Annotated in this window: 89 protein-coding genes, 14 pseudogenes, 3 riboswitches and 1 other annotated feature (1 of these 107 running past the window's edge); of the genes and pseudogenes, 62 read left to right on the forward strand and 41 right to left on the reverse strand. The window is 30.2% G+C overall.

The window, feature by feature from the left end; genetic code table 11:
• The 8 genes from AGR56_RS03375 to AGR56_RS03410 form a co-directional block, all read left to right on the forward strand.
• Positions 1 to 65: the 3' end of a mannitol dehydrogenase family protein gene (locus AGR56_RS03375; RefSeq protein ID WP_053241141.1), read on the forward strand. The gene continues 1,549 nt to the left of window position 1, outside the view; only the last 65 of its 1,614 coding nucleotides appear in the window; its start codon lies off the left edge, out of view; it ends in the stop codon at positions 63 to 65.
• Positions 66 to 84: 19 nt separating this feature from the next.
• Positions 85 to 1,158, forward strand: a complete 1,074-nt coding sequence (gene uxuA / locus AGR56_RS03380) for a mannonate dehydratase (protein WP_053241142.1) — start codon at positions 85 to 87, stop codon at positions 1,156 to 1,158.
• A gap of 358 nt (positions 1,159 to 1,516) precedes the next feature.
• On the forward strand, positions 1,517 to 2,461 hold the full coding sequence (locus AGR56_RS03385) for a zinc-binding alcohol dehydrogenase family protein (protein ID WP_242851280.1): 945 nt from the start codon (positions 1,517 to 1,519) through the stop codon (positions 2,459 to 2,461).
• 168 nt (positions 2,462 to 2,629) lie between these two features.
• Positions 2,630 to 3,973: an MFS transporter gene (locus tag AGR56_RS03390; protein ID WP_053241143.1), complete on the forward strand. Its 1,344-nt coding sequence runs from the start codon at positions 2,630 to 2,632 to the stop codon at positions 3,971 to 3,973.
• Positions 3,974 to 4,427: 454 nt separating this feature from the next.
• Complete coding sequence (locus AGR56_RS03395) at positions 4,428 to 5,465, forward strand: winged helix-turn-helix domain-containing protein (protein WP_053241144.1); 1,038 nt, start codon at positions 4,428 to 4,430, stop codon at positions 5,463 to 5,465.
• A 420-nt stretch (positions 5,466 to 5,885) separates the two neighbouring features.
• On the forward strand, positions 5,886 to 7,436 hold the full coding sequence (locus AGR56_RS03400) for a MutS family DNA mismatch repair protein (RefSeq protein ID WP_242851281.1): 1,551 nt from the start codon (positions 5,886 to 5,888) through the stop codon (positions 7,434 to 7,436).
• A gap of 187 nt (positions 7,437 to 7,623) precedes the next feature.
• Positions 7,624 to 8,331, forward strand: a complete 708-nt coding sequence (locus AGR56_RS03405; protein ID WP_053241145.1) for a hypothetical protein — start codon at positions 7,624 to 7,626, stop codon at positions 8,329 to 8,331.
• A gap of 171 nt (positions 8,332 to 8,502) precedes the next feature.
• Positions 8,503 to 8,703: riboswitch (SAM riboswitch) on the forward strand.
• Between the two features lie 125 nt (positions 8,704 to 8,828).
• Positions 8,829 to 9,353: a class I SAM-dependent methyltransferase gene (locus tag AGR56_RS03410; RefSeq protein WP_053241146.1), complete on the forward strand. Its 525-nt coding sequence runs from the start codon at positions 8,829 to 8,831 to the stop codon at positions 9,351 to 9,353.
• Between the two features lie 67 nt (positions 9,354 to 9,420).
• Here the strand turns inward: AGR56_RS03410 and AGR56_RS03415 are convergent.
• The 4 genes and pseudogenes from AGR56_RS03415 to AGR56_RS03430 form a co-directional block, all read right to left on the reverse strand.
• A pseudogene (locus AGR56_RS03415) lies at positions 9,421 to 9,917 on the reverse strand (PTS glucose transporter subunit IIA).
• A gap of 28 nt (positions 9,918 to 9,945) precedes the next feature.
• Positions 9,946 to 10,718: pseudogene (locus AGR56_RS03420) on the reverse strand (MurR/RpiR family transcriptional regulator).
• Between the two features lie 122 nt (positions 10,719 to 10,840).
• The gene (locus tag AGR56_RS03425; RefSeq protein ID WP_053241147.1) at positions 10,841 to 12,166 is read right to left on the reverse strand and encodes a 6-phospho-alpha-glucosidase; all 1,326 of its coding nucleotides are present in this window, start codon (positions 12,164 to 12,166) and stop codon (positions 10,841 to 10,843) included.
• Positions 12,167 to 12,255: 89 nt separating this feature from the next.
• Entirely contained in the window at positions 12,256 to 13,833 is a 1,578-nt protein-coding gene (locus AGR56_RS03430) for a PTS transporter subunit EIIC (protein ID WP_053241148.1), read from the reverse strand.
• Between the two features lie 447 nt (positions 13,834 to 14,280).
• On the opposite strand from AGR56_RS03430, the pseudogene AGR56_RS03435 reads away from it, so the two are divergent.
• A pseudogene (locus tag AGR56_RS03435) lies at positions 14,281 to 14,469 on the forward strand (ATP-binding cassette domain-containing protein); the annotation flags it as partial.
• Between the two features lie 600 nt (positions 14,470 to 15,069).
• Here AGR56_RS03435 and AGR56_RS03440 read toward each other — a convergent pair.
• Positions 15,070 to 16,056, reverse strand: coding sequence for an HD domain-containing phosphohydrolase (locus AGR56_RS03440; protein ID WP_084756853.1), 987 nt, complete (start codon positions 16,054 to 16,056; stop codon positions 15,070 to 15,072).
• Positions 16,057 to 16,485: 429 nt separating this feature from the next.
• A riboswitch (cyclic di-GMP riboswitch) is annotated at positions 16,486 to 16,569 on the reverse strand.
• 174 nt (positions 16,570 to 16,743) lie between these two features.
• Here AGR56_RS03440 and AGR56_RS03445 point away from each other — a divergent pair.
• The 3 genes and pseudogenes from AGR56_RS03445 (at position 16,744) to AGR56_RS03455 (ending at position 22,395) form a co-directional block, all read left to right on the forward strand.
• Positions 16,744 to 19,880 (forward strand): annotated as a pseudogene (locus tag AGR56_RS03445) (alpha-mannosidase).
• A 609-nt stretch (positions 19,881 to 20,489) separates the two neighbouring features.
• A complete protein-coding gene (tyrS, locus tag AGR56_RS03450; RefSeq protein WP_053241151.1) occupies positions 20,490 to 21,680 on the forward strand; it encodes a tyrosine--tRNA ligase in 1,191 nt (396 codons plus the stop codon).
• 127 nt (positions 21,681 to 21,807) lie between these two features.
• Positions 21,808 to 22,395 carry a type II toxin-antitoxin system PemK/MazF family toxin gene (locus AGR56_RS03455; protein ID WP_198150078.1) on the forward strand — a complete coding sequence of 196 codons (588 nt, stop codon included), beginning with the start codon at positions 21,808 to 21,810 and terminating at the stop codon, positions 22,393 to 22,395.
• 255 nt (positions 22,396 to 22,650) lie between these two features.
• Here the strand turns inward: AGR56_RS03455 and AGR56_RS03460 are convergent, their stop codons facing one another.
• From AGR56_RS03460 to AGR56_RS03470, 3 genes are all read right to left on the reverse strand, one after another.
• Complete coding sequence (locus AGR56_RS03460; protein WP_053241153.1) at positions 22,651 to 23,940, reverse strand: HAMP domain-containing sensor histidine kinase; 1,290 nt, start codon at positions 23,938 to 23,940, stop codon at positions 22,651 to 22,653.
• Between the two features lie 212 nt (positions 23,941 to 24,152).
• Positions 24,153 to 24,854 carry a response regulator transcription factor gene (locus AGR56_RS03465; protein ID WP_053241154.1) on the reverse strand — a complete coding sequence of 234 codons (702 nt, stop codon included), beginning with the start codon at positions 24,852 to 24,854 and terminating at the stop codon, positions 24,153 to 24,155.
• A 361-nt stretch (positions 24,855 to 25,215) separates the two neighbouring features.
• Positions 25,216 to 26,091: a cache domain-containing protein gene (locus tag AGR56_RS03470; RefSeq protein WP_053241155.1), complete on the reverse strand. Its 876-nt coding sequence runs from the start codon at positions 26,089 to 26,091 to the stop codon at positions 25,216 to 25,218.
• A 191-nt stretch (positions 26,092 to 26,282) separates the two neighbouring features.
• On the opposite strand from AGR56_RS03470, the gene AGR56_RS03475 reads away from it, so the two are divergent.
• The 10 genes and pseudogenes from AGR56_RS03475 to pgmB all read left to right on the forward strand — a co-directional run bounded on the left by AGR56_RS03475 (position 26,283) and on the right by pgmB (position 34,915).
• Complete coding sequence (locus AGR56_RS03475) at positions 26,283 to 27,674, forward strand: ABC transporter substrate-binding protein (protein ID WP_157055653.1); 1,392 nt, start codon at positions 26,283 to 26,285, stop codon at positions 27,672 to 27,674.
• Positions 27,675 to 27,748: 74 nt separating this feature from the next.
• Positions 27,749 to 28,687 (forward strand): sugar ABC transporter permease, encoded by a 939-nt coding sequence (locus tag AGR56_RS03480; RefSeq protein WP_053241156.1) that lies wholly within the window; start codon positions 27,749 to 27,751, stop codon positions 28,685 to 28,687.
• 14 nt (positions 28,688 to 28,701) lie between these two features.
• Positions 28,702 to 29,136, forward strand: a complete 435-nt coding sequence (locus AGR56_RS21220; RefSeq protein WP_242851284.1) for a hypothetical protein — start codon at positions 28,702 to 28,704, stop codon at positions 29,134 to 29,136.
• Positions 29,099 to 29,584, forward strand: a complete 486-nt coding sequence (locus tag AGR56_RS21225) for a carbohydrate ABC transporter permease (protein WP_242851285.1) — start codon at positions 29,099 to 29,101, stop codon at positions 29,582 to 29,584. Before AGR56_RS21220 ends, AGR56_RS21225 begins: the two co-directional genes overlap by 38 nt.
• Positions 29,585 to 29,682: 98 nt before the next feature.
• Positions 29,683 to 30,456: a hypothetical protein gene (locus AGR56_RS20005; protein WP_198149922.1), complete on the forward strand. Its 774-nt coding sequence runs from the start codon at positions 29,683 to 29,685 to the stop codon at positions 30,454 to 30,456.
• A gap of 56 nt (positions 30,457 to 30,512) precedes the next feature.
• Positions 30,513 to 31,675 (forward strand): annotated as a pseudogene (locus tag AGR56_RS20010) (family 65 glycosyl hydrolase); the annotation flags it as partial.
• Between the two features lie 84 nt (positions 31,676 to 31,759).
• Positions 31,760 to 31,978: a glycosyl hydrolase family 65 protein gene (locus AGR56_RS21230; protein ID WP_242851530.1), complete on the forward strand. Its 219-nt coding sequence runs from the start codon at positions 31,760 to 31,762 to the stop codon at positions 31,976 to 31,978.
• 11 nt (positions 31,979 to 31,989) lie between these two features.
• Positions 31,990 to 32,358, forward strand: coding sequence for a hypothetical protein (locus AGR56_RS22550; RefSeq protein ID WP_198149924.1), 369 nt, complete (start codon positions 31,990 to 31,992; stop codon positions 32,356 to 32,358).
• Positions 32,291 to 34,171: a glycoside hydrolase family 65 protein gene (locus AGR56_RS03495; RefSeq protein ID WP_198149925.1), complete on the forward strand. Its 1,881-nt coding sequence runs from the start codon at positions 32,291 to 32,293 to the stop codon at positions 34,169 to 34,171. Before AGR56_RS22550 ends, AGR56_RS03495 begins: the two co-directional genes overlap by 68 nt.
• 114 nt (positions 34,172 to 34,285) lie before the next feature.
• Positions 34,286 to 34,915 (forward strand): beta-phosphoglucomutase, encoded by a 630-nt coding sequence (gene pgmB, locus AGR56_RS03500; RefSeq protein ID WP_053243268.1) that lies wholly within the window; start codon positions 34,286 to 34,288, stop codon positions 34,913 to 34,915.
• A 58-nt stretch (positions 34,916 to 34,973) separates the two neighbouring features.
• On the opposite strand, the gene AGR56_RS03505 is transcribed toward pgmB, so the two are convergent.
• Genes AGR56_RS03505 through AGR56_RS03515 form a run of 4 tightly spaced genes read right to left on the reverse strand, consistent with a single transcriptional unit; the run spans position 34,974 to position 37,992 of the window.
• Entirely contained in the window at positions 34,974 to 36,710 is a 1,737-nt protein-coding gene (locus tag AGR56_RS03505) for a sensor histidine kinase (protein WP_053241157.1), read from the reverse strand.
• Between the two features lie 16 nt (positions 36,711 to 36,726).
• Positions 36,727 to 36,873: a helix-turn-helix domain-containing protein gene (locus tag AGR56_RS19310; RefSeq protein WP_242851286.1), complete on the reverse strand. Its 147-nt coding sequence runs from the start codon at positions 36,871 to 36,873 to the stop codon at positions 36,727 to 36,729.
• A 41-nt stretch (positions 36,874 to 36,914) separates the two neighbouring features.
• Positions 36,915 to 37,829 (reverse strand): response regulator, encoded by a 915-nt coding sequence (locus AGR56_RS03510; RefSeq protein ID WP_053241158.1) that lies wholly within the window; start codon positions 37,827 to 37,829, stop codon positions 36,915 to 36,917.
• Positions 37,798 to 37,992, reverse strand: coding sequence for a response regulator (locus AGR56_RS03515; protein WP_053241159.1), 195 nt, complete (start codon positions 37,990 to 37,992; stop codon positions 37,798 to 37,800). The genes AGR56_RS03510 and AGR56_RS03515 overlap by 32 nt, the downstream gene beginning before the upstream one ends.
• A 319-nt stretch (positions 37,993 to 38,311) precedes the next feature.
• Between AGR56_RS03515 and AGR56_RS03520 the strand changes: the two genes are divergently transcribed.
• The 13 genes and pseudogenes from AGR56_RS03520 (at position 38,312) to AGR56_RS03565 (ending at position 53,480) form a co-directional block, all read left to right on the forward strand.
• Positions 38,312 to 41,587, forward strand: coding sequence for a CARDB domain-containing protein (locus tag AGR56_RS03520; protein WP_053241160.1), 3,276 nt, complete (start codon positions 38,312 to 38,314; stop codon positions 41,585 to 41,587).
• A 222-nt stretch (positions 41,588 to 41,809) separates the two neighbouring features.
• Positions 41,810 to 43,737, forward strand: a pseudogene (locus tag AGR56_RS03525) (translation factor GTPase family protein).
• Between the two features lie 130 nt (positions 43,738 to 43,867).
• The gene (locus tag AGR56_RS22555) at positions 43,868 to 43,999 is read left to right on the forward strand and encodes a hypothetical protein (RefSeq protein ID WP_278279720.1); all 132 of its coding nucleotides are present in this window, start codon (positions 43,868 to 43,870) and stop codon (positions 43,997 to 43,999) included.
• Between the two features lie 49 nt (positions 44,000 to 44,048).
• Positions 44,049 to 45,059, forward strand: coding sequence for an ABC transporter substrate-binding protein (locus tag AGR56_RS03530; protein ID WP_053241161.1), 1,011 nt, complete (start codon positions 44,049 to 44,051; stop codon positions 45,057 to 45,059).
• Positions 45,034 to 45,792, forward strand: coding sequence for an ABC transporter permease subunit (locus tag AGR56_RS03535; protein ID WP_053241162.1), 759 nt, complete (start codon positions 45,034 to 45,036; stop codon positions 45,790 to 45,792). The genes AGR56_RS03530 and AGR56_RS03535 overlap by 26 nt, the downstream gene beginning before the upstream one ends.
• Positions 45,793 to 45,902: 110 nt before the next feature.
• Entirely contained in the window at positions 45,903 to 46,559 is a 657-nt protein-coding gene (locus AGR56_RS03540) for an ATP-binding cassette domain-containing protein (RefSeq protein ID WP_084756856.1), read from the forward strand.
• 79 nt (positions 46,560 to 46,638) lie between these two features.
• A complete protein-coding gene (locus tag AGR56_RS03545; protein ID WP_053241163.1) occupies positions 46,639 to 47,595 on the forward strand; it encodes a 2-hydroxyacid dehydrogenase in 957 nt (318 codons plus the stop codon).
• A 348-nt stretch (positions 47,596 to 47,943) separates the two neighbouring features.
• Positions 47,944 to 49,299 (forward strand): MATE family efflux transporter, encoded by a 1,356-nt coding sequence (locus AGR56_RS03550; protein ID WP_053241164.1) that lies wholly within the window; start codon positions 47,944 to 47,946, stop codon positions 49,297 to 49,299.
• Positions 49,300 to 49,531: 232 nt separating this feature from the next.
• Positions 49,532 to 49,669: a hypothetical protein gene (locus AGR56_RS20015; protein WP_157055655.1), complete on the forward strand. Its 138-nt coding sequence runs from the start codon at positions 49,532 to 49,534 to the stop codon at positions 49,667 to 49,669.
• 489 nt (positions 49,670 to 50,158) lie between these two features.
• The gene (locus tag AGR56_RS23220; protein ID WP_347460381.1) at positions 50,159 to 50,500 is read left to right on the forward strand and encodes a hypothetical protein; all 342 of its coding nucleotides are present in this window, start codon (positions 50,159 to 50,161) and stop codon (positions 50,498 to 50,500) included.
• A 136-nt stretch (positions 50,501 to 50,636) separates the two neighbouring features.
• The gene (locus AGR56_RS03555) at positions 50,637 to 51,656 is read left to right on the forward strand and encodes a hypothetical protein (protein ID WP_347460382.1); all 1,020 of its coding nucleotides are present in this window, start codon (positions 50,637 to 50,639) and stop codon (positions 51,654 to 51,656) included.
• Positions 51,657 to 51,916: 260 nt separating this feature from the next.
• Positions 51,917 to 52,597, forward strand: coding sequence for a DUF5680 domain-containing protein (locus AGR56_RS03560; RefSeq protein WP_053241165.1), 681 nt, complete (start codon positions 51,917 to 51,919; stop codon positions 52,595 to 52,597).
• Positions 52,598 to 52,610: 13 nt separating this feature from the next.
• Positions 52,611 to 53,480: a methionyl aminopeptidase gene (locus AGR56_RS03565; protein WP_053243269.1), complete on the forward strand. Its 870-nt coding sequence runs from the start codon at positions 52,611 to 52,613 to the stop codon at positions 53,478 to 53,480.
• Between the two features lie 130 nt (positions 53,481 to 53,610).
• Here AGR56_RS03565 and AGR56_RS03570 read toward each other — a convergent pair whose 3' ends face one another.
• Both AGR56_RS03570 and AGR56_RS03575 read right to left on the reverse strand, forming a co-directional pair.
• Positions 53,611 to 53,976: a DUF4363 family protein gene (locus AGR56_RS03570; protein WP_053241166.1), complete on the reverse strand. Its 366-nt coding sequence runs from the start codon at positions 53,974 to 53,976 to the stop codon at positions 53,611 to 53,613.
• A 75-nt stretch (positions 53,977 to 54,051) separates the two neighbouring features.
• Complete coding sequence (locus AGR56_RS03575; RefSeq protein ID WP_053241167.1) at positions 54,052 to 54,771, reverse strand: DUF421 domain-containing protein; 720 nt, start codon at positions 54,769 to 54,771, stop codon at positions 54,052 to 54,054.
• A gap of 352 nt (positions 54,772 to 55,123) precedes the next feature.
• Between AGR56_RS03575 and AGR56_RS03580 the strand changes: the two genes are divergently transcribed.
• From AGR56_RS03580 to AGR56_RS03635, 17 genes and pseudogenes are all read left to right on the forward strand, one after another.
• Positions 55,124 to 55,708 carry a MarR family transcriptional regulator gene (locus AGR56_RS03580; RefSeq protein WP_331000626.1) on the forward strand — a complete coding sequence of 195 codons (585 nt, stop codon included), beginning with the start codon at positions 55,124 to 55,126 and terminating at the stop codon, positions 55,706 to 55,708.
• A pseudogene (locus tag AGR56_RS03585) lies at positions 55,701 to 56,638 on the forward strand (ABC transporter ATP-binding protein). The gene AGR56_RS03580 and the pseudogene AGR56_RS03585 overlap by 8 nt, the downstream one beginning before the upstream one ends.
• Positions 56,639 to 56,648: 10 nt before the next feature.
• Positions 56,649 to 57,392, forward strand: coding sequence for an ABC transporter permease (locus AGR56_RS03590; protein ID WP_053241168.1), 744 nt, complete (start codon positions 56,649 to 56,651; stop codon positions 57,390 to 57,392).
• Complete coding sequence (locus AGR56_RS03595; protein WP_231015386.1) at positions 57,392 to 58,114, forward strand: ABC transporter permease; 723 nt, start codon at positions 57,392 to 57,394, stop codon at positions 58,112 to 58,114. Before AGR56_RS03590 ends, AGR56_RS03595 begins: the two co-directional genes overlap by 1 nt.
• On the forward strand, positions 58,115 to 58,375 hold the full coding sequence (locus tag AGR56_RS21240) for a hypothetical protein (RefSeq protein ID WP_231015389.1): 261 nt from the start codon (positions 58,115 to 58,117) through the stop codon (positions 58,373 to 58,375).
• A 68-nt stretch (positions 58,376 to 58,443) separates the two neighbouring features.
• Positions 58,444 to 59,802, forward strand: coding sequence for an MATE family efflux transporter (locus AGR56_RS03600; RefSeq protein WP_053241169.1), 1,359 nt, complete (start codon positions 58,444 to 58,446; stop codon positions 59,800 to 59,802).
• Between the two features lie 235 nt (positions 59,803 to 60,037).
• Positions 60,038 to 60,418, forward strand: coding sequence for a hypothetical protein (locus AGR56_RS21245; RefSeq protein ID WP_242851287.1), 381 nt, complete (start codon positions 60,038 to 60,040; stop codon positions 60,416 to 60,418).
• Complete coding sequence (locus AGR56_RS21250) at positions 60,412 to 60,948, forward strand: polysaccharide deacetylase family protein (RefSeq protein ID WP_242851532.1); 537 nt, start codon at positions 60,412 to 60,414, stop codon at positions 60,946 to 60,948. The genes AGR56_RS21245 and AGR56_RS21250 overlap by 7 nt, the downstream gene beginning before the upstream one ends.
• 20 nt (positions 60,949 to 60,968) lie before the next feature.
• Complete coding sequence (locus AGR56_RS03610; RefSeq protein ID WP_053241170.1) at positions 60,969 to 61,760, forward strand: N-acetylmuramoyl-L-alanine amidase; 792 nt, start codon at positions 60,969 to 60,971, stop codon at positions 61,758 to 61,760.
• A 466-nt stretch (positions 61,761 to 62,226) separates the two neighbouring features.
• On the forward strand, positions 62,227 to 62,913 hold the full coding sequence (locus AGR56_RS03615; RefSeq protein ID WP_053241171.1) for an ABC transporter ATP-binding protein: 687 nt from the start codon (positions 62,227 to 62,229) through the stop codon (positions 62,911 to 62,913).
• Between the two features lie 19 nt (positions 62,914 to 62,932).
• The gene (locus AGR56_RS21255) at positions 62,933 to 63,661 is read left to right on the forward strand and encodes an ABC transporter permease (RefSeq protein ID WP_242851288.1); all 729 of its coding nucleotides are present in this window, start codon (positions 62,933 to 62,935) and stop codon (positions 63,659 to 63,661) included.
• Positions 63,640 to 64,386 (forward strand): FtsX-like permease family protein, encoded by a 747-nt coding sequence (locus AGR56_RS21260; RefSeq protein WP_242851289.1) that lies wholly within the window; start codon positions 63,640 to 63,642, stop codon positions 64,384 to 64,386. The genes AGR56_RS21255 and AGR56_RS21260 overlap by 22 nt, the downstream gene beginning before the upstream one ends.
• Positions 64,387 to 64,534: 148 nt before the next feature.
• Positions 64,535 to 65,401: an FtsX-like permease family protein gene (locus AGR56_RS21265; protein ID WP_242851290.1), complete on the forward strand. Its 867-nt coding sequence runs from the start codon at positions 64,535 to 64,537 to the stop codon at positions 65,399 to 65,401.
• Between the two features lie 104 nt (positions 65,402 to 65,505).
• Positions 65,506 to 66,201: a response regulator transcription factor gene (locus tag AGR56_RS03625; protein WP_053241172.1), complete on the forward strand. Its 696-nt coding sequence runs from the start codon at positions 65,506 to 65,508 to the stop codon at positions 66,199 to 66,201.
• A gap of 364 nt (positions 66,202 to 66,565) precedes the next feature.
• Positions 66,566 to 66,919, forward strand: coding sequence for a histidine kinase dimerization/phospho-acceptor domain-containing protein (locus tag AGR56_RS21270; protein WP_242851291.1), 354 nt, complete (start codon positions 66,566 to 66,568; stop codon positions 66,917 to 66,919).
• 16 nt (positions 66,920 to 66,935) lie between these two features.
• Entirely contained in the window at positions 66,936 to 67,448 is a 513-nt protein-coding gene (locus tag AGR56_RS21275; protein WP_242851292.1) for a HAMP domain-containing sensor histidine kinase, read from the forward strand.
• 241 nt (positions 67,449 to 67,689) lie between these two features.
• On the forward strand, positions 67,690 to 69,042 hold the full coding sequence (locus AGR56_RS03635; protein WP_242851293.1) for a leucyl aminopeptidase: 1,353 nt from the start codon (positions 67,690 to 67,692) through the stop codon (positions 69,040 to 69,042).
• A 261-nt stretch (positions 69,043 to 69,303) separates the two neighbouring features.
• Here AGR56_RS03635 and AGR56_RS21280 read toward each other — a convergent pair whose 3' ends face one another.
• Positions 69,304 to 69,720: a PucC family protein gene (locus AGR56_RS21280; protein ID WP_242851294.1), complete on the reverse strand. Its 417-nt coding sequence runs from the start codon at positions 69,718 to 69,720 to the stop codon at positions 69,304 to 69,306.
• On the reverse strand, positions 69,687 to 70,739 hold the full coding sequence (locus AGR56_RS03640) for an MFS transporter (protein WP_242851295.1): 1,053 nt from the start codon (positions 70,737 to 70,739) through the stop codon (positions 69,687 to 69,689). The genes AGR56_RS21280 and AGR56_RS03640 overlap by 34 nt, the downstream gene beginning before the upstream one ends.
• 118 nt (positions 70,740 to 70,857) lie before the next feature.
• Here AGR56_RS03640 and AGR56_RS03645 point away from each other — a divergent pair, with 118 nt between their 5' ends.
• Positions 70,858 to 71,715 carry a LysR family transcriptional regulator gene (locus AGR56_RS03645; protein ID WP_053241174.1) on the forward strand — a complete coding sequence of 286 codons (858 nt, stop codon included), beginning with the start codon at positions 70,858 to 70,860 and terminating at the stop codon, positions 71,713 to 71,715.
• Positions 71,716 to 71,872: 157 nt separating this feature from the next.
• Here the strand turns inward: AGR56_RS03645 and AGR56_RS03650 are convergent, their stop codons facing one another.
• The 3 genes from AGR56_RS03650 to AGR56_RS03660 form a co-directional block, all read right to left on the reverse strand.
• Entirely contained in the window at positions 71,873 to 72,892 is a 1,020-nt protein-coding gene (locus AGR56_RS03650; protein ID WP_053241175.1) for a hypothetical protein, read from the reverse strand.
• Between the two features lie 15 nt (positions 72,893 to 72,907).
• Positions 72,908 to 74,362: an FTR1 family protein gene (locus AGR56_RS03655; RefSeq protein WP_053241176.1), complete on the reverse strand. Its 1,455-nt coding sequence runs from the start codon at positions 74,360 to 74,362 to the stop codon at positions 72,908 to 72,910.
• 341 nt (positions 74,363 to 74,703) lie between these two features.
• Positions 74,704 to 75,048 (reverse strand): DUF1259 domain-containing protein, encoded by a 345-nt coding sequence (locus AGR56_RS03660; protein WP_084756857.1) that lies wholly within the window; start codon positions 75,046 to 75,048, stop codon positions 74,704 to 74,706.
• Positions 75,049 to 75,077: 29 nt separating this feature from the next.
• On the opposite strand from AGR56_RS03660, the pseudogene AGR56_RS03665 reads away from it, so the two are divergent.
• The 4 genes and pseudogenes from AGR56_RS03665 to AGR56_RS03680 all read left to right on the forward strand — a co-directional run bounded on the left by AGR56_RS03665 (position 75,078) and on the right by AGR56_RS03680 (position 84,318).
• A pseudogene (locus AGR56_RS03665) lies at positions 75,078 to 78,313 on the forward strand (DEAD/DEAH box helicase).
• 345 nt (positions 78,314 to 78,658) lie between these two features.
• Positions 78,659 to 79,881: pseudogene (locus AGR56_RS03670) on the forward strand (exonuclease SbcCD subunit D).
• On the forward strand, positions 79,868 to 83,362 hold the full coding sequence (locus tag AGR56_RS03675; RefSeq protein WP_053241178.1) for an AAA family ATPase: 3,495 nt from the start codon (positions 79,868 to 79,870) through the stop codon (positions 83,360 to 83,362). The pseudogene AGR56_RS03670 and the gene AGR56_RS03675 overlap by 14 nt, the downstream one beginning before the upstream one ends.
• Positions 83,363 to 83,469: 107 nt before the next feature.
• A complete protein-coding gene (locus tag AGR56_RS03680) occupies positions 83,470 to 84,318 on the forward strand; it encodes an RNA-binding domain-containing protein (protein ID WP_053241179.1) in 849 nt (282 codons plus the stop codon).
• Between the two features lie 190 nt (positions 84,319 to 84,508).
• Here the strand turns inward: AGR56_RS03680 and queF are convergent.
• Positions 84,509 to 85,005 (reverse strand): annotated as a pseudogene (gene queF / locus AGR56_RS03685) (preQ(1) synthase).
• A 59-nt stretch (positions 85,006 to 85,064) separates the two neighbouring features.
• On the reverse strand, positions 85,065 to 85,541 hold the full coding sequence (locus AGR56_RS03690; RefSeq protein WP_053241180.1) for a QueT transporter family protein: 477 nt from the start codon (positions 85,539 to 85,541) through the stop codon (positions 85,065 to 85,067).
• A 629-nt stretch (positions 85,542 to 86,170) separates the two neighbouring features.
• Here AGR56_RS03690 and AGR56_RS03695 point away from each other — a divergent pair.
• Positions 86,171 to 86,943 (forward strand): annotated as a pseudogene (locus AGR56_RS03695) (DeoR/GlpR family DNA-binding transcription regulator).
• A gap of 36 nt (positions 86,944 to 86,979) precedes the next feature.
• On the opposite strand, the gene AGR56_RS03700 reads toward AGR56_RS03695, so the two are convergent.
• The 9 genes from AGR56_RS03700 to AGR56_RS03735 all read right to left on the reverse strand — a co-directional run bounded on the left by AGR56_RS03700 (position 86,980) and on the right by AGR56_RS03735 (position 102,219).
• Complete coding sequence (locus AGR56_RS03700) at positions 86,980 to 88,998, reverse strand: methyl-accepting chemotaxis protein (RefSeq protein WP_053241181.1); 2,019 nt, start codon at positions 88,996 to 88,998, stop codon at positions 86,980 to 86,982.
• A gap of 260 nt (positions 88,999 to 89,258) precedes the next feature.
• Entirely contained in the window at positions 89,259 to 89,945 is a 687-nt protein-coding gene (locus tag AGR56_RS03705; RefSeq protein ID WP_053241182.1) for an amino acid racemase, read from the reverse strand.
• A gap of 17 nt (positions 89,946 to 89,962) precedes the next feature.
• Positions 89,963 to 90,664, reverse strand: a complete 702-nt coding sequence (locus AGR56_RS03710; protein WP_053241183.1) for a response regulator transcription factor — start codon at positions 90,662 to 90,664, stop codon at positions 89,963 to 89,965.
• A gap of 100 nt (positions 90,665 to 90,764) precedes the next feature.
• A complete protein-coding gene (locus AGR56_RS03715; protein ID WP_053241184.1) occupies positions 90,765 to 93,470 on the reverse strand; it encodes a sensor histidine kinase KdpD in 2,706 nt (901 codons plus the stop codon).
• Positions 93,471 to 93,490: 20 nt separating this feature from the next.
• On the reverse strand, positions 93,491 to 93,658 hold the full coding sequence (locus tag AGR56_RS20020; protein ID WP_157055656.1) for a hypothetical protein: 168 nt from the start codon (positions 93,656 to 93,658) through the stop codon (positions 93,491 to 93,493).
• 31 nt (positions 93,659 to 93,689) lie between these two features.
• Positions 93,690 to 94,310: a K(+)-transporting ATPase subunit C gene (locus AGR56_RS03720; RefSeq protein ID WP_053241185.1), complete on the reverse strand. Its 621-nt coding sequence runs from the start codon at positions 94,308 to 94,310 to the stop codon at positions 93,690 to 93,692.
• 18 nt (positions 94,311 to 94,328) lie between these two features.
• Positions 94,329 to 96,392 carry a potassium-transporting ATPase subunit KdpB gene (gene kdpB, locus AGR56_RS03725; RefSeq protein ID WP_053241186.1) on the reverse strand — a complete coding sequence of 688 codons (2,064 nt, stop codon included), beginning with the start codon at positions 96,390 to 96,392 and terminating at the stop codon, positions 94,329 to 94,331.
• A gap of 24 nt (positions 96,393 to 96,416) precedes the next feature.
• Positions 96,417 to 98,090, reverse strand: coding sequence for a potassium-transporting ATPase subunit KdpA (kdpA, locus tag AGR56_RS03730; protein ID WP_053241187.1), 1,674 nt, complete (start codon positions 98,088 to 98,090; stop codon positions 96,417 to 96,419).
• A gap of 694 nt (positions 98,091 to 98,784) precedes the next feature.
• Positions 98,785 to 102,219: a pyruvate carboxylase gene (locus AGR56_RS03735; protein WP_053241188.1), complete on the reverse strand. Its 3,435-nt coding sequence runs from the start codon at positions 102,217 to 102,219 to the stop codon at positions 98,785 to 98,787.
• A 606-nt stretch (positions 102,220 to 102,825) separates the two neighbouring features.
• Between AGR56_RS03735 and AGR56_RS03740 the strand changes: the two genes are divergently transcribed.
• Positions 102,826 to 103,386 (forward strand): AAA family ATPase, encoded by a 561-nt coding sequence (locus AGR56_RS03740; protein WP_053241189.1) that lies wholly within the window; start codon positions 102,826 to 102,828, stop codon positions 103,384 to 103,386.
• Positions 103,387 to 103,723: 337 nt separating this feature from the next.
• On the opposite strand, the pseudogene AGR56_RS03745 reads toward AGR56_RS03740, so the two are convergent.
• Both AGR56_RS03745 and AGR56_RS03750 read right to left on the reverse strand, forming a co-directional pair.
• A pseudogene (locus AGR56_RS03745) lies at positions 103,724 to 104,174 on the reverse strand (hypothetical protein).
• A gap of 618 nt (positions 104,175 to 104,792) precedes the next feature.
• Positions 104,793 to 104,876, reverse strand: a riboswitch (cyclic di-GMP riboswitch).
• A 127-nt stretch (positions 104,877 to 105,003) separates the two neighbouring features.
• Positions 105,004 to 105,636 (reverse strand): epoxyqueuosine reductase QueH, encoded by a 633-nt coding sequence (locus AGR56_RS03750; protein WP_053241190.1) that lies wholly within the window; start codon positions 105,634 to 105,636, stop codon positions 105,004 to 105,006.
• Positions 105,637 to 105,766: 130 nt separating this feature from the next.
• On the opposite strand from AGR56_RS03750, the gene AGR56_RS20645 reads away from it, so the two are divergent.
• The gene (locus tag AGR56_RS20645) at positions 105,767 to 105,919 is read left to right on the forward strand and encodes a hypothetical protein (RefSeq protein WP_198149926.1); all 153 of its coding nucleotides are present in this window, start codon (positions 105,767 to 105,769) and stop codon (positions 105,917 to 105,919) included.
• Between the two features lie 118 nt (positions 105,920 to 106,037).
• Here the strand turns inward: AGR56_RS20645 and AGR56_RS03755 are convergent, their stop codons facing one another.
• Positions 106,038 to 106,547, reverse strand: coding sequence for a tryptophan transporter (locus AGR56_RS03755; protein WP_053241191.1), 510 nt, complete (start codon positions 106,545 to 106,547; stop codon positions 106,038 to 106,040).
• 124 nt (positions 106,548 to 106,671) lie between these two features.
• Positions 106,672 to 106,916, reverse strand: a binding site (T-box leader).
• Positions 106,917 to 107,181: 265 nt separating this feature from the next.
• Here AGR56_RS03755 and AGR56_RS23225 point away from each other — a divergent pair.
• Together AGR56_RS23225 and AGR56_RS23230 are read left to right on the forward strand one after the other, a co-directional pair.
• Positions 107,182 to 107,544: a hypothetical protein gene (locus AGR56_RS23225; protein WP_347460384.1), complete on the forward strand. Its 363-nt coding sequence runs from the start codon at positions 107,182 to 107,184 to the stop codon at positions 107,542 to 107,544.
• An 80-nt stretch (positions 107,545 to 107,624) separates the two neighbouring features.
• Positions 107,625 to 108,239, forward strand: coding sequence for an HD domain-containing phosphohydrolase (locus AGR56_RS23230; protein WP_347460511.1), 615 nt, complete (start codon positions 107,625 to 107,627; stop codon positions 108,237 to 108,239).
• A gap of 50 nt (positions 108,240 to 108,289) precedes the next feature.
• Here AGR56_RS23230 and AGR56_RS21285 read toward each other — a convergent pair whose 3' ends face one another.
• The 8 genes and pseudogenes from AGR56_RS21285 to AGR56_RS03790 all read right to left on the reverse strand — a co-directional run bounded on the left by AGR56_RS21285 (position 108,290) and on the right by AGR56_RS03790 (position 115,177).
• Positions 108,290 to 108,553: an aminotransferase class III-fold pyridoxal phosphate-dependent enzyme gene (locus tag AGR56_RS21285; RefSeq protein ID WP_242851296.1), complete on the reverse strand. Its 264-nt coding sequence runs from the start codon at positions 108,551 to 108,553 to the stop codon at positions 108,290 to 108,292.
• Positions 108,554 to 108,564: 11 nt separating this feature from the next.
• Entirely contained in the window at positions 108,565 to 109,701 is a 1,137-nt protein-coding gene (locus AGR56_RS03765; RefSeq protein ID WP_242851297.1) for an aminotransferase class III-fold pyridoxal phosphate-dependent enzyme, read from the reverse strand.
• Positions 109,702 to 109,717: 16 nt separating this feature from the next.
• Positions 109,718 to 110,476, reverse strand: a pseudogene (locus tag AGR56_RS03770) (ABC transporter permease subunit); the annotation flags it as partial.
• A gap of 28 nt (positions 110,477 to 110,504) precedes the next feature.
• Positions 110,505 to 111,299: an ABC transporter permease gene (locus AGR56_RS03775; RefSeq protein WP_242851298.1), complete on the reverse strand. Its 795-nt coding sequence runs from the start codon at positions 111,297 to 111,299 to the stop codon at positions 110,505 to 110,507.
• A 103-nt stretch (positions 111,300 to 111,402) separates the two neighbouring features.
• A pseudogene (locus AGR56_RS03780) lies at positions 111,403 to 112,490 on the reverse strand (ABC transporter ATP-binding protein).
• Between the two features lie 14 nt (positions 112,491 to 112,504).
• Positions 112,505 to 113,233: a spermidine/putrescine ABC transporter substrate-binding protein gene (locus AGR56_RS03785; RefSeq protein WP_053241194.1), complete on the reverse strand. Its 729-nt coding sequence runs from the start codon at positions 113,231 to 113,233 to the stop codon at positions 112,505 to 112,507.
• A 207-nt stretch (positions 113,234 to 113,440) separates the two neighbouring features.
• Positions 113,441 to 113,575: a hypothetical protein gene (locus AGR56_RS22560; RefSeq protein ID WP_278279568.1), complete on the reverse strand. Its 135-nt coding sequence runs from the start codon at positions 113,573 to 113,575 to the stop codon at positions 113,441 to 113,443.
• 126 nt (positions 113,576 to 113,701) lie between these two features.
• On the reverse strand, positions 113,702 to 115,177 hold the full coding sequence (locus tag AGR56_RS03790) for an aldehyde dehydrogenase family protein (protein WP_053241195.1): 1,476 nt from the start codon (positions 115,175 to 115,177) through the stop codon (positions 113,702 to 113,704).
• Positions 115,178 to 115,343: the final 166 nt, after the last annotated feature.

A 115,343-nucleotide genomic window follows, 5' to 3' on the forward strand; every position in this document is an offset into this window, starting at 1 on the left:
ACTTTGAAGAAATGCTTGTAGGACCAAAGGCAGTAAGAAATACACTAAATAAATATTTAAAATAATGAAGAAAGAGGTGTTTTTATGAAAATGACATTTAGATGGTTCGGTGAAAATGATGACAGCGTCACACTTGACCAAATACGTCAAATACCAGGAGTTACAGGAGTTGTAGGCTTTTTATCAGATATTCCAGCAGGAGAATTATGGCCACTTGATACAATAATGGAGTACAAGAAGAACATAGAAGCTCATGGATTAGAGCTTGAAGTTATAGAGAGCGTAAATGTACACGAAGACATAAAGCTTGGCTTACCTTCAAGAGATAAATATATAGAAAATTACAAAGAAACAATCAAAAACTTATCAAAAGCTGGAGTAAAGGTTATATGCTATAACTTCATGCCTGTATTTGATTGGCTTAGGACAGACCTTGCAATGAAGCTTCCTGATGGTTCTGAAGCTATGGATTATGATGATGCTAAATTAAGGGGAATGGACCCAGTAAAATTAGTAGAAGCTACAACAAAAAATTCTAATGGCTTTACACTTCCTGGTTGGGAACCTGAAAGACTTAAGGAATTAAAAAGAGTTGTTGAACTTTATAAAGATGTAGATGAAGAAAAATTATTTGAAAACTACAAGTATTTTCTTGAAGGAATAATACCTACTTGCGAAAAATACGACGTTAAAATGGCAGTTCATCCAGATGACCCTGCATGGGGAATATTTGAACTTCCAAGAATAGTACATTCAAAGGAAAACTTAGATAGGATAGTTAAGCTTGTGGACAGCCCATACAACGGACTTTGTCTATGCAGTGGTGCACTTGGATGTGAAAGAAAGAATAACATTCCTGAAATTATAAGACACTTTGGTGCTATGGGAAGAATACACTTCGGTCATGTTAGAAACATAAAATTTGTAGGCGAAAGACATTTCCACGAGGTATCTCACCTTTCAAGCGATGGAGACTTCGATATGTTTGAAATAATGAAGGCATATCATGACGTAGGCTTTGAAGGCTATATAAGACCTGACCATGGAAGAATGTTATGGGGAGAAAAAGCAAGACCAGGATACGGTTTGTACGACAGAGCTCTTGGAGTAGCATACTTAAATGGATTGTGGGAAGCAATTAAAAAAACGAGTAAATAAATTAATTTATTTAAATAAAAAAAGACATTTCACAATTTGCTATTATAAGGACTACCATCCGAATATAACAAATTATGTATGAAATGTCTAATATAAAATGTTTTCAAGGCTTAATATAACACAAATTAAATTAATTAACAAATGCATTTAAAACAGTTTTTTATTTTTTAATATGCATAAAAACGTTTTTCTAGTACAAAAGTTTAAGGTCATATTTAAAATATCAAATGTTTACTAGATATTGACGTTTTTTTATTACAACAGATTTTTAATAAAGTTTCTAAGTTAAAATTATTAATTTGGCTTTATTAATAAATAAAATTTTACGAAATTAACACAAAAATAGGAGGAAAAAGTTATGAAAATTGCAAGAGTTTATGCGAAAGACGATCTTAGGGTGGAAGAAGTTGAGATACCTAAAGTTATAAAATCAGATGATGTTTTGATAAAAACAAAGAGAGTTGGCATTTGTGGGTCTGATGTTCATCTATATCATGGTGAAAATCCATTAGCTGTACTACCAAGAGTTATGGGACATGAAGTTGTTGGTGAAGTTGTTGAAATAGGCAGCGATGTAAAAAATCTTAATGTTGGTGATCATGTTGTAATTGAACCAATTAACTATTGTGGAAAATGTTACGCGTGCCGTCATGGTATGCCTAATGTATGTAAGGATCTATCTGTATTTGGTGTTCATGAGGATGGTGGCATGAGAGAATATTTCACAGTATCTGAAAAACAATGTCATGTAATGAATAAGGATTTGGATTGGGATACTGCAGTATTAACTGAACCATATACGATTGGTGCTAATTCAACAGCTCGTGGTAATGTTGGTGTCGGAGATACTGTACTTATTCAAGGAGCAGGCCCTATAGGGGTATGCATACTTAAATTGGCTAAGATAAAGGGTGCATCCGTAATGATAACAGATGTTGTTGAGGATAAGTTAAAATTTGCTAAAGAAAATGGAGCAGATAGAGTTGTCAATATTGCTAAGGAAGATATTAAAGAAGCAGTTAAAGATTGGACAAATGGTGAAGGCGTAAATAAAGTTATTGATGCAGTTGGATCTACAAAGACATTTGAAGTTAGCTTTGATTTGATATCACCAGCTGGTACAATTGTTGTTTTGGGATTTTCTGAAAAAGCATCACAAATTCCTCAACTTCCTATTACTAAAAATCAATTAACTGTTGTGGGCACTAGACTACAAGCATATCAATTTGCTAATGTCATTCGTTTAATGGAATCTGGAATGTTAAAAAATGATGGATTAATTACGCATAGATTTAAATTTTGATCAAATTCAACAAGCTTTTGATTTTATTAATGAACACCCTGAAGAGGTTAAAAAAATGATTCTTACTTTTGATGATTAGTTAAAATTGCTTTTTGTTTATAAACATCTAAGGTTAAGTGCGGGAAGATAAAGTTAATTTTTGTAAATAGTAAGGAAGGTGTATTAAAAATGCAGAAGAATGGTAATGATACTTATGAAATTGAAACAAAAGAATTGGTTAAAGTTGCTGCAAGTGGCTGGCTTGGAACAGCAATGGAATTCATGGATTTTCAGTTGTATTCTCTTGCAGCTGCTATTGTTTTTAATAAGGTATTTTTTCCAAATGCAAGTCCTGCCATAGGTTTAATAATGTCGATGGGAACATATGGAGCTGGATATATTGCTAGGTTAGTCGGAGCATATATATTTGGAAGAATTGGTGATAAAGTAGGCCGTAGAGCAGTTCTTTTTATTACTATAACTCTTATGGGTCTTACATCAACACTCATAGGTTTCCTGCCTACTTATCAAAAAGTTGGTATATTAGCTCCAATTGGATTAGTTATACTAAGAATTTTCCAGGGTTTAGGTGCTGGAGCAGAAATAAGTGGTGCCGGTGTTATGGTTGCTGAATTTTCAAAAGTGAAAAATAGAGGTTTAATTGGTAGTTTAGTTTGTTTAGGAACTTCATCTGGGACATTATTAGCAAATTTAATTTGGACTGTCATTTTGACGAATATTAATGAAAATGATTTATTTGCGTGGGGATGGAGAATTCCATTCTTTGCATCTTTTATTGTTATGATTGCAGCAATTTTAATTAGAATTTTCGTTAAAGAAAGTCCGGTTATGGCAGAGAAGAAAAAGCTGCTTTTAGAAGAAAGACAGGAAATAGGGAAGAATGGCAAATCAGTTGAGGCTAATAGAAAAGGAAAAAAGAGTTTTTTAGTTGCACTAGGATTACGTTTTGGACAAGCTGGAAATAGCGGTATTTTACAAACATATTTAGCTGGTTTTGTTGTTACTGTCCTTTTGATGCAAAAAACAATTGCAACAGATGCAAATATTATTTCATCTTTAGTATCTTTTATAACTATTCCTGTGGTTGGATATCTTGGCGATAAATTTGGAAGAAGAAAAATATATATGATTTTGTCATTGGCAATGGCAGTTTATTCAATCCCAATGATGATGTTGATTAATTCAAAAAATGTTGTTTTACTGACTATTGCACTGGTAATCGGTTTGAATGTTGGCTGTCAAGGAATATTTGCTTTGGAAAATGTAATGCTAAGCGAATTATTTGGATCAAAAAATAGAGTTACTTTGGTTTCACTTGCTAAAGAAGTAGCAGGAGTTATAGCTACTGGTTTTGGTCCCTTAATTGCAGCTAGTTGGGTATCAGCAATGTCAGGTAGTTGGATTCCAGTTGCTATAATGCTAATTATTTTTTCTTTAAGCACCTTCTTTAGTTCTTATGTTTCTGAAGACGTTACCGGAAGAGATTTAAACGATTTAGATGATGCAATGTAACTTTAGATATATTTGACATGCACATTTTAATATTAATTAATATTTAATTTTTAGCTAAATTGACATATTAAGGAAGTTTGCGTGAAATAAAAAAACTCACATGAACTTTCTTAATATTTTTAGTAATTTGAGGAGTTATAGTATAAGTAGCAAATTATAAGTTTTAACATTTTAAAATATTAAAGTTTATAATTTGTCATTCATAGTATCAATAAATTCTTTAATTTTAATTATGTGGTGATTTTTTATGTTATCATATATTTCATTTTCTGGAATTTCAATTATAGGATTAATTTCCGTCTATTATTGATAATACAGACTTTGATAATGATTTTATTAAACAATAACTAAATTTTCTGCTATATTATTAAAAAACTATGCTATAATTATAACATAATGAGGCAAAGCTAATTATGGATAAGTATTAAATACTTAGTGTTAAAAGGATGGTATTATGAACAATTTTGAGGAAAAAGCACCTAAAGTATATTTAAAGAAATCTATGGTAATAGAACTTATAAGTATAACTTTAAGTATCTTTAATAAGGATGAAGAATGTAAGGGTTTAGTCCAAAAAGTATATGGAAAAACATTTGTGGACGAAGTGACAAGCAAATATAAAAATTTAGAAGTTTTAATAAAGTCTCTTAAAGATGGTGGATATGGAATTTTTGAGTTTTTATATTTAAATAGAGAGTTTGATGACGTTGAAAAATACATAGAAAGCGTAAAGAATACTACAAAAGAATCATTTTTTTATAATTTTTGGGGACTTGAAATAAACGAGGAAAAAATCAAAAAGGTTTTAAAAAATGACAGAAATCTAGAAGAATTTTTTTACGGATACAAATATTTATGTGATGATTTGGATTGCTTTAAATTTATAGTTAATAATAGGCAAGAGTTTTTGGATATGATTTTAAAGTGCACTTTAGAATTTTATACAGATGAATTTAATAAGCTTATGGATAATTTATATGACAGCTATAAAAACGAATTCATAAAATTGGAAAATGAGTTAAAATCAAATGAACCTATTGAAATATCTCAAAACATAATGGGTAGAAATTTTAGAAGAAAAGATCCATATGAAGAATACATATTTATACCATCATATTTTTTAATTGGAAGGTATGTAAGGTATATGAGTGATATTCAGGTTTTAGCATATAAGATGATAGAAAGTGCAGAAGTCAAAGTTGATAAAATGTTTCAAGTACTTAAGGTTATTTCTGATAGTACACGTTTTGAAATATTGAAACTTTTAATGAAGGAACCAATGTATGGTAAACAAATTTCTGAAATAGTAAATTTAACAACTCCAACAATATCACATCATCTTGAATTGTTGAGAAGCGTTGGAATAATAAGTGAAGAAAGAATAAAAAATATTAAATATTTTAGTGCAAACGGCAATGAAATTAAAAAATTTTTAAGTTGGATTGGTGAGAACCTTGATATAAGTCAGCTTCCTCACGCCGAAAATAAGTAGAATATTTTACAGGGAAAAATTAATATAAGTCTGTAATTGCGAAGTTAACATCAGTAAGCTTACTGGTGTTAATTTTTTTGAAATATTTGTGAATACTTCTAATATTATTTATTTTGTATGTTATAATGTTCTATATAATTATGAGGAGCAGAAAGGACAATATTTTTATGAAAATGAAAGATGAATTTTTAAAACGTATAGATCATTTTAAGAGCGAGGAAGCCAAGAATAAAAAAAAGTTATGGATTAATAAGTTTACTTAGATTTGCAGCTTTTATACTTGCAGCATGCTTTACATACCTTGTCATTAAAAGTCTATCTATATTTATGATTTTCGGAACAGTACTATCTTACATATTATTTATATATTTATTAAGTATTCACAGTAAAATATCTTATAATCTTTTAAGAATAAAAAACATGATAGAGGTTAATGAAAAGTACTTAAAAAGGCTTGATGGTACATGGACTTCATTTGAGGACTGTGGCATTGACAAGGTCGATGAGGAAAAACCATATCTTACTGACCTTGATATACTAGGTGAAAAGTCTCTTTTTCAGCTTATAAATACTACAAAAACCTTCTTTGGTAGAGAAAAATTAATAGCAATCTTGAAAAATCCTGATAAGGATATTAATAAAATAAAAGAAAGACAGGAAGCTGTAAGAGAGCTTGGAGAAAAACTTGATTTTACCCAAAAAATTGAAGGCGAAGGTATTATAAATAAAAACACAGTTGAGAATCCAACGCAGCTATTAGATTATGTTGAAAATTTAAAAAGGGCTTTTTCTAGCCCTATAGCTAAAATAATATCATGGGTGGTTCCAGTTATAACAATAATAACGTCTATTATTATTGTTTATTATAAATTAGATAGATATTATGGTTATATAGGATTGTTTTTTACAATTCATCTTCTCATAAATGGAATTGGATATGCTAAGATATCTCCAGTATTAGGACCGATATATAAAAGAAAAAACGATTTAGAATCCTATTTTAATATTTTGAAGCTAATAGAAAATGAGGAATTTAAAAGCCCATATTTAAAGGAGCTCAAAGAAAAACTCATATTTGATGGAAAAAGTGCTAATACAATTCTTAAAGAGCTTACCTCTATAGTTGAAAGAATTGAATACACAAGCAATATAATTGGATATGTAATATTGAGCGTTATATTTTTTTGGGATTACCATAGACTTTTTGAATTTGAAAATTGGAAATCTAAATATGGAAAATACATAAGAGAGTGGCTTGATGTAATAGGAGAGTTTGAGAGTTTATCTAGTCTTTCTGCTGTGTTTCATTTAAATTCAAAGCTTACATTCCCAGAATTCTCAAAGGAACAGCTAGTGTTTTCTGGAGAAGAAATTGGGCATCCATTAATCGATGAAAAAACTAGGATATATAATGATGTTGATATGACAGATAGTATTTTTATAATTACTGGTTCAAATATGTCTGGAAAAACTACTTTTTTAAGAACAGTTGGAATTAATCTTGTTCTTGCATATGCAGGAGCACCAGTATGTGGCAAAAAGCTTACTTGCTCTGTTGTTGATATATATACCTCTATGAGAATAACTGATGATTTAAACAGGGGAATGTCTACTTTTTATGTTGAACTTATTAGAATGAAAAAGATGATAGAAAATATAAAAACAAAGCATCCAATGATTTTCTTAATAGATGAGATATTCCGTGGTACTAATTCGAATGACAGGATAGTAGGGGCAAAAAGTGTTCTTAAAAGTCTCAATGAAAAATGGGTATTTGGACTTATTTCTACTCATGACTTTGAATTATGCAATCTTGAGTATGATGATAAAAACAGAATTAAAAATTACCATTTCTCAGAAAGCTATGAGGGAAATAAAATAAAGTTTGATTATAAACTTAAAAAAGGACGTTCAGATACCACTAATGCTAAATATCTTATGAAAATGATTGGAATAGATATTATAGAGTAACATTATCATTTTCAGATATAATAAAATTTGCAAAAATCAATAGTGTTTTGAAAGATTAAAAATTTAGATCTATCTTTTAATGGTAGGTCTTTTTTTATGGAAATTAATTATAAAAAGCATTATGTAAAGAAAATTCTAGTATACATATAAGGTGATATTATATAAATTATTTATCTAGGAGGATTTTATGTATAAAGAAAGAATATCAGTATTCAAAGTTCTTTCAAATGTTATTTCTATCGGAGCAGGTAATATAGCGAAGTTTGTTTTGGCTATGCTTATACCATCCTTAGTATTTTTCATTATATGCCTTTTTTCGGGATTAATAACTGGCAGTGTAACTATACTATCTGGATTTTCTATAGGTGAAGTTTTACTTTGCATAATTGTATATTTGGTAATGATTTTTGCAATTTGTATACCGCTTAGTGTGGGAACTTATTATATAGCAAGAAATTATCAAGATACACATGAGATTGTATTTTCAGATATACTTGTTTGTTTTAAGAAGAATATGGTATTAAAATCAATAGGATTAAGCTTACTTATGACAATAATACTGATTGTAGGTTATATATTGCTTGTAATTCCAGGTGTAATACTTACTTATATGTTTATATTTGCATTTATCGTTATGATTGATAATCCTAAACTTGGAATTTTAGAAGTTATTAGCTTAAGTGCAAAGCTTTCTAAAGGATATAAGCTTAAAATTTTTGGATACAATATACTTTTAGGGATTATACCTGCACTTGTATATGTTTTGCTTAGAGGGAGTATAGTGGGAATTTTAATATATTTTATAATTTGTTTAGTTATATCAGCTTTCAATTTATTAGGTTTAGGCTTCTTTTATATGGATAGTTTAGACTGGTTACAAAATCAGGTGAAGTAATATTTTGAAACACCATTACGTTACTTGGAACATATAGTTATACAGTATGTATTTTATTTAAATCACTTCTTCAATATTATTATTTCTTTTAAATATAGAGCAGTGCCAATCCTTGACATTGAGTATATTTAGCTATATAATTTAACTAAACATATAAGAATACTATAAATTATCTTATCAAGAGTGGTGGAGGGACTGGCCCTGTGAAACCCGACAACCGGCATTAAAGAGAAATTATTGTGAAACTTAAATTATACATTATAAAAGGATGGAATTGGTAGAGATTTTTATGATGTATAAGTTAATAGTTGAATTAGTTTCACTATTGTATGCACGGTGTTAATTCCTGCAAAGTAATTTGGAAGATAAGAAAATGGTGATAAAAGTCTGTTATAAAAGCTGTTTTCTTTTAAAAGGAAAATGGCTTTTATTTTTGGAGAGGTGAATAATTTGAACGGAAAAGATAGGATAGATATTGTAAAAAACAAAAATTAATTTTGAAAAAGGATATAGAAGGAGAAAAAATTTTAGATATTGGCGGCGGCGGTGAAGGTGTAATTGGCGGTTTATATGGAAAAAGAGTAACAGCCATAGATAAAAGGCAAGATGAACTTGATGCTGCAGCAGAAGGACCGGTGAAAATGATTATGGATGCTTCAGATCTAAAATTTGAGGATAAATGTTTTGATGTGGCAACATCATTTTTTACAATGATGTTTATTGATAAAGATGAACATAAAAAGGTATTTAATGAAATATACAGAGTGATAAAAAGCGGTTCGAGTTTTGTATTGTGGGATGCGGTTATTCCAAAGGAGGATGATGGTAAAAAGGATATATTTATCATAGAACTTGAGATAGATACACCTAATGGTCTAATTGAGACATCATATGGTGTGATGAAAAAAAATAATGAGCAGGATTTAAAGTATTTTAAAAGACTAGGAAAAAAAGCTGGTTTTAAAATTGAAAGTGAAGAACAGTATGATAAGATATTCAAAATCGTATTTAAAAAACCATAGTAAAAAAATTAAGGAAGCCTAAATAAAAGATTTTAACACCTATATTGTCGTTAAAATCTTTTATAAATTATTTTATAAATACAGCATTTGTGTCTTTACAATTTACATTTTGTTTATTATATGTAAAAATTTCTCTCTTTTAAATCTAAAAATATTATAGGAACAACTAAAGATTTTACTTTATCTTTTATTGAGGCTATATCAACGCTTAATATAAGATCTCCGGCCTTAACTCTATCTTCACTTGAGACGTGAGCGGTGAAACCTTCACCTTTTAAGTTAACTGTATCAAGTCCAAAATGAATTAATACTTCTATACCATCACTATTTTTAATTGTAATTGCGTGTTTAGTTGGAAAGATGCTTGTCACTATACCATCGAAAGGAGAAAATACATTTCCATCTGAAGGTATTATTGCAAAACCATCACCCATCATGCGTTGAGAGAAGACGTCATCATCTACAGTATCTAAACTTATTATTTCACCAGATACTGGTACTAAAAAATTTGGTGATTTTTTCATTTTTTTTGTTTGTTATTATATTTTTTAATTTGCTGAACATTTTAATCCCTCCTGATTTTTAACCTAAATTATTTCTGATTTTTAGGATTTGTTTTAGATTTTTTTAAATATTGACTAAATATAACTTCAAATAACATAAGTACATTAGGATAAAAAGAATTTGGTATTTTATTTCTATCATCCATAACGTGCTTATCATATATTTTAAAATTAATAAAGGATAAGCTTGCTAAAGTATTATTTGTTTGATTTGTAAAAGATACTATTTTAATGTTGTTTTTTTGGCAAGTTTTGCAGCGTTTATAATAAAATCAGTTTCTCCGGATTTTGAAACTACAATTAATAATTTAGCATTTTGTGCATTTACATCGTAATTTTCGTATGCATCACTTAAAATACATCGGAAACCAGATATAAGTAATTTTTTATTTATGTATTCTATTATTGGTATAGAAAATCCTTGACCACAGGTATACATTATTTCATGCTTATTTTTTTCAAGTAAGTTTACAAATTTGTTTATATTGTCGATGTCTATTAGTGATAACAATTCATTTACATTTATGCCGAAGTATTCGTTGGTAACATCATTATTTTGCGGAATATTTTTAGCTTTTAGAGTGAAAAATAAATTGTAGTACATATCTAAGAATCCTGAATAACCTAATTTTTTAGACAAATTCATTATAGTTGAAGTGCTTGTATAATGTTTTTTGGCGATTCCCCTTACTCCAATTTTTTTAACAATTTGTATATTATTTATTATGTATATTAATATGTTTTCTTCTATTTTGGTAAGATGGTTTTTGTAAACTATTTTACTTATATCAATTTTAGCCATGATTCAATTCACCTCTTATATAAAGTATATTAAATAATTTTTTTTTTATACAAGAGTGTTGAAAATAAGGAACTGCCATGTGGATAATTACTATATTGGGACAGCTCCTTATTATTATTTTATTATTTTAATTCTGGCCAGTAATCTTTATTTGCCTCGATTAAATCATCTAATATTTTTTTTGCAACGGTTGCATTTGGAACAATTTTTGAAAGTGTAAGTGCTTGCCATAATTTTAAATAAGAGCCTTCAATCCAAGCATCTACAACTAATTTTTCAACAGATACCTGTTCTTCCATGAGTCCTTTTTGGAATTGAGGTATTTTGCCAACAGAAAGAGGTTCAGGACCAGTACTTCCGACTAAACAAGGTATTTCAACCATTGCTGTGCTATCAAAATTTACTATTGCGCCATTGTTTGGAACTATAAGAAGCATTCTTTCTTTTGTATTAAAAGCTATTGCAGTTGCAAGATCAACGATGAATGAAGCATGTTCTTCAACTTCAAGTTTTGAATTTTTAAAAGTTCCTTCTTTAACTATTTTTCTACATTCACTAAATACGAATTTTTCTCTACCGTCCATTACTTCATTAGCTCTTGTGTAGTTTTTATTTGAATGTTCTACAACAAAATCAGGATATAAATAGTATTTTAAATAAGTATTTGGGATTGTTTCTGGATCAAGAGCATATACATCTTTTGCTTTCTCATAAGTTTCAAGCCAACTAGCTTCATCACTTTTACGTTCTTCCTTATTTACAACATATCCATATTTTGAAATATGTTCTTTAAGTTTAGGCATTAAATCGTTACCAGATTTGTCCCTTACATCTGTCCACCAACCAAAATGGTTTAAGCCATAGTAGCGAACATAAAGATCTTTAAGGCTTTTTAGTCCTACTATTTGAGCCATACGATTTTCTAGTCCAACTGGCATATCACAAATATTTAGTATCTTTGAATTAGGTCTTAATCTTCTAGTTGCTTCTGCTACTATTGCAGCTGGATTTGAGTAGTTAAGCATCCAAGCATTTTGAGAGTATTTTTCCATATAATCAAGTATTTCTATAACTCCGCCGATAGATCTCATTCCATAAGCAATTCCTCCGGGTCCACAAGTTTCTTGTCCAACTACGTCATATTTAAGCGGTATCTTTTCGTCAAGTTCACGCATAGCATATTTTCCAACTCTTATATGTGCCATTACAAAGTCTATATCAGTAAAGGCTTCTTCAGGTTCTGTAGTAGCCTTGAATTCAATTTCAGGAGCTTTTTCTTTTAGAATTATTTTGCAAGCTTCTGCTACAATATCCTGTCTCTCTTTATCGTTATCGTATAATTTCAGCTTCCTTATTGGAAATCTTTCTGAATTATCGAGAAGCATTAAGACTATTCCAGCGGTAAATGTACTTCCTCCGCCAGCTATTGTTACTGAAAATTTTTTCATAGTATTTCCCTCTTTCTATCTTATTTTTATATATAACAGTTCTAAAAATAAAATTTTATATAATTAAAACTGAATACTGACTGAAATTTTTAGTTATTATCAAGGTATTTATCTACCTTATTTCTTATATTACTTACTTTAGGACCATATATTACTTGAATGTTATTACCATTTTTTATTACTCCAGAAGCACCTGTGCTTTTCAATGTAGTTTCATTTATAATACTTGGGTCTTTGACATCTACTCTAAGTCTTGAAAAACAATTGTTAACAGTTTCTATGTTAGTTTTACCACCTAATGCTTCAACAATTGTAAAGGCTATGTCGTCACCTTTTTCATTTGTGCTTTTAGTAGATTTATTTATTTTAGCTTTATAATCAGCCTTTGTGTGAAGTTTAACGTCTTCTGCAGCATCTTCTCGACCAGGAGTTTTTAGATTCATTTTCTTTATTAAGAAAGTAAAAAGAAAATAAAAAACAACTATTTCTATGAGACCTACAAGTATAAATACAGGATATCTCGTTTTAGATATTCCTGCGGGAAGATTATAAGCTAAAAAGTCTATCATTCCTCCAGCTGCATAGCATCTTGCTCCAAAGATTACTGCTACTGTTTGAAACAATCCATCAAATATAGAATATATCACCCATAAGATAGGAGCTACAAATAAAAATGTAAATTCAAGAGGCTCAGTAATTCCTACAAGAAAAGAAGTTGCAGCAGCAGGTATAAGTAGGGCTTTTACTTTTTGTTTATTTTGTGGTTTTGCAGTTTTGTAAAAGGCAAGTGATGCACCAATTAATCCAAACATTTTGACCATTCCATATTGAAGATATTTTGCAGATGGATCAAATAGTTTGGAAGATGAGTTACCTAATTCCGCTAAGAATATATTATAGGCACCATAGTATGTTTTGCCAGCAATTGTTAAGGTGCCACCTATATTTGAGTAAGAAAATGGAGTCCATATTAGATGATGAAGTCCTGTTGGAATGAGGACTCTGTTGAGGAAACCATAAATAAATACTCCAATATAACCAGAAACATTAATAAAGTTTGTAAGACTGTTAATACCAATTGCAATAACAGGCCAAATGTAACTTAAAATTATAGCGAGAACTAGAAGGATTGGTACTAGTACTATAAATACAAATCGTGTGTTGCCATAAAACGAAAATGCACCAGGAAATTCAGTGTTGCAAAATTTATTATGAATAATAGCTATTAGGATTCCTAAAATTATTCCTAAGAACACACCCATATCTATTACTTGAAAACCAAGTATGACGGTTTGACCAGTCCCATATAAGTCTGAAGTGGCTTTATATTTTACGAGCTTTCCTGTGAGTTTTAACCATTGATTATCTGCCCCAAGAAATACTAAAAAAGAAAGCAGTGATATTAATGCTGATTCAGCTTTTTTTTCTCTTGCAAGCCCCATTGTTATACCAACACAAAGAACTAAACTAAGATTGTTCATTATAGGCCATAAACCACTTGAAATAAAATTTCCTATGTTTATTAAGAAGTTAGTATGACCGACAATTGCAGGATTGCTTAAAATTGATGACAATGCAATTATTATACCAACGATTGGAAGAAAAAGTACTGGAACAATAATTGCTCGTGAAAATGTTTGCATGCCGTTTAATATTTTTTCTTTCATAATTATCCCTCTTTTATAAATATTATTTAACAGGTTTATATTTTTAATAATGCGTTTTAAAAAATTTTAGCAGCTGCTAGTAAATTTTGTTTACTTTTTACAGTTTTAATTTATCAAATATTTTATAAAAAAAAATACTTTTCGGACATTATGAAACTTGTTATGCTTAGTTGTAACATGTTTTAAACGTTTTCTATATTGAAATGTATTTTTTAAGCTATATTTTAAAATATAACTTTATATGGCATATACGAATTTTAAGAGGAAGTTTTTGAAATATTTTTTGTATTAGGCTAAATATAAAAACTTTTTTTTATTACTTTTTTGTAATGAACAATTTATGCTAGGGTAATAAAAAGAATTATTATAATAATTGAAGTTATAATGATTGGAGTTGAAATGTTTATGTTTAAAATTTTTGAAGGAATACTTTAAGAGTATAGTCTTTTGCTGCCGCTTATTTGGACTATAGGAGGATATGAAAATGGAAATACAAGAGTAGAGGCTCTAAAAAATATAAATTTAACCGTAAATGAAGGAGAATTTGAAGTAGTTGTAGGACCAAGTGGTTCTGGCAAAAGTACTTTTCTTCATATTGTTGGAGGGGGTGAAAAGCAGTGGACAAAAATTATCTTGAAGCAATAATGGATATTTTAGGTATAAAGGATAGAAGATTTAAGATCTTATTTTCAAAGTCCAAATGAACTTAGAAATAATTTTATAGTTAAGATTATAGTATTTTTAGTAAGCATAATAGTGGTATCTAGTGCTGCACTTATATATAATTCTTTTAATATATCAGTTATGGAGGGAATAAAACATTTTGGAATTTTGAGATCTATAGGTGAAACTCCAAAGCAAATAAAAAAGCTAATTATTAACATAGATTTATGGAGGATTTTTTTGTAAATAATACATAAATCTTAATCTTAAAATGCATAAATATTTAATTTAAAATGTCATAAAATAACTGGTACAAACTTAAATCGCAGTGCAATTTTCCGTAGGTACGTAGGAAAATGTTACTTAAACTACCGTGTAATGAGAAGTAAAAGTATTGAAGAAATAGTTTAAATAAAATTTTATAAATCTTAGGTAGAAAACTTAAAAAAACCTTAGATGTTTCAATTGTTTAAGCATTTTTCTAGCGAGTTATTGAAACTTCTTAGGCTTTTAAAGTTTTTTATCTTAGATTTATTAATTTTATTCAATATTTTAAGATACTTTTACTTCGCATTATTCTATTAGTATTTTATCTATTGCTAAGCTATTTTCGGATAATAGATTTACAAAATATTTTTTAGATTTAATGACTACCTGTATAACTGGACGAAGAGGAAAACCCTTATTTTGCATAATTACTTTTCCTTCAATGCCATTTGTAAGTGAAACTCTAATGCCATTTGGATAACAATATATTGAAGCAGTAAAATCTTTATATATTGTAAAATCATATTTTTGGTTTGTATCAGCAGTTATTTTTTCAATAATTTCTAATGGAAAATATGCATTCTCTCCGTATGTTAAGTTTGCATATTCATCACATATTGATATAATCTTGCCAAATTCATATATTTTATCTTCTTCTAATCCTTCTGGATAACCTTTACCATCTACTCTTTCATGATGATGAAGTATACCAATTGCAGTTGTGGAGGGAAAGTCATTCGTCTTTTTTAATAGCTTGTACCCTGCATTCACATGCTCTTTACCTGGCTTGAATAATTTGCCAACATCATGAAGAAGTGCACTTATGCATAAGTTTAATAGCTTAGAACCGCTGTAATTTTTATTTATTCCAACCATTAATGTTAGTATAGCTACATCAATTGAATGAATCTCTAGATTTAAGCTATCATCTAATTTTCCTATGTTATTAAAAAGAAAGGCGTTCTCGGATAAATTTATGTTTTCAATTAATTCATTGGCGATGCTTTCAATTTCACTGTATTTAATTGCTGCTTCTTTTTTTGCAATTTTAAATTTTTCATTTAATTTTCTTATAATAGTTATTTTTTTAGATGGATCTATAACTTGCTGAAGTGTAAATTCATCGCTGCCATCTTCTACATAAACAGTATTTATGCCCATTTTTTGAATTTTTTTGATTGCAATTTCATTAAGTATTACGCCTTTATTCATGTATAGGATACCATTCGTATTATATAATGCTACAGCTAAAGTTTCTCCATCTAGTTTCTTATTTAGTACGACTAATTTCATAAAGTATTTCGTTATTTGAAAATATTAAAATATTTGTATATTCTAATAAAGTGATAACGACTTTCACCATCCTTTATTTTTATATTTTATTATTGAGTAAATAAATTCAATGCAATTAGAGGTGTAAGCGCTTATAGTTGCCATATTTGTATAGATAGAATTATATTTTTATTGTTATAAAAATAAGAAGATGAAGTTGGCGTGTTAAACATGAAATGACTCCCTAGAATACCTGCGTTAATCATAATTAATGAAGCTTTTGTATAAATATAATTATATATTTATTTTACATAAAATTACTTTTATTAGTTTAAATCTATTTTTAAATTCTCAATAAAAATTCTCACATAAATTATTAATTTACCAACATATTTTTAATAAAATAAAAATTCTACATAAAATTTTAATCTTCTTTTAAAAGATTAACTTTATGGCAACCTGACGATCATGGCATGATTGCTTTAGACTCATGGCTTTGCGCGTCATCTTTCGATGATTTTGCCCATAATTAGCAAAAAATTATAAATATATATTAATAATAGCATTGTTATTACAAAATGTCCATTTAAATTAAAAGCTATTTTATGATGTAGAAATAATTAAAAAAATAATATATAATGAAATTTAAGAGGTAAGTAAACGGTTAACATACTGTTGAAAACGATTTATAAAAAAGGAGATTTAGATATGAAGTATATTCTAGAAAGAGTACAGAAAACATGTGATGAATTAAAAGGTTATGTTTATTCACAAAAAATACCAATAACTAGTTATAAAATTCACGATGGTAATTTTCTTGGAATGAAGGAAATGGATAAAATCAAAGAAGGCTGGCGAGATTTTAAAACAGAAGATTTATGGGGAGGAAGGGATAAACATTCATGGTTCAAAACTAAAGTTGAAGTGCCAAAAGAATTTGCTGGCAAGACCATTGCATTAAATTTTTATACTTTTGAAGAGGGTTGGGATGCAGTAAATCCGCAATTTATAATCTATATAAATGGCAAACAAGTACAAGCATTGGATATTAATCATAGAGAGGTAATGATATCTCATAAGGCCCAAGGTGGTGAGATTTACAATATAGACTTACATGCTTATGGGGGTATGCTTAAGGATAAAAAGGCTACACTTAATGGTGAACTAGTTATTATAGACAGTAAAACAAGAGAATTATACTTTAATCTACAAGTTCCTGCATTGGTCTGCAAAAATTTAGATTCTCAAGACAAAAGAAGAATAGACATGCTTAATGTGTTAAATAGCGCAGTTAATATACTTGATTTTAGAAAAGTATTTTCGGAAGAGTACTATAGCAGTATTAATAAGGCAAATCAATATTTAAAAAGTGAGTTCTATGAAAAACTTTGTGGTGATAGTGATGTTACTGCTACTTGTGTAGGTCATACTCACATAGATGTTGCATGGATGTGGACAGTGGCACAAACAAGGGAAAAGGCTGGAAGAAGTTTTTCAACTGTTTTAAAGCTTATGGAGGAATATCCAGAGTATATTTTTATGTCTAGCCAGCCTCAGCTTTATAAGTTTGTGAAAGAAGATTATCCAGAAATATATTCTAAAATAAAGGAAAAGGTTAAAGAAGGGAAATGGGAACCAGAAGGTGCTATGTGGCTTGAAGCAGATTGTAATGTGACTTCAGGAGAATCTCTTGTGCGTCAAATATTATTTGGCAAGAGATTTTTTAAAGAAGAATTTGATGTCGAAAGTGAAGTACTGTGGCTTCCAGATGTATTTGGATACAGTGCAGCACTTCCGCAGATACTAAAAAAGTCTGATGTTAATTATTTTATGACAACTAAAATTTCTTGGAATCAATTTAATAAAATACCTTATGATACATTTATGTGGAAAGGTATAGATGGAACTGAAATTCTCACACACTTTGTAACAACTAAAGATATATCCGGTCCGTTAAGCGATCATTTTACAACATATAATGGGAATATACATCCGGAAGCTATTATGGGAGCGTGGGATAGATACCAGCAAAAGGATATAAATGATGATGTTCTTGTATGCTTTGGCTATGGAGATGGTGGCGGTGGAGCCACATATGAGATGCTTGAAACTGCAAGAAGATTAAATAAAGGAATTCCAGGGTGTCCTAAGGTTAAAATGGGGACTTCGAAGGATTATTTTAAAAGAATTGAAAGTAAGGTTAAGGATAATAAAAGGCTTCCAAAATGGGTAGGCGAATTGTATCTTGAATATCATAGAGGAACATATACTTCAATGGCAAGAAATAAAAGAGATAACAGACTTAGTGAAAACATTTATATTGCTGCTGAAAAGTTAAATTCTATGGCTGCATTTTTGAATAAAGATTATTGTAGTGAAAAATTAAATAAGGGTTGGGAAAACATACTTCTTAATCAATTTCATGATATATTACCTGGTTCATCCATAAAAGAGGTATATGAGGTTACAAATGAAGAATATAAAGATATAATAAGTTCTGGTAAGGAGGTTTTAAAAGATTCAGCTGAATTTATAGCATCAAGGATAGGATTAAATGAAAAATCAGTTGCGGTGTTTAATTCATTGTCTTTTACAAGAAGTGATATTTCTAAGTTTGAAGTTCCTCTTGATATAAAAAATCCAGCTGTTATTGATGAAAATGGACTGGAAATAGTTTGCCAGAGAATTCCACAAAATAAAGCTATTTTCTTTGCAGATAGTGTCCCTGCAAATGGATATAAAGCTTATTCTGTAGTAGAAGCATCAAAAGACAATGTATTACCTGAAATATTATCTAGTACTAGACTAGCAGAAAACAAATTTTTTAAGATTGCATTTGATGAAAATGGAGAAGTAAGCTCATTATATGACAAGAGAAATGAAAGAGAGGTTATAAAGGTAGGTTCATTAGGAAATGAACTTCAGGCATTTGAGGATAAGCCTATGAATTTTGATAACTGGGATATAGATATATACTATTCGGAAAAGATGTGGAAGGTCAATGATGTATCCAGTATAAGTATTGTAGAAAATGGATCTGTTAGAGCAGCTTTAGAAATAAAAAGAAAGTTTGTCGATTCAACTATAGTCCAAAAAATATATATTTATAGAGACATCGCAAGAATTGACTTTAATAGTTATGTTGATTGGAAGCAATCTCAAGTTCTTCTCAAAGCAGCATTTCCAGTTGATATTAATTCAAGTAAAGCTACTTATGATATTCAATATGGAAATATAGAAAGACCAACGCACGAAAATACTTCCTGGGATATGGCTAGGTTTGAGGTTTGTGGACATAAATGGACTGATTTATCAGAAGATGGTTTTGGCATAAGTTTGCTAAATGACAGCAAATATGGATATGATATAAAAGATGGTATTATGAGACTTACACTTATAAAGAGTGGGGTAGATCCCAATCCTGATGCAGATAAAGAAGAGCATTTTTTTACCTATTCACTTTATCCTCATAAAGGAGATTGGAGAGAAGGAAATACTGTCCAAATGGCATATATGCTTAATAATCCTCTTTATACTGTTTTAGAGGAAAAGCATGATGGGATTTTACAAAGAGAAATTTCTTTTGCAAAAAAATTGATAAAGATAATGTAATAATGGAAGTTATGAAAAAAGCAGAAGATAGTTCTCATGTAATAATAAGAGTATATGAGTGTTATAATAAAAGAAGTAATGTAACTATGAAATTCTTTAAGAATATAGAAAGCGTATGTGAGTGTAATTTAATGGAAAGATATTTGAATGATGTGGAGTTTATAGGAAACAAAATTATCTTTGCAATTAAGCCTTATGAGATAAAAAGCTTTAAAATCAAGTTTGACATTTAAGAGCATCTTTGGTAACATATAAAAAATAAATAATTAAAGGCTTTGAAGAGAAAGAGTAGGTTATCTAGGGTTTCTACAGAGAAATTCCGTTGTATATAATTCACAAATTCTAATGCAGTCTGCTTTTTAAGTTATCATAGGGCTAAACAAATTTAGCATTGATAATTTAAAAGTTATAATGCAAGAAATTTAGCGTTATATCTTGGTGAGAGGAAAATGAAAACAGGATATTCTGAATACGTCTCTGAGCTTAACACTGAAAATATTAGGTGTCTACGGAAGCTTCAACCGTTAAAATGATAGAGTATAAACAAAGTGGGAATACTGCAAAACTTAAATTAGTTATGTTCCAAAATCTAAATATTCAAGAAATTTTGGGGTATATATAGTTTTTAGTTGAAATCGGTTCTACTATTTATTGTTGTACTTGAAAAGAGATTAATATTGCGAAATATTAGTAAATTAAGGTGGTACCGCGGGAATATAACTCTCGTCCTTGTGAATTTTTCATGAGGACGGGAGTTTTTTATTCATAAAATTACCTGCAATTTTTAAATTAGATAAAAGTAATTTGGGTAGTTAAAAAAATATATAAAGGTGGTAATAAAAATGTTAAGTGTAAAAGATCAAATAAAAATTATAAATAAAGGAACTGTGGAAATAATAAACAAAGAAGAACTTGAAGAAAAACTAAAAAAATCTATTGAAGAAGGAAAACCTCTTACAGTAAAATTAGGACTTGATCCTACAGCACCAGATATACATCTTGGGCATGCAGTGGTACTAAGGAAGATAAAGCAAATGCAGGATTTAGGACACAGAGCTGTAATAATTATAGGTGATTTTACTGGAATGGTAGGAGATCCAACTGGAAAATCAAAAACAAGAAAGCAGCTTACAAGAGAAGAGGCAGTGGAAAATGCAAAAACTTATGAAAAGCAAGTTTTTAAGGTGCTAGATAGAGAGAAAACAGAACTTAGATTTAATAGTGAATGGTTATCAACATTGAGTTTTAAAGATGTAATAGAGTTGGCATCAAAATACAGTGTCACAAGGATGCTTGAGAGAGAAGATTTTAAAAAGCGTTTTAGTAATCATATAAGCATAGGCATTCACGAGTTTTTCTATCCTTTAATGCAGGCATATGATTCTGTTGCAATTAAAGCTGACATTGAAATAGGAGGAACTGATCAAAAGTTTAATGTGCTTATGGGAAGAAATCTGCAAAGTGAATATGGTGAGGAAAAACAAATTGCACTTTTTATGCCGATTCTAGAGGGAATAGATGGGGTAGAAAAAATGAGCAAAAGCCTGGGAAATTATGTTGGAATAAATGAAGATGAAAATACAATGTATGAGAAAATAATGAAGATACCAGATAATTTAATAATAAAGTACTTTGAACTTGCCACAGATATACATCCAGATGAAATTGATAATATAAAAAATGATCTTAAAAGCAAAAATCCAAGGGATATAAAAATGAGACTTGCAAAAGAAATTGTAAAATTGTATCATGGAGAAAAAAATGCAGTTAAAGCAGAAGAACACTTTAAAACAATATTTCAAAATAATAGCGTACCTGAGGATATCAAAGAAATAAAAATTGACAAAGATGAAGATATAATATCCTGTATTGTTAAAGCAGCGTTTTCAAATTCCAAAAGTGATGCAAGAAGACTTATAAAACAAGGTGCAGTAAAGGTAAATGGAAATAAGGTATTTGACGTTAATTTATGTTTGAAACAGGACGATATATTGAAGGTTGGTAAATCAAAAATTGTTAAACTTATTAAATAGAATTGCAAAAAATATGAGATTCAAAGGATAGATTGTAAAAAAATTATAAAATTCTACTCTTATATGGTATAATAATCATATATTTATGCATACTTATTGGGGAGGGGGATAATGTGTGGGTAGTGTTATGATAAGGGATATGAATAGCGTTCAGTTAAAAAAATATATAAAAAACACTAAGGAATTAATAGAACAGCAATTAGAGGAATACGTAAAACTTAATAATGAAAAATTAATGGATAATGAGCAGATAAATAACTTGAGAAAAAGAGCCTATAACATTAAAGAAATTTTTGAATATGTAGATTGGGCTAACAGTAAAATGCAAATTAATGAGAATATAGCCGCAAGCATAAAAACAATACCAAAGCGCGGAGAAATTTGGACCTGTCAGTTGGGGAAGAATATAGGCTCGGAAGAAAATAAAGTAAGACCAGTAGTGATTATACAGAATAATACAGGAAATGAAAAAGGACCTACAACAATAATAGCCCCAATATCAAACAGAAGAAAAAAAATAGCGGCGCATATAGAAATACGGGAAAGTGATTACACGCTTGTAAAGGGAGAGGAAAATAAAATTACAGGTACTGTTTTATGTGAGCAGATAAAAGTTGTATCAAAGGCAAGGCTTGGAAGACATATTGCGACATTAAATGATGAATTTATCAATAAAATATTGAATTTAAAATTAAAGTTATCTATAGATGTTTAATTTGTTGGTTTAGGTCATATAATAGAAAATTTATATAAAAAAATGTTGATTAAAATTCAAATTAGTAATATAATAACTTTGTGAGTGATTTACATACCTAGTCTTGTCTAGGAGATTATATCCCATATTTCTTTTATCATGTTATCATACCTGGCATTGGCCGGGAGACTATATATCATATAATACCATTAAAAATGCTTCCAAAGTGCAATCAATGATTACATTTTGGAAGCATTTTTTATTTATATTAAATTATCATATAGTTTGTAGTTCTACAAAAAAGCTTATTTTATTTTCTTCGCAGCTAGCGTTTATTTTTCCGCCATGAAGATCAACTATACTTTTTGCAATTGCAAGCCCAAGACCGCTTCCACCAGTTGAAGTTGAACGGGATTTTTCAATTCTATAAAATCTTTCGAATATTTTTTCTAGGTCGTTGTGGTTAATGTGATTTCCTTCATTTTGGATACAAAATACAGCATAAATATCTTCTCTGTAAAGTTTTATAGTTATTTCACCTGGTTTTACACTATACTTTATTGCATTAGTAATTAGGTTTTCAAATACTCTTAATATTTTATTGGTGTCTACATCTACAATTAATTTTTCTTTTGAAATTTCTTTTACTAGCTTTAGATTATTTTCATCAAATATAGGAATCATTTCTTCTATAAGCTGTTCTATAAATTCATTTAATGCAACACATTCCCTGCGAAGCTTTATATTTTCGTTTGTAAGTTTTGTATATTCGAATAAATCTTCAATAAGTATTTTCAATTTTTCTGATTTATTATAGGCTATATTTAAGTATTCCTCCATTTGAGATTGATTTTCATATTTTTTATTTTTTATTAGACCAAGATATCCCATAATGGAAGTAAGAGGTGTTCTTAAGTCATGCGATACATTAGTTATAAGCTCACTTTTAGCCTTTTCAGCATTTCTTTCCCTTTCAATCTTAGAATTAACCTCACAAGCCATGTAATTTATGTTAGTTGATAATTTTGAAAGCTCATCATGGCCTTTGGCATTTACTCTATAGTTTAAATTTCCTTTGGATATTTCAATCAAGCCACTGGATATTTCCTCTATATATTTCATCTTTTTTCTAGTGAATAAAAGAAATAATACTATAAAGGATATTATTCCTAAAATTATGGATAATAAACCATCACTGGAGTGACTGTATACAATGACACCTTGAGGAATACCATTTACTATTAAAAATCCCTTTTTATCCTTTAAATTAACAGGATAGAATGAATAAAATTCCTTGTTATAAGCATTAGAAGTATATTTACGATTGGTAGAATCGTATTCCTCTAAAAATTTGTTGGTGGAATTCTTAATGACATCATATAAGTTTATCTTTTTTAAAAAGGAATAGGGCTTAGAATTAATAATTACATTTCCCTGTAAATCTGTTATTACTGCGTTTAAATGAGAATCCTCATATAGGTCATCCATAACATTTTGTATATTAGATGAGGAGCTATTTTTACTATAAATATTATTGAGTTTATCTGCGGCTTTTTTTTGTGGCATTATCTATTTTTCTAATTCCATAAGTGTACTCTATGCTTGCATTTTTTTTTTTTAGCGGAAATTGAATTTAAAATTCCGTTAAATAAAAATCCAATTACTATAGATAAAAAAATGAAAGTACAAATACAAAAATAAGTTCCAGCCTTAAACTTCTTCTTGCAATACTCCACAACTTTATAACTGGGCTTAAGAGGACTTTTAATGGTGGAAAGTTAATTTTCAATTTTATAGCCTACCCCCCAAACAGTTTTTATATATATCGGCTTTCGTGGATTTTGCTCTGTTTTTTCACGAATTTTTCTTATATGAACCATTACTGTATTTTCAGATTCCATAAAGGATTCCTTCCACACGATTTCATAAATTTTTTCTATACTGAATACTATGCCTCTATTTTCGGCTAAAAGTCTTAAAATATCAAATTCCCTAGGGGTAAGTTTTATATCTTTATTACCTACTTTGACCTCATGAGTATTGACATTTATTATTAAGTCATCAACCTCGATGAAACCATTTTTACTATCTGGTTTTTTGAATTCATTAAGTTTTAAATAACGTCTTAATTGAGACTTAACTCTTGCAACAAGTTCAAGTGGATTAAATGGTTTCGTAATATAGTCATCAGCTCCTGTTGTTAATCCCATTATCTTATCTATATCTTCGCTTTTAGCTGAAAGCATAATTATAGGGGTGTTTTTTTCTTCACGTATTTTCATGCAGGTTTCAATACCATCCATTTTAGGCATCATAATATCAAGCAATATTAAATCAATATTATCATTATTTAAAATATTAAGTGCTTCTATGCCATTTTCTGCCTTTAAGGTTTTATATCCTTCATTTTTTAAATATATATCAATTAAGTCTCTAATTTCTTTTTCGTCATCCACAATAAGAATTGTTTCTTTTTCCATGCGATAAATCTCTCCTAATCAAATTTGAAAACAGGTTTTGTAACTGTTTCAACTAATAATATAGCACATAATATGTCTAAAAGCACATGTTGCTTCAAGAATAATGTTGAGAGTATTATTAATATACTTATAGAGTATGTTAATAATTTTATATATTTGTTTTGCAGATTTAATTCTGTTATAGATTTCATTATTATATAACATCACAATAAATGAAAATTTCTTTACATTTTTAAGTCGGTATAATTTAGATTAATTAAAATAACTTTTCTTCATTTTATTATAAAGTTTAATTAATGGTTTACATATACTATTTGAAATTGCATTTCCCATTAAGAAAGCTAAAGCGATTATTATTAAATTAATTATTAACAATAATATAAGTTAAATTTTTTAGTTTATTATATAATAATGTTAGTGGAATAGCTAAAATTGCTTTGTTGTTGTAAAATAAATTATCATATAGCAATAAAAATTTATTCTTATAATCGATCCAATACTTTGGGTTTGATTTCAATGAAATTTCTTTTTTTAGATAATTATCGAGATAATCTTCATTTCTATGAGAAAGTATCTTAATTGTATCAATAGATATGTATATTCTAGAATTATTTATAAAACCACTATTATTATCTAGAAATAGGCTGTATAAATAATTTGGATCTATATCAATACAAAGAAAACCTAACATTTTTTTATTTTTATCAAATATCTTTGTCATAAATGTAATTACACCAAGTTTTTCATCATAAATGTTTCGGTTGTAATATTCTGCTGTATAGTTATCCCGGATGAACCAAAATGAATTTTTTTTGCTTGAAATAAAATTGTTTATATCCTTATTATACCTTAGCACAGTTAGAGAAGGGTAATATGATACACTTTCTGATAAATATTCATTTCCATAAGAATTGATTAGAACAACCCCTAGTATTCCTGAATAAGAGTTTTTGGGCAAATTTAATACAGAAGTAATATCTGTATTGTAATCATTAGTTCTTAAAACCTCTAAAACTGTGTTATTTTCCATCAATAAATTTGAGGATTCTTGAATAAGCTTCATATACGTGGAAACGTTATCAATACTTTGAGAAAAACTATTTGAAGCTAATGATATGAAATTATTTGTTATAAAAAACTTTAATGCTATATACGAAGTGATGCTAATTATAATGGAACTTATGACTAATATTAGCATAATAGTGCCCTCAATTTTAAGTTTCAAATGCTTAAACATAGAATTATCCCCTACATATCTTAATAATTAAATTATAATAATTTTATTATAGATTACAAATATCTATGCTAAAAGAAAAACAATTTAGTAAACGTTTTAACAGCATTGTATACTTTTATACTAATTATACCTATGATAACATTAAAATATCAAATCCGGATTTTGAAAAAATGAAGTTGGGGGAGACTTTAATGAAAAAGAGAATTTTAAGTTTACTTATGTGTTCTATTGTTATTGCAACTACTTTTGCAGGATGTGGAAGTACTAGTAGTGATAAAATTAATGGACATAAACAAGTCACAATAAATGTTGGTATGTGGCCACAGGATAATGATAAGGCAGGGCAAGCGCTATGGAAGGGTTATCAAGCTAAGATGAAGAAAAAGTACCCTTATATAACTTTAAAACCAGATAGATATGAATTTTCTCCAGATACTTTTATGCCAAAAGCAGCCAGTGGACAGCTACCTACGGTATATTATGCATACTATACTGAAGCAAATAAAATTATGTCTGCAAATTATGCAGCAGATATAACAAAATATGTTCATGAATATGGATATGATAAAGCATTAAATCCTACTATTTCGAAAATATATCAAAGTAATGGAAAGTATTATGGACTTCCTTATGATGGTTATGCTTTAGGCTTGTATATGAATATGAATTTGTTCAAAAAGGCAGGACTAGTAGATAGTAATGGGCTTCCTAAATATCCTAAAAGTTTTGATGAATTAGCTCAAGATGCAGTAATAATAAAGCATAAAACAGGTAAAGCAGGTATGTTCATTCCTACAAAAGACCATGTAGGAGGATGGCAGTTTGTTCAATTAGCATGGAATTTTGGAGCACAATTTGAAAAGAAAGTGAATGGAAAATGGGTGAATGGAATTAATAGCCCAGAAACAGTTGCAGCTCTTCAATACGTAAAGGATTTAAAATGGAAATACGATGTATTATTACCTAGTACATTATTAGGTTGGGATGATTGGATTAAAAATTTTGGAACTGACCAAGTGGGAATGGTAATGGCTGCTCCAGATGCAATTATCAATCCTGTAAATGATTATAAGATGAGTAAAGATGCTATAGCTATGGCATCAATACCTTCTGGATCAAGTGGACAATATTCATTACTTGGAGGAGATGCATATCTAGTTGCACCTAATGCTACAGCTGATCAAATTGATGCTGTATTTAAGCTTTTTCAAGTAATGGGATATACACCAAAGGCAGATACAGAATCACTTTCTGGTTTGGAATCAGATTTAAAGTCAAAAGCAAGTGTTAATGAACCTACTGGTCTTCCAGGTTTACCAGTTTGGGTTAACAAAGATAGAGTAGATGCTCAAAATAACTTATACAAAAAATATAGAAATGTAAATTATGATTTGTTTAAACCTTATTACGATAGTGCATTTAATAATGTTAAAGTTGAAGAACCATATAATACACAAGATTTGTACGGAGTTTTAGATTCTTGTTTACAGGTTGTTTTAACAAATAAAAATGCAGATCCAAAATCAGTTCTTGATAAAGCAGCTAATGATTTTCAGACAAGATTTCTTGATAAGGTAAAATAATTATTTTAAAAGGAATAAAGTAGTGTATACTTTGTTCCTTTTAAACAGGATTAAATTTGAAAAGAGGTGCGTAAATGAATAATACTCAAGTTGTTAATTCTAAACTTAGTATTCACCAAAATACACTTAAAAATAAATTGAAAAAAATTATAAGTAAAAACATTGTAGGTTGGTTAATTTTATTACCTAGTGTAGTACTATTTGCTTTTTATATATGGGAACCTCTTGTTTATGGAATCAAATTGTCTTTTTTTGAAACTAGAGGTTATAATGCAGTTAATTTTATAGGACTTCGAAACTATCTTGATATTTTCAGTGATTCTATATTTAAAAAAGCTGTAATGAATACCGTTTCTTACACTCTATGGTCATTATTGATTGGATATTTAATACCAATTATTGTAGCAATAATACTAAATGAAGTTATACATTTTAAAGGCTTTTTTAGATTTGCTGTTTATTTTCCTAATATGGTTCCAGGAGTTGCAAATCTTTTATTGTGGGGCTTTTTATTTGACCCAAGCCAAGGAGGATTACTTAATGCAGTATTGAGTGCATTGAAACTTCCACAATCACAATGGCTTCAAAATCCTCATCTTACTATACCACTTCTTGTAGTTACAATGACTTGGAAGTCATTTGGTGCAACTGCTCTTGTATATTTAGCAAGTTTGCAGGATGTTAATCAGGAGTTATATGAAGCAGCAACATTAGATGGAGCAGGTATATGGGCGAGAATAAGGTATGTAACAATACCATGTATAAGTAATATAGCAAAGTTACTATTAATGATGCAGATAATTGCAGTCTTTCAAGTTTTGTATGAACCAATGGTAATGACAGGTGGAGGACCTAATAATGCATCCATTTCTCTTATGGAATTAAACTATAATTATGCTTTTATAGATGTTGCAGTTGGAAAAGCAGCCGCTGTTGGAGCAACAGTGGGATTAATCTTAATTGTGCTTACGATTATATATCTTAGATTAAATAAAGAAAGTGAAACTGCATAGAAAGGGTGGATAGTATGTTTAAATCGAGGAAAAAGGATTTTGGAATTATAAATTATCAAGATCTCAAGAGTATTAAGGGTAAAATATTATACTATAGTATGTTAGCTTTGTGCATTTTAATTGCATTTATATGTATTGTTCCTATTTTATGGGTTATGCTTTCAAGTTTGAAGGATATAAAAGAATTTGTATCTATACCGCCGACAATCATTCCAAGAAGCTTTCATCCTGAAAAGATAGCTAATATATGGCACGATTTAAATTTTGGAAAGTATTATCTAAATTCATTAATATCAGTTAGCGGAAGTATACTATGTTCTGTAATATTTAATGGATTTGCAGGATTTGTAATTTCTGTATTAAAGCCTAAAGGGAGTAGAGTTATATTTTATCTCATACTTGGAAGTTTTGATGGTTCCTGCAACAACAAACTTAGTACCTATTTTTAAAAATATTGTAGGAGTTCATCTTACAAATTCTTTTATACCACTATGGCTTAGTTTCGGAGCTAACGCTTTCAATGTACTTTTATATAAGAGTTTTTTTGATGGTATACCTCGATCATTAATTGAAGCTGCGAGACTTGATGGTTGCAATGATTTTCAGATCTTTTATAAATTAATACTACCATTAAGTAAGGCCGTAAATATGGTGGTAATAATATTTTCTTTAAATGCGGCTTGGTCAGATTTTTTGTTACCAATGTTAGTGCTAAAAGATACAGATAAATACACTGTAATGCTAAAGATATACTATATGTCTACTGGAAATAACGCTTTTTCAGTGGATTATAGATTACTTGCTTTAGGATTTTCAATAATACCACCAGCTATACTTTTTATCTTCTTCCAAAAGTATATTACAAAAGGACTTGCACTATCTGGAATAAAAGGTTAGTTTTAAGTTTTATTTCATTATTCATGCTACAAGTGGCATAGATAAAATTAATGCGGGTATATGTTAAAAAAATGCTTTATATAGAAAGGAAGTTTAAAGTGGGTAAAATTGCAGATAAATATATTAAAATTGATAAATGGAAAATCATTGAGGACGGATTTAATGCTTATAACGGAATGGTATCGGAATCCATATTTTCGTTAGGAAATGAATATATGGGTGTTAGAGGATATTTTGATGAAGGATATAGTGGGGAAAAGCTTATTGGCAGTTATTTGAATGGAATAATTGAAAAGGATGAGATAAAGCTGTCAAATAGCTATAAAGGCATGGTAAAAAACAAAACTTATATGGTTAATACTGTAGACTGGCTTTATACAAGGATTTCTATAGATGGGGAAGAATTAGATTTAAGTAGAAGTAACATAAGAGAATTTAAAAGAATTCTCGATATGAAACAGGGTATACTTACTCGAGAATTTATTTGGGATACATCAAAAGGGAAAAGTATTAAAATTACTTTCGAAAGATTTGTAAGTATGGTTGAGTCTAAGTTAGGTTGCCAAAAAATTGTTTTTGAACCTTTAAATTTTTCAGGGAATATTGAAGTAGAAAGTGGACTTGACTTTTCAAGATGGCATCAAGCTGAGAAGAAAAATCTATGGGCATGTCCTAAAAAAGGAAAAGAAAAAAATATTATAGCGATTTTAGGAGAAACATTAAAGAGTAAACAGAAAGTGTTGTCGGCTTTTGAGCTTAAGGGAGTACCAGAAGAAATAGTTAGATATTTTATGGAAGAAAAAATTTGTAGGAGTAAAATTTTCACTTTTTTAGATAAAAGTAAAAAAAAGAAGGTTAGAAAAAAATTGTAGTTAATTATGCAGAAAAAAATATAAGCAAAACTATTGAAGAAGTATGGAAAGACGGAATGGCTGTAGCTAAGAAATTATGTAGTATTGAATATGAAAAGGCATTTGGGCAGCAAAGAGATTATTGGGAGAGTGTATGGAAAAGTTCTGATATAGTCATTGAAGGCGATGAGGAAAATCAGCAGGGCATAAGATATTGCATTTTTCAACTTTATCAGACTTATCATGGGGAGGACTCTCGTTTTAATATTGGAGCAAAGGGGTTAACAGGAGAGGCATATAGTGGAAATACCTTCTGGGATACTGAGACATATTGTTTACCTTTTTATATATTTAACAATCCAAGGGCAGCAAAGAATTTAATTGAATTTAGATACAAGACACTACCAGAAGCCAGAAAAAGAGCTGCTGAACTTGATTGTGAAGGAGCATTTTATCCTATTGCAACTAATGATGGAAGCGAAACTTGTGGATTATGGCAGCATGCTAGTCTTCAATTACAAGCAAGTACCGGAGTGGCATATGCTATATGGCATTATGATAAGCTAATAGAGGATAAGAAATTTTTGTATACAAAAGGTATAGAAATGCTTATAGAAATTAGTAGAATGCTTGCAAGTAGAGGGCAGTGGGGCAGAAAAATAATAAATTTGGATATTTTGCAGTAATGGGACCAGATGAGTTTCAAATGATGGTTAATAATAATTTTTATACCAATATAATGGGAAAGAAGACATTAGCTTATACACTAGAAGTTCTAATAGAAATGACATTAAAAGCGCCTCAACAGCTAAATGAAATAGAAAAAAAGTTGAAACTGTGTTCACAAGAATTGGAAGACTGGAAGCTAAAGGAAGAAAATATGTATATACCATATGATGAAAAAACAGGAATATACGAGCAGCACGATGGATATTTTGATTTGCCACATATTAATATTCATTCAATTCCGGTTGAGCAATTTCCACTTTATCATAGTTGGTCATATGACAGAATATATAGAAATGATATGATAAAGCAACCAGATGTGTTGATGTATATGTTTTTGCATAATCAAGAATTTTCTTTTGAGACTAAGAAAATAAATTATGAATATTATGAACCAAGAACTATACATGAATCTTCATTATCTCCATCAATTCACTCTATATTAGCTTCTGAATTAAAGAAATACGGCGAAGCTTTTGAATTTTTTAAATTTGCAACTAGAATGGATCTTGATAACTACAATAGAAACACAAATGAAGGTCTTCACACTACATCGATAGCAGCGGCATGGATGAATATAGTTTATGGTTTTGGTGGAATGAGATCTGATGGAAAAATATTGGCATTTAAACCGTCAATACCAGATACTTGGAAATCATATAGTTTTAATTTGCTATACAAAGGTACATTGTTGCATTTTAAAATAGATAATAAATTTGTTACCGTTTACAGGATTAACGGCCCAGTAGTTAAAGTTAATATTTATGATGAAAACTATTTATTAGATAGTAATGAAGTTAAGATTGCCTTACAATAAAACTTTTGGAGGTGAGAAAAATAAGCTGGATAATTAAAGATGAGAATTTTGATAAAAGTAAGATTGAATTCAATGGCAATAAGTATATGCTTGGAAATGGATATATAGGTTATCGTGGAACTATGGAAGAATACTCAAAAGAAGGGCTGACTGCCTGTGTTCTACCATCAGTGTATGATAAGGTTGAAGGAAAATGGAGAGAGCCAGTTAATCTACCTAATGGTTTTTTTCTAAAGCTATACTGTGACGGAGAACCTCTGAGTGTACTTTCCAGTAAGATAGAACAGCATGAGCAGGGTATAGATGTAAGAAATGCAGTTCATTTTAGAAAAACTATCTTTCAGACTAAAACTGGAAAAAAAAGTACAATTATCGATTGAAAGATTTTTAAGTTCAGATAATGTGCATATAATGTGCATGAAATGCAGCTTTATTTGTAAAGAAGATTCGAAGATTATAATTCAAATAGGATTTGATGATAATATATGGGACTTGAATGGTCCACATCTTAGGAAAGTGAAAGTAGATAAAAAGGATGAAATATTAATATTAGAGACAGTTACGAAAGAACTCGGTGTAAATATATTTGAAGGAGAAGCAATAAAATGCGATTTTCAATTTATTGAATATACTGATGAAGCAAATACATTAAGAGAACTTGAGGTAAACGCGAAAGCTGGAAAAGAATATGAGCTTACTAGATATATTTCGATATATTCAAGTAAAGATTGCTATAACCCAGAAGAAAAAGTTATTAAAACCTGTTCAGATGTCTTAAAAGATGGATATGATAAGCTTTATGAAATTCATTCTCAAATATGGAATAATAAATGGGAGGCTTCAGACGTAAAGCTTACAGGAGACGATGAGGCTCAACTAGCTTTAAGATACAGTATTTATCAGCTTTTATCAATTGCGCCTACCCATTCTGATAAAGTATCTATACCTGCTAGAGGACTTTCAGGGCAAGTGTATAAGGGAGCTGTATTTTGGGATACAGAGATGTTTATGCTACCTTTTTTTAATGCTACAAACCCAAAGATCGCAAGAAATCTTTTAATGTATAGATATTATACACTGGATGGTGCAAGGAGAAAAGCAAGTGAATATGGATATAGAGGAGCATTTTATGCATGGGAGAGTCAGGACACAGGTGATGACGCATGTACGTTGTTTAATGTTGCAGATGTGTTTACAGGAAGACCAATGAGAACATATTTTAGAGATAAACAAATCCATATTAGTGCTGATGTTGTCTATGGAATATGGGAGTACTATAAGCATACCGGAGATTTTAGTATATTTATTGATGGTGGCGCAGAAGTAATATTAGAATGTGCTAGATTTTTTTATTCTTATGCATACTATAAACCAGAAAAAAGAAGATATGAACTGTTAGATGTTACTGGTCCAGATGAGTATCATGAGAGAGTAGGCAATAATGCATTTACAAATGTAATGGTTAAACATACGCTTGAAATTGCAATTTCAGTTTTAGAGCTTTTATCTAATAAGAAAAAGGAATTTTTTGATAAGCTGATCATAAAGCTGAATTATTTCAAAGATATTGAAAATATAAAAAACATGAATGAAGCTTTGTATATTCCAAAACCAGATGCTGAAACTGATTTAATTGAACAGTTTGATGGATACTTTAAACTTGAAGATTTGAGTTTAGACAAGCTAAAGTCAAGAATGTTAAATAAAAATGAATATCTTGGTGGAGGTAATGGAATTGCCACAACCACTAGGATATTAAAACAAGCAGATGTTGTTACTATGCTAAATTTATTTAAAGATAATTATTCTTCAGAAGTGAAAAAAGCAAACTGGGAGTATTATGAAAAAAGAACTGAACATGGTTCAACTTTAAGTGCCTGCATGTATGGCATGCTTGCAGCCAATTTAGAAAAAACTCAATGCGCATATAATTATTTTATTAAAACAGCTTTTGTCGATTTAAATGGCAATGCAAAACAGTATGTAGGAAACTTGTATATTGGTGGAACACATCCTGCAGCCAATGGTGGGGCTTGGATGGATGTAGTATATGGTTTTTCAGGTATAACGATTGATGAGAATAAAATATCCATTAATCCACATCTCCCTTTAAAGTGGCAGGAGGTTAATTTTAAATTAGTATACAAAGGAATTAAATTTAATATTAAAATAACAAAAATACTATTATTATAGATTGTGTTGGAAAAGAGCCTAAAAAGATTTTGGTCAATATTAAAAATGAAGACGTTTATATTAAAGCTGGAGATACTATTGAAGTTTCATATTAACTATAAATGGAGTGATTTTATGATAGAAAGTATTAAGGGAGCAATATTTGATTTAGATGGAGTAATAGTTGATACTGCAAAATATCATTATATTGCATGGAAAAAACTCGCTTGTGAGCTTGGTTTTGAATTTACAGAAAAAGATAATGAAAGATTAAAAGGTGTAAGCAGAATGAGATCTTTAGATATACTTCTGGATATTGGTAATATAAGTTTAGATAAATACGAAAAGGAAAAGCTTGCGGATAAAAAAAATAGATGGTATGTAGAATATATTAAAGCTATGGATGAATCGGAGATATTGCCAGGAGTTAAGGAGTTTCTATATAAACTTAAGTCTAGTGGAGTAAAAATAGCATTAGGTTCTGCTAGCAAGAATGCCCCGATTATACTTCAAAATTTAAATATTACAAATTTATTTGATGTAATTGTGGACGGAAATCAAGTCTCAAAAGCTAAACCTGATCCTGAAGTATTTCTGCTGTGTGCAAGAAAACTTAAATTAGATCCAATTGACTGTGTTGTTTTTGAGGATGCAAAAGCTGGAATTGAGGCTGCAAAAAGAGCTGGCATGAAAGCTATTGGAATTGGTACTAAAGAAAATTTACCTAATGCTGATAAGGCTGTTGAAGGTTTATATGTACTTTAATAAGAAAAATGAGGAGCTTGGCATTTATTGCAATAGCTCCCTTTTAAGTCATAAAACATTAAATTAATCCTAATTTTATTTTTACACAGGTCCCGTTACCAACAATGCTTTGTATGCTTATACCGCAATCTTTTCCGTATTCAAGTTTTATTCTTTCATCAACATTTTTAATTCCATATCCACTAAATTTATTATTATTCTTATTTTGAGTAAGTGCTTCTGAAATGTTAAAGCCTATACCATCATCTATTACTTCCAGCAGCATATAATTATCTTGTTTTTTTCCTGTCACTAGAATATGACCTTTTTCATCTTTAGGTCCAAGACCATGTTTTATAGCATTTTCAACTATAGGTTGAAGAGTTATTTTTAATATTTTATTATCAAGTATATCTTCATCAACATTGAAATCTATATCAAATTTATCTGGAAAACGAATTAATTCAATTATTACATAACTTTTTATTAATTCTATTTCTTCCTTGAGGCTTATGAATTTATCACCTTTATGAAGACTTATTCTGAAAAATTGTGCTAGGGCAAGAACTAGAGATTCTATGTCTTTTTGCTTTTTCATTTTTGCAATCCACCCTATGGCATCTAAAGTGTTATATAAAAAATGTGGATTGATTTGTGCTTGAAGAGCTGTTAGCTCTAGTTTTCTTTGCTTTTCTTTTTCCTCATTATTTTTTCCTATTAAATTACTTATTCTTGAGGTCATTTCATTGTAGCATTTTTCAAGTTCCCATATTTCATCTTGAGGTTGTCGGTATAATGACGGATTTATTGTATTATCTTCTCCAAAGTTTTTAAGTTTATTCTTTAGTAGCCTTATTGGGTTAACGATTCGAGAAGAAATGCTTATGGAAATAAATATCGTAACTATAGATATTATTAGTACAATAATGATAATATAAGTATTAATTTTTTTGACTATACTAAATAGCTTGTCTTTATTTATGATACTTACAATTTTCCAGTAACAATTTAATCTACTAATCTTATCATCAAAATTACTAATTGTTATTATAGCAGGTTTACCATTAATTGTTTCTGAATCATGTGTGAAGTCAGAAGTTGTCCTAAAGATATTATCATCGAATATTTTATCTCCAATCTTTGATTTATCATTATCAGATATTATGTAGTTATTATTTGATATTAAGAAAGAATAACCACCATATGGAGTTTTTTTGTTATAGATATCATTAATAACACTTTCGCGTATATAAAGAATAAGACATCCTATATCCTGACCGGTTAGAAAATTTCTATATCTATTTCCTTCTAAAAGATATGCATTTCCATCAGCATCTTTTTTTATAGCTCCCCAAGCTATAGTTCCTTTAGTATTTCTAATTTTGTTTATATAATTTTCATCTGGCTTTTCTATAGTATCTTTTGGATAATTTATATTAAATTGTTCACCGTTATTAGTTATAATATAAATTTGAGCAATAATTTGTTTGTTAATTGACATACTATTAAAAATAGTATTAAGATTATTTTCTTTTTCCCTGTGAGATAAATTATTATCTTGCAATAAACTATAGATATCATCATTTGATAATAATCTAATATTTGTTGAATTTACTTTGTCTAAGGTGTACTCAAGGTCTACACCTATTTCTCTTTGAGTGAGTTCTAAATAGCTAAAAAGTTGGCTTTTTATAAGGTATTCAGAAAATTTACCTGAAGCATAAAGTAGAATGCTTGAAAACAGGATTATTCCTATTAGCAGGGATGCCATTAATCTAAATTTAATACTAAATTTTCTTAAAGCTTTAATATACATCATTTATCACCATATATTAAAATTGAGCTTTAATATATTCACTTGGCGTCATTCCAGTAGTTTTTTTAAATATTTGACTAAAATATTTTACATCCCTATAACCTATTCTTGTGCTCACCTCATAAATTTTATATTTTCTATTTAAAAGCAACTTTTTTGCCATTGTGATTCTGTAATCTGTTAAACATTCATTAAAGGTTTTTCCTAAATCTTTTTTAATATATGCATAAGATATGATGGACTAATATAAAGTTCTTTTGCTGCATGTTCAACAGTTATATTATTATTATAATTATCTTGTATATATTTAATAGTTTCTTTGATTTCACGCCTATATCCATTAAAAGAGATATCATTTATGTGTATTATGGTACTGGTTTCTTCTGAAAGTTTATTTTGACAAGCAGTTAAAGCATCTTTGTATGTTTTATTAATTTCAAGGACGCTAGTACATAAATTACTTATTCCAATGGAAATGGTTTCTTTAAAGTGTAATTTTAAATTTTCAACTATTTTAGTGCAGCAAACCTTAATTAGCTGAAGTTCATTGCTATTATGAAGTTTAAAATCTATAATAATTACAAATTCTTCTTCAGTTCTATTTATAAAAATTGAATTAAAAGCACTATTCCCTATAAAAATGGTTGAGATAAGTTTATTTATATAATATTTAAACTTATTGAGTTCTTCAATGGAAAGCTTATGCATTATATTCTGATATTTATTTATTTTTAAAACTACAATATAGCAATTATTAAAATCAACTGAAATATTTAAGAAACATATTTTTTCATTAATTTTTCCAATGTCAGTAATATCACCAGATACCAAGTCTGATAAAAATTGTTTTGTTATTGCGGGAATTTCATCTTTTAAGGTATCAATATATTTTTTTGTGTTTTTTTCATTTGTGATTTTATTTATAACATCTTTAATAATGTTAGTTAACTGATTATTATCAATTGGCTTCAATAGATAGGCAACAGCTCCATTATGCATGGCCGTCCTAACATAATTAAAGTCTTCATAACCACTCAAAATTATTATTTTTGGATTTAAATCTTTTTCTTTAAGTTTTTGCATAAATTCAAGACCGTTCATTATTGGCATTTTTAACATCGGTTAAAATAATATCAGGTTTTAGTTCTTCTGCTAAAGTTAATCCTTTAGTTCCATTGGAAGCTTCTCCAACTATTTGAATTCCAAATCCTTGCCAATCAATTGTTTGGCGTAAACCTTTTCTTACTAAAAATTCATCATCTACAATTAGTAAATTTAACATAGTATATACCCCCTTAAAATATTTTACTATAAAATATCTAATTAGAGAAATGCATATGATTTGAAGTAATTAAGCTTATTTTAGTGATGCAAATTTTTATTAACATTTTTTAAACATAGCTTAATTTTAATATTATCATGTTAAGTTTGAAAACTATAATTTCAAACTTAAGTTATATTTCAAACCATTTAGCAGTATTACGCACTTTTAATAAAAAGTAAAGTAAAGTAAAATATAACTAATTAGACAGTATATTACTACTTGTTTGCCATAAATGTCTAAGTACTATACCTTAAATTTTTAAATTGGAGGGTGTTTTATGAAGAAAAAATTACAAAAAATTAGCTGCTGGATTGTGTCATGCATCATGATTTTTACGCAAGCTGTGGTATTATCAAACAAGGTATATGCCGATTCAACTAATTTAGCTTTAGGTAAACCTATAACTGCAAATTGTAATACGCAAACTTATGTAGCTACAAATGCTAACGATGGAAACGTTAACACTTACTGGGAGGGAGCTTCTAATTCATATCCAAATACTCTTACTGTAGATTTACAAGGTACGGATACTATTAATAAGATTGTTTTAAAATTAAATCCTAATAGTATTTGGACAGAAAGAACTCAAGCACTTTCAGTACTTACTAGTACAGATGATGTTACCTATAATACAATAGTATCAGCTAGTAATTACACATTTGACCCTTCATCAGGTAATACTGTTACAATATCGTTTGAAGATACTAAGGCTCGGTATGTTAGATTGAATTTTACAGCAAATTCTGGCGCTACTGGAGGACAAGTTGGAGAGTTTGAGGTATATGGAACGGCAGATAATTCTGGTACACAATCTGGAAACAAATATGAAGGCGAAGCAGCTGTTCTCTCAGGAGGTGCAAAGGTAAATGTAGACCATACTGGATATTCTGGTACAGGGTTTGTTGATGGAATTCAAACAGTAGGTGCAGATGTAGATTTCAATGTAAATGTACAAACAGCTGGTTATTATGACGTAGATTTAAGATATGGAAATTCAATGGGAAGTACTATGACTGAAAGTATATATGTTAATAATACTAAGATAAGACAAGCAGCCCTTCCTAATCTATCTAGTTGGAATACTTGGGGAGATAAAGTGGATACATTGTATCTTAACGCAGGAAATAATAGTATAGCATATAAATATGATAGTACAGATACTGGCAATATAAATATAGACTATATTACTATTAATCCAACACAAGTATCTTCCCCAGATTTAATAGTAACTGATGTAAACTGGTCTCCAGCAAGCCCTAATGAAGAGGATGATGTCACATTTAGTGCAATAGTTAAAAACATAGGAACGGCAGCAACAATGGATGGAACGATTAATTCTGTTGAATTTGATGTTGATGGAACAATTGTAGATACATCAAGCTATTATAAATCTTCAATTCCAGTAGGAGGTACAGCTACTATTACAGCAAGTTCAAAATGGAGTGCAACTCAGGGAAATCATACTGTAAAGGCTGTGGTAGATAGTAAAAATAATATAGCAGAAATTGATGAAAACAATAACTCTTTGAGTAAAAATATTACTGTTAGTCCATTGCCTGGGTGTGATCTTGTAGTGACGGATATATCTTGGAGTCCTGAAAATCCGACTGCTGGGGACAAGGTAACATTAAGTGCTACAATAAAGAATATAGGAACAATTGCAACACCTTCAGTAAAACATGAGGTGGAATTTTCAATAGATGGAGCACCAGCATCATTTTATTCAGATAGCTATAGTTCATCTTTGGCTCCAGGAGCTTCCGTTACTTTAACTGCTGGTTCAGGAAATTGGACAGCAGTGGATGGAAGTCATAGTATAACTGCCTATGTTGACTATGATAATTTTATAAATGAATCAAGAGAAAATAATAATGCACTTACTAAAAATGTTTTTGTAGGCAGAGGAGCTGAGATTCCATGGATTGAATATGAAGCAGAAAAAGGCACTACAAATGGAACAGTACTGCTGCCAAATAGAAATGTAGGAGATCTTGCAGGTGAGGCTTCTGGGCGTCAAGCAGTAAAACTTACTGAAAAAGGACAATACGTTGAATGGACTAGTCTGAAAGAGGCAAATTCAATAGTTGTTAGAAATTGTATACCAGATGCACAGAATGGAGGTGGAACAACTGCAACTATAAGTCTTTATGTAAATGGAGAATTTAGGCAAAGGTTAACACTATCTTCAAAAAACAGCTGGTTATATGGATCAGAAAGCCAACCTACAAATAACCCTAGTGATGGTTCGCCAAGACGTATATACGATGAAGCACAAGCACTCACAGGAGATATACCAGAAGGATCAAAGGTAAGACTTCAGGTGGATTCAAGCGATACAGCTGCATATTATGGAATAGATTTTATAGACTTAGAAGAAGTCGCTCCAGCAAAGACTATGCCAAATGGATATCTCTCTATTACTGATTTTGGTGCAGTACCAGGAAGTACACAAGATTGTTCGAATGCAATTACTCAGTGCATGAATGCTGTGGCACAGGGAAAAGGTAAAGGGGTATGGATACCAGTAGGTACTTTCTATCAAACAAATAAAATAATAGCTCAAAGCAATGTTACTATTCAAGGAGCAGGAATGTGGTATTCAAAGCTTTATTGTCCAGATACAAATCAAAGTGATTGGGGTAATATAGGATTTAATTTAAATGGTGCCAATAATTTTAAGGTTTATGATCTAGCATTATTTGGAGAGGGTGCTATTCGTGATACAGGTGGAAAGGCATTTTGTAATACGCCAGGAACTGGAGCAGAGTTTGGGGATATATGGATAGAACATACAAACTGTGGATTCTGGTGTGGTTCTCCAAGCACAGCATCAGGTATTAATATATATGGATGGAGAATAAGAGATACTTTTGCTGATGGTATCAATTTATGTAATAGCACAAATAATACTACCATTCAAAATTGTACGGCAAGAACAACTGGTGATGATTCTTTTGCAATTTGGTCAGCTACGGATATGAGCAGTGCGCCATGTCAGAATAATGTAATAAGGAATTGTTCGGCTCAACTTACTTGGAGAGCTAATGGATTTGCAATTTATGGTGGAGCAAATAATACAATAGAAAATTGTACAGCAGCAGATACATTGACATATGCAGGTGTAAATATTAGTTCTTGTTTCAAACCAGTACCTTTTAGTGGAACTACTACTGTTGAAAATGTTACGCTTACTAGATGTGGAGGAGCATTTTGGAATGGTATACAATTTGGTGCTTTATGGATATATGCAGTTGATTCTCCACTGAATGGAATTAAAATAAATAATATAGATATTAATGATTCCACTTATGCAGGACTGGTATTCCAAAGTGAAACTTACAATTATCCTAATCCAGCACCAATTAATAATGTATCTTTAAGTAATATAAATATTAATAACAGCGGTACAGATGGAATTTGGGTTAAACCAGGAACGATAGGTTCAGCTACTCTTTCCGATGTACATGTAACTAACTCAACAGGATTACCATTAAGGAATGATGCAAACTCAACTTTTACAATAAATAAAAGTACAGGGAATAGTGGCTGGTAAATGATTAAGTTTATTTATTGATGATAATTGTTTAAAAGAGTATTATAAATTTAGCTAAATAATATTTAGGGCACATCGAAGCTAATGAAGATTGGTTTTCGCAGTGCCCATATTTTTTCATAAATTGTTTTTTGAAAATATTAATAAATTAACTCTTTAAAATCACACATTTTAATGTATACTAAAATTACAGAAACTACTCTGTCTTTAAGGGGGTACAGCATGAATAAAGTAATTGGAATATTAGCACATGTAGACGCTGGAAAAACTACATTTTCTGAGCAAGTTTTATATCACACTAAAAGTATAAGAAGTAGAGGAAGAGTTGATCATAAAGATTCATTCTTAGATAATAACAGTATAGAAAAAGAAAGAGGTATAACAGTGTTTTCTGAACAAGCTGTTTTTAATTATAAAGATTCTACATATTATTTAGTAGATACCCCAGGGCATAATGATTTTTCAGCTGAAATGGAAAGATCAATAAAAATTATGGATTATGCAATTGTAATAATAAGCGCAGTTGAAGGGATTCAAGGACAGACACAGGTAATATGGGAACTTTTGCGAAAGCACAATATTCCAACGTTCTTTTTATTAATAAAATAGATAGGATTGGTGCAGATGTTAAAAGGGTAATTAAAGATATACAGGAGAATTTAACTAAGGATGTCTTTTTTATTAATGATGTTAATCTTAGTAATGAAGTTATGGAATTTGTTGCTGAAAGGGACGAAAGGCTTCTAGAAATATATTTGGAAGATGGATATGAAAAAGATTTATGGATTTCTTCTATGAGAAGATTAATAAGAGAAAATAAAATATTTCCATGTATGAGTGGGACAGCGCTTGAAGATAAGGGAATTGAAGAATTTTTAGAAACTTTTGATTTATTGACTTTTACTGAATATGACAGCAAGGATGCTTTTAAAGGTAGTGTTTACAAGATAAGGCATGATAATATTGGAAATAAAATTACATATATAAAGGCTCTTTCGGGAAGTTTAAAGATTAAAGAAGAATTAGAAATTGAAGATAAGTTTGAGAAGATAAATGAAATAAGAATTTATAATGGAGATAAATTTAAAAGCATTAGTGAAGCATTTGCAGGGGAAATATTTGGTGTTACAGGACTTATGAGTTCAAAGGTTGGACTTGGAGTAGGAAAATTTCATGAAAAAATCAATTATGATTTAGTACCAACCTTAAAATCAAAAGTTTTGTTTTATGAAAAAATAAATGCAAAAGATGTGCTTAATTATTTTAAGATTTTAGAAGAAGAGGATCCAGCACTTAATGTAATATGGCATGAAAAGTTGAAAGAAATAGAAATTCACATTATGGGTAAGATTCAGCTTGAGGTTTTAAAAGAAATAGTTAAGGATAGATTTAATTTAAAAGTCGAGTTTGGACCATGTGAAATATTATACAAAGAAACAATAGCAAAGGAGACAATTGGATGCGGACATTTTGAACCATTAAGACATTATGCTGAAGTTCATTTAAAATTAGAACCTAGTGAAAGAAATAGTGGAATTGTGTTTTCAAGCGAATGCAGCTTAGAAAATCTCGAAATTAACTATCAAAGGCTAATAAGAACACATATTTTTGAAAGAGAGCATAGAGGAATACTTACAGGTTCTAGCGTCACAGATCTTAAAATTACGCTTATAAATGGACGATCTCATATTAAGCATACAAGCGGGGGAGACTTTAGGGAAGCTACATATAGAGCTTTGAGGCAGGGACTTGAGAATACGGAGAACATATTGCTTGAACCATATTATAAATTTAAAATAGATGTAGATGTAGACCATATGGGAAGGATTTTGTCAGATATACAAAAGTTAAATGGAAGTTTTAATCCTCCAGAAATTTCTCAAAATAAGGTCACTATAGTAGGAAGAGGACCTGTAGCTACATTTATGAATTATGCAATGGAAATCACAGAAATAACAAGTGGAAATGGACATATAAGCTTTAATTTTGACGGTTATGATGTTTGTCATAATGCGGAAGATGTAATAAATAAAATTGGTTATAATAAAAATAGTGATATGGAATATACATCAACTTCAGTTTTTTGTTCAAAGGGCCAATCATATTTAGTTAGCGGAAAAGAAGCAAAAGAATATATGCATTGCAAATAAAGTGCAAAATGAGAGAATTTATTTAAATCAAAGGCAAAGAAAAAAGGAGTGAGTACTTTTAGTGAGTTTGTATGCTTTAAACAAGCTCGCTCACTAAAGATAAATTATGAAAGAAAAGGATATTGAATTTATGAAAAAATTAATTGAGGAAAAAAAGAACAAGGGATTGAAAAAAGGATTAAGGGAAAAAGCACATAAGAGCATTGGAGGCAAACAAAAAGGTTTTAACAATAAAAAATCAGGTGGCTTATTTGATAAATAGTTAACAAAGTTATACTATATAATTATATAGACGTATTTGGAGGGATTTCATGAAAAAAATTATCAAAAAATCAATTGTAATATTTACCACTTTAGTATTCATACTTGCTTTAACAGCATGTGGAGAAAATAAACAAAATAGTACAACTAAAGATATAACTAAAAAAACTGTTATGAACATTGCTGCTCTAAAAGGTCCAACTGGAATGGGAATGGTGCAGTTGATGGAGAATCAAGATGAAAAAAAATCTGCGTTAGATTATAAGTTTACACTTTCTGATAGTCCAGATGAATTGGTGGGTAAAATAGTTAATGGTGAAATAGATGTTGCAGCAGTACCAACTAATTTGGCTCTTTCGCTATATAATAAGACAAAAGGTAAGGTTCAATTTGCGGCCGTAAATACTTTAGGTATTCTTTATGTGCTTGAAAATGGTAGTAGTATAAAAAGTGTTTCAGATCTTAAAGGAAAAACTATTGGTGCAAGTGGTAAAGGAACTACAGCAGATTATGTATTGCAGAACATATTAAAGAAGAATAACTTAACCATTGGAAAAGACATAAACGTAGAGTACAAAACTCAGCATGCGGATTTAGCTACAGCACTTGCAGCTGGAAATACAAACGTAGCTGTATTGCCGCAGCCTTTTGTAACTACAGCTATGATGAAAAATAAAAATTTGAGGATTGCACTTGATTTGACTAAGGAATGGAACAAATCAATGGGCAGTGATAGTAAACTTGCTATGGGCTGCATAATAGTTCAGAAAAAATATATAGAAAAAAATAAGAAGGATTTCAACAAGTTCCTTGATGAATATAAAAAATCTGTGGATTTTGTAAATAACAATGTGGATAAAGCTTCAACTTTGATAGAAAAATATAAGATTGTTCCAAAAGCACAAGTTGCCAAAAAAGCAATACCATATTCTAATATAGTATATATAGATAGTAAAGAGGCAAAAACATTTATGAATCAATTTTATAAGGTTTTATTTGCTTTTAATCCTAAGTCTGTAGGGGGAAAATTACCAGATGAAGGGTTCTATTACGAGAGATAATAAAAAAATACTAAATAAATTTGTAGTTTTATTATTCTGGATTGGTGTATGGCAGGTCATTTATCTATTAATTAATAATGAGCTATATGTTCCTGCACCAATCAGCGTTCTTAAAGCTTTAAAAGTATTTGTTTTTAAGTTAGAATTTTGGAAGTCTGTTGAAGCTTCAATGCTTAGAACTCTAGCAGGAATTGTGATATCTATTGTACTTGGCATTATCTTTGGTATTATATGCAGTGTAAATAAGTTTATTTATGAATTAATGAATCCAATGGTAATTGCTATAAAAACCACGCCAATAATGTCTTTTATAATAATAGCTTTAGTGTGGTTTTCTTCTAATAATGTGAATGTATTTATATGTTTTTTAATGTGTTTTCCACTCATTTGGACTAATATCATTGAAGGAATAAGAAATGTTGATGAGAATATTTTAGAGATGGCCAAGTTATACAAAGTAAAAAAAGTAATGATTTTTAATAAAATTTATGTGCCTTGTGTCATACCTTATTTTTCAGCAGCTTGCATTAGCAGTATAGGTTTGGGATGGAAAGCAAGTATTGCAGCAGAAGTTTTAAGCAATCCTAAATATAGCATAGGTGGGCAGCTGTACAATGCAAAATTATATATGGATTCAGATGAACTTTTTGCGTGGACCTTTGTTGTTATAGTTATTAGTATCGCACTTGAAAGTTTATTTAAATTAACGCTCAAGGATAAGTTTAAATATTAACGTGCGAAGTATATATATTATGTTAAAAGGGGTGATGAGTAAGTATTGGAGATAAAACTTGAAGACATTAAAAAAAATATAACAATTTAAAAGTAATTGAAAATTTTAATATGAGCTTTTCATCGGATAAAGTTCATTGCATTTTTGGACCTTCAGGCTGTGGAAAATCAACTTTATTAAACATAATTACAGGAATTATAACTTCATATTCTGGCAAAATAGAAGGAATGGAAGATAAAAGCTTTTCATATGTTTTTCAGGAAAATAGGCTACTTCCTTGGCTAAGTGTTGAAGGAAATATTATGTTTGTTCTTGAAAGTAATTATAGTAAAAGAGAAGCTGAAAAAATTTCTGAAAAATATATAGATTTGGTTAAACTATCTAAGTTTAAAAATAATTTTCCAAGGGAACTCAGCGGTGGTATGAAACAAAGAGTGTCAATAGCAAGGGCACTTGCCTATAATGGAGATATTATAGTTATGGATGAGCCTTTTAAGGGGTTAGATATGGAACTTAAAACAAGCTTAATGAATTTTATAGTTAACCATTGTAAATATAATAACAAGCTTTTTATATATACAACTCATGATACTTTTGAAGCTGCATACATGGCTGACAATATATATGTTTTTGAAGGACCACCTTTAAAAATCAAGAAATATATGACCATTGATATTCCATTTGAAGAAAGATGTACAAGAATAAGCGAAGTGAAAAATTATGAAGAAATTTTGAAAAATAGGGACGAAAGTAAGGAGCACAGTTAAGATTAATTTTTAATTGACAAAATACATAACTAAGTTTATTGTAAAATTATTCAGAGCAAATAATGGAGGGATACATAGTATGAAGATTTCGGTTATTGAACCACTTGGACTTTCTGAAAAAGAACTCAGGGATATTGCAAAACCTATTACTGATAGGGGAAATGAGCTTGTAATTTACAATAATAAAGTTACAGATGCCAAAACCTTAAAGGAAAGAGTTAATGATGCGGAGGTTATTGTTTTAGCTAATATGCCTCTTAAAGCAGAAGTAATAAATACAGATGCTAAACTTAAAATGATGTCAATAGCCTTTACAGGAGTAGATCATGTTGAACTTGCAGCATTAAAAGGCAAAGAAGTAACAGTTTCTAATGCTGCAGGTTATAGTACTAGTTCTGTTGCTGAACTTACTTTTGGACTAACCCTATCTGTACTTAGAAATATAGTTCCACTTGATAAACTTACAAGGGAAGGGAAAACTAAAGATGGATATTCTCAAAGTGATTTAAGTGGAAAAACTTTTGGTGTTGTTGGCACAGGGGCCATAGGTGCACAGGTATGTAAAATTGCAAAAGTTTTTGGATGTAATGTTATTGCATATAATAGAAGTCAAAAAGAAGAACTTAAAAAAATAGGTGTAAAATACGTAGGCTTAGACGAGCTTCTTTCACAAAGTGATGTTGTATCAATCCATCTTCCACAAACCAATGATACAAAAGGCTTAATAAGCAAAGAAAAAATTGCTATTATGAAGAAGAGTGCTGTATTAATAAATGTAGCAAGAGGACCAATTGTAGATAATAATGCTTTAGCAGAAGCTTTAAGTAAGGGGGAAATTGCAGGAGCTGGAATTGATGTATTTGATGTAGAACCACCTCTTGATAAGGAATATACTATTCTTAAAGAAAACAACGCAGTTCTCACTCCTCATATTGGTTTTGCGACAAAAGAAGCCATGATAAGAAGGGCACATATTACGTTTGATAATATAATTAAATGGATGGACGGAGAGCCTCAAAATATAGTGGAATATTAAAAAATTTTATTTATAAAAAATTAATATGTGGCTGTCACACTGGATATAAAAAATTACGAACTAATTAAAGTGAAGAGGGGGGTAACTTCACTATTATGATTGTTTTGCAATTTTTTAGTGGGACAGCCACATTTTGTCTTAAGCTGCTTTCAAAAAATATATAATGAAATAAAATTATGGCAAATTGCACTATAGATTACGTAGAATTTTGTGTATTTTACACATTATAATAAATAATTAAAAATTGTTAGATATATACTGGCAGTATATATTATAATTGAACGTGGCAGGTTAATATATAGCAAAAATAAGATTAAGAGATAAATTAGAAAGTATGGGGTAAGGGATATGTCAACAAAATATGTACATGATATGACACAAGGAAATGAAATTTCACTTTTGATAAGGTTTTCTCTGCCGATGCTTATCGGCAATATTTTTCAACAGTTTTATAATATAATTGATTCTATTGTTGTAGGAAAATATGTTGGCGCTAATGCTTTGGCAGCAGTTGGTGCTACTGGTTCCTTAAACTTTTTGTTTTTTTCTGTGTGTTTAGGGTTATCGGTTGGAATAGGAATCATTATTTCACAGTACTTTGGTGCTAAACAAGAAGAACATGTTAAAAGAGCCATTACCAATGCAATTTATGTTATTGGAACAGCAGGAATAGTTATGAGTATATTAGCTGTTATTTTTGCACGTTTAGTTTTACAAATCATGCAGACACCACCTGAAATTTTAGATGATGCTACTAGATTTTTAAGAATTGTATCTGGCGGTATGATAGCAGTGGCAGCATATAATGCTATAGCTGCGATACTTAGAGCTTTAGGGGATTCAAAAACACCTCTAATTTTTTTAGTTGCGTCTTGCGCAATCAATGTTGTTTTAGATTTGATTTTTGTTCTTAAATTTGGATTCGGTGTAGTTGGGACAGCTTATGCTACTGTAATTTCTCAAGGAACTGCGGCTTTTGGCTGTGCTGCCTTTGCAGTATTAAAAAATCCGTATTTCAAATTGAAAAGAAAACATTGGGAGGTAAGCTGGCCAATTATTAATAAATGTATAAAGATTGGTATTCCTGTAGCAGTACAAAATTCTATGATTGCTTTGTCTTTAGTGGCATTGCAAGGAGTTGTAAATCACTTTGGAGAGATAGCTGTTGCTGCCTATACCGCAACAAGTAGAGTAGAGCAGCTTATACAGCAGCCTTTTAATTCCTTAGGTGCAGCAATGTCTACTTTTGCAGGACAGAATATGGGAGCTAATAAACTAGAGCGAGTTAAAAAAGGATATCATAAAAGCATTTTAATAGTGATTGTGTTTAGCATCGTGGCACTTATTGCAGCTCAACTTGGTGGACATGCTATTATGCAAGTATTTGTTAATGATAAAGCTGTAATAGCGCTTGGAGCTAAGGCAATTAAGATTACTAGTTGCATGTATTTTCCACTTGGAATGATTTATATTACAAGGGGATTATTAAATGGTACAGGAGATGCATTTTATGCTATGATTAATGGTTTTGTAGAGGTTATTGGAAGAGTTGGGTTTTCAAGTGCTTTGGCTATGGTTCCTGCTTTTGGAGTTTGGAGTGTATGGCTCACTACAGGGCTTACATGGCTTATTACAGGTACTGCGAGTGTAGTACGTTATAAACAAGGTAAGTGGAGAGAAAAATCAATAGTTGTACATAAGTAAAAATAATATAATTATTTAGTTATGTTTTAAAAGAATACTAATAAAAATTTATGAAATTATGTATTACAAAATTTACTTAACATGAAATTTGCTATTTTTATTAGTTATATCCTATATAATACAAATTTATTTAAGTTATACAGGATATATTTGACATTTTTGATTTTAGTGATAATATGGAATTCATATGAATTAATGTACATAATTTACAAAAACGATATGGGGATTTTTTATGAAAAAATTTTTGATTTCATCGATTTTATGTGCTTCGCTAATTACAACTTTGGGAATGACTATTTTTGCAGCAAGTATTTTTTCATCTAATTCACATACTGGTCACTTACCAGGATCAGACAACTGGAATAGATGAATAAATTTCAACTTATATGGGGCAAAAAATAGATAAGACAAAAATGGATACTCACTAGTTTTTATCCACTGAAAATATTTGAAAAATATAAATTTAATCAACATTAAAATGAACGCTGAAAAGCATGACTTTGACGAAATTTATATAAGGTCAGATATTAATGATACACTTAGTTGATGCATTAAAAGGTCTTTAGGTATATATAAAAATATCTAGAGACTTTTTTATTTGACACTACATAAAAAATTAGGCATAATAAAAAAATTTATATATATTAAAAAATTGCATATGAATGAAACCTTTTGAGAGTAATTCAAGAAAAATATAAACTTCAATAGGCGTGATTTTTGTTATTTTTTTAGGAAAATGATGAAATAAAAAGTATTTAAAACTTTTATAAAACAACTAACAAATAAATATCAATATTTGGAAATTTGTTGTATACTTTAATTGTTATATATAATAAAATGAGATGGAGTAAAAGAAAAAATGAAAAGGTACAAGCAAGTTACAAAAAGAGATTTGGTTTTATCAATGGCGGCCGACTTATTATTTATATTAGTATATTGGATTTCATTTTATGAACTATACACTTTATGTAGATTTGGAAGAATCAATAATAATATAAGTATATTGTTTGGGTGCATGGTATTCTTTTTGGCTTGGTTTATAATTCTAATAATTAGAACTGTGAAAAAGCCAGAAGCTGCACTAGAGCAAAGTTTAGATAGAAGTGAGTTCTATTCGAAGTGTAAGACTAAGTGGATTTGTGTAGTTATAATAGGAATAGTTCTCATAACATGTTTTTATGGAGTAAAAAATATATCATAGTGGAACAAAATACAATGGAAAACTAGCATGGGTTTTAGAAGATTTAAAGAATAAAAGAACTGTAAAACTTGAGCATGATAATATATATAAAGATGGCATAGACGGGATTTTTACAGATATCAACTCTAAAGTAAATATGCCTAAGAAGCTGTATATTTCAAATAATTTTAGTCTTAAATTTGATTCTAACGGAAAAATTATATCTTTTGATACATATCTTTATGGAAAAAATGATAAAGGTAAGCTCCAGAGTTATTTAATTAGTTATGATAGCATTAAGTCAGGAAATGTAACTGTACTTTTAAATGGTTATGTAAATGCGAATTATAGCAAGGATAAACTTTTAGCACCATTAATTGAGACAATGAAGGTAATTCCACTTAAGAAGACAGTTAGCAGATGGAATGAAAAACAATATGGCATTCTTTATTATGGCAAGCGAAGCTTTGGATATAACACAAATGGCATTGTTTATATTGATTCAAAGAGAAATATGAATTCAAATGTTAATGCCTACTCAGAAATAATAGGATATATTGTTTCTGTATTTGTGCCAGGGAAAGAGAGTATAGATACTCCTGTAAGATATAATTTAGTAGATAATATATATAATACTAAAACATCACAATCTTCAAAGGGAAAAGATGATATTGCTGATGAGTCTTATAATGCTACAAATCAATTTTATTTATCCAAAAAGGTTGGATATCGTTTAAAAGTAACAGCAGTAGCATTAGGAAATAGAGCTTATTCACTAAACAAAACTACTGATGGGGGAGTCACATGGAAAACTATAAATGAGGATCCATTTTCAGGAGTTATAGGTTCGGCAGCTGGAATAACTTTCTTGAATGATAAACTTGGATTTTTATGCTTATCCTATAATGGTGGAGGTAATGGACAATTATATCGTACAGAAGATGGAGGGATATCTTACAAAAAGATTGATTTTCCAGAGGTAAAAGTATCGTTAAATAATGGTCAAACTTATAATCCTTTTGATTTACCTGGAATGCCTTATAAGAAAGATGGAAGTCTTAATGTTTTAGTGGGACAAGGATCCGATGGAGATTATAATGCAGGATGCAAGGCCTTGTATCAATCAAAAGATGATGGAATAACATGGCGCTATGTAAAAGAAGTTCCTAAAGCTTAATATCTAAAATTATAAAATATTAAATATATTTTTTATATGAAAAATGGAGATAAAGGCAAAGAAACTTAGAAATATATAAGCTGTATAAAAATGGAATAAAGATTACAGAGTTTTTAAATGAATATAGCCTTTCAGAAGACAGCATAAGGAAAATTGTGTTAGACTAAGTGATATGCAACTGCTAGTTGTCAGAGTTGTTATGTTAAATTGGTAGAAATATGCTGATAGTAATAGTATACTGATTTTAGAGGTGAAGAAAAATGAGTTTTCAGAAACAGCTGCAAGCACTCAGAAAATCAAGGGGATTATCGCAGGAAAAGCTAGCTGAAGTTTTAGGGGTATCCAGGCAGGCAGTTGCAAAGTGGGAAGCTTCTCAGTCATATCCTGATATTGCTAGATTAATTGCATTAAGTGAGTTCTTTAATGTAAGTATTGATGAACTAGTGAATGATTATGAGGAAAATTGTCGTTTAAATATAGAAGAGAACAAAGTTAGTTTTACTGATGAAAAGGTAATAGATTTTTTAATAAGGGCTAAAAAATCAACGTATGCAGGAAAAGGCGATGAAACTAAACCTTCAAGGCCTAATTCCCATGACCTTGAGTATATAGAAGACGATTTGAAATATATTGATACATATTTAGGTGGAGAACAATTTTCAGGAGAAGAAGCTTTGTGGAAAAATAATGTTCCTTTTTGGGCCATGAATTATACAGGAAGAGTTTTAAGTGAAGAATTTTCTGGAAATTTTTTAAAGGAAGTATTGAGATTAGTAACTAAAGCTAATCCTTATCGCGGACCAATTATATATCAAAGAGGGCAGTATAAATATCACTGTATTATTAACGGAGATTTTAAATGGTTTCAAGGATATGAGGAAATTTACTATAATAATAGTAAGACCTATGAATGTTTTTTTCATGGTGGAAAAATTGAATAATGGAGATAATATTATGAAATTAAGTAGAAATGATTTATGTTGGTGCAGAAGTGGATTAAAGTATAAGAATTGTCACTTTGAATTTGATAAGAAGTTAAAAAATTTAAAGAGACAAGGAGTCATAATACCAACGAGAAAAATGATAAAAAATAAAGAACAAGTTGAGGGAATAAGAAAAAGTGCAATAATTAATAATGGTCTTTTAGATTTAATTAGCGAGAATATTAAAGAGGGAATGACAACAGAAGAGATAGACAAATTAGCATATGAATACACAGTAGATAATGGAGGAATCCCAGCAACTCTTAATTATGAAGGATATCCTAAAAGCATTTGCACATCTATAAATAATGTAGTATGTCATGGAATACCAAATAAAGATGTGGTGCTTAAAAGTGGAGACATAGTAAATGTAGATGCGACAACTATACTAAATGGATACTATTCAGATGCATCAAGAATGTTTATGATTGGTGAGGTAAGTAAGGAAGCTAAAAAACTAGTTGAAGTAACTAAAGAGTGTTTAGAAAAAGGACTTAAAGCAGTTAAGCCTTGGGGATTTTTAGGAGATATAGGGGCTGTAATTCAGGAGTATGCAGAAAGTGAAGGTTGCTCAGTAGTTAGAGAATTTGGCGGTCATGGAGTTGGAATAGATATTCATGAAGATCCTTATGTTTGTCATGTAGGAAAAAAGGGAACTGGAATGGTTTTGGCACCTGGAATGGTGTTTACAATTGAACCAATGATAAATGCTGGAGGACGTGAAATAGTTATAGATGAAAGCGATGGATGGACTGTTCTAACAGCTGATGGCTCGCTTTCAGCACAGTGGGAAAATACTGTTCTTGTAACTGAAAATGGCATAGAGATAATTGCAAAGTAACAATTTAAAAAACTCTAATAAATCTTGGTGAAAAAATCACAAAATACTTACATGTTTCAATTTGCATTTTTTCACTTTAGATTTATAGAATTTTTTTAATACAACGAAGCATTGTTAATTCGCAATTATTTTATTTACCTAGATCATTCCAATGTTCTTTTGCCGAACTTAATTCAATTAATGCTGAGGATTTATCTTTAGCAGCAATAGAGGCTTTAAGACGGGCAATATTTAAAGAAATATTATTTATTTCAGTTCTTTCAGTGCTGAATTGAATTCTCTTAATAACAATTTCCCAAGCAGAATCTAATTTTTTTGTGTTTTGTTCTGCTAGTTTCCAATTCTCTGATAATACTGCTTTTGTGGTTATATCAATATTTTTTATGACATCGTCGTAGCTTCCTCTAGGTTTCTTAAGAAATGGACCACTAAGCATGATTAGTATAAAAAAGATTAAGATTAAAATAGGAATTAACATAGCAAATAATTTTTTCATTATTGCACCTTCTTTTATAAGAATACATCAATTTTTCAAGTTTGAAATAAGGCGAAGTTCAGTTAGAGTATAATTTTAATATGGACCTTTAAAGTCATGATTTTTTTGTATTTTATCTTTAAATTTATCTATGTATAGAGAATCTGAGGCTTCATAAGTAGCTAAAAAAACATCAGAAGGGTCATTTACGCCTTGTTTCTTTAGTTCTGACTTAAGCCATTGGCGATTGCGATTAATTTGTTTTAAATTTAAATCTACAACAACGCCATCATAAATTAAATCTATACCTATTCCAATTTTAGTTGATGGGATATTCATATCGTTTGCAGTTGCAGGCTGTAATCCAGGTTTTTTTAAAACAGAAAGCTCACCGTTTGCTTCTAATATTGCAAAATGAACTTCGCTTATGTCAAATATATTCTTGCATCTTAATTGCTGCTGTAGATTTGCAGCAGTGTATCTTAACTTTTGCATATTTTTTTCTAATATTTTACCATTCATTATTATTATAACTGGTTCTCCTTCTATATATCTTGCTGCAGTTCTTGATTTTGTTGTGAGAAAATCAATAGCTAATCCAGCAGCTACCCAAGTAAAAAGTCCGACCCAATGAGGCCAAGCCATGCTTGATAAATCAGTTGTCATGCTGCCTGCTATAGATCCAATGGTAATTCCTAATATGTAATCAAATGAGGTAAGTTGGGATATTTGTTTCTTGCCCAGAAGTTCAGTAAATATCAATAATGATAAAAAAGCCATAATTGCTCTTACAAATACTACAAGCCCTTCGTTCAATGATATCACTCCATATTTAAGTTTTACTATATTATAGTAGGATAACACAAAATTGTCATGATTATTCACGTAAAATTATTATTAGTTTACATAAAAAGAAAAAGACAATATACTGACTTTATTTTTGCGCAGATTTATAATAAAAGTAAATACATTGTCTATATAAAAAGTCAAATTTATTGCTTTGGCTAGAACTATATGCACAAACTTTATTTTTGAGACGTAAAAAATAGCCTGTATATTAGTGAATGAAGAAAAACAATAAAAATATTTGACAGTATATTGACTTTTATTAATTAAGATGATACTATTAATTTAGACAGTAAGCTTACTATTTTATAGGAGGATTTTTATGAGTAAATTTGAAGAGATGGATAATTACAGAGAAATATTTTTAATACAGCAAATTTATACAACAATATTTTCTCTTACAAATAAGATGCAGGTGCATGAAGCTAAATATTTTGATAAATTGTCTTCTAGGCAACTCATGGCAATAATGGCAATTTACCATTTACCAGAAGGGAAAGCAACACTAAATAATATTGCTAAAAAGCTTGGGACTACTAAACAAAGTGTAAAGCAAATTATAACAATATTAGAGAATAAGGGTTATGTTATTACGATGCCTAGTGAAAGTGATAAACGGGCGGTTAATGTGAGTGTTACAGAGGCAGGACGTGAGGCAACTATAGAAAGCGGAAAAAAATCTACATACTTTTTTGCAGAACTTTCAAAGTCTCTTACAAGAGAGGAAATGGAAATATTGTGGATGCTTTTAAAGAAGATGTACCGATTTGATGGTGAAGAAATGGACGGTTTTGAAGAAAATGCAAATGCAAATATAGGAATTGAAGAGAAGAAACTAGAAAAGGAAAATGAAAAGTTATTAAAAGAGTTCGGAAGAATAAGAAATGGAGGAAATAAAAATGAATAATACGCTTACAGTTAAGAATTTAGAAAAAATTTATGATGGCAAGAAAGGTGTTAAAGGAATAAGTTTTCAGGTGAAGGAAGGTGAAATACTTGGTCTGCTTGGGCCAAATGGAGCAGGAAAAAGTACAACTATTAATATTTTAGCTACAATACTAAAAGCGGACAGCGGAGAGGTAAATATACTTGGAAAGGACTTTAGAAGGGATGCAAAGACTATAAAATATGGAATTGGAATAGTTCCGCAGGATTTAGCTATTTACGAGGAAATTTCCGCTGAAGCAAATGTGCGATTCTTTGCAAGCTTATATAAATTAAAGGGTAAACAGCTTGAAGATAATGTAAAAGAAGCACTTGAATTAGTAGCACTTTATGACAGGAAAGATGACAAGCCAAAGACTTTTTCAGGAGGAATGAAGAGAAGACTTAACATAGCTTGTGCTATTGCGCATAAACCAAAGCTTATTATTATGGATGAGCCAACAGTAGGCATTGATCCTCAATCGAGAAATCATATATTAGAATCTATTAAAAGGCTTAGGAAAAATGGAGCAACTATAATTTATTCTACACACTACATGGAAGAGGTAGAAGCAATTTCAGATAGAATTATAATTATGAATGAAGGGAAAATTATTGCAGAAGGTACCAAAGAGGAACTTAAAAAAGAAGTTGATGATCAGATAACCTATTCTATTAAGGTCAGCGATGTAAGTAAGTTAAAAGATGATGAATTTGATAAAATAGAAGGTGTATTAAAAACAAAAATATCAGAAAATTCAGTAAAAATAACTGCAAAAAATCTAAAAATAGCTTTAATAAAATAATATCAGAAATAACTAAAACAGATTGCACCATTGAAGGTATGACAAGTACAGAAGCCTCTTTAGAAACTGTATTTCTAGAACTAACAGGAAAAAAATTAAGAGATTAGGGGTGGAAACATGAATTTTATAAATATAGTTAAATTTGATATTAAGAATACTCTCAGAAATCCAATGCTATTAATTATAAATACTTTACTTCCTATAATATTGCTTGGAACTATAGGTTTTATTGCAAAGGAAGGTTATGGTTCGGAAAATGTAACTTCTTATGACTATTATGGAATTACACTTATGATTTTTATGGGTATGATGCTTTCTATGACGGCAACAAATGTATTTATGGAAGAAACCGTGAGAAAGGGAAATACAAGAATTGTATATGCACCTGTTTCTAAAACAGAAATATATTTATCTAAAATTATAGTTAGTTATATTGTTGGTGCAGTTTGTTATAGTCTTATAATGCTTGGTGAACAATATCTTTTTCACATCAATTTTGGAGGAAAAAATATTTTATATATTTTACTGTTAATAAATGCACTAGGATTTTTTGGCAGCTGCTTAGGTGTACTATTTTGCTGCATTTTTAAAAGTGAACAAGGAGCAAATGGAGTAATGCAAATTCCTATTTTAATATTTGTATTTTTGGGCGGTGTATTTTTTCCTATAGCAAGCCTAGGGAAAACCGTAGAGGCATTATCTAATATATCACCTCTAAGATGGATTACGCAGTGTGCTTTTCAAGTAATTTATGATAATAACTTTAGCATATATTTGCCAACCATAGTTATAACATTGCTTGCAGCAATAATCTGCATTATTCTATGTCAAATTATTTTTAAACCGGAGGAATATGTATAATGAATTTAATTAATTTATTAAAGAATAATTTTAGAAGAATCATGGCACAGAAGGCTGTTATTATAGTAGCAATTATAGTTGTACCAATTATGATCGGGCTTGGAGTGCTATTTTCGGCAAAAGCACAGCCTAAAGCTCAAATTGCATTAATAACTAGCAGCAGCAAAGCTTTTCCTAAAAATGATAAGGTTCAAATTGATGTGATGACTAAAAAACCAGCAAAATCTAAATTGCTTCTTGGTGAGTATGCGGCTATTGTAGAGGAAAAAAGCGATGAAAGCTATAAAATAACTACCTTAAAAAATAAAGAAGATAAGAAAAAAATAGAACAATTTTTAAAAACAGATAAAATTACAGAAACTGAAAAAGATAGAGAAAATCAAAGAGGAATTGGAACTAACATATTAGGCTTTGTTACAATGATTATTTTAATGCAGGGAGTAGCTTTGACTTTACTTTTCTCAGAAGACAAGCTTTTAAATACCTTTAGAAGAATTTTAACGGGTCCAGTAAGTGAAAGACAATATATTTTAGCACAAGGAATATTTACATTTGTATGTTTATATGTTCCAAGCTATATTGCAATTGTAATAACAAAGGTATGTTTTGGAGTAACGATGGGCTTTGATCTTCCAATGCTTGCTGTATTAATTGCAATTTTAAGTTTACTTTCTACATCTCTTGCCTTATTTTTTACAGCAGCTATTGAAAGAGAAACCTAAATGGCAGCGACTGGTATTTACACGATAACATCAATACTTGCAGGCTGCTTTATTTCCTTCACTGGAAGCAATAAAATTCTAGATACCATATGCAATGTAATACCTCAAAAAGCATACATGACTATGAGCCAAGGAATAGAAAATGGAAGCAGCATTTTTAAGTTTAAGGGTGAACTTATATATTTATTCGTTTGGATTGTAGCTCTTTGGTTTATAGGAAGTTTTATTACTAATAAAAAAGTGAAAAAAGGTGTTTATTAAAGGAATTAGTTAAAAAATATGTTACAATAATGTAGTAAATACTAAAGTGAAAATGGAGAATTATTATAATGACAAAAGATATGACAATTGGAAAACCAACAAAGCTAATACTTCAATTTTCTGCACCAATGCTAATAGGTAACATATTTCAGCAATTTTATAGTATGGTAGATAGTATTGTAGTAGGAAAGGGAATAGGCGTTAATGCTCTTGCAGCTGTTGGTTCTACGGGATCTATTAATTTTATGATTATTGGATTTATAATTGGACTTGCAAATGGTTTTGGCATATTGGTATCTCAAAGATTTGGAGCGGGTGATGAAGCTGGAGTAAGGAAAACAGTTGCAATGTCTGTATATTTATCGCTTTTTATTGCTATTATTGTAACTATTTTAAGCTTGTTAACCTCAATGCCACTTCTTAAATTACTAAATACGCCATCAGATATAATAAAGGATGCTAATCTTTACATAAGTATTATTTATGCAGGCATCATAGCAACTATATTTTACAACTTGCTTTCTTCAATCTTAAGGGCGTTTGGAGATAGCAAAACACCTTTTTATGTAATGATTATTTCATCCCTAGTTAATATAGTGTTAAATATTATGTGCGTTATGGGATTCAAATTGGGTGTTGCAGGATCGGCTATTTCAACTGATATTGCACAGGTTTTATCATGTATTCTTTGTTATAGAGTGGTTCGTAAACATGAAATGCTTAAAATTGCAAAGAAGGATTGGAAGCTTAATCTTAAGGTGTGCAAGAAGTTATTTATTTTAGGGATTCCAGCTGCAATTCAAAATTCTGTTACTGCGGTTGGAGGCATGATTTTACAAACAATTGTAAATGGTTATGGTTCAGTATATGTTGCAGGATACACTGCTGCTATGAAAATTGCGGCGTTGGCAGAACAACCCGGGGTTACCTTTGGCTTTGCCATGTCCACTTTTACAGGACAAAACTTAGGAGCTAAAAAGTACGATAGAATTCGTATAGGAATTATAGATTGTATTAAAGTATCTACGACAGTAAATATTTTTATTAGTTTGTTTTTATTTTTCTTTAGACATCAAATTGTCTCATTATTTGTAGCATCAAATCAAATAGGAGTATTTAAGGTATCTGGACAATTTTTAGTTGTTATGTCCTTGCTTATATGGGATTTAGGTTTGTTATTCATATATCGTTCTGCACTACAAGGAATGGGGAATACCATGATTCCTATGATATCAGGTGTGCTTGAATTAGTTATAAGATTATCTGTAGCTATTATTTTACCAAGGTACTTAGGTTTTTTAGGAGTTTGTATTGCAGAAGTATCTGCTTGGGCAGGAGCGGAGTTATTACTCATGATTGCTTATTATGTAGCATATCATAAATTGAATGTTAAAAGTATTACAGCTAGTGAACAAAGTTGTATTTAAGATAATTTATTACTATGTTTTAAGTTTAAGCCGCATAAGCATTAAGTTTTTCTGATGCGGTTTTTTTTGTGTGTGCAGAAATTAAGGAAGAAGGAGAATCTATGTTAAATAGTTAAATGAGTTTATTGATAGATATAACCTAATATGTTACCTATTGGTAACCATTTAGTAACAATTAAAATATTATTAAGGTATATAATATCAATAGTCGCTATATGCATTTGGAGGGATTAAATTGCTTAAAAAAAATATAATTTTATGTATGGCCTTGACTGCACTCCTGTCTGGCTGCATGGGAGTAAATCAAAATGCAGCAAAAAATAATAAACATACGTCTGTTTCAAGTAATAAGGGGATAAATAAAACTCTTGATAATAAAAGATTAACAGAGCCAAAGAAAGTAACATCTACACCAAAGACATTTACACCATTAGTGATATCTAATACATCATCGCTTAGCACTAAAGCTATATTTTGGTCATGGCTTTATTCAGCAAGGGATAGCGCAGCGTTGCTATCTAAATATAAAGGGTATGGATTTGGAGATACTTCAAAAAAGTTATTTATCTTACTTTTGATGAAGGATATGAAAATGGATATACTCCCAGCATTTTAGATACTCTAAAGAAAAATGATGTTCATGTTACTTTTTTTGTGACTAAGCCGTTTGTAACTGGCAGTTTTAAAGGAGTTGCAGATGCTGATTTATTAAAAAGGATGATTAAAGAGGGGCATCTAATAGGAAATCATTCTGTACATCATAAATCTATGCCTACATTTACGAATGAGACTACTTTTGATGCTGAAATTACTGGAGTAGAAAAAGCTGTAAACAGTATCCCAGGCTGTAAAATGTCAAAATATTTTAGGCCGCCAGAGGGTACGTTTAGTGAGTTATCACTTTATTATACTCAAAAGCTTGGGTATAAATCTATATTTTTTACTCTTGCACATGAGGACTACAATGCAGATAAACAGCCTGATCCAGAGGCGGCTAAGAAAATGCTTCTAAAAAATACCCGTGGTGGTATGATTTGTTTACTTCATGCAATGTCTAAAACCAATGCCAATATTTTAGATAGCTTAATTAAAGAATGGAAAAATAGGGGATATGTATTTAAAACTTTAGATGATCTTCCAAATTAACAAGATAGGGGAGTTTTTAAATGAATCAAAGGCACAGTATATATAAAATTAAAATTGGAAGTTTGGCTTTTTGCTTATTGATGATTTTTTTATTATCTTTATTAAGTACTAATAATAGAGGGATTAATTTATTTAGCAGTAAAGTCAGAAGCACTAATAAAATTCATAAGGCTATTAAAATAAATAAAAATTCAGTATTAGCTGAGTCATCAAAGTCATTAAAGGTATTAAAGCAAAATTTTGTTGTATGTATTGATCCTGGTCATGGAGCATATGATAATGGAGCTAAGGGTATTAATGGCATATATGAAAAAGACGTAGCTCTTAAAGTTGGACTAAAAGTCGGACAAGCACTGGAAAAGAGCAATATAAAAGTCGTATATACCCGTAAAGATGATAAGACAGTTTTAGGAAAAAGTGAAATACAAGATTTACAAAAAAGAGTACAGATCTCAAGTAATAATAAGGCTGATGTTTTTGTTTCCATTCATTGTAATGACTTTGTTAATCAATCAATTAGGGGAATTGAATTATGGTGTAATTATCCTAATACAAGGGATGAAGAGTTAGCAAAAGATATTGAAAATGAACTTTGTCAGTTAAAATATACTAAGGAACGCAAGGTTAAGTATAAAAGCAATCGTGGAATATACGTGCTTAAAAATAATAAGGCTATATCTACACTGGTAGAGCTTGGGTATTTAAGTAATAAAGATGATTGTAGTTTTTTATCTTCTGATAGTGGACAAGCTAAGTGTGCTGAGGCTATAGCAAAAGCCATTCTAAAATTTAAAAAAGACGTGCGGAAATAATGTGATTTGTACATCTATAGAAAAGAAGCAAAAATAACTTTAAGGTGCTGTCGCACTAAATATAAAAAATTGCGAGCTAATTAAAGTGAAGGTTTTTAACTTCACTTTGCTCGTTAAAAGACTAACTTTTTCATATAAATGAAAAAGTTAGTTTTTTAATGCGCAGAGCCAGTTAAAACCCTTCACTATTATGATTGCTTCGCAATTTTTTTAGTGCGATAGCTCCTTAAAATATATATTTGGAATAGTATTATCTATTTTCCATACCTAAAGAATTGATAATCTTACAATCCAGTAAGTTAACTACTTTTTATTGTAAGCCATAAGTCATGGAGATAAGGGTGCACAGCGTATATAATAAAACCAAGTTATGTTTTAATAAGTGTAAAAATTAATACTTATTTAAAATATATCCTAAAATTAAAGAAAAACAAAACGGCTTTGAAAATATGTGAGGAGAGTAAATATGGAGATTTTAAAAGTAGAAAATTTAAGCAAAACTTATGGAAAAGGAGCAAATAAAGTAGAGGCACTTAAGAATGTTAACTTATCCGTTAATAAAGGAGAATTTTGCTCTATTGTTGGTGCATCAGGTTCAGGAAAAAGTACGCTTTTGCATTTGCTTGGAGGGCTTGATAGACCAACTAATGGTAGAGTCATTATTGATGGTGAAAATATTTATGATTATAAGGAAGAGAGATTGGCGATTTTTAGAAGGAGAAAGATAGGTTTTATATTTCAGTTTTTTAATCTTATACCGGTTTTAGATGTAGAAGAAAATATAGCTCTTCCAGCACTAATGGATAATGATAAGGTAGATAAGGCATATTTAGATGAAATTATTGATGTGCTTGGATTAAAGGAAAGAAAAAATCATTTGCCTTCGGAACTTTCAGGAGGACAACAGCAGAGGGTGTCAATAGGAAGAGCGCTTTTGAATAAGCCGTCTATAATATTTGCAGATGAACCTACAGGAAATTTGGATAGCAAAAATTCAAGAGAAGTGATAGAACTGCTTAAATTTACAGCAAAAAAATACAACCAAACTTTAGTATTAATTACCCATGATGTAAATATAGCAGCTTTATCGGATAGGATTATTACTATTCAAGATGGTGAAATAGTCTCAGACGAGTATTTAAAGAATAATTAGAGGGGAGAGATAGAAAGTAATGATTAGCGGTTATAAGCAGCTTACGGGAAGGTATCTAAAAGCTAATAAAAGGAGAAGTATACTTACTATTATTGGTATAATTTTATCTGTGGCATTGATTTCTTCTATAGGATTTTTTCTAAAAGGGCTACAGAAGGCGGAAATAGAAAGTATGGAAAGTCAGTATGGTTCATGGCATGTAGCATACCAAAAGGTAGATAATAATTTGTTATCTAAGATAAAAGGTAATCCTAAAGTGTCTATGAGTGGACTTTTTGAACAAGGAAAAGAGATAAAGCTTGAAAAAGGAGTTTCAATTGTTCCAGATATAGCAACGGATAGGGCGCTAGAACTTTTACCATATAAATTAAAAAGTGGAACCTTTCCAAACAATGAAAAAGAAATTGCCGTGGAAAAATGGATTTTGAAATATTTAAAAAAAGGTGCTAAGCTTGGAGATACAATAGAATTAAATAATAAAAAGTATAAATTAGTTGGAATTTTACAGGATAATGCTCAAAGCCAGGATGAAAATAAAGGAATAATGCTTTGCAAAAGTAATAATATAGATATAAGTAAAGCAACGTTACTTGTAAGAATAAATTCTAAAGCTAACCTAAAAAAAGCAGTTAATGAATTAAAAAGTTTGGGAACTAAGAAAGCAGTTATAGATAATAGGCATGTTGTTGATTTAGAGGGGGAGGAGACGATGCAAATACTAAGGCTATGTATAGCGTTGTTGCTGTAATTATTGGAATAGTACTAATTGCAACAATTGCTGTAATATATAATTCATTTCAAATAAGTGTTGTGGAAAGAATAAAGCAATTTGGGCTTTTAAGAGCTGTGGGTATGACACCAAGGCAGCTTAGGGTTATTGTTTTAAGAGAAGCCTCTATTTTAGCTGTAATTTCTATACCAATTGGATTAATATGTGGAATTATAGCTATTAATGGTATTAGTATCGCATTTAAATTAATAGGTGCAGATAATTTTACATTGATGAAAATTTCTATATCTCCATCAGTAATATTAATAAGTGCAGTAATAGGAATTATCTCTGTTTATTTATCAGCCCTGCTTCCAGCATACTTTGCAGGAAGAATTTCACCACTTGTTGCAATAAGTAGTAAAGCATCTATAACGAAAGAAAAAATAAAAAGAAGAAAAAGCACAATATTAAAGACGATTTTTGGTTTCGAAGGCAATTTGGCATCAAAAAATATCAAACGAAATAAGAAAAGGTACAGAATAACAGTATTTTCTATAGTAATAAGTGTGGTTTTATTTGTAACTTTTAAATCTTTTATGGATATGGCTTTGAATTTTAATAGCACCTCAAATGAGTTAAGCAAAATTCATTTTTCTGTTGAGGAAAATGGCAAGAATTCTACAGGAAAGACTATAGATGATGATATTATAAATTCTATTAATGGTTTAAGCGTCGTAAAAAAAAGTTTACAAAGTATATGATAAGTCAGTTTTTAAGGAATATGTAGACACTAATAAAGAAATAGATGATGTTAAAGATCTTGGAAAGTTCTATGAGAGAGAAGAGTTAAATGGTAAGGAAAAAACAGTACTTGAGCAGGGAACTGTATCTATATATGATGATAATTCCATGGAAGCAGCTAAAAATTATCTAGAGAAAGGCAGCATTGATGTAAATAATGAAAATGGAGTTATCGTTATAAACAAAAATATTATATTAAATCAAAAAACTAAGAAAAACTATAAAGGAAAAGTTTTAGATATAAAGCCTGGAGATGAAATAGATCTAAAATATATAAACAATGAAAAAGGAATTGGATCAACAAAGAAGGCTAAAGTAACTGCGGTTTTAAATGATGACCCATTTGAACCTGATTTAGCCTGTAAGGGAGTAAAGCTTATAACAACTGAAAAAGTGTTAAAAAACTTAACAGGTGCTAATAGCATTAAACCTGTGGCGCTAAATATTGAATTAAAGGATGTAAAGTCAGAAGAAGAAGCTAAAACTCAAATTCAAAATGTAGTAGCAAGTAATCCAAATTTGCAGGTTATAAACTATATAGACATGAACAGAGAAGTAGGTTCTGCATCGTTAATGGTTAAAATATTGATATATGGCTTTGTAATTGTAGTATCTTTAATAGGAAGTGTAAATATAGTAAACACTTTAACTACAAATATAATTTTAAGGAAAAGAGAATTTGCAGCTTTGAAGGCTATAGGTTTTACACAAAAGGGACTTAAGAAAATGATTGTATTAGAAGGAATCTTATATGGAGTAGTTGGTACTGTATACGGTTCAGTAATATCATGTGGACTTTCGTATCTTATGTATAAAGGTATGAGTGGGATACAGGAATCTCAGTGGAGTATACCTTGGACAGCGATTGGGATAGCGGGTTTGGCAGCAATAATAATAGGGTATCTATCTGTACTTTCACCACTGGCAAGAATAAACAGAGAAAATATAATAGAGACAATAAGAGAAGACAGTTAAATAATAGGGAGTGTTTCATTTAAAAGAATAAATGGGACACTTCTTATGTTATAATCTAAATTAGGAAAAACTGTAGTCTTTACTTTAAATTTGAGGTGGTTAAAATGTTTAAAATACTATTAGTAGAGGATGATGAGGCTTTAGCACTTGGAATAGAATTTACACTTCAAGAAGAAGGATATAAAGTTTTTAGGGCAGGAACCCTTAAAGAAGGAAAAAGTATATTTGAAACTGAAGCGTTAGAATTGATTATTTTAGATGTAAGTTTACCAGATGGAAGTGGATATTCTTTATGTAAATATATAAGAACGAAAAGTGAAGTGCCAATAATGTTTCTTACTGCTCTAGATGAAGAAGTTAATATAGTGCTTGGATTAGAAATTGGTGGAGATGACTACATGACAAAACCCTTTGGAGTGAGGGAATTTTTGTCTAGGATTAAAGTATTAATAAGAAGAAATAATAAAAATCATACTAATAAGAATAAACTCACTAGTGGCGATATTACTGTGGACGTATCTACAGCTGCCGTTAATAAAGGTGAAAATAAAATTACACTTACTGCTCAGGAATATAAACTACTTTTAATATTCATGAATAAGCCCAACACACTTCTTAAAAGAAGCGAAATACTGAAAGAACTTACAGAAGATGAGGAGGTTTTTTTTGACGAAAATACACTTTCTGTTTATATTAAGAGAATTAGAGAAAAAATAGAGAGAAATGACAAAGAACCTAAGTATATAATAACTAAAAGAGGCTTAGGGTACATGTGGAATAAGCCAGTTGCTAAGGAGTAGATGAAATGGGAAAGTATTTTGTAAATCCGGAATTAAAAAAAAAAGCTCAATTATTCTTCTTTTTATAAACTGTATATTTTTAATTACCACTTTAGCTATAATAAAAATAAATAATGATAATTTAAAAGAGGGATATATAAAGAGTATTGGAGTTATAACTGAAAAAATAAATGAAAAAAATCCTGAATTACTGCAATATATAATTCCATCAGTAACAAAAGAAGCTCAAACCAAAGATGCAGAAAGTGGAATAAAAATTCTTAAGCAATATGGACTTACTAAGGATTTAGAAGATAGGCTTTTTCCTTATGTTAATAAAGCTATTTTAAATAATATATATTGTATTATTATTTTATTTTTTATTATGTCAGCATTGCTTTTTCTTATTAACTATTTTGAGTATGCTTATTTTTATGAAAGAATACGAAAAATTACAAAAGCAGCTAAGAAGGTAATAGAAGGTCAGTATGATATTGCAATAGATGAAGATAAAGAAGGGGATTTTTCAAAACTTGCAAATTCTTTCAACTCTATGAAGGGGGTAATAAGAAATAATATCGATTCGTTAAATAAAGAAAAACAATTTTTAGTTAATTTGTTGTCAGATATATCTCATCAATTAAAAACTCCACTTTCATCAATGATTTTATACAATGATATTTTACTTACCAAGGAACTTTCAAAAGAAAAAAAGACAGTTATTTCTGGAAAACAATAAAAAACAGCTGTACAGAATGGATTGGCTTATAAAAAGTATATTAAAGCTTGCAAGGTTAGATGCCAGAGCAATAGAGTTTTCAAAAGAAAGTATAAGCTTAAATGAAACTATTGAAAATTCAATTGATGCGCTTAGAGAAAAAGCAGGTGAAGCAAAGGTTTCTGTGATTTTCAAGAAAACAGATGATATAAATTTTGAGCATGATAGAAGATGGATGGAGGAAGCTTTTATCAATATAATTAAAAATGATATAGAGCATACACCAGGTGGTGGAGAAATAAAAATTGACATAATAGAGAACTCTATTTATGTAAGAATTGAAATAGTTGATACAGGGGAAGGTATAAGTAAAGCTGATTTACCCAATGTATTTAAAAGATTTTATAAGGCGAAAAATTCAAGCAGCAATTCGGTAGGAATAGGGTTATCTCTTTCAAAGTCCATAATTGAAGCACATAATGGTATAATTGAGGTACAAAGTAAGCTTAAAATTGGAAGTAAATTTATTATTACTTTTCTTAAGTACTAGATTATGCTTTAAAGGAATATCAATAAAAATTTATGTTGTTAATGGATTCTAAGGATTATATGATTAACTCAATGGCATTTATGGAAAGATTATTAATTGAAATTTAATTTAAAGAAAGGGGAAAAACGTATGAAATTTGGAGTTAATACAATAAAAATTGGAACAGCGGATGCAGTTATAGTTCCTGTAACATACAAAAATTTTTGATAAAGCAAAAGGTTTTGAAAATACAGTTAGGCATTTGTTTGACACTGAAAGATTCAAAGCAGAGTTTAACGAAATATTTACTTTGTCTTGTTTAAAAGATGATAATTACCAAAACTTAGTGTTTATTGGACTTGGTAAGGAAAAAGAGGTAACAAGTGAAAAAATAAGAGTTGCCTTTTCAACAGTAATTAAGAAATGCAGAAAACTTAAAGTAGAAAAAGTATATGTAAACTCTATATATGTTGAAGGATTAGGCTTTAATGAGTTAGTAAATGCTATGATAGAAGGCATTGGTTTTGGAGACTATAAATTCAATAAATATAAAAGTGATAAAAAAGAGCAAAAGGATATAGAAATATGCATAGGAAATGTGCCTTCTTCAGAAAAGGGAAAAGAGGTTAAAGAGTACATTGCAGAAGCTGCCACTTTAATTGAAACGACTTTATTTGCTAGGGATCTTGTAAATGAACCAGCTAATATTATGACACCGAAGGCTCTTGCAGAAGCAGCTAGTGATGCAGGTAGAAAGTGTGGTTTTGAAGTAGAGGTATTTGATAAAGCTCAAATTGAAGAACTTAATATGAAGGCATTTTTGTCTGTAACTGCTGGCTCAGAAAATTCTCCAAAACTTATAGTAATGAGGTATTTTGGCGACAAAGATAGCAAAGAAATATTGGGTTTTGTAGGAAAGGGGCTTACTTATGATTCTGGTGGATATTCCATAAAAACTAATAGTGGAATGGTAACAATGAAATCAGATATGGGTGGCGGAGCAGCAGTTATAGGAGCAATAAGCGCAGTAGCTAAAAGAAAGCTTAAAGTAAATGTTATAGCAGTAGTTGCAGCTTGTGAAAATCTTATTTCTGGAGGAGCGTATAAACCAGGAGATATTATTAGTTCTATGGCTGAAAAAAGCATTGAGGTTTTAAGTACAGATGCAGAAGGAAGACTTACTCTTGCTGATGCTGTCTATTATGCAGTTTCAAGGGAAAATGTTACTAAGATTATTGATATAGCAACGCTTACGGGAGCAGCCTTAACTGCATTGGGTATAACTACTACAGCTGTTGTAACTAATGATAAGGATTTTTATAATGAACTTGAAAATGCTTCTTATAAGTCTGGAGAAAAAGTATGGATGCTTCCAGCTTTTGATGAATACAAAGAGCTTATAAAATCTGATATAGCTGACCTTAAAAATGTTGGAGGCAAATTTGCAGGAACAATAACAGCAGGACTATTTATAGGCGAATTTGTAAAGAAAAAACCATGGCTTCATCTAGATATAGCAGGAACAGCATGGAGAGACAATAAAGAAGGCTATTTTTCAAAAGGTGGAACAGGTGTAGGAGTTAGAACGCTTTATTATTTAGCTAAAAATGAATAAATAATTTGTGAGCTATAGAACTAATCTATAGCTCCTTTTTTATGAGAATTTTAAGTTCAAATGCAGATAGGCTTTGGCTTTTGTTTAAAAAGGTAATTTATATAACTTGTTAAAAAATACCATAATATATAAAGTTATATTATTATATATTTTCATACAGAAATTTCATGAAAGTATATAGTAATTTTATTATTTGAGATTTGGGTTCTTCTTTATTAACTTCATCTAAAATTAGTTAAGAATTTTCTTCAATTATTTCTTTTAAGCCTTATTATCTATGCACATTTCATTTATACGTGAATGAGGAAGTAGAAATACAATAATAATTGCTACTATTAAAATTAAAATTCCAAAATAATAGGTATCTCTTTGTGCAAGTAGATAAATTTCTTTATGATTCAAATTTGTAGATTTGTTGTAGAATAGTTGTCGGCATGTTAAAATCACAGTACTGCAAGCAACTCCTAAAACTTGTCCTAGATTACGCATAGTTGCTAACATTCCAGAAGCAATACCTGCATTTTTTCTAGGAGCTGAATTTAAAATAGCAGTATTTATAGATGAAACACTAAGACCATTCCCTATTCCCATAAGGAGCAATGTGAAAATCACCATAATATAACTAGATGATTGCTTTAATGAACTCATAATAACACAACTAACGCATATAAAAACCAAACCAATACCTGCGGGTAATCGTGTACCACGTTTATCAGTAAGACTTCCTCCAAAGGGGACATAACCATCATCATAATTGGAGATGCTAGCATTATCATTCCAGATTGATCTGATGGTAACTTTAGTATATCTATTAAATAAAATGGTACTAAATAAGTAATCAACTGCTGCACCATATATGAAAGCATACAAACTACATTTGCCATGGAGAATATTTTATTTTTAAATAGACTTAAATAAATTAAAGGTGACTCTACACGTTTTTCATGAATTATAAGTAAATTTAAGGTTAAGATACTAAAAATCATACAACCTAAAAAATAAATTGACATCAATCCCCAACTGCTACTAAAATTAAATCCAATTGAAAAGATGCCTACTGATGTTGCAAATAAAATTGCACCGAGCCAGTCCATATTTTTTCTTTTAGAATTTTCATTTCTATCATCGTCCATAACAACACATGTTAAAATAAAACCTAAAATGCAGAATGGTACATTAAAATAAAAAATTGAATGCCATGAAAAATGAGTTAATAAAAATCCACCAATAGTAGGACCTGCCGCTAATCCTATAGAAATAAACACAGAATTAATACCAAGAGCCTTACCACGATCAGCTGAATCAAAAGTTCGACTGATAATTGCTTGAGTAATAGAAATCATAATGCTATATCCGATTCCCTGAAAACATCTAAAAAATATTAATAAACTCAAATTTACTGATAATATGGGAGTTATTGTACATATTATGCCAAAAAAGAAAAAACCAATTTTAAATTGATTTTTATATCCATAAAGCTCTGCGGTTCTTCCAAAAATTAATAAAGTGCAGCATGGTATTAGTGAATATACTAAAGATAACCAACTTATACTATTTTGATTTGCGCCAAATTCTTTTGCTAATATTGGAAGAGCAAGATTCAAGCTATTTATAGAAAATGATACAACCAGATTTGCCATACTAGTTACAGCGAAAATAAACCATTTATTACATTTGTTTTTGTGTATTCTTTTCAATAAATACATCCCCTTTTTAATACTTCATTGATTTATTATATTACATATGCTACTATTTGTTAAATAGATGTTATTGAGAATATTAATTTGTTTTTCGAATTATAAAAGGAGTTTTAAAATGGATACACAAAATTTACGTACATTCATTCTGCTTTCAAAATTTAAAAACTTTACTATTACATCTGAAAAACTATTTGTAGCACAATCAACTGTTACAAATCGTATTGCAGAATTGGAAAGGGAGATTGGTAAAAAATTATTTGTTCGAGATAAAAAACATATTCACCTTACCCAAGAAGGTGCTTTGTTCGAAAGTTATGCAAAGAGAATTTTAGAATTGGAGGAAAGTGCTGTACAAAAAATAAATGAAACAAATTTTTATAAAAATATAATTAGAATTGGAAGTGCTAATACTATTTATGAATGTCATTTATATCCCATTATTCAATCTTTTTTGATTTCAAATCAGGATACTTCAATCAAAATAATGCTGAATCATTCACAGGATTTACTTCAAATGTTAGAAGATCAAATGCTTGACATAGTTTTCTCATATACATCTTATGATAAGTATGGGTATCAATGTATAAATTTTGCTGTAGATGAGTTGATTTTGGTTACTAGTCCTAAAAATATTGAATTTACAAGTGGCATATATAAAAAAGATTTGTTGAAAATAAATTACCTAATGTCTGATCTTGCATTACAGGAAACAGGACAATTCATACGCTCATTATTTCCTCCTTATTATCAATTTAGATTTGAGATTGATAATAGCACAAAACTAGTGCAATATTTACTTAACGGTATTGGGTATAGTTTTTTACCTAAAAGTATTGCAAAATTGTATATAGAGAATCATTCTTTAATTTCAATTCCCTTAATAGATTTTAACACACCATTGATTAACAATTATTTAATTTATAGGATTAATGATCATTTAGCAGAAAAATTTTTGTCAAGGTATTTGCCTTAGCATTTAATGCCCAGAAGACGGCATTTTGGTACAAATAAATTTCAAGCTTCAAGATGGTTTATCTTTAGAAAAAGATATAGTCTGTGTTCCCTTCATTTAGATAATTTATTATATCATCTTTATGAAGGGAACACAGACTATTTTACACTCTTAAAATCTATTTCAAGTTTTTCATTTCAGTTAATAAGTTATCTAATTCTACTGCTGCTGATGTTATTGTATTTGTATCTACTGGATTTGCTTTTGCAGATGATTGTATTGCTCCCATAGGTACTTCGATTCTTTCATAAAGTTTAGCATCCTTTTGTTTTACAATATCCTCACTTGTACTCCAATATTTTTCTAATCTTGCAGTATATTTTGTGATTTTTTCTTTATCAACAGGTGATGTGAATTTTTTTATTTTAGCTAAAGCTGTTTTCATATCTTGCGGAGCTGTTGAGAAAGCAATAGATTTTTGCAATTGCTCTAATGTCTTATCTAATTCATCAATTGAAGCAGTTAATGATTTTTTATCAAGAGGATTTACTTTTACACCTGCATTAATAACTCCTAATGGTGATTCAACTTTTTCATAAAGGTCTTTATAGCTATCTTTTATTTCATCTTCAATTGGTTCCCAATTTTTTTCTAATTTTTCAGATGTCTTAACAGCTTTAGCTTCTTCTTTGTTATTTAACTCTGAATTTATTTCTTTTAATGTAGTTCTCATATTATCAAGACCAGTTGCAGTTGCAGCACTTTTTTGTAACTTTACTAATTCTACATCTAGTTTGTCTATTGATTCATTTAAAACTTTTGTATCTAGAGGTTTAACCTTAGATGCTGCTTCAATAACTTCTAGCGGATCTTCAATCTTAACATATAAATCTAAATACTTATCCTTTAAATCTTCTTCAAATTTCTCCTCAAATTCCTTCCAAGATTCTTGTAATTTTGTACCATCTTCACTAACTTTATCTTCATTGTTATTAGAAACTTGAGTTTTTATATCTTTAAGAATATTTCTCATATTGTTACTTGCATCGTTCATAGTAAAGGTCTTCGTCTCTTGGGATACTGTTTGTGCTGTACTATCTGTTGATTTAGTTTGCTCAGTTTTTTGTACTCCACAACCTGTTACTGTAATTGCTGTTCCTAATACTGCTGCTAATACTAAGTTTCTTACTGATTTCATAAATAGCTCCTCCTGCTAATTTCTTTTTAATTTTTTATGCAATGTTACAAGTATTGCTATGACAACTAATACTGCTTGAGGTATTACTCCTTGCCAAGTGGGATATACCGCTAAAGCAGATATTGTTGGCAATGAATCACTTGATGTTGCTCTTAATACACCAGCCAGTTGAAGACCATTAATTCCCATGCCTGTAAACTTTAATCCTAAATAAAAAACTAAAAGACTAGATACAAGGAAGAATGGTTTCATTGGTATACGTAAACCAATCTTTAGCATTAATACGGCTATAATTATTAATGTTGCAAATCCTAATGCTATGCCTAAAAATAAATCCGTTAGTTTAATTGAAGATGCCATTCCAATATAGAAAAGTACTACTTCGGTTCCTTCTCTAAAGACTGCTAGGAATGCTAAAAATCCTAAAGAGAACAGACTGCCATTAGCTAATGATTTATAGCTTTTATTTTGTATACCCTGGTTACGTGAATCTACACTTGATTTACTATGTAACCAATAACTCACATAAATAAGCATTACAGCTGCAAAGACACCTGTCCAGCCTGATATTAAGAAATTATTATTTCCAAAAGTTCCTGATGTAAATAAAAGCTTAACTAAAACAGCTAGTATAACACTTACTATACTTCCAATTACTACTCCGCCATATATCCAATTTTTCTTATCTTCTTGGTTTGATTTCTTTAGAAAACCTAGTAAAGCAATTACAACTAAAAGCGCTTCTAAACCTTCACGAAGTATAATTGTAATTACATCTACTATACCGTATGATGTATTTCCATCTAATAAAGATAGGTATCCATACATTCTATCAATAACCTTTACTGCCTTATCTTTTTGAATTGGATCTACTGTAAGATAAGCTTTTGCACTAACCATATCTCTTTCAGCGTCATCATATACAGTCTTTGATTTCGTTAAAACTACACCTTCTACATCAAGCCAAGATGAACTAAAAGTATCCATAGTTCTAACAGCTTCATCATTATTTCCACTTTCAATCTGACTCTTTGCTTTTTTTAAAAGCTCTACCAAATTTTTTATGGTTATCGTTTCATCTTTTGTTTTTGTTTCTTGGCTAGTACTTTTTCCTTCTATAAACGCTTTATTAGTTTTTTCTAAATCCTCTAAAGCACTTATGATTTTATCTTTTTTCACAGAGTCTTGAGAAAACAAAAATCTAACCATTCCCATTTTGCCTTCAATATCTCCATAAGCTTGTTTTGATTGTTCCTTAACTCCATCTTCAAGTTCAATCCAAGCTTGATTATATTCCTCATAAAAATCCTTTCCTTTAGAAAAATCATCTGCTTTTACAGCTTTAAGTGATTTTTCAATAAATTCATTGCTCTTAGACAAATTTGCCTTCGCATCTGCTGCTAATACTTTAACTGTAAACATTGGTAACATCAAAAATATTACCAATAACAATGTAAATAACTTACGCAACAATTGTCACTCCTTATCTTTTGTAATTTTATTTTTTAGTATATATAAAATATTTCACAATGAAGTATATGGTAATTTTTATTTGCATTTATTATAAAAATTAAATTTACTTCAATATTGATGATAATATTTCTCAATTACACCTGATTATCATTATAAATTATGTCGAAAAATAATGCAAGATGTTTATAAAATAAATATATAAGGAAATATTTATCTATTACTTATTCTTCATTGCATAATGTATTTATCACATTAAAATTAAAGATGATTTTAATATAACAAAAGGCGTATCAACCATTGATACGCCTTATAAGAACAATACTTATATTATTGTGATATTAAGTTAAAGGTTGAAATGCCTTAGCAACTTTCCTAGCAAAAGATAAAGGGGGCTCTATTGACTCAAAATGAATATACATAATTCTTGGATTATCAAATAACCAATGATTATGCAAAGCAGTTACAATTATACCTTGATTTTGGAGTATAACAGAAAATCTATATATCTCGCTAGGAAGAATGACAGTTTCTCCTAGATTTAATGTATAACCCTGTTGATCCATAGATTCATAGGAGAACATAGCAGCCAAAGTTAGTCCAGATGTACTAGGTCTCCCTAAAATATCTATATTCTCTACCTTGGATTTTAGTGAAGTAGTTTGTTTTGTGCTATAATAATATATTACAAATACCTATTATCAAGGAGAAAACAATGAACAAAAATGAACTGCTCCAGATGTTTAACACACAAACTAGTGGAAAAAATGGAACTAAGGGAATTAGAGTTTTAAATAACGATTTGGTTTCGGCTTTAGATATTCACGATGAAGATGACTTAATATATGTAAGTGGAAAGGTTATATCGGAAAGCCTTTTTAATGAATATAATACAAAAATAGAAATAGATGCTTTAAGTAAGAAGATAATATCAACCTACTGTACTTGTCCAGATTATGAAAATAATGAAGGTAAAAAGGATAATTACTGCTGTAAACACCTTGCTGCAACTTTTTATAAGTCTTTAGATGAACTTGCTCGGCAGCCTGCATTTAAAAAGAAATCTGTACCTAAAACCGAAAATTTGGATGATACACTTAGCATACTTTTGGGTGATGAAGAGGGAAAAGAAGATTTAAAAATAGAGGTTTATATAAATAGAAATGAATGGAATAGCCAGCTTTCTTTTGAACTAAAAATAGGGCTTGCCTCAATGAGCTCTGGTACCTTGTATGTATTAAAGGATATAAATAGTTTTGTTGCAGCTATTTATCACAATGTCCCAATAACTTATGGCAAAAATCTTACATTAAATTTGAAGAAGCAAAAACTAGCTACAAAGGATAAGAAGCTTATAGACTTTATTCAAATGCTTGTAAACATTGATGAAGGTTCTGGATATAAAAGTAGAAATAAAAAGCCTGCTATTGATGGAAAATACGTACATATACCAGATTATCTAGCAAGAGAATTTTTTGAAACTATAAAGGAGCATAGAGTTTATTTAAATGAAGGTTTTAAGTTTAGAACCATTGAAGTTGAGATAATAGAAGATAATCCAGATTTGCCTTTTGAATTAAAGGATAAAAACGGTGAGTATATTTTAGCAATGCAAGGAGGGATGCCTCTGACTTTAAATTCAAAAGGTACGGCATTTTTATATGGACTTAACATATACATTCCAAGTTATGAATACTGTGAAAAATTAGAACCTTATTTTCGTGTGTTTAATAAGGTGAACTCTATAATGCTTCCAGCAGCAAGAGAAGATACAGTGCTCAGAAAGCTTATTCCTAAGTTAAGTTTATTATCTCAAAATATAAATTTATCTAAAAATGTAAGAAGTAAAGTGGTCATGGCAAAAAGTGAATTTAAATTTTACTTTGATAAATCGGGAAAAGATGTGGTACTTACTGCAAAGGTTAAATATGGAGAATTTGAATTTAACATATTTGAGGACTGCACAGAAAAAGTTATATATAGGGATTCTAAAAAGGAAACTGAGGTTTTAGAAACTATAAGGGCACTTGGTTTTGAAAGAGAAAAGAATAAATTTCATCTTAAATGGGGCGATGATTATATCTTTAGATTTTTTAAAACCGAAATAGATAGGCTTCAAAGGCTAGGAGAGGTATTTTTATTCTGAAAATTTTTAAAGGAATAAAAAATATCAATTCTAAAAGCATAGTTGGAGACATAAGAACGGGAAAGTACAATTATTTTGAAATGGAGTTTAAAATAGATGATGTATCTCCAGCAGAAACAACAGCAATACTTAGGGCTTTTAGGGATAATATTAAATATTATAGGCTTAAAAATGGTGAATTTTTGGACTTGGACCAGCTTGAACTAAAAAAAATTTCTAAAGCTTCTAGATGCGGTTTCGCCAAAAGAAGTGAAGGATAATCACATAGAAATATCTAAGAGCAAAGGAATATACGCTTACGAATATCTTGAAGAAAATAAAATTAGATACATTAAAGGTAAAAGTGAACTTAAAAAAATAAGAAATAAGCTCAAAAATATAGATGAATTGACTTTTAAAGTTCCTAAAAATTTAAAGGGCAGTTTAAGAAAATATCAACAGGTGGGATTTAACTGGTTTAAAACTCTTGATTATCTTGGCTTTGGAGGGATACTGGGAGATGAAATGGGACTTGGAAAAACCTTTCAAACCATTGCATTTTTATTGTCCAATTTAGGAAAAAAGTCTTTAATTGTAGTCCCAACTTCACTTGTATACAATTGGAAGCAGGAATTTGAAAATTTTGCTCCAGATATGAAGGTTGCGGCAGTAAATGGCAGTAAAGTGGAAAGAGAAGAGATACTTAAAAATATAAAAATTTATGATGCTGTTATAACTACTTACAATCTTTTAAAACGTGATCTCAAGTTTTACAGTAGCATCGAATTTGATTACTGCATAATTGATGAGGCACAGTATATAAAAAATTCACACTCTCAAAATGCATTAACAGTTAAAAAAATAAAGTCTAAAAATAGATTTGCATTGTCAGGAACACCAATAGAAAACTCTGTTATGGAACTTTGGTCTATATTTGATTTTTTAATGCCTGGATATTTGTATGATGAAAAAAAGGTTCAGCGTTAGATATTACAAAAAAACTTAAAGAAGAGCCAGAGGTTATTGAGGATTTAAATAGACTTATAAAACCATTTATTTTGAGAAGAAAGAAAAAGGATGTTGTAAAAGAGCTTCCAGATAAAATAGAAAAAATAATGGCAGTTGATATGGAGGATAAGCAGAAGAAGGTTTATTCAACTTATGCCAAGCATGCAGTTAATTTAATTGAAAAGAAAGTTAAGGAAGAAGAATTTAAAAATAGCAAAATAGAAATACTTGCTTATATAACGAAGCTTAGAGAAATTTGTCTTGATCCGTCTGTTGTTATGGAAAATTATACAGGAACAAGCGCTAAAATTGAAGCCCTTACAGAACTTTTACTTCACAGCATAGATGAGGGGCACAGAGTTCTTGTATTTTCACAGTTTACCTCTGTTCTTAAAAATATAGCTAAAAGAATAAAAGTAGAAAATTTGGATTACAGTTATCTCGATGGAAGTGTAGCATCTAAGAAGAGAATGGAAATTGTTGAAGCTTTTAATTTGGGGAAAAATTCAGTCTTTCTCATAAGTTTAAAGGCAGGAGGAACTGGGCTTAACTTAACCTCAGCAGATGTAGTTGTGCATTTTGATCCCTGGTGGAATCCGGCTGTAGAGGAGCAGGCAACAGATAGAGCCCATAGAATAGGACAAAAAAATGTAGTTGAAGTTATAAAACTAATTGCAAAAGGTACTATTGAAGAGAAAATCATACTTTTGCAAAATGAAAAGAAAAAGCTTGCGGAAAGTCTTTTAAGTGATGATCTTTCTAAAGGTGAGAATCTTTCAAGTTTAAATGAAGAAGAAATTTTAAAGTTGTTTAAATAAAGAGAGCAGTAATAATAATTTGATATGTTTAAGCCAATGCACAATTCACAGTTCACAATGCACAGTGAAGGTTGATTTATCTTCCTTACGTCAGATAAATCTAAAATTATATAAAAACATAAAGACTATGTTCAGCTGACTGAACGAGTCAATAGGACTTTATTTTAAACTGGCGTCAGCAATAAGTTTTAGATTTTCTGTAGCAAAGTGGAAGAAAATCATCCTTCATTGTACTCTGTGCTCTGTACTTTGTACTCTTAGTATTTTTTTTGTTACTTGTAAAAACTAAAAAATAGCTAATATAAAAATTGCAAGCATTATTATATAGAAAGTGAGCTGATTTTATTGAGAATACTCCACACTTCTGACTGGCACCTTGGTAAAAATTTAGAAGGCTGTAGTCGTATGGATGAGCAGGAAGCTTTTCTTAAGGATTTTGTTGAAATTGTACAGGAAAATAACATAGATATGGTGCTTATTGCAGGAGATATTTATGATAATTCTAATCCTCCTGCCAGAGCCGAAAAAATGTTTTATGATACATTAAAGAAAATATCGGCAAACGGTGAGAGAACAACTCTTGTTATAGCTGGAAACCATGATAATCCAGAAAGACTTGTTGCAGCAGGACCACTTGCAAGAGATCATGGAATTATAATGGTTGGAACTCCAAAATCTGTAGTTTCTCTTGGTGAGTATGGAAACTCAAAGGTTTTAGAAGCTGGAGAAGGATTCATTGAAGTACAAATAAAAGATGAAAAGGCTGTAATTTTAACAGTTCCATATCCAAGTGAAAAGAGATTAAATGAAGTCTTGTACGGTGAAATGGATGAGGAAGAGGAAAAGGTTAAAACCTATGGGGAGAGGATAAAAGCATTATTTGATAGGCTTGGCTCAAAATATAGGGATGATACAATAAATCTTGTTGTGTCACATCTATTTACAATGGGCAGTGAAGAAGCTGGTTCAGAGAGAAACGTTCAGCTTGGCGGAAGCTTTATTGTAGATGGAGGATGTTTTCCAGAAAAGGCTCAGTATATTGCACTTGGACATGTACATAAACCTCAATTAGTGCCAGGAACAAATAAAAAAGCTAGATATTCTGGTTCACCACTTCAATATAATAAGAAGGAAATCAATTTTAAAAAGAAATGTTTTATTGTAGATGTAAAAGCTCATGAAGAATGCAAAATTGAAGAAGTTGAATTTAAAGTTTATAAGCCAATAGAGGTTTGGAAGTGCGAAAGTATAGAGGCGGCTATTGAAAGGTGTGAAGAAAATAAGGATAAGGACTGCTGGGTATATCTTGAGATAACAACGGATAGTACATAAGAGAAGATGAAATAAAGAAAATGAAAAGCACTAAAAAAGACATACTTGAAATTATGCCTAAAATAGTTGGAAAAGACGATGAAAAGTTTGATGTAAATAGCTTTTCGGAAAAATCCTTTGAAGAAATATTTAAAGAATTTTATTTGAAAGAAAGAAAAGTTGAGCCGCAGGAAGAGGTAGTGGATTTGCTAATGTCTATTGTAGATGAGAAGGAGGGGCACAATGAAGCCAATTAAGCTTAAAATAAAAGGATTAAACAGTTTTATAGAAACTCAAGAAATTGATTTTGAAAAGCTTACAGAGAAAGGTCTTTTTGGCATATTTGGACCTACTGGAAGCGGAAAATCATCAATTTTGGATGGAATTACTCTTGCACTTTATGGTGAGGTGGCGAGAAAAAGCTCAAATTACATGAACACTAATTGCAGCAGCTTAAACGTAAGCTATGAATTTCGAATATCAGGCAGTGAAGTGAAGAGGTATGTAGTAGATAGAGAATTTAGAAGAGATAACAGAACAGGAAGCGTAAGAAGCAAGTCTGCGAAAATAGTTGATATAACGGATGGAGCTGAAAACATACTTGAAGAAGGTGCAAAGCTTGTAACTGAAAAGTGCGAAGAAATAATAGGACTTAAACTAGAGGATTTTACAAGAACTGTAGTGCTTCCACAGGGAAAATTCAGCGAGTTTTTAAAGCTAGAGGGAAAAGACAGAAGAAACATGCTTGAAAGGCTATTTAATCTTCAAAAATATGGCGATGAGCTTTCGTATAAATTGATGTCGAAAATTAAAGCAGAAAGACAAAAATCAAATGTACTTGAAGGTCAGTTTAAAGGCTATGAAGATATAAGCGAAGAAAAACTTGAGGAGATCAATAAAAAACTTTCTGAAAGTAAGGAAAACTGTGAAATCTATAAAAAGGAACTTAAAACTGCGGAAGAAAAGTTTAATGAGGCTAGGGAATTGTGGCAGCTTCAACATGAATTTAAGGCTAATACTTTAAAGCAGGAAGAACTTAAAAAGAAAGAACCTGAAATTAAGGAAAAGCAAATTAAAGTCATTAAGGGTGAAAGTGCACTTAAAGTTAAGCCTTATATTGACAGCTATGAAAAGACTATTCAGGATATAAAAAATTCAAACAATAAAATTGAAAGCTTAAAAAATAAAATAGTAATTATAAAAGAAAACAAGCAAAAGATAAGTGAAAGTTTTAATTACATAAGTGAAAAGAAAGATAGAGAACTACCAGAATTAAGTGTGAAAAAGCAGAAAGTTATTGATGCTATAGCTGAAAAAAGCATATTAGATAGATTATTAAATGAGAAAATTGCCTTGGAAAAGGAAGCTAATAATCTTGAAAATTCAGCACAAAAGACAGAAAAAGATATTGATGACAATAAAGCTGCTATGGATAAAACAGCTAGTACTATCGGCAGAGGAGAAAAAAAGTTAGAGGAATTAAAGATTTCAGAGGACTACAAGAAAAAGGTTAATGAAGGTATAGTTATTTTAAATGATTATAAAAATGGCTTTAAGAGAAAAAGTAGTTTAGTTAAAGATATTGAAACTGCTAAGCTTACTATAGAAAATTCAAATAAGAAATCTGAAATTTTATCTAAAAGCATTAAGGAAAAGGATGAAACTTTAAATACTATAAAAACTAAGTTAGAAAAGATAAATGCAAATTGCCCGGGAAATCAAGATACGCTTTTAAATCTTCAAATAAAGCTGGCAGAGGTAAAAGATAAGTGGAACAAATATGAAGAGTACAGCAAAAGCTTAAATAAGTCTGCTGAAAATATAGGCTCTTTTAAAGAAAAGCTAAGTAAATCGAAATTGCAAAAGGAACTTATAGAAAATAATATAAAAGAATTTGAAGAAGCTATTCATAAAATAGAAACTGAGAATTTAGCACAAACTTTAAGAAAAAATTTGATCGATGGTGAACCTTGTCCTGTATGTGGAGCTGTTCATCATATTACAGAAAACATAAAAATTGTGGATTTAGGCAAGCTTGAAGAATTTAAGAATAACTTAGAAAATAGTAAATCACAATATGAAAGCTTAAATTCTGAAATTATAAAGCTTGAGGCTAATATTAAAATAGAAGAAGAAAATTCACAGGGTTATAAAGAAAGAATTAATTTGCTTGGAGAAGAATTTAAAGCTTATTCTGTATCTGAAATTGAAGGCGAATTTAAAAAGTTAAAAGATGAATTAGAAAAATTCAATGCAGAAAAAGCAGAACTTGAAGGCAAATTAAATTTATTAAATAAAGAAAAGAACTCACTTGAAATTGAGTACAGCAGAGAAGTTACTATTAAAAGTGAAAATGATGCTCAGTTAGAAAAATTAAATGGTGAGCTTGAAACAGTAAGTAAAGAGGTAGAAGAAACTCAAACCAAACTTCAATTTTTAAAGGATGAGCTTAATATTGATGATTTCAATGAAAAAAATAAAGAAATTCTTGAGAAAGAAAAAGAAAGAGCTAAAGTTGAAGAAATCTTAAAAAAACTTAGGAATAATCTTAATTTGATGCAGGAAAAAAAGGAAAGCTTGAATAATAATCTAGGAAAGCTAAAAGAAAAACTAAGTGAAAATAAAACTGCTGTTTTGGAAAGAAATAAAAATATAGAAGAAAAACAGGCAAGTATAATAAGCAAGGTTGGAAATGAAACGAACTTAGAAGGACTTCAAATACAAATAGATGAGGCAATAAAATTAATAACTGAAAATTATAGAGCCGTGGAAAAGCAGAAAAATGAGATAGAGGAACAGTATAATGAATGTAATAATGATATAGTATCTGTTCAAAGCAATCTTACAAATTTAACAAGTAGAAGTTTAAATGACAAAGAAAATCTTAATAAAGTACTTGAAGAAGAAAAGTTTGAAGATGTACTTGAGGTTAAAAACAGTATCATGAGGAAAATTGAAATTGAAAAGCTAAAGCTTGAAATTGAAGAATACAAAAATGTAGTTTTAAAGCTATCTGGTGCTTTGGAAAATCTCAAAAACAAGATAAGTGGAAGAAATTTAACAGAGGAAACCTGGCTTGAAATACAAAATGCAAGGCTTGAAAAAGAAAGTAAATTAAAAGAGTTTGAAGCTGCTGCGGTAAAATTTCAAGAGGAAGTTAAAAGGATAAATGAAAAGCTTACAGAATTAAAGGAGCTTGTTAAGCAAAGACAGGAGCTTGATCACAAATTAAGCCTTTTGGATGATCTTGAAAAGTTATTTAAGGGAAAGAAATTTGTTGAGTTTGTGGCTGCAAATCAGCTTAAATATATATCCATAGAGGCAAGCAAAAGACTTGAGGAAATTACCTGTGGCAACTATGGATTAGAAGTTGATGACAACGGAAAATTCATAATAAGGGATTATAAAAATGGCGGAGCAGAGAGAGATGCTTCTACATTATCTGGAGGCGAGACTTTTGTAACCTCACTAGCTTTAGCACTAGCACTGTCCGCACAAATACAGCTTAAAGGAACTGCACCACTAGAACTATTTTTCCTTGACGAAGGTTTTGGAACTCTTGATGATAACTTACTTGAAGTTGTAATGGATTCTTTGGAGAAAATTCATAATGACAAGTTATCTATAGGATTGATAAGCCATCTTGAAACAATAAAGGAGAGAATGCCAGTAAAGCTTATTGTAAGCCCAGCTGAAGCTGGTATGGGAGGAAGTAAAGTTAGGATAGAGACGAATTAAATTTGCATTGAGGTTTGAATTAAAATATAATCTACTTAACACAAATGGTAAGTTACTTGAAACTTTTCTAAGTTTACTTGAAACGGGGAAAGGAGGATTAATCTTATATGAATACTAAGATGTCATTAGAAGAAATTATAAATATTGGTGAAGGCCAGTACTTTGATAGAAAATCATCAAAAATACAAATAAATAAGTTAGCAGAAACAATAATTGCATTTGCTAATGCTGATGGCGGAACAATGGCTATAGGTATTGAAGATGGCAAAGTTGTAGGTATAAATAGTCAGGGAAATATAAAAATAAATGATTTTATACAGTGTAGTTTTGATAAATGTATACCGGCTGTTAAAGTAACTTATGAGTTTATTGGTATAACTAAAGAAAATGGAGTTAAAGACAAAATACTTCTTATAAATGTTGAACCAAGCATAGATAAGGTACATAAAACTACATCAGATGAAGTTTTATTAAGAGTTGGAGATGAAAATAAAAAGCTTAATTTTGATCAAAGATTAAATCTTGAATATGATAAAGGTGAAAGACTTTTTGAAGATAAGATAATAGAAGAGTGTACTATGGAAGATTTAGATGGAGATGTACCTAAAAGTTATGCACAAGCAGTTAAATATTCAGGAAATGATTATGAAAAACTTCTTTATGCAAGAGGATTAGCTAGGAGAAGCAAAAATGGACCTAGAATAACTATTGCAGCGGTGCTATTATTTGCTGAGAATCCAAGCATATTTTTACCTAATGCAAGAATTAGATTTTTTAGATATGAAGGAAGCAGTGCTGAAGTAGGAGTTGGCATGAATATTGTAAAACAGGAAACAATAGAAGGAACGATTAAAAAAAACTCTAATAAATCTTGGTTAAAAAATCATAAAATACTTAGATATTTCAATTGTCTGAGCATTTTTCCAGCGAGTAAACATGCACGGGGCATGGGCTAATATATATATGCGTAATACAAGTTAAAGAAGGATAATGGGATTATATCCCAAACCTCGTGTATGATCGTTATCCTTCTATACCCTGAGCAGGTACTCACTTAAATTCACCACTTAGATTTATAGAGTTTTTTTAACGCGACGAAGCATTGTTACTTCGCATTCTTTATATTTAGTGAAACAACCAGTAATATTATCGGTTATCTATTTTCTCCGGGTACATATCATGATAAAATAGTCTCTTCTCCGCCATTTTTTCCACTTAGTGCCTTCCATACCGTAGTTAGCATAAGGGTCAATAGAAATTCCACCTCTAGGTTTAAATTTCCCTTGAACTTCGATGTATCTAGGATTCATGAGTTTAATTAAGTCTTTCATTATTATGTTTACGCAGTCCTCGTGAAAGTCGCCGTGGTTTCTAAAGCTGAAAAGATAAAGTTTTAAAGATTTACTTTCAACCATTATTTTATCAGGAACATAGGATATATAAATAGTACCAAAATCAGGTTGACCTGTTATTGGACATAAAGTTGTAAATTCAGGACAATTGAATTTTACAAAATAATCATTGCCAGGATGCTTATTAACAAAAGTCTCTAATATCTCTGGGTTATAATTGTAATTGTATTTTGTGCCTTGATTTCCAAGAAGGGTTATTCCTTCTTTTTCTTTTTCAGTTCTACCTTCCATATAAAAAATCTCCTATCTATTTAAGTTTGGTATTCTTCAATGCTGTTACCTGGCATTTTTTAAATTTTGTCTTTTAGCTGCTTTAATAAAATAACTCCTAAAATTGCAGGTATAATTTGACCTATACACAAGCTTATAGCTAGTACGGTATAAGGAACATTAAGTGTAAAAGAAAGCCAAATTGGAACTAAAAGTCCGGGACCAAGTATTATAGGAAGTATTATAAACCAATCATTCATTCCAAGTCTTTTTATAGCATATACGATGCTGCTGGTTATTATTCCAACAAGACATCCACCTATAATATCGTAAATCCCCATACCTCCCATAATAGTATTGGATATGAGGTTTGCGAGACCTAGCGGAACTATTAAAACTGGAGTTATTGCACTAAGTGAATACATAGCTGTAGCTAGTCTTATTTGATACTGACCAAAAGAAAATCCTTGAGTAAAATACATAATAACTGTATAAAGAGCTATTACAAGTCCAGAAAATGCTATTTTTTTAGTTGAAGAAAAATTTTTGTTTGACATTTTTGCCTCCTAAGTGCAGCGTTATAACATCCTATACACAAAAAAGGCAAATAAAAAAGCGCATAAGCGCTCTAAATAGACATAATAAATTATTTTGTCTTAAGCCCTAGTTTTGTTTATAGACAGGATGGTACGAACGAACTGTCTTTATTAAATTATTACCTCAAATATTATAATATAAATTTAAGATAATTACAAATGCTTTATAAAAATTTTATGCATATATATGATTGAAAAGTGATAATGTCTTAGTGTACCACATTTGATTATGTCCTCAAAAACAAAATTTATAGTATAATAAACCTCATTGCTAGAAATGAGGTGTACGGAAAATCTTTAACGTATTTAAATTATTTATTTTTCGTAGAGAAACGGAGAAAAATATTCCTTAACCTTTTTGCCGTGGCAAAAACCTTCACCTTTTGACAAGCAAAGCTATGTCAAACCCTTCACTTTTTCACATAAGTGAAAAAGTTAGTTTTTTAATGAGCAGGGCGAATTAAAACCCTTCACTCAGCTCGACAAATTCCAGTTTATCAGGATAAATTTGGAGATTGCAATTTTAAAGTTTCAAGTTGTCTATCTATAGTTATAGAATCCAGTTAAATATTAAGAAAGGAATGTTAGTTATGAAATCTGACAGAATCAGAAAAATTGAAGAATATATAATTAGTAATGAAGTAGTATCCCTAGATACGTTATGTGAAGTCTTTAACATATCAAAAAATACAGTAAGAAGGGATATAAACGATTTAGTTGAAAAAGGAAGTATTAAAAAGGTTTATGGAGGAGTAACAGTTAATTCAGATTTTAAAAATTCTCCAAATGGTTTAGTTTCATTTGAAGAAAGAAACATAAGAAATAATGAAGCCAAAATATCTATTGGAAAAGCTGCTGCTTCTTTTGTACAAGATAACGATATAATTTTTATAGATTCTGGTACAACCACTCTTCACATGATCGAGTATCTTAAAGATATAAAAAATGTCACTATACTTACTAACAATATAAATGCAATAGCCGCAGCTATTCCATTTGAAAATTTAAATATAATATGTCTCGGAGGAAGTCTTATAAGAAAAACAAATTCTTTTGAAGGCATAAGAAACTTTGAAATTTTCAAAGATTACAACATAAATAAAGCCTTTATGCTGCCACCGGAATTTCTTTATCTAGTGGTGCCACAAATTCTTCTCCATTAGAATATAAAATCAAAAAGAATATCGTAGAAAAAAGCAAAGAGGTTTACTTATTAGCTGATGACTCAAAGTTTAATATTTCAGCACTTATGACTTATTGTAAGCTAAGTGATATAGATCATCTAATAACCAATACAGAACCTCCAAAGGAATATTCAAACTACTTTAATGAAAATAATGTAAAATATACTGTAAGCCAATAAAAAATGAAAAGGCAAGAACTGCCTTTTCATTTTTTATTAAATCTTAAACTTATCAGCCTCACCATTAAGTTTATTTGCGACACTGTTAAGATCGCCTGCAAATTTTGCAACATTTTCAGAAGAAGCATACATTTCCTCGGAGGACGCTGATATTTCTTCTGAAGATGCAGAAGATTCTTCTGAAATAGCAGTAATTGAATCTATCTTTTCTAATATTACCTCTTTGGAATTCATAATGATTTCTATAGATTTATAAGTATCGTCCACCAAAGGAGCTATAGCTTTAACCGATGATAGCATATCCTCAAAGGCTTCAATAGTATTTTTTGCAATATTAGATTGTTCTTTAAATGCCGTCTTAACATCATTAGAAGTCAGCATTACATTTTTTGTTTCACTGCTTATACTTTCTACAAGCTTATATATTTGCTCTGTAGATTCCTTTGTTTGTTCTGCCAGCTTTCTAACTTCCTCTGCAACAACAGCAAATCCTTTTCCTGCCTCACCAGCCCTTGCTGCTTCTATAGCTGCATTTAACGCAAGTAGATTAGTTTGTTCAGATACTCCATTTATTACTTCTGTTATATTTCCAACCTTAGAAACACTGGAATTTAAATTATTTATCTTATCAGCAACAATTGTAAAAGATTTGTTTACCGTATTTATAGACTCTAAAAGTACATTTATTTCTTCTTTTCCTTTTGTTACCTTGATTTCTGTTTTATTTGAACTTTCATTTACCTTTGATATTTTTTCGTTCATAATTTGCAGCTGTTCTGCAAATTTAGAAATTATATTGGATATATTAACAAGGTCATTTGCTTCTTCTGTTGCTCCATGCGCTACATCCTGTATAGCCCTTGCAACATCGCTAGCAGCATTTGTCATCTCTTCTGAACTTGAAGTAAGCTCCTGTGACATTGTATTTACTTTTAAAGTTCCACTTTTTATAGCTGAAATAGTATTCTTTAAATTATCTGCCATACCTTTAAATGAGCTTGCAAGCAGCCCTATTTCATCTGAACTACTTATATTTATTTCATTATTTAGTTCTCCCTCAGATATTCTTTTAGATATATCAACTAAATGTTTAAGTGGAACTGTTATACCTTTTGATATTTTAGTTAATATAGCGGCAAATATAATAAATGCAACTATTGATATAGCAACTATAATCATTATAGTTGTATAAACAGTTTTGTTCACATTCTCCATAGACATACCTACATCTATAGCGCCAACAATCTGTCCATTTTTATGTACTGGAACAATTACATCATAAACAGGAATTTTATTTTTATACTCGTACTGTGAAGTATAAACTTTTCCTTTCGTTACTGCCGCTTTACTTCCAATATTGCTTAAAGTTATTCCCAGCCTGCTTTTATCACTATGTGCTTCAACTTTCAAATCTTTATCCATATATAATGCATAAATCATAGATTTATTATTTTTTACCATATCCTCAACAATAGTTTGAGTTTTAAGGGAATCAGTCAGCTTTTGCACCCTATTTGCGAGTATTCCAATTTGAACCATCCCACCACTCGTATTTTTTATATACCCATATTTATAATAATCATTTGTTTTAGAGCTTTTCCTTATCTCCTCCATAAATTCATCTTTTTCGCCTTTAAGTACAGGATATCCCAAGCTTTTGCTGTCAAATACATATCCTATAGACGTATTTAAATTAGAGTATATAATTTTGCCAGATGCATCCGTATAATTTATTTCATCAACTTGAAACTGCTCTGCTAAAGTTTTTAAGTAACTATTATTGATACTAGAGCTATTAGCTACTATGAAATCTCCTAACGTCTCTATTCTATTGTCAATAGACTCATTAAGCGAATCTACTGCACTATTATTTTTTTCTGTATCTTTTGATATTTGATTTGCCATGTTAATTCCATCAGATTTCATCTGAGATAATATTTTATTTCTTGATGTTATTACTGAAACAGCTGCTATAGTCATAATAATAACAAACATTATTATCATTGGAACAACAAGAATTTTAAAAGATACAGATCTCCTAAACCCTTTTTTCATTAAACAAATACCCCTTTTCTATCAATACTTAACTAAAAAGTAAACTTTTGTTTTATCGTATAATTATATATTTACTGTAGAAATTATCGTATTAACCTTTAGTATCCTGTAGCATATCAGCAAACATTTATAAAAATGCAATTAAAAGAATAATCATATTTAATGCTGTATGTTATTAATTTCACAAGAAAAATGAGCATTTTGTACTACTAATGAAAGTATATTTCATTCATTATAAAATATATTAAAACTTAATTGTATTAACTTAAATACCTTTTTATAACAGCTTCAGCAAGGCACTTTGAAGAATCAACAATATTAATTGGGACTTCTGTTTTTTTCAAAACAGGATTTAAATCCGTACATCCAATTATTATGTTCTGTATATCTTCTTCCTCCACTTCTTTAATTAGCTTTTTCAAAGTCTCAACATTTTTTTCGTCATCTTTATTCTCTTTTATGCTTTTGATCAAATTATTTAATATTACCTGCCATTCATTCTTAAATACAAATTCATGTTTATAATTTTTTATCCCTTTTTGATAAATTCCAAATTCATATGTAAAGCTTGTTGAAAATAATGTTGTTCTTTCACTATTTGTAGGAAGTTCTTTAACCGTTTCATCTACAATATTTAAAAGAGGAACATTAATCGACTTTTCAAGATCTTCAAAGTAAATATGTGCAAAATTACAGGGCATTGCTATAAAATCCACCCCTGTTTTTTCAAGTTTTTGAAGTCCCTCAATTATGGTTTCCTTCATAGCCTTATGATTTATTGGTTTATCTACATAAAAAGGTGTTGGCAGCGAATATATCATCATTTTAGGAAAATCATTGTCATTTCTTGCTCCATATTGTCTTTGGCATTCATCTATAACAAGCTCAAGAAAAGGAGCTGTAGATCTAGGCCCCATTCCTGCTAATATTCCTATTGTTTTCTTCATGTTAATCCATCTCCAATTTATTCTTCTATCATTCTATAACCAACTCCAACTTCAGTATAAATATACTCTGGTTGCGCTGGATCTTTTTCTATTTTTCTTCTTAAATTCGCCATAAAAACTCTTAAGGATTGAGTTTCATTTCCTAAAGAGGTTCCCCATATTTCACGAATTATAAAATTGTGTGTTAATACCTTACCTGAATATTTAGCCAATAGCACAATAATTTTATACTCTATAGGCGTTAAGTGAATTTCCTTATTATCAATGGTTACTCTTCTTTTCCCAAAATCTATTTTTAATGTTTTAACCTGAAAAGTCTCAATATTTTCTTTCTTTAAGTTATCATTAATACTACTATGTCTTAAAGACACTCTTATTCTTGCAAGAAGCTCACTTATACCAAATGGTTTAGTTAAATAATCATCTGCTCCCATGTCAAGTGCTTCAACCTTTTGACGTTCATTTTCCCTAGCCGAAACTATTATTATTGGAATGTTTAGTAACTCTCTTACTCTTTCTATAACCTGAGTACCATCAATATCTGGAAGTCCTAAATCAAGTATTATTAAATCTGGATGATTTGATATAGAAAGCGTAATAGCTTCATTCCCTTTATCAGTTTCAATATACTTATAACCCTGTGAGGATAGTGCTGCTGTTATAAAATTTCTTATAGGTCTATCATCTTCAACAACAAGAATGTAAGGATTATTATTCATTGCTCATCACCCTTTCTTTGTATAAGGTATACCACTTTCAACTATCAAAATTCATTTGCACCAAAATGCTCAGAAGATAGCATCTTAGTACAAATAAATTCTAAGTTTCAATCGATTTATATTTAGGAACATTAAAACTAAATACTGCTCCACCACCCTTTTTATTTATAGCTCTAATCTTTCCACCATGTGCCTCAACTATTGATTTGCAAATGGCAAGTCCAAGACCTACACCACGCCTCGAATCTGAAATTTTACTGCCATTTGTAAAAAATCTGTCAAATATATGTGGTAATATATCCTCTGCTACACCTATTCCATTATCAATGACTTCAAATATTACATCTTCACTTTTTTCATAAACCTTTATTTCTATAGTGGTTTCCTTTGGAGAAAATTTCACAGCATTATCAACCAAATTAATTATAACCTGCTCAATTAATCCTCCATCCATAGGTACCATTATAACATCTTCCGGAACGCTTACCTTTATTTTATGACTTTTTGCATATTTAGAACATCTCTGAACTGCTTCCGATACTACTTCTTCAACAAGTTCAATATCCTTTTTTATCTCCATTCTTCCTTCATCAAATTTAGTCATACTAAGCAAATTTTCCACAAGCCTTATAAGCCATTCAGTATCATCATATATTCCCTCTATAAGAGTGTTTTTTGTAGCTTCTGATATAAGCTTTCCATTTTCAAGTATAGTACTTGCAGCACCCTTGATTCCAGCAAGAGGACTTCTAAGATCATGTGAAATAGATCTTAAAAGATTACTTCTAAGTCTTTCTCTTTCAATTTCAACTTTTGAATCCTCCTGCTGCTTAGATAAAATTTCTCTATCCAGGGCAATTGCTATTTGTCCCGTTACGGTTTCAACAATAAATCTTTGTTCCGGCTTTAAAAAACCTTCTGTGCACGAAACTCCAATAACTCCAATAAGCTTTCCTTGAACCTCTATTGGCATATAATACCCCTGTGCCCTGTAAAAGGTATCCGTACCAGCACCGGACTCTTTTCCATTTAAAAATGTCCAAAAAGCTGCTGCATTTTCATCTGTGCCTACAAGCTTATGATTTTTAACACCTTTTTCTGGATTATATATAAATGGAGTAGAAAGTTTATTCCCATTTGAAAGATACCCCACAACAGTTCTATTAGTAAGCCTAGAAATATATTTTATGCCAACCGATATAACATCAGAGTCGCCTGATGCACTTAAAAGCTTAGCACTTACCCTATATAATATTTGAGTTCTTTTTTCATTAGCATTTGAAATTTTGGCTTCAGCTTGAATTTTATTAGTAAGAGTTCCAACCACCAGTGAAACTACCAGCATTATGGAAAATGTTGCAAGATAGCTTTTATCATAAAATTGAAAAGAATATCTTGGTTCTGTAAATAAATAATTAAAAATAAGCATTCCTACTATAGAAGATACTATACCAATAAAATAACCTGCTGTTGTCACATATACAATTATAACGCCTAAAATAAATATCATAATAACATTTGCTTCGGCAAAACCCATAAGATCAAACATTTTTCCCGCCGCAGTAGTTATTAAAATTATAATGATAGCTTTAATAAAATCTTTTAAAGATGAATTAAGTTTAATGCTTTCAAAACGTACTTTTCTTTTTTTCTGATACGTTGAATTAGGTATAGTATATACATCAATATATGCATTAGAATCCATAAGCTTATCTACAATATCCTTAGCATAAAAATGAAATACCTTACTGGTTTTCTTATGATTTTTTCCTATTACAATCTTAGTTATATTCCTAAGCTCTGCATATTGTATTACCTCTTCAACAAAATTTTCTCCATATATAGTTATAACTTCCCCACCAAGCTGCTCTGCTAAACTAAAATGAGAATTTAATCTTTCTTTATCTTCTTTGCTAAGTTTAGAGGATTTTGTGTTTTCTACATAAAGTACAACCCATTTTGAATGATATACTTCTGCCATTCTTGCTGCAGTTCTTATTATTCTTTGAGAGGAAGGTGAAGGTCCAATGCAGGCCATTATTTTATCCGAAGTTGGCATAACCGTTATTTCCCTTTTTGAAAGTCTTGCACTTTCAACTTCATTGTTTACTCTGTCTGCCGTTCTCCTTAAAGCAATCTCTCTCAAAGCATATAAATTATTTTTAGTAAAAAAGTTATGAAATGCTCTCTTTACCTGCTCCTTTTTGTATATTTTGCCATCGCTAAAACGCTTTAAAAGTTCATCTGGTTCAATATCAATTATTTCAACCTTATCCGCTTCATCAAAAACCTTATCTGGAATTGTCTCTCTCACACAAATTCTTGTTATATTAGCAACAACATCATTTAAACTTTCTATATGCTGAACATTTAATGTAGTGTAAACGTCAATACCAGCTGCCAAAAGTTCTTCTATATCCTGCCATCTCTTTCTATTTCTTTGCCTTTTTGCATTTGTGTGTGCAAGTTCATCTACAAGTATTATCTCTGGCTTTCTTTTAAGTGCTTTATCTATATCAAATTCCCTTATATTTACTCCCCTGTAATTCACAACTTTTGTTCTTATAGTTTCAAATCCTTTAGTTAATGCCATAGTTTCCGTTCTTGCATGTGGTTCTATATATCCTATTATTATATCTTTCCCAAGCTCTTTTACCTCTTGTGCCTCCCTAAGCATAGCATAAGTTTTGCCAACTCCTGCTGCATAACCAAAAAATATTTTTAACTTTCCCCTCATAGCTTTACTTTCTTCCTTTTCGATTTGATTCAAAAGATAGTATGGATCTGGTCTCTGATTGATATTCATTTCAATTCCCTTACCTTATATTATTCTTTGCCTATCAAGACACACTTATTATCTCTTTTTAATAATAAAGTAGTATTACTTTCTGGAGATTCATATTTTCCCCAATATGGATTGTTACCATAATTATACACCATATATATTTTCCAGCAAAATAATATAATGATTAAACTTATAACTATTTTTTTCATAATACTTTCACCTATCCCTATTAAATAAATGTCACTTAAGTAATGAAGCCACCTCTAAGTTTACTTTAAGAACATTTACTCTAGGTTCACCTAAAATCCCTATCGTTCTACCTGTCGTATATTTTTTAATAATTTCCTTTAATTTTTCTTCACTTATACCAGTAGCTTTTGATATAGCTGGCACTTGAATTTCTGCAGCTTTAGGACTAATGTCTGGGTCAAGTCCTGAACCTGAACTTGTAAGCAAATCTGTAGGTATATCTTTTTTACTTACTCCTGGATGAGTTTTTAAAAAATCGTTTATATCATTTTTCACCCTTTTTGAAAGTTCTTTATTTGAAGGAGCTAACTGCTGTGAACCAGAACCAACTCCAGCATAGGCAGTCTTTCCATTTTTATCAGGTTTTAAATCAGCTTTTGTATAAGTATTATAATTTACAGCCGAAACCCTTCCTCTAAAAAACCTTTTGTCCGTAAAATTCTGACCTAAAAGTGCAGAACCAACTTCTTTACCTTTATAAGTTATAATACTTCCATTTGCCTTTTTATTAAGAAATGCCTGACCTATTCCAGTTATAAAAAGCGGATAAATTATTCCACACACTACTACAAGAACAATACATAAACGAACAGCTTTAATTATTGATTTCATTTTCAAAGCTCCTTTCCATTAACCCAAATTAAAAATTCTAACTAGTGGAGTAATTAATAAATCTAAAATCTTAATACCAATAAAAGGAACAATTATGCCGCCAACTCCAAATATAAGCATATTTCTTAAAAGCATTGCTTCTGATTTCATAGGCTTATACTTGACACCCTTCATAGCAATAGGTATTAAAAGCGGTATTATTATAGCATTAAATATTAAAGCTGATAATATCGCACTGTGTGGTGTAGAAAGTTTCATTATATTCATAACCTGCATTTGTGGTATAGCCGATACAAATATAGCAGGTATTACAGCAAAATACTTTGCAACATCGTTTGCTATACTAAAAGTCGTAAGAGCTCCTCTTGTTATTAAAAGCTGCTTTCCTATTTCAACAACTTCGAGTACTTTTGTAGGATCAGAATCCAAATCAACCATATTAGCAGCTTCCTTTGCTGCTGTAGTACCACTGTTCATCGCAAGTCCGACATCTGCCTGCGCAAGTGCTGGAGCATCATTCGTTCCATCTCCTGTCATTGCAACAAGTTTACCCTCTGCCTGTTCTTTCTTAATGGCTTCTATTTTATCTTCTGGTTTACATTCTGCAATAAAACCATCAACTCCAGCTTCCTTTGCTATAGTTGCCGCTGTCAAAGGATTATCTCCCGTACACATTATGGTTTTTATTCCAATTTCACGAAGCCTTTCGAATCTCTCTACAAGCCCTGGTTTTACGGTGTCTTTAAGGTATATAACACCATAAATTTTGTTATTTACACAAACTACAAGAGGAGTTCCACCTAATTTTGCAACTTTATTTACAGTTTCCTCCAAATCTTTTGGAATAACTCCTTTTAATTGAAAGATTCTATTTTTTATAGCATCATAGGCTCCCTTTCTTACTTCAGTACCGTCCTCAAGATCTATTCCACTCATTCTAGTTTGTGCTGTAAATTCTATAAATTCTATATCCTCATATTTCTTTTTATCAATTGATGAACCAAGTTTATTTCCAAGCTCAACTATGGATTTTCCTTCAGGAGTATCATCCTTTAAAGAACACATTACAGAATAATCAATAAGCTCCTTTTTATTAGAATTACCTACAGTTATAAAATCTGCTGCAAGTCTATTTCCAAAGGTTATCGTTCCTGTTTTATCAAGTATCATAGTATCAACATCGCCGCAAGCTTCAACAGCCTTTCCCGACATAGCTATTACATTAAATCTGGTTACTCTATCCATACCTGCAATTCCTATTGCAGATAAAAGCCCTCCTATGGTTGTAGGTATAAGGCAAACTAAAAGAGCTATTAAAGTAGACATCTGGATCTTAACTCCTGTATATGAAGCTATAGGATAAAGTGCTACCATTACAATTAAAAAAATAAGAGTTAAACTTACAAGTATTGTATTAAGTGCAATTTCATTAGGCGTTTTTTGTCTCGAAGCACCCTCTACAAGGTTTATCATCTTATCAAGAAAAGATTCCCCTGGGGTTGCAGTAATTTCAATCTTAAGCCAGTCACTTACAACCTTTGTTCCTCCAGTAACGGAAGCAAAATCTCCTCCAGATTCCTTCATAACCGGTGCAGATTCACCTGTTATTGCAGATTCATCTACAGATGCTATACCATCTATTACTTCACCATCATTTGGAATTATATCTCCATTTTCTGCTAAAACTATATCTCCTTTTTTAAGTTCATTAGCATTTATAGTTTTTATACTTCCATCTGACTGTAAAAGCTTCGCAATAGTATCTTTACGAGTTTTTTTAAGGGTTTCCGCTTGAGCTTTACCTCTTCCTTCTGCTACAGATTCTGCAAAATTGGCAAATAAAATAGTTATAAATAAAATCACAGCAACAATTAGATTATATATTCTAAGATTGTTTCCTTTATCACCAAATACTCCAGGAAAAACAGTAAGAATAACCGATATAAAAAATCCTATTTCAACTACAAACATTACTGGATTCTTCATCATATATTTAGGATTTAACTTCTTAAAAGATTCTAAAATTGCTGTATTTAATATATCCTTTGTAATAAATTTAGATTTTCTATCCTCATTTTTCATAATATACCATCATCCTTCTTTTAATTACAATGTAAGATGCTCAGCAATAGGTCCAAGTGCCACTGCTGGAAGAAAAGTAAGTGCTCCAATTATAAGCACAATAAATACAAGCGTTAATGTAAATGTTGTGTTATCTGTTTTAAATGTACCTGTAGTTTCTGGTATAGCTCTTTTTGACGCTAAGGAAGCTGCTACAGCTATAAGTATTATCATTGACAAATACCTACCTAAAAACATTACAATTCCAGTTGATACATTCCAAAACATAGTATTATCCGCTAAGCCTTCAAATCCCGAACCATTATTGGCCGCTGCACTTGAAAACTGATATAGTATTTGTGTAAGACCATGGAAGCCCGGATTCGATATACCTGCTAACCCATTTCTTGTTACTAAAGCTAATGCTGAAGACATTAGTATTAAAAATGGGTGAATAATTATGGCAAATGCAACTAATTTTATTTCCTTTCCTTCTACCTTCTTTGATAAGAATTCTGGTGTTCTTCCTACCATAAGTCCACACAAGAAAACCGTAAGTATTGCGTACATAATCATATTCATGAAGCCTACACCTTTTCCACCAAATACAACATTGAGCATCATATTCATAAGAGCTGTAGCTCCACCTATAGGAGTTAAAGAATCATGCATATTATTTACTGCTCCACAAGAGGTTGAGGTTGTTGCTGTTGTGAAAAGAGTAGACGCTCCTAAACCAAATCTAACCTCTTTGCCTTCCATATTTCCCATAGCTTGACTAAATCCAATTCGTGCAAGAACTGGATTACCTGCTTTTTCAGCATTGTAGCATATAGCTAAAAATATAATAAACAGTACACTCATGGCTGCAAAAATTGAAATTGCCTGTTTTTTCTTTTTAATCATATGCCCAAAACATACCACAGTTGAACCAGCAAACAAAAGCATTGAAATTATTTGCACTGCATTTGTAAGTGGGGTTGGATTTTCAAATGGATGTGCAGAATTTGCTCCAAAAAATCCTCCCCCATTAGTCCCCAAAAGCTTTATAGATTCCAAACTCGCCACAGGTCCAAGAGGTATATCTTGAAGTTTACCTTCAATAGTTGTTATAGTTTTAGTTGGTGCTAAACTTTGAGGAACACCCTGTCCAATATAAAATATAGCTACTACAATTGACACTGGAATTAAAATTCTAGTTATAATTCTTACAATATCAACATAAAAATTTCCTATCTCATCCTTCTTTCCAGAAAGTGCTCTCATAAACGCCAATGCTGCTGCAAGTCCTGTTGCTGCCGCAAAAAACATCATAAAAGTAATAACGAGCATTTGACTTAAATATGAAAGTCCAGATTCTCCACTGTAATCTTGAAGATTTGTATTAGTTAAAAAACTTACTACTGTATTAAAGGTAAGTCCTTGTTCCATTCCTTTTATCCGATCAGGATTTAATAAATTAATAGCTTGTAGCCTTAAAATTAGGTATGCAATAAGCGCTGCAATAGCATTAGTCGATAATAATGCCAAAATGTATTTTTTCCATGTCATTTCTTCTCTTTTTATTCCTGACACTTTATAAATAAAACTATCAATTTTATTAAACACAGGATCAATAAAAGTTTTTTCATGCTCTGAAACCTTGTATATATACTTTCCAGTTGGTATACAAAGTAAAACAAAAACAATTAGTATAATTGCAATTTGTAATATTTCCATTTTAGTGCCTCCACCATTTAAAATTTTTCTGGGTTAAACAATGCATAACATAAATACACAAACAATAAAATTATTACAATAATTAAAAATATCATTATGCTCCCCCCTTACTGTTTCCTAGATATTTGATCTTCACACCAATCTGTAAAAAATTTAAGTGCTAAAAAACCAACTATTAATAAAATAATAAATATAATATCAAGCATTTTTCTCCCCCCTCTTTTCAGTGTTAATACTATCATCTTGTACATAAAATTTGGGTTAAGATTTTATCTAAGCGTATAAAGATTTCATAAAGATTTTTCGCGTAAACGTACACATATCGGGGTTTGGGCGATAGCCCATGTGATTCTTGAACTATATTATTAGTCTTCTCCCAATATCGGGGTTTGGGCGATAGCCCATGTGATTCTTGAACTATATTATTAGTCTTCTCCCAATATCGGGGTTTGGGCGATAGCCCATATGATTCTTGAACTATATTATTAGTCTTCTCCCAATATCGGGGTTTGGGCGATAGCCCATATGATTCTTGAACTATGTATTAGTTATCTATATAATGTGTAGGTTTAATTTTAAATCTATTTATCATAAAAATAAGCCATCAAAATTTGACGGCTTATTTTTTATCTAATGTTAAATTTTATTTTTCATATAAAAAAGTGCGAATAACTCGCACTTTCTTGTTTGAAACTTATTTCAACTTAATTAATAACTCTCTTCCTTGAACTTGTTTCCCCTCTTCAACAAGTATAGATTCAATAACACCGTCAATACTTGCTACTACATTTGTCTCCATTTTCATAGCCTCTATTACCATTAAGCTTTGACCTTTCTTTACCTGATCACCTTCATTTACAAGTATTTTTATTACATTTCCAGGTATACTTGCTCCTATTTCTTTCTTGTTGTCAGGATTTGCCATAACTGTTTCTTCAAACACTTCTTGCTTAGCAGCACTCATCTTATCTTTAATTTTAATTTCTCTTCTATTTCCATTTATTTCAAACACAAGTGTTCTATTACCTTGTTTATCTAACTTACCTATATCTAGAAGTTGAACAACCATTGTCTTTCCTTCGGCTATTTCAAGTTCAGAAATTTCACCTTCAGAGAGTCCATGGAAAAATACATCACTGCCTATTCTGCTTAAATCGCCATATTCGTCCTTATATCTCAAATAACTTTCAAAAACCTCAGGATACAATGCATAGCTTATTACATCTTTATCTGTAGGTTCAATTTTGCAATCTTTCTTAAGGTGAGTTCTTACAGCATCAAAATCCTCTGGAGGTAAAAGTTCTCCTGGTCTGCAAGTAATTGGCTTCTCTCCTTTTAACACAATTTCTTGAAGGTCTTTTGGAAATCCTCCCATAGGCTGCCCCATCATACCTTTAAAGAAAGAAACAACAGAATCAGGGAATGGCATATCCTTAGCTTTTTCAATTATATTTTCAGGAGTAAGGTTGTTTTTAACCATAAATATTGCTAAATCTCCTACCATCTTTGAAGATGGAGTAACTTTTACTATATCTCCAACCATCAAATTTACCTTTCTATACATTTCCTTTACCTGTTCAAATCTATGCCCTAAACCAAAACTTTCTACCTGAGGTTTCAAATTAGAGTATTGTCCACCAGGTATTTCATATTTATATATTTCTGCTGAAACGGCCTTAAGTCCAGATTCAAATTGACTGTATACAGGTCTTACTGTACTCCAGTAATCTGATATCTGCTGTATATCTCCTATATCTATTCCCGTATCCCTTTCAGTATTCTTAAGTGCAGCTACCACAGAGTTAAGCGCTGGTTGACTTGTAAGTCCTGCCATGCTGTTAAAGGCAGTATCAGCTATATCCACACCTGCATGAGCTGCCATAAGTACTGTAGCTACTCCATTTCCTGTTGTATCATGAGTATGCAAATGAATAGGTATAGATATTTCATTTTTAAGTGCTCTTATAAGTTTTAATGCCGCATATGGCTTTAACAATGCCGACATATCCTTTATTCCAAGAATATGAGCGCCTGATTTTTCTATTTCCTTTGCAAATTTTACATAGTAATCCAAAGTATATTTATCTCTGTTAGTATCAAGTATGTCTCCTGTATAGCACATACATGCTTCTGCTACTTTTCCTTGATTCAAAACTTCATCTATAGCAACTTCCATACCCTTTAACCAATTTAAAGAATCAAATATTCTAAATACATCTATTCCAGATTTTGCAGATTGCTTTATGAATTCTCTTACTACATTATCAGGATAGTTCTTATATCCTACCGCATTTGCCCCTCTTAACAGCATTTGAAATAATATGTTAGGAACTCTTTTTCTAAGTCTTTCAAGTCTTTCCCATGGTGATTCCTTCAAAAATCTATAAGCCGTATCAAAGGTAGCTCCTCCCCACATTTCCATGGAGAATAAATCTTTTGCAAGCAGCGATTCTGCTCTTGCTATTTTAACCATATCTACTGTTCTAAGTCTCGTAGCCATTAAAGATTGATGTGCATCCCTCATAGTCGTATCTGTAAGGAGTAATTTGTCTTGTTTTTTAATCCACTCCACAAGTCCGTTTGGTCCTTTTTCATCCAATATTTGCTTCGTTCCAATCAAAGGCTCCTTTATTTCATACTTAGGTACTGCTGGAACATCAAATTCAGTTTTATTTCCGTGAGTTTCATTTACTACCTTTTCTCCTATGAACTTAAGTATTCTAAGTTCAGTATCTACTCTAGGAGTTATGGCAAAAAGTTCTGGGTTATTAGCTATAAAATTAGTATCACACTGGCCTTTTCTGAAAGTATCATGGTTAAGTACATTTATAAGAAAATCTATGTTTGTTTTCACACCAGATATATAAGTTTCTTTTATTGCACGAATTGACTTTCTTATAGCATCTTCAAAGGTTCTTGACCATGATGTTGATTTTACTAGTAGGCTATCATAATATGGGCTAATTACTGCTCCTGTAAAACCATTTCCTCCATCAAGTCTTATTCCAAAACCGGAACCCGTCCTGTATACATCGATTCTTCCAGTATCTGGCGCAAAACTGTTAGAAGGGTCTTCTGTTGTTATTCTGCATTGTATTGCATATCCATTTAAATGTACATCCTTTTGACTCTTTATTCCCACTTCATCTGAATCAAGCCTATATCCTTCTGCTACTAAAATTTGACTTTGAACTATATCTATTCCCGTAACCATTTCTGTTATTGTATGCTCTACCTGTATTCTTGGATTCATTTCAATAAAATAATGGTTACCGTCTTTATCTAATAAGAATTCTAGTGTTCCAGCACTTCTGTAGCTTATAGAGCTTGCTATTTTAAGAGCATCCTCACATATTTGAACTCTTTTTTCCTCCGAAAGCGCTACTGCTGGAGTAATTTCTATTACCTTTTGATGTCTTCTTTGAACAGAGCAATCTCTTTCATATAAATGAACTATGTTTCCATATTTATCTCCGAGCACCTGCACCTCTATATGTTTTGGATTTTCAAGATACTTTTCTATAAAAATGTCATCTATTCCAAAAGCCTTTTTAGCTTCATTTTTAGCACTTCTACAAGCAGCTATAAGATCTTCCTCTGATTTAACTATTCTCATTCCTCTTCCACCGCCGCCTGCTGCCGCTTTAACCATAACTGGATATCCACAGCTTCTGGCAAATTCTAGTGCTTGTTCTTCTGATTCTATAGGTTTTTCAACTCCTGGTATAGTAGCAACTCCTGCTCCCTTGGAGGTTATCTTGGAATTTATCTTATCTCCAAGTTTATCCATCATATCTCCAGTTGGTCCTATAAATTCTATACCAGCTTCAGTACATCTTCGTGCAAATTCAGCATTTTCTGACAAGAAACCATATCCAGGGTGTATTGCATCTACGCCTTTTTTCAAAGCTAAATTTATTATTTCATCAATATTTAGATATGCCTCTACTGGTCCTTTATTCTTACCTATTAAATAGGATTCATCGGCTTTTGTTCTAAATAAAGCTAACTTATCCTCCTCAGAATATATAGCAACCGTTCTTATTCCAAGTTCATGACAAGCCCTAAAAACTCTTATTGCAATTTCGCCCCTATTGGCTACCAGAACTCTTTTAAATTTTTTTATCACTTTTTAGCCCCCTCTAGAAATCAAAATTATGTATATTTATTTTGTACAATAATATTATTATATATAAGGTATAAAATTTTTTCAATTGAATTTTTTATTTTTTGTGTCTTGCATTAAATTAAATAATTTTTCATAGAGTTCCCATTTTAACTAATGCCTTTATTTCAATATGAAATTTTATTTTATTCATAAAATCATTTTGAACTATAATTCATTTTAAATTCCATCGACTCCTAAAGCTTCCGCTTGATTTTCCATCTTTTTCAAAACACTTTACCTATATTTGTCACTATGATTTTTTGCATAAAAAATTAACAAATTATTAGTTGTAGTTTTATACTTTACTACCAATATTTTAATTAAAATAACTCGCTAATATTGTTTTTTTTTATTTCATTATAGACTAAATATAACAAACTTCTATTAAATCAATTTATTTTTTTAAAAAATATGTTAATTTATTAACTATGAACTTCATTTTATGTTATAATAACCAAGTATGGATTTTACTAAAGGATTACTGCAAAAATATAATCAATTAAAGCAGTACATCCATAAACTAATTATAATAACTATTCATAATATTAAAGGAAGGCGATCAATCTTATGAAAAAGAAATTAATACTTGTTGGTTCACCACCAGCTTGTGGCAAAAGTTATGTTTCTATGGAACTATGCAAAAATTTAAGTAATCCTGTGTATTTGGACAAAGACACAATAATTCCATTATCTAAAAAGGTATTTGAAGCTGCTAACGAACCAATAAATAGAAGTTCAGCTTTTTTCGAAAAATACGTAAGAGATGCAGAATACGTTGCAATCATGGATGTTGCATTTGAAAGTCTTAGATTCAACGATCACGTAATAGTAAATGCACCTTTTTCAAAAGAATATAGAAATAAAGAATATATAGGAAGTTTAAAAGAAAAACTTAAAGATTATGATGCAGAGCTTATACCTGTTTGGGTAAGCTGTGATATTGAAGTTTGCCATGAAAGAATGATAAAAAGAAATTCAGAAAGAGATACATGGAAACTTGAACATTGGGATGAATACATAAAAGGAAGGGACTATTCAGTTCCAGATCTTGACGGAGTTTATGTAATAGATAACTCATCTACAGAAAGCTTCAAAAAAGATTTAGACGGATTATTAAAGGTTTTATAATATCCCTTATCCTTTAGAGCCTTTTTTGATTTATAAAAAGGTTTTCTATATAACATTTTAAAATGTTGTCTTCAAAAAAAACCTTATAAACTTCCACGCAAAAAAAACTTCCGTAAAATTAAGTGCTTCCAAACTTAATTTTTATGGGAGTTTCATTTTTAAGCAAATTAGAAGGAACTGGACAACAAATTGCATTTAGATTCAGGAACACTTACCCCTCTTTTAAAGAATATTTCACCATATCTAAACAAGTAATTTAATCCGAAAAAAGTTTTCTCAAGCTTTAATTTACTGAGAAAAATTTTTTCTACATTAAATTTATAAAACAATAGTAAAACTATTTATTTTCTGCTCTTGATATCATTTCTTTTACAATATTTACATATTTTTCAGAAACCTGAGGACATGCCTTTAATATATTATCTATTGTATAATCCACATTGCTATCATTTATAATTTTTAAATTTTTACCTTCTTCACAAAGCATACCTTCATCTGATAAAGAGTTATAAATTTCATCTACTACATGTGATTTAATTATTTCATCACTTTCAATGCAATCATTAGAAAAATATAAAACATCTTCGACTACCACAAGTTGACCATATACATATTCCTTTTCATATTCCTTTAAACCATCAGCAATCTTATGCTTTGCGTGCTCAACATGTTTTATATCTAGCACATTAGACTTGTCTTTTCTAGTTAGCAAAGTTCTTACATCTAACTCCATAAGTCTTTTTTTTCATATGCTCAGAAAAATTTTCTCCAAATTCCTCTATAAACATTTTTATAGATATTCTTTTTTTTCTTCTATTATTGATTCTCAATATGAACGCACTCCTTTTTCACTTAATTTTTCAAACTAAATTGGCAGCATATCCATTATAAAAAACCACCTATATAAGGTGGCATATAACTATTAATAGAAATATTTAAGTTTTTCGTATTAACTTTTTATAAAGCCAAAATTTTTAGTAATAATATTTATCACTTATTATTAGTATATCACAAATTTCAATAAGCAACAAATTTGCTTAAATACTAACGCCATAAAATGCTACAAAAGATTTATAGTAATATAAAAATGGTGTTGTAAAACTTCGTTTCTAGTAACTTTACAACACCATTTTAACTTCGAGAGTTTTTATTTACTGTTTGCATTTTTCAAATTAATAATTCCGAATCATTATACTATTGACCATTTTTATAAGTTTAAAGACCAAAACTAAATTACACCCTTTTAACCATAATTAAAAGATTTTAAATTTTCTATTATAAAAGTCAACTCCTCCCCTCTATTATTAATTCATCAACCATTCTTAACTATAAATAAAGTTTATAAAAGCAATAGTTATATTTCAGAAATTTCAAAAATAAAACCAACAATTAATTAAACATAATAATTAATTGTTGGCCGGTTGCACAAGTAACTCCAAATCTCTAAAGTGCCCACATAGAAGAGATTTATCATAGTTTCCAACTTTTCTAAAAAAACTATTAATAATATTATTATAATATCACATAAGCATAAAAAGTCAATATTTAACTTGATAATTATAAAGTTTAAACATTAGTGACATAAGCTTTTACTAACATTCTTTTAAAACATAGTCTTTAGGTCAAATCTTCTTTCCTTTTTCTTTCAAGCTGTGAAAATATACACCCACAATAATCCTGCCTATATAAATTATATTCTCTTGAAAGCTCTATAGAACGCTTATAACCATTTTTCTTTTTAAAATCAGAATAGAGATATTGTATATCATACTCTTTTCCAAATTTCTCTCCTATTTCATTTAGTTTTTGAGCATTTTTATAAGGACTTATTGACAAGGTAGTTGTAAAATAATCATATCCTTTATCTTTAGCAACAGAAGCAGTTTCTCTAAGTCTTAATTCATAACACCTAAAGCATCTCTCTCCTCCTTCACTTTCACTTTCAAATCCCTTAGCAATTGAATAAAATTTATCAGTATCATAGTTTCCTTCTATAAAATCAACTTTATGCTTAGTTTTAAATCTAACTATGAAGTCTTTCTCTTCCTCAACTCTTTTTGTATACTCGTCTTGAGGATATATATTAGGATTATAATAAAAAACCGTTATTTTAAAATAATTAGATAAATATTCAATTACATAACTACTGCAAGGTGCACAGCAACTATGAAGTAAAAGTGAAGGAACTTTGTTCTCCTTTAATATTTCCTTTATAATATCATCAAGCTTATTTTGATAATTTATTTTCATCTTTTCACCTCAAACTAAAGTAACTATTAGTATGTAATTCTCCATGTATTTTAATTTATTATATCATGTTTAATTTTATTTTAAAATGTATATACTACTACATATAAAATACAGAAAGGAAGATTTTTAAATGGAAAAACAGAAGAAATCAAGTACAAATAATCAATGGGCATCATTACCTGAAGAAAAAACTCAAAACTGCAATTCAAGTACTAAAAATGATAAAACTGCCACTGATAATAAATGGACATCAACTTTAAAAAACAATGTTGAGGACAAATAAAAAATTGGGGCTGCCGCACTAAAAAAATTGCGAAACAATCATAACAGTTAAGGATTTTAACAAGCAAAGTGAAGTTAAAATCCTTAACTTTAATTATTTTCTTTATTTATTATTAATGTTATGCCGTTCTTTTACTCTTCAAGGCTATATTTATTGCATTGAAAAGTACAATTGACGCAACCGTGTTAATAGCACATGCTGGTATTACAATTGATAAAAACAATATTCTAAAACTCCCTGGAAGTCCCACCATAATTGATGCAGAAGTTAAAAACACAAAGCCGCTTATTATAGTTCCTATTGCAGTTATCACCACTATTTTTATTTGATTATTCAATATTTTTCTAAAAGGTATCATAATTAAAAATATGACATTAGTAGTAATAAATTTATCTATTATATTAGGAAGCTGACCTCCTGGAAATGTTGTACTAGCTGCACTTAGTAAGCCAGCAACAATTCCACAGCAGAGACAAGTTTTATAATCATCATTAAGAATTATTATTATAAATAGCAGTGTTAAATAAAAATCAGGTTTCATGCCTAAAACTAAAGGCGGTGTGATTTGATGCAATATAGCACCTATAGCTAAAAGCAAAGAATTAATAACTATCTTTTTTATATTCATAATATTTCTCCCCTTATATTTTTAATTTGTAACAAAAGCAAAACTATTATTTAATGAAGCCGGCCTTTTATTAAAAAATAGTTAAAAATAAAAAACTCCGCCCAAATACATACTATAAACTATGTATTAGGACGGAGATACTTCCGCGGTACCACCTAATTTGTGTCAAAAACACCTCTTGATTCGAATACTAACATATTCTATCCGTTATAACGTACGGCAAACGTTAACTACTACTCTTCTTTAATTAAAAGAATTTCGGTTTACTCTTCAAGGTCCATTCACCATTAGTTATTGCACCGAGATTCCACCATCCTCAGCTCTCTTTAGCTAAACTAAATACTTACTCTTCCCTATCAACAGATTTGTCATTACTTTATTTTATAATACCATTTTTATAGAATTTGTCAATAGAAAAAATATTGAATATAAATTTGAATTTAAATAAAGTTTTTTTAAACAAAAGGCAAATTAGCCTAAAAAACTATTTAGAAGTAAATTTTCAATACGATAATATATTCATAGATAGATATTATATGTTAAGAAAAATATAATAATTTATAGTTATATAAAAAGTACTAATAAAATAAATTATTACAACAGTTTAAATATTATATATGAGGTGAGTTAGATGTTGTCGAAAAGTAAATTATTGCCTATTAATGAACTAAAAGCAGGAATGATATCTGCTAGTGATATAAAATTCGGAAATAGCCTGCTATTAGCAAAAGGAGTTCCTATATCCGAATCAAGCATAAACATATTAAGCGAAAATTACATTGTTGATAAAGTAGAAATTTATGAAGAAGATGATGATTATAATAAACAGCTGCAGACTAAAGTTAAAACTGTAGAAGAATTAGAAAGAAACTTCAACGAATTATCATCAAATCTTGAAGATATCTTTAATAATATATACTCCCTGCAAGTTAACGGCATTGAAGATCTAAGAGTTTTCTCAAAAAAATTCAAGAAGAATTTAAATCTACAGGTTTAGTAATTAGGGACATAGTATCTCACGGAAGTAATGATAAAAATATATACAGACATAGTGTTAATGTAGCAGCTATTAGTTTTATACTTGCAAAATGGCTTGGTTTCAATGAAAAAGAAGTAAACTTATTAACCTATGCTGCACTACTACATGATTTTGGGAAAACACAAATAGATCCAAAAATAATTAATAAAGAAGGAATTCTAACGAGAGATGAAGTAGAAATTATTAAAACGCATCCTGTCATAGCATATCACTTTGTTAAAAAAATTCCATTCATTGATTCATCCGTTGGAATTGGAGTATTAATGCATCATGAAAGAATGGATGGTACCGGATATCCTATGCATATAAAGGAAGATAAGATTCACAAGTTTGCTAAAGTAATAGCAATAGCCGACTTATTTGACAATGTCAGCTCTAACAGATATTTTAAAGAGGTGTCAGGTCCGTTTGATGCACTAAAAGTAATTCAAGAAGAAAGTTTAGGAAAGCTTGATAATATGTATTGCAATATGTTTTTAAATCACATAGTTAATTATTATATGGGGGAAAATGTTATTCTTAATGATGAAAGATCATGTAAAATAATCCAAATTGATTTAAATGATATTACAAAGCCTCTTTTACTGGATGATAATGGATTTTTAGATCTTAGAAAAGAAAAAGACTTGTATGTAACAAAATTAGTTGTTTAGTTACATATTATAGATGTACTGCCTTCAGGCAGTACATCTATAATATGTTTTCACTGTATATTACTTAATGTTTCATCAAGAACTCTGCATACAAAATCACATTGATTTTTTTCTATTGTTAAAGGTGGTTCTATTCTTATAGTTTTTGCATTTATAAGAGTTCCTGCAACTAGCACCCCTTTATCAAACAAACCTTTTGATACTTTATAGCCAGTTTTATCACTTTCAAATTCAATTCCTATCATAAGTCCCATTCCTCTTACTTCTTTAACTATATTTTTATATTTACTGGCTACTTTTCTAAGTTCAGCCATAAAATATGCTCCTATTTTTCTGCTCTCTCTGGCATCTTATCTTCAATTAAAACATCGATTGTAGCAATTGCTGCTGCGCAGGATAGTGGATTTCCTCCAAATGTAGTAGTATGAATAAATGGATTAGGAAAGAATTCCGAGAATACATCCTCCGTTGCAATTACAGCGCCAATTGGCATTATTCCTCCTCCTAAAGCTTTTGCAAGACACATTATATCAGGTTCTACTCCATAGTTTTCAACACAAAACATTTTTCCTGTACGTCCCATTCCAGTTTGAACTTCATCTGCAATAAGTAAAATATCAAAATCTTCACATATTTCTTTTACCTTTGCAAAATAATCATGGGGAGGAACTATGACCCCTCCCTCACCTTGAATAGGCTCCAGAATAATCGCGGCAATATCTTCACCAACCATGCTAGATGCCCTTACTGTTTTATACATCATATCCACATCACCATAAAATACACGTTTAAATCCTGAAACAAGAGGCATAAAAGGCTTTCTAAACATTCCTTTTGATGTAGCTGACAGTGAACCTAAACTTTTTCCGTGAAATGCTCCAACAGTAGATATAAAGTAATTTTTGCCTTTTTTCTTTTGATGTATTTTTGCAAGCTTTATAGCTCCTTCCACAGCTTCTGTTCCACTATTACCAAAGAAGGAATATTGAAGTTTTCCAGGTGCTATTTGTGCAAGAAGTTTTGCCAGTATTGCTCTTAAAGGGTCAAGCAAGTCCTGACTATGAAGCGCCTGATGCTTTAGTTGAGCATTTACTGCTTTTAAGACTTTTGGGTTTCTATGACCCACATTATAAATTCCAAAGCCTCCAAGGCAATCAATATATTCTTTACCATTTACATCAACAAAACTGTTGAGTCCTGCATCTTTCCATTCTACTGCCGCATATTGTCCACCTTTAGTAACAGATTTTCTATACTCAAGAAAACCAGGATTAACAAAGTTTCTAAAATCATCAACTGTTTCCTTTATTATGAATTTTCTGTCATTTTCATCTAGTTTGTCCTTGGATATAAAATTCAATACCTTATGAGTATATTCAATTAAAGAATCCTCATCCTCCTCTTCTAGCTGATACTTATTTTTTAAGTCTTCTTCCATAATTTCAGCATTGTTGCTTATCATAAAACCACACTCCTTAATTTTTATTTAATTTTAATTGAAGCAATTCTGAAATAATAGCAACACTTAATGTTATCACTATCATCACAGTTGACAGCGCATTTATTTCTGGTGTAACCCCTACTCTTACCATTGAATATATTTTTAATGGCAAGGTTTCGTAACTTGGTCCCGAAACAAAAAAGCTTATTATTACATCATCAAGAGAAAGAGTAATTGCCATAAGAGCACCTGCCGCTATTCCTGGTAGTATTATTGGCAGTGTAATCTTAGAAAAAGTTTGAAATTCATTTGCATAAAGATCCATTGCCGCATCCTCAAGAGAACTGTCAAATCCACTTAATTTTGCTCTTACAACGACAACTACATAAGATATACTAAAGGTTACATGTGCAAGTATAAGTGTTATAATTCCAAGAGTTATTTTAGCTTGAGAAAAAAACACTAAAAGCGAAATTCCCATTACAATTTCAGGTATTATTATTGGCACATACAAAAGACCATCTAAAGCCGTTTTTCCTTTAAACTTATATTTATACATTCCTACTGCCGCAAGAGTACCTATAGTTGTAGATATAAGTGTACTTGCAAATGCTACCAAAAGACTATTTTTAAGTGCAATAAGTATATCTCCATCACTAGCAAGCTGATAATACCACTTCATTGTAAATCCCTTCCACACCGCATTAACCTTAGAATCATTAAAAGAATATACTATAAGAATTATTATTGGAGCATATAAAACCAAATAGATAAGAAAAGAATATGAAGCTAAAATACTTTTTTTTCACTTTATTCCTTTTCATCTAAAACACCTCCAATTTTTTACTGCCTTTTTTAAAGTAAATCACTATAAATAATACAGTTATAGCTATAAGGAATATTGAAATAGCAGAACCAAAAGGCCAATTTCTAGCTGTCAAAAATTGATTTTGTATTAAATTACTTATAAGCATTACCTTACTTCCCCCAAGAAGATCTGGAATAAAAAATAATCCTAAAGCTGGTATAAAAACAAGTAAGCAGCCTGCTGATATTCCCGGAAGTGTAAGTGGTAAAATCACCCTTAAGAATGTCTGAACTGGGTATGCGCCAAGATCACTTGATGCTTCTATATAACTTTTATCTATATTATCAATGGAAGTATACAAAGGAAGAACCATGAACGGAAATAACGTGTATATAAGTCCAAGAAGTACTGAACCATTAGTGTAAAGCATCTGAAGTGGATTTTTTATAATGCCCAAACCAGTTAAGTATGAATTTATAACTCCAGTAGTTCTTAATATAACAATCCATGCATAGGTTCTTACTAAAGAATTTGTCCAAAATGGTATCATAATAAGTATAAACATAATCATTTTATATTTTTTAGGTAAAGTCGCCACAAAATACGCAAATGGATATCCTAAAACAAGACATATTGATGTGGTTAAGAATGAAATCCAAAGTGAATACATCAATATTTTAATATACATTGGCTGCACTAAAGTCTTATAATTTTCAAGCGTAAATTTATATTCAATTTGACCATAGCTTCCCCTTGTCAAAAACCCCATAATTAAAACTATAATAAGTGGAACAGCAACTAACATAAGCATCCAGAACATTACAGGTGATATAGTAAATATATGTCCATATTTCTTTTTCCTTTTTACACTTTTTCTTTAACATAAATGGTTCTCTTTGAAATTGCTTTATCCATTAACTTATCACCACCCCATCTTCAGATTTCCAGCAAACAAAAATTTCTTTTTTACCCTTTTCAATTTTGAAAGTATCTGCTGCTGGTTCATTTACTATAATTTCTCTTCCACTGTTTAATGTAACAACGGTTCTATTTAGAGCCCCAACAAATATTCTTTCTTTTATTTTTCCTGCCATAACATTGTCAAATTCATTTTTATCATAGCTTAATTTTATTCTTTCAGGTCTTACAGCAATATAAACAGAATTATCCTTTTTAAGCTTAGCTATACTTTCTTTTTTGTCTACAATCTTTACTATTTCACTATCACCTATCAAAGCTCGTGCTTCTATGCCATTGTTTTCTTTAACCCTTCTTGCAAATATATTTGTGTCCCCTATAAAATCGGCAACAAACTTTGTTTTTGGCCTTTCATAAATCTCATCTGGAGTCCCTATCTGTTCGATTTTGCCGTTATTCATTACAGCAATTCTATCTGACATAGTAAGAGCTTCTTCTTGATCATGAGTTACATATATAAATGTAATTCCAAGTTTTCTTTGAAGATGCTTTAGTTCAAATTGCATCTGCTTTCTAAGTTTTAGATCCAACGCTCCAAGGGGTTCATCCAAAAGTAAAACCTTAGGATTATTTACAATAGCCCTTGCAATAGCAATTCTTTGCTTCTGTCCTCCACTTAGTTTATTAGGATATCTTTTTTCAAAGCCGTTAAGCTCGACAAGCTTTAAAACTTCTATAACTTTTTCTCTTATTTTTTCTTTTGAAAACTTTTTTATTTTAAGCCCAAAGGTATATTGTCAAATATATTCATGTGAGGGAAAAGTGCATAATTTTGAAATACTGTATTTACATCTCTCTCGTATGGATTTTTATTTGAAACATCTTCTCCATCAAGTAATATTTTGCCTGATGTAGGTTCCTCAAATCCAGCGATCATCCTAAGAGTGGTTGTTTTTCCACATCCACTTGGCCCAAGAAGAGTTAAAAATTCGCCTTTTGTTATACTTGCACTTATATTGTCAACTGCTTTTTGAGACGAAAATGCCTTCACAACATTTAAGAGTTGAATCATATATTCCATAATACTTGCCTCCTTTTTTACTGTTTAAATTGTGTCCATATAGAATCATATATTTTTGTAGTATCACCTACATCCTTTATGTGCTCATCCTTAGCAGAAACATCCTTATCTGGGTAAAGGGTTTTATTATTTAAATACTCATTTCCAATATACTTACGTGCCGCCTCATTTGGATTAGTATATGGATATGCCTTTGATATTTCTGCGCTTACCTGCGGCTGCAGTACAAAATTTATGAATAACTCTGCATTTTCCTTATGTTTTGCACCTTTGGGAATTACAAAATTATCTTCAAAAGCATACATACCCTCCTTTGGAAAAAATGTTTTAAGATCCTTATTGTCCTTTTCTGCTAAATAAGCTTCTGCTGTCCAGCAATATCCGACAGATGCCTCTCCATTAATTAATGCCGTTTTAGGACTATCGCTGTCAAATATCTTTATATTTGGTTTTAACTTTTGAAGCTCACTTTTCGCCTCATCAAGCCTACTTTTATTTGTTTCATTAAACGAGTATCCAAGTTTTTTAAGCGTCATACCTATAAGTGCTCTTTCATCATTTAAAACCACCATAGAGCCTTTAAATTTACTATTCCAAAGATCACTATAGCTGCTTATACCTTGAGGAAACTTCTTAGTATTTACAACTGTAACTACATTCCCACATAAGTACGGAACACTATATTCATTTTTAGGATCAAAGGATAAATTTTTATATTGAGTTCCTATATTTTTTAAATTAGTCACCTTATCCTTATCAACCTTCTCAAGTAAATCTTGTTTTTCATAATATCAACCATATAATCACTTGCAACTGCTATATCATATTGACCTCCACTTGCCTGAATTTTAGCAAGCATTTCTTCATTTGATGAATAAGTTGTATAGTTAACTTTAATGTTATATTTTTTTGAAATTCATTGATTACTGATTTAGGTAAAATATTCTGTCCAGTTAAAAAACGTTAAGTGTTCCACCTCCAGAATTAGAATTTGCAGTACTTGAACTACTGCACCCTGTTAACACAGCTACTATGATAATAGTTGCTAAAGATATACTTACAAATCTCTTTATTGTCTTATATTTCATTTTCAATATCCCTCCTAACTTTAACTTATCATTTCAATTTTATCCTTTTCATTTGCATCTGCTATTTTATCTTCAAAATACAGCTTATACAAAACAGCGCCAAATCCGACAAGAATTATTAAAGTTTTATTCTTTAAACCAATTTATAGGCTTAACATCTAAATTAATATTTATTTGTTTAACCTCTGTATATTCTTCATATCCAAACACACCCAGCTCCCTTCCAATACCGCTTTGTTTATATCCACCCCAAGGTGCCTCATTATATGTTGGATTATATGTGTTTATCCACGTTATTCCAGCGCGCAATTTCTTTATAACTCTATGAGCTTTTGCAATATCATTTGTAAAAACTCCTCCTGCAAGACCATAAGGTGTATTGTTAGCAAGATATACAGCTTCTTTTTCATCTTTAAATTTTTGTACTGCTAAAACCGGTCCAAAAATTTCCTCTCTAACAATTTTCATATCTGGTGTAGTATCTATAAATATAGTAGGCTCAACAAAATACCCATTTTTAAGTTCATCTGTGAGAATTCTATTTCCACCGCAAACTAATTTAGCTCCTTCCTCCTTACCATATTCAATATACTTAAGCACCTTATTCATATGCTCTTCTGAAATTAAAGGTCCCATTTCAACTCCTTCTTCTGTACCCTTACCTATTTTTATTCTTTTAGCTCTAGCTACAAGTCTTTCTATGAATCTATTATAAATGCCTTCTTGTAAAATAAGCCTCGAACCAGCGGAACAAACCTGCCCTTGATTACAAAATATAGCAAACAGTGCATAATCAACTGCTGTTTCAAAATCAGCATCATCAAAAACTATATTTGGTGATTTTCCTCCAAGTTCAAGAGAAATATTTTTTATATTCGAACTAGCCGCTTTCATTATGCTTCTTCCTGTAGATGTGCCACCTGTAAATGCAACCTTATCCACTTCCATATTTACTGCTATTTCATGACCAACTGTTTCTCCTGCTCCTAAGACCAAATTAACTACACCTTTTGGGAAACCCACTTCTTCAAATATTTCAAAAAGTTTAATAGCAGATAACGGTGTCAGTTCTGAAGGCTTAAAAACAATTGTATTGCCAGCTGCAAGTGCAGGAGCAATTTTCCATATTGACATCAAAAGTGGATAATTCCATGGAACTATCATTCCACAAACACCTATAGGCTCCCTTACAACCATCGCTTGCACATCATCTGGAACTTCATAAGTCATACCATGTGGTTTTGTAGTAAGTCCTGCAGAATACCTAAGACAAGCAGCAGAATCACTTAAATCACATTTTGTTTCCCTTAACGCTTTACCATTATCAATAGTTTCTAAGTACGCAAGTTCCTCTGATCTTTTTTCTATTATATCTGCCACCTCAAATAATAATCTTGCTCTTTCTACTGCTGATGTATCCATCCATCCATCATCATAAAAAGCTTTCTTTGCTGCCTTTACTGCTAATTTTACATCATCTTTATTTCCTTCTGTAGCCACAGCTATAATTTCTCCATTTGCTGGATTTATTATATTTCTTGTTTGACCACTTGCTGAAATCTTCCATTCTCCGCCAATGTACATTCTTAAAACATTTTCCATCCAAAGCACTCCTTTTACATTTTTATAAATTTACGAACTATTTTTTAACGATTATTTATAATTTTATTCATATGTTTAATATTTTATTACTAATGTCATATATAATTTATCATATTGTTAATAAAACTTCCATGTTTAAACTGGACAAATATAAACCGACATTTAT

The sequence above is a fragment of the Clostridium sp. DMHC 10 genome, assembly GCF_001270375.1.
GTDB lineage: Bacteria > Bacillota > Clostridia > Clostridiales > Clostridiaceae > Clostridium_S > Clostridium_S guangxiense.

What these genes read in the sequence shown, in the direction of transcription:
- uxuA (WP_053241142.1), top strand. Translation starts at nt 85, where the DNA reads ATGAAAATGACATTTAGATGGTTCGGTGAAAATGATGACAGCGTCACA.
- AGR56_RS03385 (WP_242851280.1), top strand. Translation starts at nt 1,517, where the DNA reads ATGAAAATTGCAAGAGTTTATGCGAAAGACGATCTTAGGGTGGAAGAA.
- AGR56_RS03390 (WP_053241143.1), top strand. Translation starts at nt 2,630, where the DNA reads ATGCAGAAGAATGGTAATGATACTTATGAAATTGAAACAAAAGAATTG.
- AGR56_RS03395 (WP_053241144.1), top strand. Translation starts at nt 4,428, where the DNA reads ATGAACAATTTTGAGGAAAAAGCACCTAAAGTATATTTAAAGAAATCT.
- AGR56_RS03400 (WP_242851281.1), top strand. Translation starts at nt 5,886, where the DNA reads ATGATAGAGGTTAATGAAAAGTACTTAAAAAGGCTTGATGGTACATGG.
- AGR56_RS03405 (WP_053241145.1), top strand. Translation starts at nt 7,624, where the DNA reads ATGTATAAAGAAAGAATATCAGTATTCAAAGTTCTTTCAAATGTTATT.
- AGR56_RS03425 (WP_053241147.1), bottom strand. Translation starts at nt 12,166, where the DNA reads ATGAAAAAATTTTCAGTAACAATAGCTGGCGGAGGAAGTACATTTACC.
- AGR56_RS03430 (WP_053241148.1), bottom strand. Translation starts at nt 13,833, where the DNA reads ATGAAAGAAAAAATATTAAACGGCATGCAAACATTTTCACGAGCAATT.
- AGR56_RS03440 (WP_084756853.1), bottom strand. Translation starts at nt 16,056, where the DNA reads ATGAAATTAGTCGTACTAAATAAGAAACTAGATGGAGAAACTTTAGCT.
- tyrS (WP_053241151.1), top strand. Translation starts at nt 20,490, where the DNA reads ATGTTAAGTGTAAAAGATCAAATAAAAATTATAAATAAAGGAACTGTG.
- AGR56_RS03455 (WP_198150078.1), top strand. Translation starts at nt 21,808, where the DNA reads ATGATAAGGGATATGAATAGCGTTCAGTTAAAAAAATATATAAAAAAC.
- AGR56_RS03460 (WP_053241153.1), bottom strand. Translation starts at nt 23,940, where the DNA reads ATGCCACAAAAAAAAGCCGCAGATAAACTCAATAATATTTATAGTAAA.
- AGR56_RS03465 (WP_053241154.1), bottom strand. Translation starts at nt 24,854, where the DNA reads ATGGAAAAAGAAACAATTCTTATTGTGGATGACGAAAAAGAAATTAGA.
- AGR56_RS03470 (WP_053241155.1), bottom strand. Translation starts at nt 26,091, where the DNA reads ATGTTTAAGCATTTGAAACTTAAAATTGAGGGCACTATTATGCTAATA.
- AGR56_RS03475 (WP_157055653.1), top strand. Translation starts at nt 26,283, where the DNA reads ATGAAAAAGAGAATTTTAAGTTTACTTATGTGTTCTATTGTTATTGCA.
- AGR56_RS03480 (WP_053241156.1), top strand. Translation starts at nt 27,749, where the DNA reads ATGAATAATACTCAAGTTGTTAATTCTAAACTTAGTATTCACCAAAAT.
- AGR56_RS21220 (WP_242851284.1), top strand. Translation starts at nt 28,702, where the DNA reads ATGTTTAAATCGAGGAAAAAGGATTTTGGAATTATAAATTATCAAGAT.
- AGR56_RS21225 (WP_242851285.1), top strand. Translation starts at nt 29,099, where the DNA reads ATGGTTCCTGCAACAACAAACTTAGTACCTATTTTTAAAAATATTGTA.
- AGR56_RS21230 (WP_242851530.1), top strand. Translation starts at nt 31,760, where the DNA reads ATGAGATCTGATGGAAAAATATTGGCATTTAAACCGTCAATACCAGAT.
- AGR56_RS03495 (WP_198149925.1), top strand. Translation starts at nt 32,291, where the DNA reads ATGCAGTTCATTTTAGAAAAACTATCTTTCAGACTAAAACTGGAAAAA.
- pgmB (WP_053243268.1), top strand. Translation starts at nt 34,286, where the DNA reads ATGATAGAAAGTATTAAGGGAGCAATATTTGATTTAGATGGAGTAATA.
- AGR56_RS03505 (WP_053241157.1), bottom strand. Translation starts at nt 36,710, where the DNA reads ATGTATATTAAAGCTTTAAGAAAATTTAGTATTAAATTTAGATTAATG.
- AGR56_RS19310 (WP_242851286.1), bottom strand. Translation starts at nt 36,873, where the DNA reads ATGGCAAAAAAGTTGCTTTTAAATAGAAAATATAAAATTTATGAGGTG.
- AGR56_RS03510 (WP_053241158.1), bottom strand. Translation starts at nt 37,829, where the DNA reads ATGTTAAAAATGCCAATAATGAACGGTCTTGAATTTATGCAAAAACTT.
- AGR56_RS03515 (WP_053241159.1), bottom strand. Translation starts at nt 37,992, where the DNA reads ATGTTAAATTTACTAATTGTAGATGATGAATTTTTAGTAAGAAAAGGT.
- AGR56_RS03520 (WP_053241160.1), top strand. Translation starts at nt 38,312, where the DNA reads ATGAAGAAAAAATTACAAAAAATTAGCTGCTGGATTGTGTCATGCATC.
- AGR56_RS22555 (WP_278279720.1), top strand. Translation starts at nt 43,868, where the DNA reads ATGAAAAAATTAATTGAGGAAAAAAAGAACAAGGGATTGAAAAAAGGA.
- AGR56_RS03530 (WP_053241161.1), top strand. Translation starts at nt 44,049, where the DNA reads ATGAAAAAAATTATCAAAAAATCAATTGTAATATTTACCACTTTAGTA.
- AGR56_RS03535 (WP_053241162.1), top strand. Translation starts at nt 45,034, where the DNA reads ATGAAGGGTTCTATTACGAGAGATAATAAAAAAATACTAAATAAATTT.
- AGR56_RS03540 (WP_084756856.1), top strand. Translation starts at nt 45,903, where the DNA reads ATGAGCTTTTCATCGGATAAAGTTCATTGCATTTTTGGACCTTCAGGC.
- AGR56_RS03545 (WP_053241163.1), top strand. Translation starts at nt 46,639, where the DNA reads ATGAAGATTTCGGTTATTGAACCACTTGGACTTTCTGAAAAAGAACTC.
- AGR56_RS03550 (WP_053241164.1), top strand. Translation starts at nt 47,944, where the DNA reads ATGTCAACAAAATATGTACATGATATGACACAAGGAAATGAAATTTCA.
- AGR56_RS20015 (WP_157055655.1), top strand. Translation starts at nt 49,532, where the DNA reads ATGAAAAAATTTTTGATTTCATCGATTTTATGTGCTTCGCTAATTACA.
- AGR56_RS23220 (WP_347460381.1), top strand. Translation starts at nt 50,159, where the DNA reads ATGAAAAGGTACAAGCAAGTTACAAAAAGAGATTTGGTTTTATCAATG.
- AGR56_RS03555 (WP_347460382.1), top strand. Translation starts at nt 50,637, where the DNA reads ATGCCTAAGAAGCTGTATATTTCAAATAATTTTAGTCTTAAATTTGAT.
- AGR56_RS03560 (WP_053241165.1), top strand. Translation starts at nt 51,917, where the DNA reads ATGAGTTTTCAGAAACAGCTGCAAGCACTCAGAAAATCAAGGGGATTA.
- AGR56_RS03565 (WP_053243269.1), top strand. Translation starts at nt 52,611, where the DNA reads ATGAAATTAAGTAGAAATGATTTATGTTGGTGCAGAAGTGGATTAAAG.
- AGR56_RS03570 (WP_053241166.1), bottom strand. Translation starts at nt 53,976, where the DNA reads ATGAAAAAATTATTTGCTATGTTAATTCCTATTTTAATCTTAATCTTT.
- AGR56_RS03580 (WP_331000626.1), top strand. Translation starts at nt 55,124, where the DNA reads ATGAGTAAATTTGAAGAGATGGATAATTACAGAGAAATATTTTTAATA.
- AGR56_RS03590 (WP_053241168.1), top strand. Translation starts at nt 56,649, where the DNA reads ATGAATTTTATAAATATAGTTAAATTTGATATTAAGAATACTCTCAGA.
- AGR56_RS03595 (WP_231015386.1), top strand. Translation starts at nt 57,392, where the DNA reads ATGAATTTAATTAATTTATTAAAGAATAATTTTAGAAGAATCATGGCA.
- AGR56_RS21240 (WP_231015389.1), top strand. Translation starts at nt 58,115, where the DNA reads ATGGCAGCGACTGGTATTTACACGATAACATCAATACTTGCAGGCTGC.
- AGR56_RS03600 (WP_053241169.1), top strand. Translation starts at nt 58,444, where the DNA reads ATGACAAAAGATATGACAATTGGAAAACCAACAAAGCTAATACTTCAA.
- AGR56_RS03610 (WP_053241170.1), top strand. Translation starts at nt 60,969, where the DNA reads ATGAATCAAAGGCACAGTATATATAAAATTAAAATTGGAAGTTTGGCT.
- AGR56_RS03615 (WP_053241171.1), top strand. Translation starts at nt 62,227, where the DNA reads ATGGAGATTTTAAAAGTAGAAAATTTAAGCAAAACTTATGGAAAAGGA.
- AGR56_RS21255 (WP_242851288.1), top strand. Translation starts at nt 62,933, where the DNA reads ATGATTAGCGGTTATAAGCAGCTTACGGGAAGGTATCTAAAAGCTAAT.
- AGR56_RS21260 (WP_242851289.1), top strand. Translation starts at nt 63,640, where the DNA reads ATGTATAGCGTTGTTGCTGTAATTATTGGAATAGTACTAATTGCAACA.
- AGR56_RS21265 (WP_242851290.1), top strand. Translation starts at nt 64,535, where the DNA reads ATGGAAGCAGCTAAAAATTATCTAGAGAAAGGCAGCATTGATGTAAAT.
- AGR56_RS03625 (WP_053241172.1), top strand. Translation starts at nt 65,506, where the DNA reads ATGTTTAAAATACTATTAGTAGAGGATGATGAGGCTTTAGCACTTGGA.
- AGR56_RS21270 (WP_242851291.1), top strand. Translation starts at nt 66,566, where the DNA reads ATGTCAGCATTGCTTTTTCTTATTAACTATTTTGAGTATGCTTATTTT.
- AGR56_RS21275 (WP_242851292.1), top strand. Translation starts at nt 66,936, where the DNA reads ATGGATTGGCTTATAAAAAGTATATTAAAGCTTGCAAGGTTAGATGCC.
- AGR56_RS03645 (WP_053241174.1), top strand. Translation starts at nt 70,858, where the DNA reads ATGGATACACAAAATTTACGTACATTCATTCTGCTTTCAAAATTTAAA.
- AGR56_RS03650 (WP_053241175.1), bottom strand. Translation starts at nt 72,892, where the DNA reads ATGAAATCAGTAAGAAACTTAGTATTAGCAGCAGTATTAGGAACAGCA.
- AGR56_RS03675 (WP_053241178.1), top strand. Translation starts at nt 79,868, where the DNA reads ATGAAGCCAATTAAGCTTAAAATAAAAGGATTAAACAGTTTTATAGAA.
- AGR56_RS03680 (WP_053241179.1), top strand. Translation starts at nt 83,470, where the DNA reads ATGAATACTAAGATGTCATTAGAAGAAATTATAAATATTGGTGAAGGC.
- AGR56_RS03690 (WP_053241180.1), bottom strand. Translation starts at nt 85,541, where the DNA reads ATGTCAAACAAAAATTTTTCTTCAACTAAAAAAATAGCATTTTCTGGA.
- AGR56_RS03700 (WP_053241181.1), bottom strand. Translation starts at nt 88,998, where the DNA reads ATGAAAAAAGGGTTTAGGAGATCTGTATCTTTTAAAATTCTTGTTGTT.
- AGR56_RS03705 (WP_053241182.1), bottom strand. Translation starts at nt 89,945, where the DNA reads ATGAAGAAAACAATAGGAATATTAGCAGGAATGGGGCCTAGATCTACA.
- AGR56_RS03710 (WP_053241183.1), bottom strand. Translation starts at nt 90,664, where the DNA reads ATGAATAATAATCCTTACATTCTTGTTGTTGAAGATGATAGACCTATA.
- AGR56_RS03715 (WP_053241184.1), bottom strand. Translation starts at nt 93,470, where the DNA reads ATGAATATCAATCAGAGACCAGATCCATACTATCTTTTGAATCAAATC.
- AGR56_RS20020 (WP_157055656.1), bottom strand. Translation starts at nt 93,658, where the DNA reads ATGAAAAAAATAGTTATAAGTTTAATCATTATATTATTTTGCTGGAAA.
- AGR56_RS03720 (WP_053241185.1), bottom strand. Translation starts at nt 94,310, where the DNA reads ATGAAATCAATAATTAAAGCTGTTCGTTTATGTATTGTTCTTGTAGTA.
- kdpB (WP_053241186.1), bottom strand. Translation starts at nt 96,392, where the DNA reads ATGAAAAATGAGGATAGAAAATCTAAATTTATTACAAAGGATATATTA.
- kdpA (WP_053241187.1), bottom strand. Translation starts at nt 98,090, where the DNA reads ATGGAAATATTACAAATTGCAATTATACTAATTGTTTTTGTTTTACTT.
- AGR56_RS03740 (WP_053241189.1), top strand. Translation starts at nt 102,826, where the DNA reads ATGAAAAAGAAATTAATACTTGTTGGTTCACCACCAGCTTGTGGCAAA.
- AGR56_RS03750 (WP_053241190.1), bottom strand. Translation starts at nt 105,636, where the DNA reads ATGAAAATAAATTATCAAAATAAGCTTGATGATATTATAAAGGAAATA.
- AGR56_RS20645 (WP_198149926.1), top strand. Translation starts at nt 105,767, where the DNA reads ATGGAAAAACAGAAGAAATCAAGTACAAATAATCAATGGGCATCATTA.
- AGR56_RS03755 (WP_053241191.1), bottom strand. Translation starts at nt 106,547, where the DNA reads ATGAATATAAAAAAGATAGTTATTAATTCTTTGCTTTTAGCTATAGGT.
- AGR56_RS21285 (WP_242851296.1), bottom strand. Translation starts at nt 108,553, where the DNA reads ATGGCTGAACTTAGAAAAGTAGCCAGTAAATATAAAAATATAGTTAAA.
- AGR56_RS03765 (WP_242851297.1), bottom strand. Translation starts at nt 109,701, where the DNA reads ATGATAAGCAACAATGCTGAAATTATGGAAGAAGACTTAAAAAATAAG.
- AGR56_RS03775 (WP_242851298.1), bottom strand. Translation starts at nt 111,299, where the DNA reads ATGCTTATGTTAGTTGCTGTTCCACTTATTATAGTTTTAATTATGGGG.
- AGR56_RS22560 (WP_278279568.1), bottom strand. Translation starts at nt 113,575, where the DNA reads ATGAAATATAAGACAATAAAGAGATTTGTAAGTATATCTTTAGCAACT.
- AGR56_RS03790 (WP_053241195.1), bottom strand. Translation starts at nt 115,177, where the DNA reads ATGGAAAATGTTTTAAGAATGTACATTGGCGGAGAATGGAAGATTTCA.